General features: G+C 65.5%; 114 protein-coding genes, 1 tRNA gene and 3 pseudogenes (1 of these 118 cut by a window edge). 60 read left to right on the plus strand and 58 right to left on the minus strand.

What is annotated here, in order from left to right:
- From KBY70_RS02025 to KBY70_RS02040, 3 genes and pseudogenes are all read right to left on the minus strand, one after another.
- Nucleotides 1-321 (minus strand): annotated as a pseudogene (locus tag KBY70_RS02025) (transposase); the annotation flags it as partial.
- 53 nt (nt 322-374) lie between these two features.
- Nucleotides 375-1,109 (minus strand): fatty acid desaturase, encoded by a 735-nt coding sequence (locus KBY70_RS02030; RefSeq protein ID WP_254987205.1) that lies wholly within the window; start codon nt 1,107-1,109, stop codon nt 375-377.
- Nucleotides 1,110-1,693: 584 nt separating this feature from the next.
- Nucleotides 1,694-3,385 carry a cation:proton antiporter gene (locus KBY70_RS02040; protein WP_254987207.1) on the minus strand — a complete coding sequence of 564 codons (1,692 nt, stop codon included), beginning with the start codon at nt 3,383-3,385 and terminating at the stop codon, nt 1,694-1,696.
- Between the two features lie 150 nt (nt 3,386-3,535).
- On the opposite strand from KBY70_RS02040, the gene KBY70_RS02045 reads away from it, so the two are divergent.
- Complete coding sequence (locus KBY70_RS02045; protein ID WP_254987208.1) at nt 3,536-5,296, plus strand: potassium/proton antiporter; 1,761 nt, start codon at nt 3,536-3,538, stop codon at nt 5,294-5,296.
- Nucleotides 5,297-5,596: 300 nt separating this feature from the next.
- Here the strand turns inward: KBY70_RS02045 and KBY70_RS02050 are convergent, their stop codons facing one another.
- Together KBY70_RS02050 and KBY70_RS02055 are read right to left on the minus strand one after the other, a co-directional pair.
- Complete coding sequence (locus KBY70_RS02050) at nt 5,597-6,289, minus strand: PAP/fibrillin family protein (RefSeq protein ID WP_254987209.1); 693 nt, start codon at nt 6,287-6,289, stop codon at nt 5,597-5,599.
- Between the two features lie 222 nt (nt 6,290-6,511).
- On the minus strand, nt 6,512-6,799 hold the full coding sequence (locus KBY70_RS02055) for a hypothetical protein (protein WP_254987210.1): 288 nt from the start codon (nt 6,797-6,799) through the stop codon (nt 6,512-6,514).
- A 240-nt stretch (nt 6,800-7,039) separates the two neighbouring features.
- On the opposite strand from KBY70_RS02055, the gene KBY70_RS02060 reads away from it, so the two are divergent.
- On the plus strand, nt 7,040-7,210 hold the full coding sequence (locus KBY70_RS02060; RefSeq protein ID WP_158217081.1) for a hypothetical protein: 171 nt from the start codon (nt 7,040-7,042) through the stop codon (nt 7,208-7,210).
- A gap of 19 nt (nt 7,211-7,229) precedes the next feature.
- Here the strand turns inward: KBY70_RS02060 and KBY70_RS02065 are convergent, their stop codons facing one another.
- Nucleotides 7,230-7,529, minus strand: coding sequence for a 2Fe-2S iron-sulfur cluster-binding protein (locus tag KBY70_RS02065; RefSeq protein WP_254987393.1), 300 nt, complete (start codon nt 7,527-7,529; stop codon nt 7,230-7,232).
- A gap of 176 nt (nt 7,530-7,705) precedes the next feature.
- Nucleotides 7,706-8,095 carry a hypothetical protein gene (locus KBY70_RS02070; protein ID WP_254987211.1) on the minus strand — a complete coding sequence of 130 codons (390 nt, stop codon included), beginning with the start codon at nt 8,093-8,095 and terminating at the stop codon, nt 7,706-7,708.
- Between the two features lie 248 nt (nt 8,096-8,343).
- Between KBY70_RS02070 and KBY70_RS02075 the strand changes: the two genes are divergently transcribed.
- From KBY70_RS02075 to KBY70_RS02085, 3 genes are all read left to right on the plus strand, one after another.
- Nucleotides 8,344-8,562: a CP12 domain-containing protein gene (locus tag KBY70_RS02075; protein ID WP_094561625.1), complete on the plus strand. Its 219-nt coding sequence runs from the start codon at nt 8,344-8,346 to the stop codon at nt 8,560-8,562.
- A 286-nt stretch (nt 8,563-8,848) separates the two neighbouring features.
- Entirely contained in the window at nt 8,849-9,001 is a 153-nt protein-coding gene (locus tag KBY70_RS02080; RefSeq protein WP_409996012.1) for a DUF3136 domain-containing protein, read from the plus strand.
- Nucleotides 8,998-10,290 carry a glucose-1-phosphate adenylyltransferase gene (locus KBY70_RS02085; RefSeq protein ID WP_254987212.1) on the plus strand — a complete coding sequence of 431 codons (1,293 nt, stop codon included), beginning with the start codon at nt 8,998-9,000 and terminating at the stop codon, nt 10,288-10,290. Before KBY70_RS02080 ends, KBY70_RS02085 begins: the two co-directional genes overlap by 4 nt.
- Before the next feature lie 51 nt (nt 10,291-10,341).
- Here KBY70_RS02085 and KBY70_RS02090 read toward each other — a convergent pair whose 3' ends face one another.
- Together KBY70_RS02090 and KBY70_RS02095 are read right to left on the minus strand one after the other, a co-directional pair.
- A complete protein-coding gene (locus KBY70_RS02090; RefSeq protein WP_254987213.1) occupies nt 10,342-10,650 on the minus strand; it encodes an AP2 domain-containing protein in 309 nt (102 codons plus the stop codon).
- A gap of 346 nt (nt 10,651-10,996) precedes the next feature.
- Nucleotides 10,997-11,215, minus strand: a complete 219-nt coding sequence (locus KBY70_RS02095) for a CsbD family protein (protein WP_094561632.1) — start codon at nt 11,213-11,215, stop codon at nt 10,997-10,999.
- 712 nt (nt 11,216-11,927) lie between these two features.
- Here KBY70_RS02095 and KBY70_RS02100 point away from each other — a divergent pair.
- Genes KBY70_RS02100 through KBY70_RS02115 form a run of 4 tightly spaced genes read left to right on the plus strand, consistent with a single transcriptional unit; the run spans nt 11,928 to nt 17,419 of the window.
- Nucleotides 11,928-12,464, plus strand: coding sequence for a cytochrome B (locus KBY70_RS02100; RefSeq protein WP_254987214.1), 537 nt, complete (start codon nt 11,928-11,930; stop codon nt 12,462-12,464).
- A gap of 7 nt (nt 12,465-12,471) precedes the next feature.
- Entirely contained in the window at nt 12,472-13,164 is a 693-nt protein-coding gene (locus tag KBY70_RS02105) for a cupin domain-containing protein (protein ID WP_254987215.1), read from the plus strand.
- Nucleotides 13,164-14,360, plus strand: a complete 1,197-nt coding sequence (locus tag KBY70_RS02110) for an exonuclease SbcCD subunit D (protein ID WP_254987216.1) — start codon at nt 13,164-13,166, stop codon at nt 14,358-14,360. Before KBY70_RS02105 ends, KBY70_RS02110 begins: the two co-directional genes overlap by 1 nt.
- The gene (locus KBY70_RS02115) at nt 14,357-17,419 is read left to right on the plus strand and encodes an AAA family ATPase (RefSeq protein ID WP_254987217.1); all 3,063 of its coding nucleotides are present in this window, start codon (nt 14,357-14,359) and stop codon (nt 17,417-17,419) included. Before KBY70_RS02110 ends, KBY70_RS02115 begins: the two co-directional genes overlap by 4 nt.
- A 30-nt stretch (nt 17,420-17,449) precedes the next feature.
- On the opposite strand, the gene KBY70_RS02120 is transcribed toward KBY70_RS02115, so the two are convergent.
- Genes KBY70_RS02120 through thiD form a run of 3 tightly spaced genes read right to left on the minus strand, consistent with a single transcriptional unit; the run spans nt 17,450 to nt 19,389 of the window.
- A complete protein-coding gene (locus KBY70_RS02120) occupies nt 17,450-17,863 on the minus strand; it encodes a DUF1499 domain-containing protein (protein WP_254987218.1) in 414 nt (137 codons plus the stop codon).
- A gap of 16 nt (nt 17,864-17,879) precedes the next feature.
- Nucleotides 17,880-18,563: a peroxiredoxin-like family protein gene (locus tag KBY70_RS02125; protein ID WP_094561617.1), complete on the minus strand. Its 684-nt coding sequence runs from the start codon at nt 18,561-18,563 to the stop codon at nt 17,880-17,882.
- Nucleotides 18,564-18,567: 4 nt separating this feature from the next.
- Complete coding sequence (gene thiD, locus KBY70_RS02130) at nt 18,568-19,389, minus strand: bifunctional hydroxymethylpyrimidine kinase/phosphomethylpyrimidine kinase (RefSeq protein WP_094561616.1); 822 nt, start codon at nt 19,387-19,389, stop codon at nt 18,568-18,570.
- A 332-nt stretch (nt 19,390-19,721) separates the two neighbouring features.
- On the opposite strand from thiD, the gene KBY70_RS02135 reads away from it, so the two are divergent.
- From KBY70_RS02135 to KBY70_RS02155, 5 genes are all read left to right on the plus strand, one after another.
- Complete coding sequence (locus KBY70_RS02135; RefSeq protein WP_254987219.1) at nt 19,722-19,925, plus strand: hypothetical protein; 204 nt, start codon at nt 19,722-19,724, stop codon at nt 19,923-19,925.
- 13 nt (nt 19,926-19,938) lie between these two features.
- Nucleotides 19,939-21,492, plus strand: coding sequence for an FAD-binding domain-containing protein (locus KBY70_RS02140; RefSeq protein WP_254987220.1), 1,554 nt, complete (start codon nt 19,939-19,941; stop codon nt 21,490-21,492).
- Between the two features lie 111 nt (nt 21,493-21,603).
- Nucleotides 21,604-22,674 (plus strand): alkene reductase, encoded by a 1,071-nt coding sequence (locus KBY70_RS02145; RefSeq protein WP_254987221.1) that lies wholly within the window; start codon nt 21,604-21,606, stop codon nt 22,672-22,674.
- Nucleotides 22,671-23,450, plus strand: coding sequence for a pirin family protein (locus tag KBY70_RS02150; RefSeq protein WP_094561611.1), 780 nt, complete (start codon nt 22,671-22,673; stop codon nt 23,448-23,450). The genes KBY70_RS02145 and KBY70_RS02150 overlap by 4 nt, the downstream gene beginning before the upstream one ends.
- A gap of 32 nt (nt 23,451-23,482) precedes the next feature.
- The gene (locus KBY70_RS02155; protein ID WP_094561610.1) at nt 23,483-23,908 is read left to right on the plus strand and encodes a DUF2721 domain-containing protein; all 426 of its coding nucleotides are present in this window, start codon (nt 23,483-23,485) and stop codon (nt 23,906-23,908) included.
- 4 nt (nt 23,909-23,912) lie between these two features.
- Here the strand turns inward: KBY70_RS02155 and KBY70_RS02160 are convergent, their stop codons facing one another.
- The 3 genes from KBY70_RS02160 to KBY70_RS02170 are packed head-to-tail and all read right to left on the minus strand — an operon-like array spanning nt 23,913 to nt 26,156.
- Nucleotides 23,913-25,457 (minus strand): phytoene desaturase family protein, encoded by a 1,545-nt coding sequence (locus KBY70_RS02160; protein WP_254987395.1) that lies wholly within the window; start codon nt 25,455-25,457, stop codon nt 23,913-23,915.
- 16 nt (nt 25,458-25,473) lie between these two features.
- Nucleotides 25,474-25,911 (minus strand): thiol-disulfide oxidoreductase DCC family protein, encoded by a 438-nt coding sequence (locus KBY70_RS02165; protein WP_254987222.1) that lies wholly within the window; start codon nt 25,909-25,911, stop codon nt 25,474-25,476.
- Entirely contained in the window at nt 25,908-26,156 is a 249-nt protein-coding gene (locus tag KBY70_RS02170; protein WP_254987223.1) for a hypothetical protein, read from the minus strand. Before KBY70_RS02170 ends, KBY70_RS02165 begins: the two co-directional genes overlap by 4 nt.
- Before the next feature lie 61 nt (nt 26,157-26,217).
- Here KBY70_RS02170 and KBY70_RS02175 point away from each other — a divergent pair, with 61 nt between their 5' ends.
- Entirely contained in the window at nt 26,218-26,670 is a 453-nt protein-coding gene (locus KBY70_RS02175) for a secondary thiamine-phosphate synthase enzyme YjbQ (RefSeq protein ID WP_094561606.1), read from the plus strand.
- 90 nt (nt 26,671-26,760) lie between these two features.
- Nucleotides 26,761-27,246, plus strand: coding sequence for an HIT family protein (locus KBY70_RS02180; protein WP_254987224.1), 486 nt, complete (start codon nt 26,761-26,763; stop codon nt 27,244-27,246).
- Here KBY70_RS02180 and KBY70_RS02185 read toward each other — a convergent pair whose 3' ends face one another.
- Nucleotides 27,247-27,474 (minus strand): hypothetical protein, encoded by a 228-nt coding sequence (locus tag KBY70_RS02185; RefSeq protein ID WP_254987225.1) that lies wholly within the window; start codon nt 27,472-27,474, stop codon nt 27,247-27,249.
- Nucleotides 27,475-27,555: 81 nt separating this feature from the next.
- Here KBY70_RS02185 and KBY70_RS14515 point away from each other — a divergent pair.
- Nucleotides 27,556-29,144: pseudogene (locus tag KBY70_RS14515) on the plus strand (IS3 family transposase).
- 15 nt (nt 29,145-29,159) lie between these two features.
- Here KBY70_RS14515 and KBY70_RS02200 read toward each other — a convergent pair.
- Nucleotides 29,160-29,333 carry a hypothetical protein gene (locus KBY70_RS02200; protein ID WP_254987227.1) on the minus strand — a complete coding sequence of 58 codons (174 nt, stop codon included), beginning with the start codon at nt 29,331-29,333 and terminating at the stop codon, nt 29,160-29,162.
- 93 nt (nt 29,334-29,426) lie between these two features.
- Here KBY70_RS02200 and KBY70_RS02205 point away from each other — a divergent pair, with 93 nt between their 5' ends.
- From KBY70_RS02205 to KBY70_RS02245, 9 genes are all read left to right on the plus strand, one after another.
- Nucleotides 29,427-29,843, plus strand: coding sequence for a phage integrase N-terminal SAM-like domain-containing protein (locus tag KBY70_RS02205; protein WP_254987228.1), 417 nt, complete (start codon nt 29,427-29,429; stop codon nt 29,841-29,843).
- A 109-nt stretch (nt 29,844-29,952) separates the two neighbouring features.
- Nucleotides 29,953-30,393, plus strand: coding sequence for a tyrosine-type recombinase/integrase (locus KBY70_RS02210; protein WP_254987229.1), 441 nt, complete (start codon nt 29,953-29,955; stop codon nt 30,391-30,393).
- A 199-nt stretch (nt 30,394-30,592) separates the two neighbouring features.
- A complete protein-coding gene (locus tag KBY70_RS02215) occupies nt 30,593-31,459 on the plus strand; it encodes a GTPase family protein (RefSeq protein ID WP_254987230.1) in 867 nt (288 codons plus the stop codon).
- Between the two features lie 249 nt (nt 31,460-31,708).
- Complete coding sequence (locus tag KBY70_RS02220) at nt 31,709-32,287, plus strand: hypothetical protein (protein WP_254987231.1); 579 nt, start codon at nt 31,709-31,711, stop codon at nt 32,285-32,287.
- Nucleotides 32,284-33,789 (plus strand): Eco57I restriction-modification methylase domain-containing protein, encoded by a 1,506-nt coding sequence (locus tag KBY70_RS02225; protein ID WP_254987232.1) that lies wholly within the window; start codon nt 32,284-32,286, stop codon nt 33,787-33,789. Before KBY70_RS02220 ends, KBY70_RS02225 begins: the two co-directional genes overlap by 4 nt.
- Nucleotides 33,790-33,905: 116 nt before the next feature.
- Entirely contained in the window at nt 33,906-36,470 is a 2,565-nt protein-coding gene (locus tag KBY70_RS02230; RefSeq protein WP_254987233.1) for a GIY-YIG nuclease family protein, read from the plus strand.
- A gap of 125 nt (nt 36,471-36,595) precedes the next feature.
- Nucleotides 36,596-36,898: a type II toxin-antitoxin system RelE/ParE family toxin gene (locus tag KBY70_RS02235; RefSeq protein ID WP_254987234.1), complete on the plus strand. Its 303-nt coding sequence runs from the start codon at nt 36,596-36,598 to the stop codon at nt 36,896-36,898.
- Nucleotides 36,898-37,215 carry an addiction module antidote protein gene (locus KBY70_RS02240; protein ID WP_254987235.1) on the plus strand — a complete coding sequence of 106 codons (318 nt, stop codon included), beginning with the start codon at nt 36,898-36,900 and terminating at the stop codon, nt 37,213-37,215. The genes KBY70_RS02235 and KBY70_RS02240 overlap by 1 nt, the downstream gene beginning before the upstream one ends.
- Nucleotides 37,216-37,392: 177 nt before the next feature.
- Nucleotides 37,393-37,764, plus strand: a complete 372-nt coding sequence (locus KBY70_RS02245; protein ID WP_254987236.1) for a hypothetical protein — start codon at nt 37,393-37,395, stop codon at nt 37,762-37,764.
- A 743-nt stretch (nt 37,765-38,507) separates the two neighbouring features.
- On the opposite strand, the pseudogene KBY70_RS14455 reads toward KBY70_RS02245, so the two are convergent.
- Nucleotides 38,508-38,810: pseudogene (locus KBY70_RS14455) on the minus strand (GDP-mannose 4,6-dehydratase); the annotation flags it as partial.
- Between the two features lie 177 nt (nt 38,811-38,987).
- On the minus strand, nt 38,988-41,630 hold the full coding sequence (gene clpB / locus KBY70_RS02255) for an ATP-dependent chaperone ClpB (protein ID WP_254987237.1): 2,643 nt from the start codon (nt 41,628-41,630) through the stop codon (nt 38,988-38,990).
- 240 nt (nt 41,631-41,870) lie between these two features.
- Here clpB and KBY70_RS02260 point away from each other — a divergent pair, with 240 nt between their 5' ends.
- The gene (locus KBY70_RS02260; RefSeq protein ID WP_254987238.1) at nt 41,871-42,563 is read left to right on the plus strand and encodes a hypothetical protein; all 693 of its coding nucleotides are present in this window, start codon (nt 41,871-41,873) and stop codon (nt 42,561-42,563) included.
- Here the strand turns inward: KBY70_RS02260 and KBY70_RS02265 are convergent.
- Nucleotides 42,545-42,742 (minus strand): hypothetical protein, encoded by a 198-nt coding sequence (locus KBY70_RS02265; protein ID WP_254987239.1) that lies wholly within the window; start codon nt 42,740-42,742, stop codon nt 42,545-42,547. The genes KBY70_RS02260 and KBY70_RS02265 overlap by 19 nt on opposite strands.
- Nucleotides 42,743-42,984: 242 nt before the next feature.
- On the opposite strand from KBY70_RS02265, the gene KBY70_RS02270 reads away from it, so the two are divergent.
- On the plus strand, nt 42,985-43,203 hold the full coding sequence (locus KBY70_RS02270; RefSeq protein ID WP_094559630.1) for a hypothetical protein: 219 nt from the start codon (nt 42,985-42,987) through the stop codon (nt 43,201-43,203).
- A gap of 84 nt (nt 43,204-43,287) precedes the next feature.
- On the opposite strand, the gene KBY70_RS02275 is transcribed toward KBY70_RS02270, so the two are convergent.
- The 10 genes from KBY70_RS02275 to KBY70_RS02320 form a co-directional block, all read right to left on the minus strand.
- Nucleotides 43,288-43,629 carry a c-type cytochrome gene (locus tag KBY70_RS02275; RefSeq protein WP_094559490.1) on the minus strand — a complete coding sequence of 114 codons (342 nt, stop codon included), beginning with the start codon at nt 43,627-43,629 and terminating at the stop codon, nt 43,288-43,290.
- A 106-nt stretch (nt 43,630-43,735) separates the two neighbouring features.
- Entirely contained in the window at nt 43,736-44,161 is a 426-nt protein-coding gene (locus KBY70_RS02280) for a plastocyanin/azurin family copper-binding protein (RefSeq protein WP_254987240.1), read from the minus strand.
- Entirely contained in the window at nt 44,158-45,198 is a 1,041-nt protein-coding gene (locus tag KBY70_RS02285; RefSeq protein WP_254987241.1) for an NAD-dependent epimerase/dehydratase family protein, read from the minus strand. The genes KBY70_RS02280 and KBY70_RS02285 overlap by 4 nt, the downstream gene beginning before the upstream one ends.
- A complete protein-coding gene (gene hemE, locus KBY70_RS02290) occupies nt 45,195-46,265 on the minus strand; it encodes a uroporphyrinogen decarboxylase (RefSeq protein WP_254987242.1) in 1,071 nt (356 codons plus the stop codon). The genes KBY70_RS02285 and hemE overlap by 4 nt, the downstream gene beginning before the upstream one ends.
- A gap of 26 nt (nt 46,266-46,291) precedes the next feature.
- Nucleotides 46,292-48,616, minus strand: coding sequence for a 1,4-alpha-glucan branching protein GlgB (gene glgB, locus KBY70_RS02295; RefSeq protein WP_254987243.1), 2,325 nt, complete (start codon nt 48,614-48,616; stop codon nt 46,292-46,294).
- A gap of 42 nt (nt 48,617-48,658) precedes the next feature.
- On the minus strand, nt 48,659-49,462 hold the full coding sequence (locus KBY70_RS02300; protein ID WP_254987244.1) for a DUF3887 domain-containing protein: 804 nt from the start codon (nt 49,460-49,462) through the stop codon (nt 48,659-48,661).
- 21 nt (nt 49,463-49,483) lie between these two features.
- Nucleotides 49,484-51,040: a CocE/NonD family hydrolase gene (locus tag KBY70_RS02305; protein ID WP_254987245.1), complete on the minus strand. Its 1,557-nt coding sequence runs from the start codon at nt 51,038-51,040 to the stop codon at nt 49,484-49,486.
- Nucleotides 51,041-51,061: 21 nt separating this feature from the next.
- Nucleotides 51,062-51,388 (minus strand): hypothetical protein, encoded by a 327-nt coding sequence (locus tag KBY70_RS02310; protein ID WP_315859675.1) that lies wholly within the window; start codon nt 51,386-51,388, stop codon nt 51,062-51,064.
- A gap of 62 nt (nt 51,389-51,450) precedes the next feature.
- Entirely contained in the window at nt 51,451-51,834 is a 384-nt protein-coding gene (locus KBY70_RS02315) for a DUF4332 domain-containing protein (RefSeq protein ID WP_094559496.1), read from the minus strand.
- A gap of 2 nt (nt 51,835-51,836) precedes the next feature.
- Nucleotides 51,837-52,304 carry a Ycf51 family protein gene (locus KBY70_RS02320; RefSeq protein ID WP_254987246.1) on the minus strand — a complete coding sequence of 156 codons (468 nt, stop codon included), beginning with the start codon at nt 52,302-52,304 and terminating at the stop codon, nt 51,837-51,839.
- Between the two features lie 65 nt (nt 52,305-52,369).
- Between KBY70_RS02320 and KBY70_RS02325 the strand changes: the two genes are divergently transcribed.
- The 4 genes from KBY70_RS02325 to KBY70_RS02340 are packed head-to-tail and all read left to right on the plus strand — an operon-like array spanning nt 52,370 to nt 59,257.
- Nucleotides 52,370-56,635 carry a translocation/assembly module TamB gene (locus tag KBY70_RS02325; RefSeq protein WP_254987247.1) on the plus strand — a complete coding sequence of 1,422 codons (4,266 nt, stop codon included), beginning with the start codon at nt 52,370-52,372 and terminating at the stop codon, nt 56,633-56,635.
- A gap of 27 nt (nt 56,636-56,662) precedes the next feature.
- The gene (locus KBY70_RS02330; protein WP_254987248.1) at nt 56,663-57,559 is read left to right on the plus strand and encodes an ROK family protein; all 897 of its coding nucleotides are present in this window, start codon (nt 56,663-56,665) and stop codon (nt 57,557-57,559) included.
- 7 nt (nt 57,560-57,566) lie between these two features.
- On the plus strand, nt 57,567-58,868 hold the full coding sequence (locus KBY70_RS02335) for a glutamate-5-semialdehyde dehydrogenase (RefSeq protein WP_254987249.1): 1,302 nt from the start codon (nt 57,567-57,569) through the stop codon (nt 58,866-58,868).
- Nucleotides 58,865-59,257 carry a dihydroneopterin aldolase gene (locus KBY70_RS02340; protein WP_233128452.1) on the plus strand — a complete coding sequence of 131 codons (393 nt, stop codon included), beginning with the start codon at nt 58,865-58,867 and terminating at the stop codon, nt 59,255-59,257. Before KBY70_RS02335 ends, KBY70_RS02340 begins: the two co-directional genes overlap by 4 nt.
- Here the strand turns inward: KBY70_RS02340 and KBY70_RS02345 are convergent.
- The 7 genes from KBY70_RS02345 to thrS form a co-directional block, all read right to left on the minus strand.
- Complete coding sequence (locus KBY70_RS02345; RefSeq protein WP_254987250.1) at nt 59,238-59,930, minus strand: DOMON-like domain-containing protein; 693 nt, start codon at nt 59,928-59,930, stop codon at nt 59,238-59,240. The genes KBY70_RS02340 and KBY70_RS02345 overlap by 20 nt on opposite strands.
- A complete protein-coding gene (locus KBY70_RS02350; RefSeq protein WP_254987251.1) occupies nt 59,927-61,015 on the minus strand; it encodes a phosphotransferase enzyme family protein in 1,089 nt (362 codons plus the stop codon). Before KBY70_RS02350 ends, KBY70_RS02345 begins: the two co-directional genes overlap by 4 nt.
- Nucleotides 61,015-63,099, minus strand: coding sequence for a M3 family metallopeptidase (locus KBY70_RS02355; RefSeq protein ID WP_254987252.1), 2,085 nt, complete (start codon nt 63,097-63,099; stop codon nt 61,015-61,017). The genes KBY70_RS02350 and KBY70_RS02355 overlap by 1 nt, the downstream gene beginning before the upstream one ends.
- 53 nt (nt 63,100-63,152) lie before the next feature.
- Entirely contained in the window at nt 63,153-64,742 is a 1,590-nt protein-coding gene (locus tag KBY70_RS02360) for an NAD(P)H-quinone oxidoreductase subunit 4 (RefSeq protein ID WP_254987253.1), read from the minus strand.
- Nucleotides 64,743-64,864: 122 nt separating this feature from the next.
- Nucleotides 64,865-65,830 carry a homoserine kinase gene (thrB, locus tag KBY70_RS02365; RefSeq protein WP_254987254.1) on the minus strand — a complete coding sequence of 322 codons (966 nt, stop codon included), beginning with the start codon at nt 65,828-65,830 and terminating at the stop codon, nt 64,865-64,867.
- Nucleotides 65,831-65,872: 42 nt separating this feature from the next.
- A complete protein-coding gene (gene glk, locus KBY70_RS02370) occupies nt 65,873-66,868 on the minus strand; it encodes a glucokinase (RefSeq protein WP_254987255.1) in 996 nt (331 codons plus the stop codon).
- A complete protein-coding gene (gene thrS / locus KBY70_RS02375; RefSeq protein ID WP_254987397.1) occupies nt 66,865-68,586 on the minus strand; it encodes a threonine--tRNA ligase in 1,722 nt (573 codons plus the stop codon). The genes glk and thrS overlap by 4 nt, the downstream gene beginning before the upstream one ends.
- 155 nt (nt 68,587-68,741) lie before the next feature.
- On the opposite strand from thrS, the gene KBY70_RS02380 reads away from it, so the two are divergent.
- The 3 genes from KBY70_RS02380 to KBY70_RS02390 are packed head-to-tail and all read left to right on the plus strand — an operon-like array spanning nt 68,742 to nt 69,996.
- Nucleotides 68,742-69,152: a DUF2605 family protein gene (locus KBY70_RS02380; RefSeq protein ID WP_254987256.1), complete on the plus strand. Its 411-nt coding sequence runs from the start codon at nt 68,742-68,744 to the stop codon at nt 69,150-69,152.
- 2 nt (nt 69,153-69,154) lie between these two features.
- On the plus strand, nt 69,155-69,601 hold the full coding sequence (locus KBY70_RS02385) for a TM2 domain-containing protein (RefSeq protein WP_254987257.1): 447 nt from the start codon (nt 69,155-69,157) through the stop codon (nt 69,599-69,601).
- A 2-nt stretch (nt 69,602-69,603) separates the two neighbouring features.
- Nucleotides 69,604-69,996, plus strand: a complete 393-nt coding sequence (locus tag KBY70_RS02390) for a DUF2752 domain-containing protein (RefSeq protein ID WP_094559509.1) — start codon at nt 69,604-69,606, stop codon at nt 69,994-69,996.
- A gap of 141 nt (nt 69,997-70,137) precedes the next feature.
- Here KBY70_RS02390 and trpS read toward each other — a convergent pair whose 3' ends face one another.
- From trpS to KBY70_RS02410, 4 genes are read right to left on the minus strand one after another with little or no spacing between them, the layout of a single operon-like run.
- Nucleotides 70,138-71,166: a tryptophan--tRNA ligase gene (gene trpS, locus KBY70_RS02395; RefSeq protein WP_254987258.1), complete on the minus strand. Its 1,029-nt coding sequence runs from the start codon at nt 71,164-71,166 to the stop codon at nt 70,138-70,140.
- 5 nt (nt 71,167-71,171) lie between these two features.
- Nucleotides 71,172-71,705, minus strand: a complete 534-nt coding sequence (locus KBY70_RS02400) for a hypothetical protein (protein WP_254987259.1) — start codon at nt 71,703-71,705, stop codon at nt 71,172-71,174.
- 17 nt (nt 71,706-71,722) lie between these two features.
- Entirely contained in the window at nt 71,723-72,235 is a 513-nt protein-coding gene (locus KBY70_RS02405) for a hypothetical protein (protein WP_254987260.1), read from the minus strand.
- Nucleotides 72,228-73,151, minus strand: a complete 924-nt coding sequence (locus tag KBY70_RS02410; protein ID WP_254987398.1) for a cation diffusion facilitator family transporter — start codon at nt 73,149-73,151, stop codon at nt 72,228-72,230. The genes KBY70_RS02405 and KBY70_RS02410 overlap by 8 nt, the downstream gene beginning before the upstream one ends.
- Before the next feature lie 193 nt (nt 73,152-73,344).
- On the opposite strand from KBY70_RS02410, the gene KBY70_RS02415 reads away from it, so the two are divergent.
- The 3 genes from KBY70_RS02415 to KBY70_RS02425 are packed head-to-tail and all read left to right on the plus strand — an operon-like array spanning nt 73,345 to nt 76,731.
- Complete coding sequence (locus KBY70_RS02415) at nt 73,345-74,661, plus strand: YcjF family protein (protein ID WP_094559636.1); 1,317 nt, start codon at nt 73,345-73,347, stop codon at nt 74,659-74,661.
- Complete coding sequence (zupT, locus tag KBY70_RS02420) at nt 74,658-75,467, plus strand: zinc transporter ZupT (protein ID WP_198953834.1); 810 nt, start codon at nt 74,658-74,660, stop codon at nt 75,465-75,467. Before KBY70_RS02415 ends, zupT begins: the two co-directional genes overlap by 4 nt.
- 1 nt (nt 75,468) lies before the next feature.
- Nucleotides 75,469-76,731 (plus strand): DUF4336 domain-containing protein, encoded by a 1,263-nt coding sequence (locus tag KBY70_RS02425; protein WP_254987261.1) that lies wholly within the window; start codon nt 75,469-75,471, stop codon nt 76,729-76,731.
- Here KBY70_RS02425 and KBY70_RS02430 read toward each other — a convergent pair.
- Nucleotides 76,721-77,080 carry a DUF760 domain-containing protein gene (locus tag KBY70_RS02430; protein ID WP_094559513.1) on the minus strand — a complete coding sequence of 120 codons (360 nt, stop codon included), beginning with the start codon at nt 77,078-77,080 and terminating at the stop codon, nt 76,721-76,723. The two genes, KBY70_RS02425 and KBY70_RS02430, sit on opposite strands and share 11 nt — an antisense overlap.
- 30 nt (nt 77,081-77,110) lie before the next feature.
- Entirely contained in the window at nt 77,111-77,728 is a 618-nt protein-coding gene (lepB, locus tag KBY70_RS02435) for a signal peptidase I (RefSeq protein ID WP_233128454.1), read from the minus strand.
- A 43-nt stretch (nt 77,729-77,771) separates the two neighbouring features.
- On the opposite strand from lepB, the gene menD reads away from it, so the two are divergent.
- The 6 genes from menD to murF all read left to right on the plus strand — a co-directional run bounded on the left by menD (nt 77,772) and on the right by murF (nt 84,827).
- Nucleotides 77,772-79,541 carry a 2-succinyl-5-enolpyruvyl-6-hydroxy-3-cyclohexene-1-carboxylic-acid synthase gene (gene menD, locus KBY70_RS02440; RefSeq protein WP_254987262.1) on the plus strand — a complete coding sequence of 590 codons (1,770 nt, stop codon included), beginning with the start codon at nt 77,772-77,774 and terminating at the stop codon, nt 79,539-79,541.
- Complete coding sequence (gene menB, locus KBY70_RS02445) at nt 79,538-80,398, plus strand: 1,4-dihydroxy-2-naphthoyl-CoA synthase (RefSeq protein ID WP_094559516.1); 861 nt, start codon at nt 79,538-79,540, stop codon at nt 80,396-80,398. The genes menD and menB overlap by 4 nt, the downstream gene beginning before the upstream one ends.
- Before the next feature lie 39 nt (nt 80,399-80,437).
- Nucleotides 80,438-81,052: a L,D-transpeptidase gene (locus KBY70_RS02450; protein WP_254987263.1), complete on the plus strand. Its 615-nt coding sequence runs from the start codon at nt 80,438-80,440 to the stop codon at nt 81,050-81,052.
- A 39-nt stretch (nt 81,053-81,091) separates the two neighbouring features.
- Nucleotides 81,092-82,564, plus strand: a complete 1,473-nt coding sequence (gene glgA, locus KBY70_RS02455; RefSeq protein WP_254987264.1) for a glycogen synthase GlgA — start codon at nt 81,092-81,094, stop codon at nt 82,562-82,564.
- A gap of 457 nt (nt 82,565-83,021) precedes the next feature.
- A complete protein-coding gene (locus KBY70_RS02460; protein WP_094559518.1) occupies nt 83,022-83,372 on the plus strand; it encodes a hypothetical protein in 351 nt (116 codons plus the stop codon).
- Between the two features lie 27 nt (nt 83,373-83,399).
- Nucleotides 83,400-84,827 carry a UDP-N-acetylmuramoyl-tripeptide--D-alanyl-D-alanine ligase gene (murF, locus tag KBY70_RS02465; RefSeq protein ID WP_254987265.1) on the plus strand — a complete coding sequence of 476 codons (1,428 nt, stop codon included), beginning with the start codon at nt 83,400-83,402 and terminating at the stop codon, nt 84,825-84,827.
- A 99-nt stretch (nt 84,828-84,926) separates the two neighbouring features.
- Here the strand turns inward: murF and KBY70_RS02470 are convergent, their stop codons facing one another.
- The 3 genes from KBY70_RS02470 to aroA are packed head-to-tail and all read right to left on the minus strand — an operon-like array spanning nt 84,927 to nt 87,919.
- A complete protein-coding gene (locus KBY70_RS02470; RefSeq protein ID WP_254987266.1) occupies nt 84,927-85,193 on the minus strand; it encodes a chlorophyll a/b-binding protein in 267 nt (88 codons plus the stop codon).
- Complete coding sequence (gene glmU / locus KBY70_RS02475; RefSeq protein ID WP_254987267.1) at nt 85,190-86,542, minus strand: bifunctional UDP-N-acetylglucosamine diphosphorylase/glucosamine-1-phosphate N-acetyltransferase GlmU; 1,353 nt, start codon at nt 86,540-86,542, stop codon at nt 85,190-85,192. The genes KBY70_RS02470 and glmU overlap by 4 nt, the downstream gene beginning before the upstream one ends.
- A gap of 42 nt (nt 86,543-86,584) precedes the next feature.
- Nucleotides 86,585-87,919: a 3-phosphoshikimate 1-carboxyvinyltransferase gene (gene aroA, locus KBY70_RS02480; RefSeq protein ID WP_254987268.1), complete on the minus strand. Its 1,335-nt coding sequence runs from the start codon at nt 87,917-87,919 to the stop codon at nt 86,585-86,587.
- 53 nt (nt 87,920-87,972) lie between these two features.
- Between aroA and KBY70_RS02485 the strand changes: the two genes are divergently transcribed.
- Nucleotides 87,973-88,362, plus strand: a complete 390-nt coding sequence (locus KBY70_RS02485) for a hypothetical protein (RefSeq protein WP_094559522.1) — start codon at nt 87,973-87,975, stop codon at nt 88,360-88,362.
- 5 nt (nt 88,363-88,367) lie between these two features.
- Nucleotides 88,368-89,129 carry a polysaccharide deacetylase family protein gene (locus tag KBY70_RS02490; protein ID WP_254987269.1) on the plus strand — a complete coding sequence of 254 codons (762 nt, stop codon included), beginning with the start codon at nt 88,368-88,370 and terminating at the stop codon, nt 89,127-89,129.
- Between the two features lie 88 nt (nt 89,130-89,217).
- Here KBY70_RS02490 and KBY70_RS02495 read toward each other — a convergent pair whose 3' ends face one another.
- The gene (locus KBY70_RS02495) at nt 89,218-89,676 is read right to left on the minus strand and encodes an Rrf2 family transcriptional regulator (RefSeq protein ID WP_254987270.1); all 459 of its coding nucleotides are present in this window, start codon (nt 89,674-89,676) and stop codon (nt 89,218-89,220) included.
- Nucleotides 89,676-91,241, minus strand: a complete 1,566-nt coding sequence (locus KBY70_RS02500) for a UbiD family decarboxylase (protein ID WP_254987271.1) — start codon at nt 91,239-91,241, stop codon at nt 89,676-89,678. Before KBY70_RS02500 ends, KBY70_RS02495 begins: the two co-directional genes overlap by 1 nt.
- A gap of 85 nt (nt 91,242-91,326) precedes the next feature.
- Between KBY70_RS02500 and KBY70_RS02505 the strand changes: the two genes are divergently transcribed.
- Genes KBY70_RS02505 through sds form a run of 5 tightly spaced genes read left to right on the plus strand, consistent with a single transcriptional unit; the run spans nt 91,327 to nt 95,891 of the window.
- A complete protein-coding gene (locus tag KBY70_RS02505) occupies nt 91,327-92,100 on the plus strand; it encodes a 2-phosphosulfolactate phosphatase family protein (RefSeq protein WP_254987272.1) in 774 nt (257 codons plus the stop codon).
- A 59-nt stretch (nt 92,101-92,159) separates the two neighbouring features.
- Entirely contained in the window at nt 92,160-92,978 is an 819-nt protein-coding gene (locus KBY70_RS02510; RefSeq protein WP_254987273.1) for a carbon-nitrogen hydrolase family protein, read from the plus strand.
- 8 nt (nt 92,979-92,986) lie between these two features.
- Nucleotides 92,987-94,075: an N-acetylmuramoyl-L-alanine amidase gene (locus tag KBY70_RS02515; protein WP_254987274.1), complete on the plus strand. Its 1,089-nt coding sequence runs from the start codon at nt 92,987-92,989 to the stop codon at nt 94,073-94,075.
- Complete coding sequence (gene murI, locus KBY70_RS02520; RefSeq protein WP_094559527.1) at nt 94,072-94,887, plus strand: glutamate racemase; 816 nt, start codon at nt 94,072-94,074, stop codon at nt 94,885-94,887. Before KBY70_RS02515 ends, murI begins: the two co-directional genes overlap by 4 nt.
- A gap of 32 nt (nt 94,888-94,919) precedes the next feature.
- A complete protein-coding gene (gene sds, locus KBY70_RS02525) occupies nt 94,920-95,891 on the plus strand; it encodes a solanesyl diphosphate synthase (RefSeq protein ID WP_094559528.1) in 972 nt (323 codons plus the stop codon).
- Here sds and KBY70_RS02530 read toward each other — a convergent pair whose 3' ends face one another.
- Complete coding sequence (locus KBY70_RS02530) at nt 95,892-96,572, minus strand: HAD family hydrolase (RefSeq protein ID WP_254987275.1); 681 nt, start codon at nt 96,570-96,572, stop codon at nt 95,892-95,894.
- 64 nt (nt 96,573-96,636) lie between these two features.
- Between KBY70_RS02530 and acs the strand changes: the two genes are divergently transcribed.
- The gene (gene acs / locus KBY70_RS02535) at nt 96,637-98,652 is read left to right on the plus strand and encodes an acetate--CoA ligase (protein ID WP_254987276.1); all 2,016 of its coding nucleotides are present in this window, start codon (nt 96,637-96,639) and stop codon (nt 98,650-98,652) included.
- On the opposite strand, the gene KBY70_RS02540 is transcribed toward acs, so the two are convergent.
- Both KBY70_RS02540 and KBY70_RS02545 read right to left on the minus strand, forming a co-directional pair.
- The gene (locus tag KBY70_RS02540) at nt 98,649-99,383 is read right to left on the minus strand and encodes a DUF1350 family protein (RefSeq protein ID WP_254987277.1); all 735 of its coding nucleotides are present in this window, start codon (nt 99,381-99,383) and stop codon (nt 98,649-98,651) included. The two genes, acs and KBY70_RS02540, sit on opposite strands and share 4 nt — an antisense overlap.
- A 2-nt stretch (nt 99,384-99,385) precedes the next feature.
- Entirely contained in the window at nt 99,386-99,841 is a 456-nt protein-coding gene (locus KBY70_RS02545) for a peroxiredoxin (RefSeq protein WP_254987399.1), read from the minus strand.
- A gap of 95 nt (nt 99,842-99,936) precedes the next feature.
- Here KBY70_RS02545 and KBY70_RS02550 point away from each other — a divergent pair, with 95 nt between their 5' ends.
- The gene (locus KBY70_RS02550; RefSeq protein ID WP_233128457.1) at nt 99,937-100,788 is read left to right on the plus strand and encodes a 3'-5' exonuclease; all 852 of its coding nucleotides are present in this window, start codon (nt 99,937-99,939) and stop codon (nt 100,786-100,788) included.
- Nucleotides 100,789-100,895: 107 nt separating this feature from the next.
- Nucleotides 100,896-101,150 (plus strand): hypothetical protein, encoded by a 255-nt coding sequence (locus KBY70_RS02555; protein WP_094559644.1) that lies wholly within the window; start codon nt 100,896-100,898, stop codon nt 101,148-101,150.
- 165 nt (nt 101,151-101,315) lie between these two features.
- On the opposite strand, the gene KBY70_RS02560 is transcribed toward KBY70_RS02555, so the two are convergent.
- From KBY70_RS02560 to KBY70_RS02590, 7 genes are all read right to left on the minus strand, one after another.
- Nucleotides 101,316-101,389 (minus strand) — tRNA-Pro (locus KBY70_RS02560).
- An 11-nt stretch (nt 101,390-101,400) separates the two neighbouring features.
- On the minus strand, nt 101,401-101,751 hold the full coding sequence (locus KBY70_RS02565) for a hypothetical protein (protein ID WP_254987278.1): 351 nt from the start codon (nt 101,749-101,751) through the stop codon (nt 101,401-101,403).
- Nucleotides 101,748-101,930: a hypothetical protein gene (locus tag KBY70_RS02570; protein WP_094559532.1), complete on the minus strand. Its 183-nt coding sequence runs from the start codon at nt 101,928-101,930 to the stop codon at nt 101,748-101,750. The genes KBY70_RS02565 and KBY70_RS02570 overlap by 4 nt, the downstream gene beginning before the upstream one ends.
- Before the next feature lie 13 nt (nt 101,931-101,943).
- The gene (locus KBY70_RS02575; RefSeq protein ID WP_254987279.1) at nt 101,944-102,246 is read right to left on the minus strand and encodes a hypothetical protein; all 303 of its coding nucleotides are present in this window, start codon (nt 102,244-102,246) and stop codon (nt 101,944-101,946) included.
- An 18-nt stretch (nt 102,247-102,264) separates the two neighbouring features.
- Entirely contained in the window at nt 102,265-102,915 is a 651-nt protein-coding gene (msrA, locus tag KBY70_RS02580) for a peptide-methionine (S)-S-oxide reductase MsrA (protein ID WP_254987280.1), read from the minus strand.
- A gap of 74 nt (nt 102,916-102,989) precedes the next feature.
- Nucleotides 102,990-103,280 (minus strand): hypothetical protein, encoded by a 291-nt coding sequence (locus KBY70_RS02585; RefSeq protein ID WP_094559534.1) that lies wholly within the window; start codon nt 103,278-103,280, stop codon nt 102,990-102,992.
- An 80-nt stretch (nt 103,281-103,360) separates the two neighbouring features.
- Nucleotides 103,361-105,127 (minus strand): ABC transporter ATP-binding protein, encoded by a 1,767-nt coding sequence (locus tag KBY70_RS02590; RefSeq protein WP_254987281.1) that lies wholly within the window; start codon nt 105,125-105,127, stop codon nt 103,361-103,363.
- 77 nt (nt 105,128-105,204) lie between these two features.
- Here KBY70_RS02590 and KBY70_RS02595 point away from each other — a divergent pair, with 77 nt between their 5' ends.
- The 6 genes from KBY70_RS02595 to rlmB all read left to right on the plus strand — a co-directional run.
- Nucleotides 105,205-105,567, plus strand: a complete 363-nt coding sequence (locus tag KBY70_RS02595) for a DUF3288 family protein (protein WP_094559536.1) — start codon at nt 105,205-105,207, stop codon at nt 105,565-105,567.
- Nucleotides 105,568-105,723: 156 nt separating this feature from the next.
- A complete protein-coding gene (gene trpD, locus KBY70_RS02600; RefSeq protein WP_094559537.1) occupies nt 105,724-106,767 on the plus strand; it encodes an anthranilate phosphoribosyltransferase in 1,044 nt (347 codons plus the stop codon).
- 22 nt (nt 106,768-106,789) lie between these two features.
- The gene (gene carA, locus KBY70_RS02605) at nt 106,790-107,926 is read left to right on the plus strand and encodes a glutamine-hydrolyzing carbamoyl-phosphate synthase small subunit (protein ID WP_233128460.1); all 1,137 of its coding nucleotides are present in this window, start codon (nt 106,790-106,792) and stop codon (nt 107,924-107,926) included.
- A gap of 102 nt (nt 107,927-108,028) precedes the next feature.
- Nucleotides 108,029-108,373, plus strand: coding sequence for an STAS domain-containing protein (locus KBY70_RS02610; RefSeq protein ID WP_094559647.1), 345 nt, complete (start codon nt 108,029-108,031; stop codon nt 108,371-108,373).
- A 37-nt stretch (nt 108,374-108,410) separates the two neighbouring features.
- Nucleotides 108,411-108,797, plus strand: a complete 387-nt coding sequence (locus KBY70_RS02615) for a ribonuclease III domain-containing protein (RefSeq protein ID WP_094559648.1) — start codon at nt 108,411-108,413, stop codon at nt 108,795-108,797.
- A gap of 15 nt (nt 108,798-108,812) precedes the next feature.
- Nucleotides 108,813-110,371, plus strand: the 5' portion of a protein-coding gene (gene rlmB, locus KBY70_RS02620; RefSeq protein WP_254987282.1) for a 23S rRNA (guanosine(2251)-2'-O)-methyltransferase RlmB. It continues 121 nt past the right edge of the window; the window shows 1,559 of its 1,680 coding nt (coding positions 1-1,559); the start codon lies at nt 108,813-108,815; its stop codon lies beyond the right edge, outside the window.

Raw genomic sequence — 110,371 nt, forward strand, 5'->3', positions numbered from 1 at the left:
GATCCTGCAGAACCACAACAGCTCTGCGACGACGTTCCGGGCTTAGAAGTTTCCCTCGGCAAGCTCCTTGAGCATCGCCTTATCGAGCTCGGCATCGGCCAGCAAGCGCTTGAGGCGGGTGTTCTCCTGCTCGAGTTCCTTGAGGCGTTTGGCCTCCGTGGCCTTCATGCCCCCATAAAGCTGCTGCCAGCGGTGGTAGGTGGGTGCCGAGACCTCAAGGGCCCTGCAGACATCGGCGACGGTCTGGCCCTGGTTGAGGAGCTGCTCAGCGGTGCGCAGCTTGCGAATGATCTGCTCGGGGTTGTGACGCTTGCGTTTCATGGGGCTTCTCCTGGCCAAGTCTGGCCGGTAAGGAAGCTCTCATAGGGGCTGGTTCAGTTTTTGGGGTCCACGTCAGCGGTGGAAAAGTGGGGAATATCCGTATCGGTGTGTTGTAGCCAGGTGTAGCCCACCAGCCAGGCATTGATCACCAAGTAGGGAAGTCCGTAGACGCACAACATCCGTGCCGGCGAGAACTGAATCGCGGCCATGATCAGGATCCCTATCATCGCCAGCAACCCAAGATTCGAGAGCTGCATCAACGGGAGGCAGGCATTCGGAAATAGGGCTCGCTTGCCGTTTCGAAACGGCGCAGCCGTGGTGAAGTGGGAGGTGGGAGCACCGTATTTTTCGCCGCCGGCCACGCCGAACAGCAGATAGAGCGGCCAGCCCAGCAGCAGATGGCTGATTAACGAGGTGATACCAAACAGCTGGGGCCCGAGACGCCTGCTCATCCCCGCCACAATCTGGCCCGTACGCGACTCTGCACGGGGGGGCACATGGGTTTCACCCCCTTCCATGTGATTGCAATTGGCGTGATGCACCGCATGGCTGTGCTGCCAGCTGAAGTAGGGCACCAGCAGCAGGCTGTGCAGCACGAATCCCACGGTGGCTTCCACGCGAGGGTTCGGATGGAAGGCGCGGTGCCCGCACTCATGGGCAATCACCCAGCAACCGCCAGCCACGGTGCCCGCCACCACTGCGTAAAGAAGCCAAAGCGGAGCCGCCATCGCGGTGAGGGGAATCTGGGTGCCCAATCCGTAGGTCAGCAGTGTGAGGCTGAGGGACATCGCCAGGCTCCCCCAGGCTTTGCCTGGATGGATCCTTAGGAGCTCGGGGGGAAGGCAGGCCAGCAGTTCAGCTTTGCTGGGATAGGCGGGTGATTCAGGCGAAACTGACTCCGGTGCAAGGGGCCGGAGGGAGACAGAAGAAATCAATGAGGCAGCCGTAGGCGCAGGGAAATCAACAAGACCGGGGTAGGCCTCGATGACACTAGGGATTTCACGATGCAATCGTGGATGGCCTCAGTGACAGGCCGAAGGATCAGGAAACAGATTTAATAGTTATCGCCGTATTTGACGGGTGACGAGGCGTTCATGAGTTCAACGGTGGTTTCATATCCCTGAGCAACCGTAACTTCGTGCTGCTTGCCAATGTCTCTGAGGGCGTCGAAGTCAAATGTTGGAGCCGTGATCCAGCTGAAGCCTTTGCCAAAGGTGTTGTCTGGATTAACGATGTACCAATGACAGGCCGTATCGGGTACGGATACAGAGCATTTCGACCAATCCACATCCCATTGGGGGACTTGAACGAATGACAGCGCTGCAAAAAGAAAGCCGAATAGACTTATTAACATTTCAATCTCAAATTTTGGCTATTCTATCACATGACTTCGAGATCCTAACCCCTGTCGTTCAGCTTCGCTGTGCAGTTTGGAGAGGTCGTTCACGATCAGTTCTGCTGCGCGCTCAGCAGCATCCAGAAAGGGCAGCAGGGTGCGCTGGGCGCCGATGGCTTCCAGCTTCACCACCTCAGCTTCATCGTGGGCGGTGGCAATGAAACGCCCCTGAAAGCCTGCCGTTTCCAGCCCATGACGGATGGCGGCGTTGCTTTTCAGCGACGGCAAGGTGCTCACCACCACCGTGGCCGACGACAGCGGCAGGGTGGCGGTGAACTCTGGATCCTCCGAATCGCCGTATTGCACAGGCAGCCCGTGAGCCGCTGCCAGTCGCAGCGCCTGAGGATCGAAGTCGATGCCCAGGATCGAGAGGCGGTGGGTTTGTAGCTGGCGGTAGATCGCGCTGCCAAACCGCCCCAGCCCCAGCAGCACCACATCCGCCCGCACCGGACCGCTAGCGCTGCCACTGATCTCGCTGAATGGCGTGCTGCGTTCGAACATCCGCAGAGGTGCCTGCAGCCACCCGTAGAGACGATCGGAGCCCAGGATCATGTATGTGGAGAGGCCGATGGTAATGACGCCCACCAGGGTGATCAGGCTCACCTCGCCTTCCCTGAGTTGGCCTAGCTGGAGCCCCAGTGCCGCCAGGATCAGTGAAAACTCTGAGATCTGGGCCACGGTGAGCCCTGCCAGAAATCCGGTGCGTCGCCGGTAGCCCATCGCCCCCATGATCGCCACCACGATCAGCGGGTTGCCCACCAGCACAAAGACCGACAGCACCAGGGCTGGCCCCAGCTGCAGACCCGCCGCTGACAAGCTGAGGCCGGAGCCCAGATCAATGAAGAAGAACAGCAGCAGGAAGTCGCGCAGGCCGGTGAGCCGCGAGGCGATGGCTTCCCGGTAGGGGGTGGAGGCAATCGACACCCCACCGAGGAACGCACCCACCTCCTTGCTGAAATTCACGCTATCGGCCAGAGCCGCCAGACCCACGGCCCAGACCACGGCAAACAACACCAGCAGCTCCTGGTTCTGGGCCAGCCGCCCGAGCAGCGGGGGCATCACCCAACGCATGGTGGCAGCCGTCCCCAGCACAAACGCCGTACCCACCAGCAGCAGCCGCAGCGCCTGGCTCACGAAGCCGCCACCGCCTGCGTTGGCGAAGGAGGTGAGCAGGATCATCGCCAGGATCACGGCGATGTCCTGCACCACCAGAAATCCCACGGCAATGCGCCCGTGAAGTGAATCGATCTCCCGTTTATCCGAGAGCAACTTGACGATGATGATCGTGCTGGAGAAGGTGAGGCAGACGGCGATGTAGATCGCCTTCACCGGAGCAAAACCCAACCCCAGGCACAACAGAAAGCCAAACAGAGCTGTGAACACAATCTGCCCAAGGCCCGTGGCCAGAGCCACCGGGCCCACCGAGCGGATCAGCCCCACATCAAGCTTGAGGCCCACCACAAACAACAGCACGGAGATCCCGATGCTGGAGAGCAGCTTGATCTCGCTTCCTCCTGAAGACCAGCCGAGCACCGCTGGGCCCACCACGATGCCGGTGAGGATGTAGCTGATGATCAGCGGCTGGCGCAGCTTCAGGGCGAGCACCCCGATCACGCCGGCGATCCCCAGGATGGCGGCGAGCTCGTGGAACACGGTGCTGAAGGTCATCGGAGTTGGCAACTGCGGCCATCGTGAGCAGTGCTCGCCCCTAAATGGGGCCTTCCGCAAGGAAGTGATGTATCAGGCGAGCAGCGTTTCGCGAGGGTCTGAGCCATCCTCAGGCGGAGTCAGCCATCGGATTGGGCGGGAGGCGGCAGGGTGTGGATCAACGTTGCCGTGCTACTGGCCGGCGTGCTGCTGCTTCTCGGCATCACCTCCAGCAAATTCTCGGCCCGGCTTGGGGTGCCGGTGCTGGTGTTGTTTCTCACGGTGGGGATGCTGGCCGGATCGGAGGGGCTCGGCCGCATCCCCTTTGAGAACTACGGCCTTGCCAACAGCGTTGGCAGCGTTGCCTTGGCTCTGATCCTGTTTGACGGTGGCCTGCGAACCTCCCTGGCCTCGGTGCAACAGGTGTGGAAGCCCGCGCTGGCGTTATCCACGGTTGGGGTGCTGCTCACCGCGCTGATTACGGGCCTGGCTGCCTCCTGGGTGCTGAAGCTGCCGATGTTGCCGGGACTGCTGCTCGGCAGCATCGTCGGCTCCACCGATGCGGCAGCGGTGTTTGCCGTGCTGCGCTCCAGCGGCCTCAAGCTGCCGGAGCGGCTCACCTCCACCCTGGAAGTGGAGAGCGGCTCCAACGATCCGATGGCGATCTTCCTGACCCTCGGGTTGATGGGCATGATCACCGGACGCGCCGATTCCGCGCAGGCCTTGGCGCTGCTGTTTGTGGCGCAGTTTGGCGTGGGTAGCCTCGCCGGCCTTCTCGTGGGCAGGCTGGCCACCTGGGCCATCAACCGGATCAATCTCGATTACCCGGGCCTCTATCCACTGCTGGCCCTCGCCTTTGGCCTGGTGGCCTTCGGGCTAGCTGCGGTGCTCGGCGGGAGCGGTTTCCTGGCGGTGTACGTCGCTGGCATCGTGCTCGGTAGCAGCTCGATCGTGTTTTGGCGGGGCATCTTGTCCTTCCACGACGCCACCGCCTGGTTGGGGCAGATCGTGCTGTTCGTGATGCTGGGGCTGCTCAGCTTCCCCAGCCGCCTGCTGGCGGTGGCCTGGGAGGGACTGCTGATTGCCCTGGTGCTGATCCTGGTGGCCAGACCCATCGCGGTTTGGGCCTCAGCGTGGCCTTTCCGCTTCCGCAGCAGAGAGCTCGCCTTCCTGTCCTGGGTGGGCTTGAAGGGGGCCGTGCCGATCACCCTGGCTACCTTCCCGCTGATGGCGGGAGTGCCCCAGAGCCAGCTGATTTTTAACGCGGCGTTCTTCGTCGTGTTGATCTCGGCCATCACCCAGGGCTGGTCGCTGCCGCTTGTAGCGCGTGCGCTGCAGATCGGCCGACCCGCCGATCCCATCCCGGCGCTGTCGGTAGAGATCAACGCCCTGCGCCACGTCGATGGCGAGATTCTCGATTACACCGTCAACGCCAGGGCTCCGGTGGCTGGTCAGCAGCTGCGCGATCTGGCCCTGCCCGATGGGGTGCTCGTCACCTTGATCCTGCGCGGCCGGGAGGTGCTGATGCCGCGCGGCACGACAACTCTCATGCCTGGCGACCACGTGTTCGTTGCCCTGCGCATCAGTCTGGAGCCGTTGATCAATCGGCTGTTCGATCCCGACCCGGAGCCCTCCGCGCTGCCATCCGATCTGCCGCTCAGCTTCAATCCAGCCACCACCCTGGCGCAGCTGCATCGCTTCTACGGCCTACCCCTGCCGCTGGAGATGGCAGGCTCCGCCGCTGCCCAGAGCCTGGAGGCCCTGCTGGCCCAGTCCGCTCCTGGGGATGCTCCTGGTAATGCTCATGGAAAGGCCCTTCGCGTTGGTGTTTTGCTGATTCAGGCTGGAGCTGAGCAAGAGCACGTGACCGTTCTGATAGCCCGGCATCTCCTGCCATTTCAAGGCCATGGGGGTGACATTGCGCACCAGTGAGATGGATCGCAAGCTCGGATTACTGGGATGGATGGAGGCTGTTGCGTCCGGATGGCTCCATCGCGGCCCGGGGTGGGGCACTGCCTTGGTGGATGTGGATATGAAATAGCCTGAGGTCTACGGGCGTTATCGCAAGATCTTGCTGCAGCAATACCCTCTCAAGCGAGAGTTGGTGCTTCCCCCGTATCTGCCCGTGGAGAACCCAGAAGCAGCATTCGGCATTCATGGCGAAATCTCCGCTGGCATGCCAGAGCCAGCTCGAGCAGAACCCTGTTCGTTAGCAGCCCTGATTCACTTGACTCAACCTTGAGCCACCTGCGTCGTCGTGGCGTCTGATCGCTGATCTGGAGCCAGGAGCAGCTCCTGAAGATTGAGGTCGGGGCGGCGCAACAAGGCAAACACTGTGCCCGCATTGCCGCGGCAGATCCTCAGCGCGTCGTCGAGCACGGTGATGTCCAGCCAGGCCGGAACGGGTTGGCTCACGCGCCGAAGCAGCTGCAGCCGCCCCAGGCCCACGGCCGGGCCCAGCCAGCCACCCCGCTGAAAACGCACCTGAACGCGCTGGCGCGGGTTCAACCCAACCCCGGAATCCATTCCCTTGGGATCTCCGCCGGGTTCGGCCTCGACCCTGATGGTGGCTTCCACGGCAATGGCGGCCAGGGGCGCCAGCGGACCTGGTAGCCGTAGCAGGTTCATGCCCCGACCCTGGGATGGCGCCAACAGCTGCAGGTTTTCCAGCCAGGGTCCTACAGCTAGATAGGGCTGGCGGCTGCTGCTCCAGCGCAACTCCCACACACCCTCCAGGCGCTCCAAGGCTCCAGGTGCTCCCAGATCAGCGGGCGTCGACCGCTCCAGTGCGCCAATCAAGGCGTGCAGATGGTTCTCCTGTAGGTGGGGGCCACCGCGAGGCTCCTGTTGCAGAAGCGTGAGCAACATCTGCCGTTGCTGTGCTGGATTCAGTTCGCTGAGCTCTGCCTGGTTGGCCTGGGACATCCGCTCGCTGCCATATCGCTACTCCTCATGCTGGCCAGGTTTAGGAGCGGCGTGGCGTCGCGACCCCGCAACCATTTGACTCTCCAGCTATTTGGGGCTGCATGGTGGATGGGCTCTCGTCAATGGATGGACTATGCGATCAGCATTGGCGGCTCTGGCGGTGATCGCTTCAAGCGTGGGTCTGTTGGCCGCCAGAGGCCGAGGGGTTGAAGGGTTGAGGGGTTACCCGCGCCAGGTCGGTTGACCATCCTTGAGCAGGGAGCCCCGATGCCGCCATAGGGCTTCATTGGTGATCTCAATCCCGTAATTGTGTAGAGCTTGACGCACGTCTTCCGTACTGGTTGTCAACCTCAGGAAATCAGCAAACTCTGGTTGTTCGTCAATCAGGTGTTGGATGGCATCGAGCGCTGCATTCACAGCCGCAGCATGCTCAGGGTGAGCCTGAAAATCCTCATCCTGAGGTGATGCCTGGGTGCTGTCGATCTCTGATGGTTGCTGCTCCGGGCTCATGTTGACGACCTGTCGATGCGAACTCCTGAATAGCCAGGTTGAGCCGTGTGTCGCCTAGCTCTGCTGCCGCAAGGTTGCCCCGGGATCGCAGCGTGATCGCCGCAGCAGACAGCAGGCCCAGATAGGAAGGGCACAGCCTGGACATGACGGGGATCAGGCCAGGAATTACCCCCCTATGGGGGCATCCTTGTCGGCGCACCATCACTGAGAGTGGACCCATCTAAAGCACGGAGGTTCGCCATGGCGGACTCCAACACAAGGGTCCACTCCAGCACCTGCCTCGGGCGCACCTGCATGAAATGGAGTGCCGATGGCGAGCTCACGGCGCTCGACCTCCATCTGGTGATGGAGCGCCTGGCTCAGGTGGATCGAGATGTGGCAGCCCTTTCCAAAAACAGCCAGCCTGCTTGAGCCTTCACCGGCTTGAGATTCAATACAGCGCCTCTTCGGCATGGGTTGCGATCGTGCAGTCCGAGGTGGGGATCGCCACGCAGGTCAGTACAAAACCGGCGGCAATCTGGTCCTCATCGAGGAAGGCCTGGTCTTCCTGGTTCACCGTGCCACTGACCAATTTGCCAGCGCAGGAGGAACAGGAGCCGGCGCGACAGGAGATCGGCAGGTCGATGTCCTGATCCGCAGCCGCATCGAAGATCGATTGGTCGTCGGCGCACTCGATTGTCCGATTCAGTCCTTCGTTGGCGTTGACCAGCGTGACCTTGTAGATCGCCATAGCAATGGTTGGTGTAGGGCTCGACAGGAAAAAGAGATCCAACCCCCAGATTTCGGCTGAAGGTGGACCCTCTTGGATGGCGACAGCGAAGCTCGGCCCTCATCGTCGCGGTTCGATCCTGGGTCGCAGGGATTGATCTGCGCCAGTCCCCATCCGGGGGGATTGCTGCCGATGGATCAGCTCCAGGCGATGAAGCTGACCGGTTCGTACTTGGCAATGGAGATTCGCCAGCCCCTGATCACCAGGTTGCGAAGGCTGCCAAGCAAGGCTTCGGTTTCGCCACCAGAGATCCAGTTCGCCTTGAGTAGGGGCAGTTGTTCGCTCATCACGTCCAAGGGCAGCTCGAGCAACAGCAGGCTCTGCTCTCCAGCAGCCCGTTGCAGAGCCCCGTCGTCGCTTCGCTGCCAGAGGCACAGGAGCAGCTCCAAGGCCAGGGTGTGACCACTGTCACCTGGGTCAGAAGCTTCAGCTGCCGCTGCTGGCTGGGATTTACCGGTGAGTGGCAAGGCTCTCTTGCCTGCAATCTCAACCAGAGCCAGGGCCACGAGATAGGGAGCATCAGCCATGGAAGGGATTCCCAGAACGCCACCAACTTGGAGGAACGACCGCCATAGGCGAAGCCAACTGCAAAAAGTGAGTAGAAATACCTGGATTTCATGGTTGTTCATCGTTCTGTGGATTGATGCACAATCCACTGCGCCGGAGGGACATTGGAGGAATGCCGTCTCCTTTCACCGGTTCACGTTTGACGCCGTTGGTGAGGCAATAGGGCTAAATTCGCGCTGCCGATCCGGGCCCTATCGGGGCATGTTCCATGGCCACCATTGGAGACCAGCTCCAGACCTATCGCAACGCCCTGGCAGAAGCCCTCGCCAAGGACGAAAAATCCACTGCGCGCAAGATCGAGCAGCAGATCAAAGAGCTTGAGGAATTCCAGCAGCGTCATCCTGAAGAAGCTGAGGCTCCTTCGCCGTTTGAAGTGTTCTGTGACCTCAATCCTTCCGACGTCAACTGCCGCGTCTACGACGACTGAGCCGCCCTTAGCTCGACTTCATTTCGGCAAGGCGCAACCTTTGGGAAGCGCTGGCGTGACCGCCTTGATTGGTCCAGGCGCAGTCAAGAGGCTTCAGTCTGCTCTGGATCCACGATCGCTTGCAGATCCTGTCACCCAATTACCCCCATCTGGGGGCAGCGCACGACCAGGTAGCCAAGCGATTATTCAGCTCGCCCAAAGCGTTGCTGCAATGAGCCAAGCAACTTTCACAACCGCTCTCACGATCGGTGAGCTTGAAGCTAATTACGCGCTCTATTGCAAGGCTATGCGTATATTGGTATTAGAAGAAAAAACGATTCAGCAGATTCGACGGAGTGTTTGCTGGCATCGATTGGAATGCCTGCATCAGTGCTTGCCACGGCAGTATAAGAATCCCGAGCATCTCTATTTCCTTCTCAAAAGAGAGCCCAACTCTTGAAGCGCGTACTGGCGATCATTCTCGGGGGTGGTGCGGGCACGCGCCTGCAACCCCTCACCCTGACTCGCGCGAAACCTGCAGTGCCACTTGGCGGTAAGTACCGCCTGATTGATATTCCAATCAGCAACTGCATTAACTCTGGGATCAACAAGATTTACGCGCTGACCCAGTTCAATAGTCAGTCACTCAACCGCCACCTCAGCCTGACTTACAACCTCTCTTCCGGCTTTGGCGGCGGTTTTGTGGAGGTACTGGCGGCCCAGCAGACCCCCGACAGTCCAAACTGGTTCAAGGGTACTGCTGATGCTGTCCGTCAGTACCGCGAACTCTTCGAAGCCTGGGACGTGGATCAGGTGTTGATCCTCTCGGGTGACCAGCTCTATCGGATGGATTACGCAGCCTTTGTCGCAGCCCATCGGGCAAGTGGGGCGGCGCTGACGGTTGGCGCTCTACCTGTTGATGGATCGGCGGCCGAAGGGTTTGGCTTGATGCGCACGGACGCATCCGGACGAATCAAGGAGTTCCGTGAAAAGCCCAGGGGTGCAGCGCTCGAAGCCATGCGGGTGGACACCCAGGCCCTGGGGTTGTCCGCCAGCGAGGCAGAGCGTCGCCCATTTCTGGCCTCGATGGGCATTTATGTCTTTGAGCGAGACACACTGTTCAGTCTTCTGTCCACGCACCAGCAAGCAACGGACTTTGGCCAGGAGGTCATTCCGGCAGCGCTGGAGAGCGGCCTCATGCTGCAGAGCTACCTCTTTGATGGTTACTGGGAAGACATTGGCACGATTCAATCCTTCTTTGATGCGAATCTCGCTTTGACGGATGAGCAGCCTGCGTTCAGCTTTTACGACGAGCGCGCCCCGATCTATACCCGTTCACGTTGTTTGCCGCCCAGTCAAATCCATCAATCCCACATTCGTCGTTCTGTTCTCAGCGAAGGCTGCATCCTCGATCGCTGTGTTATCGACCATTGCGTACTAGGTTTGCGCCTGCGGGTTGAGGAGGGAGTTGTACTTGAAGACGCCCTGGTGATGGGTGCTGATGGGTATGAGTCGGAGGCTGAGCGTGTTCAGGTGCGTTCACGCGGTGGGATTCCTCTTGGGATTGGAGCAGGATCAGTGGTGAAGAGAGCAATTCTGGATAAGAATGTGCGCATAGGCACCAATGTGCAGGTGATCAACAAGGATCGCATCGAGGATGCTGATCGCCATGATCTTGGCTTTACAATCCGCAACGGCATCGTGGTGATTGAGAAGAACACCACGCTTGTCGATGGCACGGTGATCTAGCTGGGTTCTACAGCAATTGATGACGCCCCGAGATCAGTCAAGGGCAGGGTTTTAGGCGTCATCAAGGTCTTGATTCCTCTGCTCTTGGCGAGCCCCGTCGTCTGGTGATAGATCGTTGAGCACCGCCAATTCACCAATGATTCGTTGCGCGTGGATGTTGTACGCAAGTGCAGCCTCTCGCTCTGTGTTGAACGACCCCAGGAAGTAACGACGTCCTCTCCAGTACACCTGGGCGATCCAGAGCTGGGTTTGCTTCCGGAAGCTCACGCCACGATGTTTGGAGCTGGCCCCAGCCCGCTTGGGACGGCTGGCGTAGGCCTGGTAGGTCTCTTCGGACGTTCGAGAGGTGCGGATGGACACGACGCGCTGGGAGGACCGTTCCCAACTTCTTCCAGCAACGGTCCGGTCGACCAGTCCCCTTTTGGGGAATGTCAGGCAGTCAGTCAGTAGCATGTTCGCGAGCTGCCAGCTGGTTTGGATGATTATATTCCTGCTCGGTTTGATCTATTGCCTGGGCTCAGGCGTGATCGCGGGGCAACTTGATCCAGATTTGGACGCGATGTGCTGAAGGGGAATTGCGCAATTCGCCTCAAGAGCTTGTGCTGCTCCTGGAAGAAGCAGCACAGCCACAATTCCTTGGCTGATGCAAAGGGTTACTTGCGAAGATGGCAATTCCTGAAGACGACGATGATAGGAACGGCGTAGATCAGCTCAGTTTATCGGACACGTGATCAGCGGTATCGCTGAGCTTCTTTTTGACGGCCTTTGCACCCTCTTTCAGCTCTTCTGTGGCACCCATGGCCGAGCTCTGCACTTGCTTGGCTTTGCCTTTGATCTGGTGACCCATATCGCCAGTCATTTCCCCATAGGCTGATTCCAGCTTGCCTTCTGCATCTTTTGCGGTCGCTTTGGATTTGTTGGTCATGGCGTTCAATCCAGTGCGGAGGTGGGCCTCTTTACTGTGATGAGCCCGTTGCCAGGGCACTGGGCTCCAAATGCGGCAGATTGAGACGAGATGCGCTTCGACGCACTCCGGTCTCGAGCTGTTGCCAGCGCGCCCGCAAGCCCACCAGCACGCCCTTTAACCCAGGGGGCCCCGATGCAAACCCGCCCTATCCGTTGCGGAAACGCCCAGGCAGGACAGGACAGGAATGTAGCAGTTGCTGCAATCTAAAGATATAGGTTTTCTAGCTGCCATGCTTGTGTTGGTTTCGCCGCCACGGTTCAGGGGCGTCTTGCAAGAGGCGATCTTGACGTCGCGGTGATGATGAACGCCATGGAGATCCATGTGAAAAATCCCTCACAGAAACTCTCGCCTCACTGCCTCTGTGAATCCGTTCGTTTTCTGCATCCACTCAAACTCTGTGGCGACAACTCCTCAGGTTTTGAGTCTGATCCAGGTGTTGAACATCGCTGACACTCTCTGAGCTTTTGCGGCCGCCACAATCTTCCCATCGCGCCAGCAAGGTCTGGAGCTCGTTGTAGAGGCTGCTGCGGGAGCTGCGCGACGACCAGATCTTCGCGACGACGGGAGGTACAGGCAGAGGTGCTTGGCCCCCCCCGCCCTGGGGCGCCTTGTTGTTGCAAAGTCCGCGCCATGATCGGCATCTCTGTTGAACTCCTGCCGGGCTCGGCGTATGGGCATGGTTCGTCCTTACCAACCTTCGCTGCTGCGGCTGTTGCATGGCGCCATGGCCCTGCTGGTGCCCCTGGCCTGGCTGAGCGGACTGATCGTGTACTCCAACCACGACGGTCGTTTCGGGCGGTTGAGCTGGCAGCCGGCCGGCGATTGGATTGATCTCCACGGCACGCTCGAGGTTTTCCTCTGGCCTCTGGCCCTGCTGTTTGGCCTCTATGCCCTCACCCTGGGCCGGGCCCGCCTTAACCAGGCGGCTAACACCACGGCCTTGCTGGCGTTGGCGTTGGCCGTGGGTAGCGGCAAGTTTATGAATGAAAACTGGCTCAGCACCGGCCAGTTCGATCATTTTGTCTACAGCCTTCACCTGTTGGCCTGGCTGCTCGTTGCGGCAGCGGTGATCTGGCATGTGGCTGCCATCCTGATGCGAGGTGGAGCACCGCTGGCCCGGACGATGTTTCAGCTGAAGTTGCGCCCCAACGACCTCCCCCGTGATTGGGCGGCCCAGGTGGGTCGCCTGCTGCGGCGATCGTCCTGACCCGCCCATGAACCTCCACGCCGACCTCAGCCAGCGCGCGGTGCTCCACACCCCCAACCTGGCCTGGACGCCCTCGCCGATGGCCGGGGTGGAGCGGCGCCTGTTGGATCGCCTCGGCGGGGAAGTGGCCCGGGCTACGTCGATCGTGCGCTACAGCCCTGGCAGCCAGTTTGAGCGCCACAGCCATGGCGGTGGCGAGGAGATCTTGGTGCTGGATGGCACCTTCTCAGATGAGCATGGGGACTACACCGCCGGCACCTACCTGCGCAACCCCGCAGGCTCCAGCCATGCGCCGTTCAGTGAGCAGGGCTGCACGCTCCTGGTGAAGCTGCACCAGATGCACTCGGCTGATCAACAGCGCCTCGCCATCGACACCTGCAGTGCGGCCTGGCTCCCTGGGTTGGTGACCGGTTTGGAGGTGATGCCGTTGCATGCCTTTGGCTCGGAACATGTGGCCCTTGTGCGCTGGGCGCCCGGCACGGTCTTTCAGCCCCATCGCCATGGCGGCGGCGAGGAGATCTTTGTGCTGAAGGGGGTGTTTCAGGATGAGCAAGGCACCTATCCGGCCGGGAGTTGGTTGCGCAATCCCCCCGGCAGCGTCCATCGCCCTTGGAGCGAGCTGGGCTGCACGATCTGGGTGAAAACCGGCCACCTGCCGGATACCCTCCACCACGCCAGCCGTGCCGTCCTGCGGAGCTGATGCGCGTTCTCCACACCTCTGACTGGCACTTAGGACGGCAATTTCATGGAGCTTCGCTCCTGCAGGAGCAGGCCGCCGCCCTGGATCGCATCGTGGAGTTGGCCGCCGAGGCGGAGGTGGATGCGGTGCTGATCGCTGGCGACATCTACGACCGGGCCATCCCGCCAGCAGAGGCGGTGTTGCTGTTCAACGACACCCTGGCCCGCTTGAGCCGCAGCGGTGCCGCCGTGGTGGCGATTGCCGGCAACCACGATTCCCATGTGCGGGTGTCGATCTACGACCCTTTGCTCTCGGCCTTCGGGGTGACCATCCGTGGGGATGTGCGGCGGGCCCATGAGCCGGTGCTGGTCACGCCCAAGCGGGGAGGCGCCCCTGTGGCCATTTACCCGCTGCCCTATCTGGAGCCGGCTGTGGATGGTGCATCGCTCCTCGCTCTGGCTGAGGCGGTTGAGCCTGGGTCGTCTCCAGGTTCGACCCGGGTCAGCCATCAGGAGGTGACACGACTGGCCCTCGATGGGATTCGCCGGGATCTGCTCTCCCGGCCGCAGCACCGCTCGGTGCTGGTGGCCCACACTTTTGTGATGGGTGGGGAGCCATCTGAATCAGAACGGCAACTCAGCATCGGCAATGTGGATCGCGTCAGCGTCGATAGTTTTGCCGGCTTTGACTACGTGGCCCTCGGCCATCTGCACGGGTCCCAGCAGCTCGATGGCCCACGCGTGGCCTACTCCGGCACACCGCTGCCCTATTCGTTTTCGGAGCAGCATCACACCAAGTCGGTGCGGATCGTTGAGCTCGATGCCGCCGGCACGGCCAACGTCGAGATCGTGCCGCTGGGGGTGGGGCGTCCGCTGCGCACCCTCGAGGGGCCGTTGGAGTCCCTCTGCGGCGATCCCCAACACGCCACTGCTGCTGATGCCTGGCTTCGGGTGATCCTCACCGACGAGGTGCTGCCGTTGCAGGCTATGGCCCGGTTGCGCCAGCGGTTTCCCCACGTGGCGGAGCTGCGGCACCGGCCCCCGGAGCTGCAGCGCTCCACCGCCACGGAGCGCCACGAGACGGTGCGCCAGGCCACCTCACCCCTGGCGTTGGCGATGGCGTTTTTCGCCGACCAGCAGGGGCGCCCCGCCGTCCCGCCTGAGGCTGAGCTGTTGCGTCAGGCGCTGGAGGCCTCCACCCGGGGAGGGGAGCGGTGAAACCCCATCAGCTGTGGATGGAGGCGTTCGGGCCCTACGCCGAGCCTGCGGAGATCGACTTTGATGCCCTCAGCGACGAGGGACTGTTTCTGATCCACGGCAGCACCGGTGCCGGCAAAACCTTCCTGTTGGACGCCCTCAGCTATGCCCTGTATGGCGAGGTGTCGGGGGATCGCAACGTCAAGGCGTTGAAATCGGACCACGCCGATCCAGCGGCGGTGCCGCGGGTCAGTTTGGTGTTCTCCTGCGGCGGTGGCCGCTACCGGGTGGAGCGCTCTCCGGCCTACACCGCCCCCAAGACCCGGGGCGAGGGGTTCACCGAAAAGGCCGCCCAGGCGGTGCTGTTCCGGTTAAACGGTTCAGACGCCGAGCCGATCGTCAGCCGCACCACTGAGGTGAGCCGCGAGGTGGAGCAACTGGTTGGTCTCAATGCCGCCCAGTTCCGCCAGGTGATCCTGCTGCCCCAGGGCCAATTCGCGGAGGTGTTGCGGGCCAAGGCCGAGGAGCGCGAGGCCCTGCTCAAAACCCTGTTTGACACGGTGGCCTTTGAGCAGGCGGGCTTCTGGCTGGAGGATCAGGCCAAGGCGGCACGGCTGGATCTGGCGGAGGGCACCCGGGCCCAGGAGGTGCTGCTTCGCCTGGCTGCCCAGGCTTGGAGCCCATTCGCCTCGCCGCCACTGCCTGACCCCTCTGCCGCGCCTGACCACCCTGCAGTGCCTGACCAGCCCGCCGCGCTTGTTGAGCCTGGCGCTCCTGATCTCGATCGCCTGCAGGACCAGATCGCCCTGGTGGTGGCGGGTACGGCCCAACGTCTTGCGCAGGCCACCGCAGCTCTGAATGCTTCTCAGACAGCCAAAGCTGAGGTGGACAGGCTGGCCGATCGCTGGGACCGGCGCGCGGCGGCCCAAGCCACCCTTGTGGAGCTGGAGGGCAAGCGGGCGGTGGTCGACGACTACCGCCAACGGCTGCGGTTGGCCGAGCAGGCTGAGGCCCTGCGCCCGAGCGTGGAGGCGCAGCAGGCGGCGCAGGCGGACTGCCTCCAGCTGCAACAACGCATCGCGGCCCAGCTGGGCGGCGCCATGCGAGCCCGCGACGCGGCCCAGGCCTTGCCTGCCGTGGTGTTGCAGCTCGAGCTGAGGGCGCTGCCGGCTCTGGAGGCCTTGGATGCCGCCCGCACTGCCCTGGCGGCGCACCGGGTGGAGTTGACGGCCCTGGTGCGCCAGGCCCGGGAGGCCGCTGAGGCCCAAGGCGCCGCAGAGCAGGCCCGCCAACGGGCAGCCGCCGCAGAAGCAACCCAGGCCCGCAGCAACGCCGAACGGGAGGCGTGGCAGCAGCAGTGGCAGGCCGCCAGTAAGGCCTTCCAGGGGGCTTGCTCAGCCCGTGATCGGCTCGATGGCTTGCAGCGAGCTGCCCAGGAGGCCCAAGAGCAAAGCGATGCCAGCGCGGCCATGGCGGCAGCCCAAGCGCGGCATGGCCAGGCCATCGCCGCCCAGAACCGCGCCGATGGCGAGCTCAACCAGGCCCATGCCCTGCTGCTGGAGCTGCGCCGCCGCCAGATCGCCGGCATGGCGGCGCAGCTCGCCGGCGGGCTGGTGGACGATGCCCCCTGCCCCGTGTGTGGCGCAACCCTTCACCCCAGCCCGGCTCAGCCCTTAGAGGATGCCGTGGCCGACGCGGCGATCAGTGCGGCGGAAGGCGACCTGACCACGGCCACGACGGCGGCACGCGAAGCGGCGATGCTTGTGGCCACGGCCCAGGGGGAGCTGAAGGCGCTGCAGGAGAAGGCCGGCGCCGCAGCGGCAGATCCGGCGGTAGCCCGTCGGGGGGCGCAGCAGTCCAAGCAGGCCCTCAATGGTGCCAAGGCCCTGGCGGCCCAGGTCGACACCCTGCAGCAGGCGATCGTGGGTCACGAGCGGGAGCTGCAGTCCCTGCAGGTCGCCATCCAGGCGGCTGCCACGCAGCAGGCCCTGCAGAGCCAGGTTGCTGCCGAAGCCCTGCGCCGGGCCGACAGCATTCGTGCTGAGATCGCCAGTGTGCTGGGGGACGGGGTCGACCCCCAGGTGGCGCTGCTTGGCGTTGCGCCCCTGGAGGCGGCCTTGAAGGATTTGGCGGCCTGCTGCCAGGCCAGCAGCAGCGCTGACGCGCGGCTCCAGCAGGCGGTGGAGCGGCTGGCAAAAGAATTGGCCGGCTCGGCGTTTGCCGATGGCGCTGCTGTGCAGAACGCTTTGCAGGAGCCGAGCTGGCGCCAGCGGCTGGTCGAGCGGATCGACGTCTACGACAACGACCTGATCGCCGTACGCAGTGTGCTGGCCTCCGCCGATCTGAGCGAGCTGCCGGAGCAGCGGCCCGACACCGCTGCGGCCCAGGATGCGGTGGCTGTTGCTGATGCCACCCGTACGGCAACCGTGGAGCGGCACAGCGAAGCCCGGGGGGCGCGGGCCGAGATCGAACGGCTGGCGGCTGCGCACCGGCAGGGGGCGGTTGCCCTGCAGGCAAGCCAGGAGCGGGCGCGGCTGCTCAGCGCCGTGGCGGATCGCTGCACAGGCCGGGCGGCACCGTTCATCTCCCTGCAGCGCTGGGTGTTGTCGGCCTATCTGGCGGAGATCTGCCGCTATGCCAACCAGCGGCTGGAGCTGATGACCTCAGGCCGCTACCAGCTGCGGCTCAGTGATGAAGGCGGCCGGGGTGGTCGCCATGCCGGCCTGGGGCTGCGTGTGCTCGATGCCTACACCGGCGAAGAGCGGGAGGTGAGCAGTCTTTCGGGGGGCGAAACGTTTCAGGCCTCCCTGGCCCTTGCCCTTGGTGTGGCCGACACGGTGCAGGCCCATGCGGGAGGCGTGCATCTTGATGCCCTGTTCATCGACGAGGGCTTCGGCACGCTCGATCCCGACAACCTGCAACTCCCCATGGACGAACTGGATCGCCTGCGCGATGGCGGCCGCATGATCGGAGTGATCAGCCATGTGGGTGGCCTCAAGGAGCGCATCTGGGCCGGTATCGCGATTACAGCGGGGGAGAAGGGCTCGCGGGCCACGGTGTGCCGCACCGGGATGGGCTGAGCCCTGGCGCTAACGCCATCCCGGCGGGCGTTAGGTCGCCTCTGCCAGGGCCTGTTGAAGGCTGGCGAGCCGGCCGCCGTTCACACCCAGATCGGAATCGCCGAGGCGTGACACCGAGCGGGCCTGCAACACGCCATGGGCCTTGTCGGCATACAGCTCCAGATCGTCGACAAAGCCGAATAGGGCACTGCTGGCGGTGGCATGCAGGTAGCCATTGCTCTGCTCCACCACCGCCGTGCGGGGCATCGCCTGCACCACGGGCACCAGGGCCGCCAGGGCGAGGTCGGGATCGGCTACGGCCCAGTCGGCGCGGGCGCAGTGGGCTGGTGAGGGGCAGGCCGCCAGCGCTCCGTTGTGAACCCCCAGCTCCGCGGGCACCGGCCCAACGAAATGGAACAGGGCCAGGGTGATGGCCAGAACGCAATGCTGCAGAAGGGAGGTCATGGCCGCGTGGGGACGTTCAAGGGTTGAGGTAGGGATCGAGGAACGCCAGTGGACGCGCCATGGTGGCGGAGAACCCCAAAATGCCGCGGTCTTGGTAGCTGTAGAGCAGGGTGTCGTCGCCGTCGAGCAGGTAGGTGCCGCCGCGCTGGGTGATGAAGTCGTCGCGGGGGACGTAGGTGCGCCAGGCACCAAGCACCTCCACCATGTTGCGCAGCCGCACCGTGGCCAGCTCGAAGGGACGCTGAAATCCCCCGCCACCAGCCAGGGCAAACAGCGGGCTCTCCAGCCGCTGGGGCGCTGAGCGATCGCCGCTGTAGCCCCGCAGCACCTCCGCCAGGGTGCCGGGTGAGCCGATGCCGGCGCACATCAGCAGCAGCCCAGGCCATGGGCCGCCAGCAACCTGCAGACCGGCATAGAGGCCCAGCGCTTGATGCAGCTGGGGTTCCGCATCCACCAGCAGGCGATCGCGGGGGAAGCCAGTGAACTGGCAGAAACGATCCGCCCCGGGGCCATCGCCGATGCCGATGGCCAGAATCGTGATCCCCGCTTCCGCCAGGCGCGGCAGCACGGGCACGAGGGCCTGGGCATATTCCAGGCTGTCGAAATCTCCCAGCTGGGAGAGCAGCAGCACCAGCCGACGGCCCGATCCCATGCCGGGCACCGCGGCCAGGCGTTGCAACAGGGGTTTGGGAGCCTTCATGGGCTCACCGTAACGACCGCTCTGCCGTTGCAGCGTGCCAGTGACAGAGTGGCCCCTGGCCGGCTCCGATCCCCAGAGCCTGCCTCAATCCGCCTTCCACATAAGCCTTGGCGGCCTGCACCGCCTCGCTCAGCTCCAGGCCGCGGGCGCGATAGGCGGTGATCGCCGCCCCCAGGGTGCAGCCCGTGCCGTGGGTGTGGGGCGTCGGCACGTGGGCATGCACCAACCAGCGGCCTTCGCTGGATGCGGTGAGCAGGTAGTCGCGGCCGCGCAACTCCGGCAGTCCACCACCCTTGATGAGTACGGCGGTGGGGCCTTGCTCCAGCAGCAGTCCTGCCGCCCGCTCCACATCCGCTGCCGTTGCGATGGTGCTGCCGGTGAGCAACTGGGCCTCGTGGAGATTGGGCGTGAGCAGATCGGCCAGGGGCAGCAGCAGCTGGCGGTAGGCGTCGATGGCTTCTGCTTCCAGCAGCACCGCTCCGGCCCGCGACACCATCACAGGATCAATCAGCCTGGGCAGGCTCAGCGGGGCTAGGGCGGCCGCGGTGGCTTCGATCAACGAGCGGTTGAGCAGCATGCCCGTCTTGAGGGCGTCCACCGCCAGATCGCTGAGCACCGCCTCGATCTGGGCCGATAAGGCCTCCGCTGGCAGGGCATCCACGCGGGTAACGCCGCAGGTGTTCTGGGCCGTGACGCAGCTGAGGGCCGAGCAGCCATGCACCTGAAGGCTGGTGAAGGTTTTGAGGTCAGCCTGGATGCCGGCGCCGCCGCCGGAATCACTGCCCCCGATCGTGAGGGCGATGGCCGGAGCCGACGCTGGCGCCATGGTGCGAGGGGGAGGGTGAGATCCTGCAGCATCGGTCAGGCTCTGCGGCAGCCCCAGCGATTCCATGTAACTTGAACGCGCTAGGGATGCAGATCTATGCGAATCACGCATTGTCAGGGCGAGCATCTAATTGCCTTGACGGAGCCTGAAGCTGCCTGTCTGGTCGACGCCTGCGTTCTGTTTGCGCTGGCTGCTGAATCAGTATCCGGCTCCTCCCTTCCCCCGGAGATGGCCACCCTGCTCTGCGAACTGTTCGACGGATTGAAGAGCTCGGCTGGGGCCCCCAGCGCGGCTTCACGCCCCCTTCCCTGAGCCACCCGGAGTCCGCCGCGATGAAGGTTTCCCGTCACGGCGACCAACGCCTGCTCTGCCTCAGTTCCGAGGAGGTGAGCCTGCTGGTTGACCTCTGCCACGCCGGTGCCTTTTCGGACCATCTCTCCACCTCCGCTCCGCGGCGTCAGCGGTTTCAGAACTGTCTCTGGCAGGTGCAGCAAGCGCTGCTGCCGGGGGTGAAGCAGCGCAGCGGCCGGCGCTGACCCCCAGCGCGTCATGGGCCCCCTTCATATCGTCTGGTTCAAGCGGGATCTGCGCTGCGTGGATCACCGGCCCTTGCTGGAGGCGGCTGATTGTGGTCCCGTGCTGCCGCTTTATGTGGTGGAACCTGAGCTCTGGCAGCAGCCCGATAGCTCCGCCCGCCAGTGGGCGTTTTGCCGTGAAAGCCTGGGGGAGCTCCGAGCCGCTCTGGCGAGCCTGGGCCAACCGCTGATCGTGCGCGTTGGGGTCGTTGAGCAGGTGCTGGAGCGGGCCCGCCGTCAGTTCGGCATCGCCGGCCTTTGGAGCCATGAGGAAACGGGCAATGGCTGGACCTACGCCCGCGACCAGCGGGTGGCGGCCTGGGCCCGGCAGCACGCCATCACCTGGAGAGAGATCCCCCCATTTGGGGTGACGCGCCGGTTGAACAGCCGCCAGGGCTGGGCCCGGCGCTGGGAGCAGCGCATGGCCGAGGCCATCAGCCCCGCCCCTAAGCGCTTGACACCCTTGGCTGGCCTCGATCCCGGACCCATCCCCACCGCCGAGGCGTTGGTTATGGCCGCAGACCCCTGCCCCGACCGTCAGGCCGGTGGTCGCTCCCAGGGGCTGGCCGTGCTGGAGAGCTTTTTGGAGCAGCGCAGCCGCACCTACCAGCTCGGTTTGTCCAGTCCCAACACGGCCGGGGTCAGTTGCTCGCGGCTCTCGCCGCACTTAAGTTGGGGAACGCTGTCGCTGCGGGAAGTAGTGCAGCGCACCCGTCAGCGCCGCGCGGCTCTGACAGCCGTACCCTGGCGCCGTGCCCTGCAGCGCTTTGACGAGCGGCTGCACTGGCACTGCCACTTCATCCAGAAGTTGGAGAGCCAGCCGAGCCTGGAGTTTCGCGAGCTCCATCCCCTCACCGCCGGCCTGCGCAGCGGTGAGGGGGCTGGCGACGAAGCGCGGCTGGCGGCCTGGGCCGAAGGGCGCACCGGCCTGCCGTTTGTGGATGCCTGCATGCGCTCCCTGATCGCCAGCGGCTGGCTCAATTTCCGCATGCGGGCGATGCTCCAGTCGGTGGCCAGCTATCAGCTGTGGTTGCCTTGGCGCGAGAGCGGCTTGCATCTGGCCCGGCTGTTTGTGGATTACGAACCGGGCATCCACTGGAGCCAGTGCCAGATGCAATCGGGCACCACCGGCATCAACACCATCCGCATCTACAACCCGATCAAGCAAGGGCGCGATCACGACCCCGAGGGTGTGTTCATCCGGCGTTGGCTGCCGGAGCTGGCGGACGTGCCGGCGGTGCACCTTCACGAACCCTGGAGGATGGATGGCGCCACCCAGGAGCGCAGCGGATGCCGACTGGGCGTCGACTATCCCGAGCCGATCGTCGATTGGGTGGCGGCTGCAGCCACGGCGCGCGATCGACTCTGGAGCCTGCGGCGTGAGCAGGGTTTTGCCGCAACAGCGGATGCGATTCAGCAGCGCCACGGCTCGCGCCGCTCTGGCCTGCGCGCATCGTCTCGGCGCAGCCGGCGCGACCTCCCAGCCGCAGATGCTTCGGTAGCCCAGTTGAGCCTGGATCTGGCCTGAAAGCCCGAGTGCGTTTCCCTTGGTAATCGCTCGCTGCATCGCCAGCTTTGAAGTGCCGTCTTGTGCGGATCTGCCCGGCAGGCACACGATGGCTCCAGCTTTGCAACACCGATGGCCGATCTGTTCACGCCGCTGCGCCTGGGCTCGCTGGAGCTGCCCAACCGCATCTGGATGGCGCCCCTCACCCGCTGCCGCGCCGAGGAGGGCCATCTGCCGGGGCCGCTGATGGCGGAGTACTACGGCCAGCGGGCGAGTGCCGGCCTGATCGTGGCCGAGGCCACGATGGTGATGGAGGGGAATTCCGCCTTCTGGCATGAGCCCGGTGTGTACAGCCAGGCCCAGATCGAGGGCTGGCGCCTCACCACCGAGGCGGTGCACCGCGCCGGCGGCCGCATCGTGCTGCAGCTCTGGCATGGCGGTCGCGCCTGCCACCCGCTGCTGAATGGCGGCGCCCAGCCGGTGGGCCCCAGCCCGATCGCCATCACCGGCGCCGAGGTCCACACCCCCGAGGGCAAAAAGCCCTATGTGGTGCCCCGTGAGCTGCGTGACGACGAACTGCCCGCCATTGTTGAGGGCTTCCGCCAGGCGGCCCGCGCCGCCACCGCCGCCGGTTTCGACGGGGTGGAGGTCCACGGCGCCAACGGCTACCTGCTCGATTCCTTTTTGCGCAATGGCAGCAACAAGCGATCCGGCCCCTATGGCGGCTCGATCGCAAACCGGGCGCGGCTGTTGCTGGAGGTGCTCCAGGTGGTGGGCCAGGAAACGCCGCTGATGGGGCTGCGCCTCTCGCCGCTCAACGGCTTCAACGCCATGGCGGATTCCGATCCGATCGGGCTGCTCACCTGGCTGGCCCAGCGCCTCAACGATCGACCCCTGGCCTACCTGCACCTGATCCGTGGCGACCTGCTGGGGCAGCAGCAGGGGGATGTGCTCACTCCCGCGCGCCAGCACTTCCGCGGCGTGTTGGTGGCCAACATGGGCTACACGGCTGCGGAGGCCAACGCCGCCATCGCTGCCGGCGCCCTGGACGCGGTGGCCTTCGGCACCAGCTTTCTGGCCAACCCCGACCTGCCGGAGCGCTTCCGCCGCGGGGCGCCCCTCAATGCGCCCGATCCCGCCAGCTTCTACAGCCCCGGCCCCACTGGCTATACCGATTACCCCACCCTGGGGCCCCAGCCATGACGTCTCGCTCCAGCGCCCCAACCAGCGGCAGCGGATTCGTATTCCGCCCGGCTGCTGAGCGCTTTCACAGCCAGCGCGACTGGCTCGACAGCTGGCACAGCTTTTCGTTCTCCAGCCATGTCGACCCGGCCTGGATGGGCTACGGCCCCCTGCGGGTGATCAACGATGACGTGATCGCCGCCGGCACCGGCTTCGGCATGCACCCCCACCGCGACATGGAGATCGTCACGGTGATGGTGGAGGGCCAGCTCAACCACCGCGATTCGCTGGGGCATGCCGAGGTGCTGCGCGCCGGCGAGGTGCAACGCATGAGCGCCGGCACGGGCGTGGTGCACAGCGAGATGAACGGCGGCGATCGGCCCTGTCGCTTGCTGCAGATCTGGATCGAGCCCAGCAGCACCGGTAGCGCCCCGGCTTACGAGCAGAAGCCCTTCGCCATCGGCAGCGGCTGGACGCTTCTGCTGGACCCCGAGCAGACCGGCGGCGCCATGGCCATCCACCGGCCGGTGCGGCTGTGGCGGGCCCAGCCCCAGCCCGGCCAGGGCCTTGAGCTTCCCTTGGCCCCCGGCAGCCGCGGTTGGCTTCAGCTGATTGATGGCGCCGTTGCCCTGGAGGCGGGCGGGGAGGCTCCGGGCTGTCCCGCCCAGCTGAGTCGCGGTGATGGTCTGGGGTTCGAGGCGGGCGCTGCGGGGCTGGCTGCCATCACTGCCATCAGCACCGCCACCACCATCGCCACCACCACACGTGCCGATCTGCTGCTGTTTGAATTGCGCTGAGTAGCTTTGCCAAGCCTTCGGCTGCCCTTGCCATGCCCTCCGCTGACCTGGCCCGAGCCATCCAGCTCTCCCTGGCGCCGGTGTTTCTGCTGGCGAGCATGAGTGGCTTGCTGATGGTGCTCACCAATCGGCTGGGTCGCCTCGTCGACCGGGCCCGGGAGCTGAAGCGTCAGGAGCGCGACTCCGACCTGGAGATGGGACGCGACCTTCGCCAGGAGCTGCAAGGCCAGAAACGGCGCATGGGTCTGCTGATGAAGGCGATTGAGTTCGGCTCCGTCACCATGTTGCTGGTGGCCTTGGTGGTGGCGATCGTGTTCATCAGCGTGGTGGCCCAGCTCGATCTGGCGCTGATGGTGGCGCCTCTGTTTGTGCTGGCCATGGTGTGTCTGATGGTGGCCGTGTCGCTCCTGCTGCGGGAGCTTCAGCTGGCCACGGCCCAGCTGCGGCGCACTTTTTGAGCTGTTAGCCCATGCCGATGCTCTCCAGCAGCTCCCGCTGTTGGCGCGGCTGCACGAAGCGGTGGGCGGCCAGGGCGCCACTCACGGCCACTGGTGGAACTCCGATCCCCGGGAACACCCCAGCTCCGCAAAGCACCAGATTGTCGATGGGTGTGCCGCCACCGGGAAATGCCCCAGCGTTGGCCGGCCAGGCGGGCCCGTAGCTGCCTTGGTGAACCCTGAGGTAGTGCTGGTGGGTCAGGGGTGTGCCCTGCAGTTCGATCACCAGCCGCTCCCGCCAGTCGGGGATCAGGGGATCCAGCACCCGGTGGAACACCTGGCAGCGCTCGTGTTTGAGGGCCGTGTAGGCGGGGCTGCCCCGTTGGAGGTCTTGCCACAGATGCCAGGGTTCGTTGGCGGGGGTGTAGCCATGCAGCACCTGATGGCCCGAAGGTGCCATCGATGGGTCCAGCAGCGACGGCATCGACAACACAACCATGTTGCGCTCGGCCCCGATGCCCCGCTGCCAATCACCCACCCAGACATGGTGGATGGGCAGGTGCTGCAGATCGTCTCCCCGCAGCCCGACATGCCAGTGCAGAAAGCTGTTGCAGGCCGGCGTGCTGGCCTGCTTGCGCCGCCAGGCTGCTGGGCAGTCCTGCTCGTTTAACAGCGCCAGGGTGTCCCAGGGGCTGGCATTGCTGATCACCCCCCTGCGGGCGCGCAGCACCGTGCCATCCCCAAGTCGCACCCCCACGGCGCGTTTGTTCTCCACGCAGATGCTGCGCACCGGCGTCGCCGTGTGCAGCGCGCCGCCATGGCGCTCCAGCGCCCGCTTCAGGGCCTCCACCACGGCGGCACTACCACCGATCGGGTAGTCGAGGCTGGCCTCGGGTTCAAACCATTCGCCAAACAGAGTGGCCATCGCGGCGGCACTGGTCTGATCCATCGGCAGGCCCGAGATCAGAAAGCAGAGCAGATCCACCCAATGGAGCAGGAAGGGATCACGCAAGTGGCGCCGGGCGATCGGTCCAAACGCCCCGCCGAGTTGGGCCAGCCTGCCGGCCTGGGCCAGCAACCCCAAAGCTCCCCGTCCGCCCAGGGTGGTGGCCAGGCCCAGGCCTGGCCTCAGGGCGAGCAGGGGCAGGGCTCGCGCGGCCCGGCAGGTTGGTTCCAGCACCTGCATGAAGCGGGCCCATTCGTCACAGGCGCTGGCGCCGCGGAGCTCCCGCACCACCGCCAGAAAGGGCTCAAGCCCCACCCCCACCCGCAACGGCCCCTCGGGCAGCAGCAGGCCCCAGTCTTGATAGGTGGCCACGGGCACGGATTCACCCACGGCCCGCAGCACCTGGGCCAGGGGATTGCTGCTGGGCCAGCCGCCCAAGCCCGACCACAACGAGGGACCGGATTCAAATTGAAACCCCTGGCGGCTGAAACCATGGGCGGCACCACCGGGCACGGTGTGGGCTTCCAGCACGGCCACCTCGAGGCCGTAGCGGGCCGCCAGGGCTCCGGCGCACAGGCCGCCCAGGCCGCTGCCGATCACCACCAGGTCGACGTCTTGGTGCATCAGAGGTTTTGGTGCATCAGCGTGGGGCGCAGTTGCCGCCTCGGGCTCGGCAGAGCGAGTCAAGGTTGGGTCGTCCCGTGAGGCGCAACCGACCAGCAGCCCAGAGGCCATAGGCCAGATCCGCCAGCTGGCGTACCAGTGGCCAGCGGGTGGGCGCATAGAGCCAGCCCAGGCCAACCAGGGCGTAGGCGCGCCGGAACACCGCCACATCCCGGAGCACCTCCCCGTCAGCCGTGATGGCATGGATGCGTCCCATCGCGTCGGCGTAGCTGATGCCGGCGTGGGCCTCGGGGTTGTAATCGGCTCGGTCGATGTCAACGAAGGCGAGCCGAGGCTGGTCGCCATGGCGGGCCTGGTCGCGTCGTTGCAGACCGTTCACCTCCCGCCGGCACAGCGGGCAGGCACCGTCGTAGAGCACGGTGAGGACTGCGAGGTTGTCTGTTTGCTGGTTCACTTCTTGCGGCAGTAGCCACCACCCACATTCATCCAGCCCGAAGGGCAGGCCTGGCCGTTGGTGGGCTGCACCGTGTAATTCATCAAGCCCAGGGTGCTGCACTGGCCATTGAATGTGTCGACGTAGCCCATCGGACAGATGTTGCCGATTTTGGGCACCTGGCGTTGGGCCTGGGCCGGCGGGCTGATCAGGGCCAGGCCCGGCAGCACCACCAACAGGGACAGCAGAGCGCGACTGGCGGTCATTCAGAAGGCTGCAGAAGGGTCATATCGATGCTAATCAGGGCTCGCTGTTGGTTATGTCTTCATGCTGCGCCAGAGCCTCGAAACGCTCCAGGTGCTCACCCCGGGTGAGGGCTTCACCGACCTCACCGGCCGGCTGAACGCCAGCATCGCCGCCAGTGGCCTGCAGCTCGGCCTGCTCAACCTGGTGTGTCTGCACACCTCCTGCAGCCTCACAATCAACGAAAATGCCGATCCGCGGGTGTTGCGCGACCTCTCGGCCTACCTGCGTGCCCTGGTGCCGGAGGAGGGCATTCGCCCCGTGAGCGGCCTGGGCGATCTGCGCCCTTACATCCACGCGGATGAAGGGGCCGACGACATGCCGGCTCACATCCGTACGGCCCTTACCACCAGTCAGCTCAGCCTGTCGTTCCAGCACGGTCGACTGCTGCTCGGCACCTGGCAGGCTGTTTACCTCTGGGAGCACCGGCGCCAGGGCAGTGCGCGCCAGTTGACGGTTCACGTGCTGGGCAGCTGACGCAGAACGGGCTTGCAGCAAGGACATGCAGCAAGGGCCGATGGTTGGTGCTGGCGCCCATGATTGACCGACCCAAGAGCGCTGATCAGCATGACTTTGGCTGCTGAAACGTGTGCGATTTGTCAGATCCATGGCTCTGTTTCAGCTCAGACGTCCTACGAAATCGGCCGCGGCGTTCTCTGGGTGCTGCGCCACCACCCCGATCCGTCGCCCCTGCTGGGTTGGCTGCTGCTCGACAGCGCACGCCACCTGGGTGGGCCGGTCGATTTCAACCCTGAGGAAGCCGCCGCTTGGGGGGTGGCCGTGCAGCACGCCAGCGCTCTGGTGAAGGAGCTCACGGGGTGTGATCGGGTGTATGCCATCGTCTTCGGAGAGGGTGCACCCCATCTGCACCTGCACCTGATTCCCCGCTTCATCAGCGACCCCCAGACCGCGGCCTGGTCAGTGGCGGACCACTACCGGGCTGTTATCGCCGGGGAGCGGAGCCCTGCCATCCCTGGCGACGTGGCTGATTTGGTTGTTCAGGCTCGCCAACGTGTAGACCAAGCCGTGCTGGATCGCCCCCAGCGATCCTGATCAAAGGGGCTGCAGCACCCTTAATTTGCGCAGCAGGGCTCCCATCGCACTGGTGCTGCGGGTGACCACGTCGGCCTGCACCTGCATGCCTGGTCGCAATCCACAGCGCCGTTGGCTCTGCATCAGCTCACTTCGATCCGGACGCACCACCACCTGGTAGGCGCCGGGTGCTGCCCCCTCTTTACCCGTTGGCGCAGCTTGCAGGGCATCGGCGGCAATGGCGGCCACTCGGCCTCCCAGGACCCCCTCTGCCAGAAAAGATGACGCTTCTCCATTTCGATCACCAAGGGGGCTTGATGGAGCGAGTCGATGCGTCGTTACAGCGAGGCAGTCAAAGCTGATGTCAGAAGGCGGATGAGTCCGCCGCATCGTCAGAGCGTGGCCCGGATTTCTGAGGAGCTGGGCATCCACGTCATCACCCTCTACAAATGGAGGAAGGCCTGGCGGTTGCAAGGAGAAGTGGTGCCGGCATCCGAGAAGGACCCTGAGGGCTGGAGTGCCACCGACAAGTTCACGGTGGTTCTTGAGACCGCTGGCCTCAACGCCACCGAACTCAGTGCTTACTGCAGGGAGCGGGGCTTGTATCCCGAGCAGGTGGAGCGCTGGCGGCAGGCATCCCAGGATGCCAACGAAAAGTTAGTGCTCACCTTGAAAGAGCAGAAGGAGCTGGAGAAGCTCCGCGTCCAGGACCAGCGGGAGATCAAGCGGCTCAGGCAAGAGCTGCGCCGTAAGGAGAAGGCCCTGGCCGAGGCAGCAGCGCTGCTTATGGCCGCAAAAAAGATCCAGGCCTTCTGGGGAGAGGTCGGGGACGACTGACGTCGCCTGTTGATCGCCAGAAGGCTCTGCAGATCCTTGATGAGGGCATCGCCGATGGTGCCCGTGCCCATGAGCTGGCGCTGCTGCTGGGTGTGGGGCTGACGACGCTGCAGCGCTGGCGCCGCCAGTTCGCTGGTCACGGTGATGGCATCGATCGCCGCAAAGGCAGCCACCGCCATGTGGCTCACCGCCTCAGCGAGGAGGAACGCCAGCGAATCCTGTTGACCTGCAACGAGCCTGAATTTGCGGCATTACCTCCAGGTCAGATCGTGCCGGTCCTGGCCGACCGTGGCCTGTACATCGGTTCAGAGCGCAGCTTCTACCGGGTTCTGCATGCCCATGGCCAGGCTCACCGGCGCGGTCGAGCACGATCACCACAGGAGCCAAGGCCCGTGCCCAGGCTCAGGGCGTCAGGCCCAAACCAGGTGTGGAGCTGGGACATCACCTATCTGCCCACCACCGTGCGAGGGGTGTGGCTGTACCTCTACCTGGTGATCGAGGTCTGGAGCCGCAAGGTGGTGGCCTGGGATGTCGCCGAACGCGAGGACGCTGCCATCGCAGCGGATCTGGTGAGCCGGGCCTTTATCCGCGAGCGGATCAGCAAGCGGCGCAAGCAGCCGCTGATCCTGCATGCCGACAACGGCAACGCCATGAGAGCGGCCACGCTCGAGAGCCGGCTGGAGGAACTGGGAGTCCTGCGGTCCTTCTCCAGGCCCAGGGTGTCGAACGACAACCCGTACTCGGAATCCCTGTTCAGAACAGCCAAATACCGACCTGACTACCCGAGTCGGCCCTTTTCCAGCGCGGAGGACGCATGCCTGTGGGTCGCCTCGTTTGTGGACTGGTACAACCACAGGCACCGCCACAGCGGCATCAAGTTCGTCACGCCTCACCAGCGCCACAGCGGCGAGGCCGCGGAGATCTGCCAGCACCGTGCTGTCGTTTACGAACAGGCCCGTCAGCGACATCCGCGCCGCTGGTCACGAGCGATTCGCTGTTGGCGTCAGCCGGAGGTGGTCTGGATCAACCCACCACCCCCAGAAAACGAATCGGTGTCGATTACGTTTGCCATGGCTGCCTGAACGGCAGCAGGGGCGTCATCTTCCCTGGCAGTCACCGCAGCTGCGACGAGCGATGTCGCTGTTGGCGTTGGCGCGGCTGGCGAGAGGAACGGCTAAAAGGCCGATCAGCAGTCCAGCAGCTGCGGCGGAGAGCATGGTCTTGAGGTTCATGATGTCAGCCCTGTGGGTATTGGCATTGAGGCCAGCCAAAGCTGACAGCTGAAACCGCAAACCAGAGTCAATCTCCTGCGAAGGACAAATGCTGCAGCCAGTGGGAATGCTGACGACAGCACGGCAGCCTCTATGGAGACACAGCCCCGTTCCCTGATTGCGGTCTACCGGGAAGCCCTGGCATCGCGTCACTACGCACGGCGGACCATCGAGACCTACGAACGTTGGTTGCGGCGCTTTCTGCGCTTTCACCAGATGCGGCACCCACGGCAGATGGGCAGCCAGGAGATCAATGCTTTCCTCACGCACCTCGCGGTCAACGAGCAGGTGAGTGCGTCCACGCAGAACCAGGCCCTGGCAGCACTCCTATTCCTTTACAAGCGTTTGCTAGAGATAGACCCCGGCGATCTTGATGGGGTTGTGCGAGCGCGTCGCCCCAAGCGATTGCCGGTGGTGCTGAGTGTGATGGAGGTGAGGGCGGTGCTGCAGCAGCTGGAGGGACCATCCGCACTGGTCTGTGGCTGCTGTATGGCGGTGGCTTACGGCTGATGGAAGCCTTGCGCCTGCGCGTGCAGGATCTGGACTTGCGGGACATCAGCTGATGATCCGCGGGGGCAAGGGCAACAAGGACCGGGTCACGGTGTTCCCCCAGAACCTGATGGAACCGCTCCAGAACCATCTCCAGGAGGTGAGGCGACAGCATCGGATGGATCTGGCCGCAGGCTGGGGACAGGTACCCCTGCCGGGCGCACTGGAGAGGAAATACACCTCAGCATCGCGTGAGTGGATCTGGCAGTGGGTGTTCCCACAGGTGACACGTTGGCGGAACCGCGACACCAATGAACAGGGGCGTCACCACCTGGATCCATCGGTGATCCAGCGAGCGGTGCATGCCGCTGTACGCGCTGCTGGGATCAGCAAGCCAGCAAGCTGCCATACCTTCCGCCATTGCTTTGCCACACACCTCTTGGAGCGGGGATCTGACATCCGTACGATCCAAGAGCTGCTCGGCCACAGTGACGTGAAGACAACGATGATCTATACGCATGTGCTCAACCGAGGCCCAGCTGGCGTGACCAGCCCAGCAGATCTCCTCTGAGGCATGTTCTGCGGGTCCGCAGAACATCCGGCCTGCAAGCAAAAGCCCTCCGCTGACTGAGTTAGCGGAGGGCACAGGAAGGGCTATGGGTACCCAGAAGGGGTTTCAGGTGCCTTACGAGGGCGTTCTAATTGGCGTTAGGCGAATTGCTCAGGTGTCCGCCAGGACAGTATACTAACTTTCTTGCCTCAGATTCCACATGAAGGGAGACTTAACTTCTCGGCTCAAGAATATCCCCGGATTCCCGCAGGAACGGATCGAGCTACTGACTGAGCGCATTGAATCTATACTGTCTTACCAGGCAAAGGTAGGAATCTTCGGGAAGACGGGAGCAGGCAAGAGCAGTTTATGCAATGCTCTTTTCGGCGAAGATGTTGCAGAAGTAAGTGATGTCCAAGCCTGCACTCGAAACCCGCAAGAGGTTTTTCTAAATGTTGGCTCTGGTGGAATAAAATTGCTTGACTGTCCTGGCGTAGGTGAGACCCTTCAGAGGGATGACGAATACGAGGCTCTGTATACCTCGCTTCTCCCTCAGCTTGACCTAGTCTTGTGGTTAATCAAGGCTGACGATCGAGCGATTGCTATTGACCAGAGATTTTTTGCGGCGGTTGTGCGACCTCACATCGATTCGGGCAAGCCTCTCTTCATTATTCTCAGTCAATGTGACAAAATAGAGCCAGTTCGTGAATGGAATGTCTTAAATTCTCGTCCCGGGGCAAAGCAGGCGGCGAACTTGCGCACCAAGCAGAATGAGGTGTCCGCATTGTTCGAGATCTCAATTGACAGAGTGATTCCGGTCTCTGGCAACGAGAACTACAATGTGATTCACTTGGTTGACCAGATTATCTTTGCATTGCCAAAGGACAAGAAGATATCAGTTGCCAAGAATGTTAAAGCGCAGAACTGTAGCGATGAGGCTCGCGCGGATGCTGAGAAAGGTTTTTTCGAGGCAATCGGAGAAGAGGTCGGAAAGTTCGTAGGCGGAAGTGATGGCAAAGATATCGGAAAGAGAGTTGGAGCATTTATAGATACCTTTGTGGTCCCGTTCTTGAAGAAGTGGTGGTAGAGGTGTTGAGGCATGACTGTTGTCAAAGCGCCTAACAAGGCCATGCACCTGACCCGCCACCGCATATTCGCCGAGCCCTCTGAGGATCTTCTTCTATGGCTCTCTGCAGCCAGGTGATGGCCAGCGTTAGCCCGCAGTGACCTCAAGCCCCTACCGACGGAATAGAATGGGCTCATGCACAACGTAAAGTCAAAACAACGGGTCGCAGATCACGGTGAGGTCTTCACCCCTGCGTGGCTAGTTGAGGCGATGCTCGACCTAGTGAAGGACGAGACGGAGCGCATTGACTCCCGCTTCTTGGAGCCTGCCTGCGGGGATGGGAACTTCCTTGTTCCTGTCTTGCAGCGTAAGCTCGCTGCAGTCGAACTTAAGTTCAGTAAATCAGACTTTGAAAAGCAGCACTACGCACTTCTAGCGGTGATGTGTACATACGGAATAGAACTCCTTGAGGATAACCTTGCCGATTGCCGCGCAAACATTATGGAAGTCTTGGCCGATTACCTTAAGCTCCAAGAGACAGATGAACTCTATCGGGCGGGTTCATATGTCTTGTCTCAGAATCTTATTCATGGCGACGCATTGAAGATGCGAACTCGAAACTATCAGCCCATTACCTTTGCAGAATGGGGTTATCTAGGCAAAGGGAAGTTCCAACGCCGTGACTTCCGCCTCGACACCCTCACTCTTTCCTCCACCTTCAGTGCGGAAGACTCTCTCTTTGCCCAACTCGGCAAGCATGATATCTTCACGCCGACGAAGATCTATCCCGCGATGACTGTTGCAGACCTAGCATCTGAATTTGACGATGCTTTAGAGGGGCCTCTATGACTAATAAAGCTGGTTTTACTCTTCTTGGCCGTAATCCAGATGTACTGTCGTGCATTGCCAATCTGTCAAACGACGAGGTTTTTACGCCTCCCGAGTTCGTGAATCAAATTTTGGATTCGATCGCCGAGGCATGGGCAGAGACCCATGAAGGGGCCGATATCTGGTCTGACCAAACAGTTAAGTTTCTTGACCCATGCACCAAATCAGGGGTCTTTCTGCGTGAAATAACCAGCCGCCTTACTAATCGGCTCTCGCGCGACCTCCCGAATCTGGAAGATCGTGTTAACCATATTCTGACCAACCAGATTTTCGGCATTGGGATAACACATCTCACTAGTATGCTGGCACGGCGCAGCGTGTATTGTTCTAAGCACGCTAATGGTGAACACTCCCTCGCCAAAGGCTTTGACAGTGACTCAGGCAATATCTGGTTCGATCGTACCGAGCATACTTGGATAAATGGCAGGTGCGCATTTTGTGGTGCAAGCCAGGCTACCCTTGACCGCGGAGAAGAACTAGAAACTCACGCTTATGCTTTCATCCATACTGACAATATCAAGTCCTGGATTGCCGAGTCTTATGGAGGCTTCATGCAGTTTGATGTAATTATTGGGAACCCCCCGTATCAGTTGAACGATGGTGGTGGCAGCGGATCAAGTGCCTCACCGATCTATCAAAAGTTTGTAGAACAAGCGAAGAAGCTTGATCCCCGCTTTCTCACTATGATCATTCCATCACGATGGTTCACAGGGGGAAAGGGGCTTGATGAGTTCCGGGATGCGATGCTGTCCGATGGGCACATCCGCCGTCTCCACGACTATCCCATCTCGGCGGATGTCTTCCCCAAAAGTGGGCCCAAAGGCGGCGTCTGCGTCTTCCTGCGGGATCGTGATAATGCTGGGGACTGTGAGGTCACGACTCATTTCCAAGGCGAGTCCTCCACAATGATTCGCCCCCTTGCAGAGCCCGGTTCCAATGTATTCATTCGGTACCATGAAGGGCTGTCTTTTCTAAAGAAGGTCGCAGCGGTCGATGGAGTGAAGGCTGGAAGCTTGGAGCTTCCAGCGGACCGACGCTTTGCTGATATGGTGAGTGTGCGCCGTCCGTTCGGCTTTCCCTCCACTTTCAGGGGTCGGAGAACCGAAGCTGAAGGTGACGTGCGACTGCTTCAGAAGGGCGGCTTGGCATATGTTGGTCGCAATGAAATCTCCACTGGCAAGAATCTGATCGACACTTGGAAGATTTTTGTCGGCTTTGCGGCACCAGGAACCGGAGATAAAGATACATATCCGCATCGCATCATCAGCACTCCCTTCATTGGCGAACCAGGCACTGTTTGCACCGAGACGTATCTCACTATCGGCCCGTTTGCTACCCGCGAGGAAGCGGAGAACGCTCTTTCCTACATGGCCTGTCGCTTCACTCGCTTCCTGATTCTTCTTCACAAGCCCTCCCAGAATACCACGCGTCACGTCTATACCTTTGTCCCGATTCAGGATTAGACCCAGAGGTGGACTGACGATAAGCTGTTCAACAAGTATGATATCTCTGATGAAGAGAAAGCCTTTCTGGATAAGGTTGTTCGCCCGATGGACCTTGGTAGTACTGACAACGATTGATGGCCAAGAGCATTGAGGAAATCCTCACGCCTAGGCCAGATGCACGTCCACGCATCTACGCCTACTCAATTGCAGACGCGGCGCACAAAGGGCTTCTCAAGGTGGGACAAACCGCGCGCGACGTGAAGAAGCGCGTCGCCGAACAGCTAAAGACTGCCGCGATTAAGAACTACAGAATCGAGCTGGACGAGACCTCCGAACGACACGACGGTCCCATCTTCAGCGACCACGAGGTGCGCGCAGCGCTTGTGAGGAAGGGCTTCGAGAGCGCTGAACTGGAGTGGATGCGCTGCTCAGTAAACGATGTGAAGACCGTGCTGACCGAGCTGCGTACTGGCCAACGGTTCAAAGGCACGCATCACGAGACGTTCGCGATGCGCCGGGAGCAGGTTCAGGCCGTGGACAAGACGGACGCCTACTTCCACTCCATCTGGAAGGAGGACATGCACGCTGTCCCGCGCTTCCTGTGGAATGCGAAGATGCGCTTCGGCAAGACGTTTACCACCTACCAGCTAGCCAAGAAACTCGGCGCCAAACGTGTCCTCGTGGTGACCTTCAAGCCCGCCGTCGAGGATGCTTGGCAGACCGACCTCGAAAACCACGTCGACTTCGACGGCTGGCAATACCTGTCCCGCAGCACCGATGGCGATCCCAGGAAGATCAGCACTCGGAAACCCGTGGTGTATTTCGGCTCATTCCAAGACTTGCTCGGCCGCGACGCGGCGGGGAACATCAAGGCAAAGAACGAATGGATCCACATGGTGAAGTGGGACCTCGTGGTGTTCGACGAATACCACTTCGGAGCGTGGCGAGAGACTGCCAAGGAACTATTCGAGGGCGAGGAAGCGGCGGTTTCCAAAAAGGAGGCCAAGCTAGAGTACGCCGCCGGACTAGAGGAGGTGAATGACGACCTTACCGTCCTCTCGGAGAAGGAGACCGAGTTCCTACCCATCACGACAAAGGCTTATCTCTACCTTTCAGGCACCCCGTTCAGGGCGCTGGCCACTGGCGAGTTCATCGAAGAGCAGATATTCAACTGGACGTACACCGACGAGCAGCGCGCCAAGGACGCGTTCGCTGTAGAGAACCCTGGCCAGTGGAACCCCTACGGCGCGCTGCCACAGATGCGCCTGCTCACCTACCAGATGCCGGATGAGCTGCTGGCGGTCGCAAGCGCCGGGGAGTTCGACGAGTTTGACCTTAACTCGTTCTTCGAGGCTTCAGGCACGGGCGCCCAGGCGCGGTTCGAGCACAAGAACGATGTGCAGAAATGGCTGGACATCATCCGCGGTGGGTACGCGCCCACGGCGGTCGAGCACCTGAAGACGGGCACGCGACCACCGTTTCCGTATTCGGATGTGCGCCTGCTTCCGTACCTCCAGCATTCTTTCTGGTTTCTTCCCAACGTGGCCGCCTGCCATGCGATGGCGAATCTGCTGGCCGAGCGTCAGAATATTTTCTGGCGCGACTACGAGGTGGTCGTCGCCGCCGGCGCCTCGGCGGGCATAGGTCTGGAGGCGCTCTCGCCCGTGCGAAAGGCCATCAGGAGCGGTTTCGACACCAAGACCATCACCCTCTCCTGCGGGAAGCTCACAACAGGTGTCACCGTGGCGCAGTGGACGTCCATCCTGATGCTGCGCAATCTCAAGTCACCTGAGACCTACTTTCAATCCGCCTTCCGCGTGCAGTCGCCGTGGACCATCAAGAATCCCAACGGCGACAACCCGAACGAGGAGGAGATACTTAAACCCATCTGCTTCGTGTTCGACTTCGCACCCACACGCGCGCTGCGGCAGCTCTCCGAATACGGCATTGGCCTATCACCCAATGAACCGAATCCCGAGAACGCGGTGAAGGACCTGGTTTCGTTCCTGCCGGTGCTGGCCTATGACGGTGCGAACATGACACAGATAGACGCGGGCGGCGTTCTCGACATCGCTATGGCGGGCACGTCTGCAACTCTGCTGGCCCGCAAGTGGGAAAGTGCGCTTCTGGTAAACGTAGACAACGACACCTTGCGTCGCATCTTGGAAAACCCTGAGGCGATGGCGGCCGTTGAGCGCATCGAGGGCTGGAGGTCCCTAGGTGACAACATCATCGAGACAATCATCAACAAGAGTGAGAACGTCAAAGAACTCAAGAATAAGGCCAAAGACAAGACGTTGACCGATAAGCAGCAGAAGCAGCTTACTGAGGAGGAAAAGGAATACAAGTCCAAGCGCAAACTTGTACAAGAGAAGCTGATTAAGTTCGCGACGCGGATTCCCGCTTTCATGTATCTGACCGACTTCCGCGAAAACACACTACGAGACGTGATCACCAAGCTCGAGCCAGACTTGTTCCTCGCAGTTACTGGCCTCAAGGTGAAAGACTTCCACCTGCTTGTTCGTCTCAGAGTGTTCAATACTGAACAGATGAATCAAGCGGTATTCGCTTTCCGACGGTACGAAGATGCGTCACTCCGCTACACCGGAATAGACAGCCACCCGGGTCTGACACACTACGGTTTGTACGACACAGTGGTCGCAAGGGATGAAGAGCCGCCCTGCGAGACTGCGGGCTAACAACAGCATCCAGTTGTCTGCGCTTCGCTCCGCAGCTGATGCTTGGCGTTCGAAGGAGCAGGCAGAAGGGGCCTACTGCAAATCCGCAGCTTGCGGTCGCGTAGCCAGGCGGCTACAGTGGAGGAGTGGTTGAAGTTCGGCAAACAGAGCGCTTTGCGCAATGGCTGAGAGATCTGCGTGATCTCAGGGCTCGAGCGCGCGTTCAAGCCAGGATTGAGCGTCTTATTGGCGGCAATCCGGGGGATGTCAAACCCATTGGGTCTGGCGTCTCTGAGTTGCGAATCAACTATGGCCCTGGATACAGGGTCTATTTCCAGCAAAAAGGCTCCACATTGATCATTCTCTTGGCTGGTGGCGATAAGTCATCCCAGTCAAGAGACATCGAGGAAGCTCTTTTGCTCGCTCGTCTGATCAAGGAGAACGGTTGATGGAGATCAAAACTCTGCCTTACGACGTCGCTGAGACACTAAGAACACCCGACGAAATGGCGGCCTATCTTGAGGCATGCATCGAGGAAGCTGATGGCGATGCTGCCTTCATCGCCAAGGCTCTCGGCGATATCGCACGTGCCCAGGGGATGACGCAGATCGCTCGTCAGACAGGACTCTCCCGCGAAAGCTTGTACAAAGCACTGTCTGGTGATCGCAGCCCTAGTTTTGACACTGTTCTCAAAGTAATCTCCGCACTTGGATTAAAACTGAGTGCCGGAGTTCAGGAGAAGGCCGAGGCGGTCGAGTGCAAATGACCAGTCAAGAGTCAGCGGTGGTGCTCTGTTGAGCGGGCCCTTCGAACGCGCCGCTCGAGTGGACAGGTAATTGAGAGATCCCTAATAAGAGCTGAGATCTCTGCCTGCCACTCAGCGGCAGCGTTGGGCCGAAGCGGCAATTGATAGTACTGTGCAGCAAAGATTTGACAGAGACCCATGAGCATCAATCACGACGCGGACGAGTCACAGCATGGGAAGTCTCTAAATGAAAGGCTTTCCGAAAATGAGCGAAGATTACTAGAGGCACAAATTAAGTTTGTGAAGAACATTCCTGAGTGGGTCCTCAATCCAGCCAATCACAAGCAGATTCTTCAGGTGCTTGCTTCACTACCTTCAGCGTTCTTTACCCACAAAGACTTGCAGGAACTACTATCGGCTTCTATAGGCTCGCTCCCTCCAGAACTATTGAATCAATACCTGTCATGCTTGTCGGGGGCTAGCGAAGACGAGCAGAAGAGAATTGCCGCCACACTCAGCGCACTTGACAAGAAGTATGCGAATAACCTTGATGAATTCTTAAATATTTAGTTGTCGAAGATTGGACCTGATGGCTACAAACGAAGCTTGCTAGACGGCCACAATCTTCATGGTATACAACGTCAAAACGGGCCGTCAATCCCCCGGGAATCGAGCAGGGTAGACCCATCTCACATGACTGCAGGGGACCAAAGTCTGGAAAGCCTCAAGCAGAGGTACAAGGCTCATAGCTCTGAGACGCTTGAGAGATTTGTCAAAACCACTGCGTATCATCTTGAGGCGTTCATGCAAGCTATAGCCCATGATAAAGGCCTGGATGGATTGTGGAGTGACGAATTTCCAACTCTTGGAGAAGTATATGCTCGAATCAGATCTGGCAAGATTCCAAAAGCTCTCGCTGAGAGCATTTACACAATCTTTACAGACGCCTGCAACAAAGCAAGTTTTGAAATCTTTAAAGCTTGCCAATCAACTGAGTTATAGCAGGGGTACGAGTTTAGCTTCGGCTCTCCCCAACATCCAGATGCAGAAGACGGGCTCAGATGCTTTCTTTCTGCCCGAGAGGAGCTGCCCGCTTCTGATCTGGAGCGTTAGACAGACGATCCGCGACACTGTTGGGGCTGAGTGGAGCCAATCTGGCTTAGCGCGTGCCGCCTTTGGCCTCGCGTGAAAGCTGTTTGACCAAGTCAACGAGTTCACGCCCCTTCTTGGCTGTCTCCCACATCTTTTCGCTGAAGATCTCGGCTGAATTCTCCGCATACGCGTGGTCGTCCAACTTGCAGAACCCATGCCTATCCAAGCATGTTTAGCGCTCCCAGTACGCATGTTTTGGCTGTAGCGATTGGATTCCGCTGATATTGCTCCGGTGATGCTGGGCACGCAAGATGCCAAATCTGTTCTACTTCCAGTCTGATGGGTTCGACGACGTCGTGGCGGATGAGTTCGAAACGTGGATCACCCATTCAATGCGCCACATTGCTGCGTGACCCTGTCTTGAAGTTATCAACGCAGATCACGTTGTTATCCAGATCTGCCATTAACCGATCGATTAGGTGAGAGCCGATAAACCCGGCTCCACCAGTCACGAGGTGACGCATTGATTCAGTTTTGTGGTGCTCGGCAACCCTATGAAATTTCCCCGATATCTCTTCGTTTTCAACACGAATGCTGGATTATCCCTCCCACTTGCCTCAACTCGCTCCGGTGTGCTGCAAGCCTATGTTTGAGGATGCCGATCTTTTTTGTGCTGGCGGCGTGCAATGCCCACGAGAGCCTCAGGCCAACACCGGCAGTTTTGCTGGCTCGGTTTGATGGAAGCGCAGCTTGTGGGCTTCCCCCTCGCCCGTGGGCAGTAGCTCCACATCCACCGCAATCGTGTGACCTGCGGTGAACTGGCCTCCCAGGATCCCCTTCGCGATCGGGGTTTCCAGCTCACGCTGGATGGCGCGTTTGAGCGGCCGAGCGCCGTACACGGGGTCATAGCCCACACCGGCCAGCCAGTCGAGGGCATCGGCATTGAGCTGGAGCGCCAGCTTCTTGTCGTCGAGGCGTTTTGCCAAGCGCTGCACCTGCAGCTCCACGATCTCGCGCAGTTCCTCCTGTTTGAGGCTGTGGAAGATGATCGTTTCATCCAGCCGGTTCAGGAACTCAGGGCGGAAATGGCCGCGTAGGGCCTCGTTGACCCGCGCTTCCATCTCGCTGTGGCGTGCCGGATCACCGGCCAGATCAAGGATTGACGCGCTGCCGATGTTGCTGGTGAGGATCAGCACGGTATTGGTGAAGTCCACCGTGCGGCCCTGGCCATCGGTGACGCGCCCGTCATCGAGGATCTGCAGCATCACGTTGAACACATCGGGGTGGGCTTTCTCCACCTCGTCGAACAGGATCACCGCATAGGGCCGGCGCCGCACCGCTTCAGTGAGCTGGCCCCCCTCCTCGTAGCCCACGTAGCCCGGAGGCGCTCCGATCAGCCGGCTTACGGCGTGCTTCTCCATGTATTCGCTCATGTCGATGCGCACCATCGATTCTTCGGAATCGAACAGCTGCGCCGCCAGGGCCTTGGAGAGCTCGGTTTTGCCCACGCCGGTGGGGCCGAGGAAGAGGAAGCTGGCAATGGGGCGGTTCGGATCGCTGAGCCCGGCGCGGGAACGCTGGATGGCATCGGCCACCGCCGTCACCGCCTGGGCCTGCCCGATCACGCGCGTGTGTAGTTCATCCTCGAGGTGGAGCAGTTTGTCCATCTCGCTCTGCACCAGCTTGGCCACCGGGATTCCGGTCCATTTGGCGATCACTTCGGCGATGTCGTCCTCGGTGACCTCCTCCCGCAGCAGGGTCTTGTCGCTGCCACTGGCGTTGAGCTCCTCTTCTTTGGCGGCGAGCTTCTTGTGCAACTCCGCCAGGGTGCCGTATTCCAGTTCGGCCGCCTTGTTGAGATCGTAGTTGCGCTTTGCCTGCTCCACCTGCAACTGCACCTGCTCGATCTCCTCCTTGATCGCGCCGAGTTCATCGATCGAGCCCTTCTCCTGCTGCCACTGGGCATTGAGGGCGCTCTGCTGTTCGCTCAGATCGGCCAGCTCCTTCTCGAGCCGCTCAAGCCGATCCTTGCTGGCCGCATCGGATTCACGCCCCAGCGATAGTTTTTCCATCTCCAGCTGCAGGATGCGGCGATCGAGCTCATCGATCTGCTCCGGCTTCGAGGTGATCTCCATCTTCAGGCGCGCTGCCGATTCATCCACTAGATCGATGGCCTTGTCGGGCAGAAAGCGATCGGCGATGTAGCGGCTGCTGAGCACCGCTGCCGCCACCAGGGCGTTGTCGGCGATGCGCACGCCGTGATGCACCTCGTAGCGCTCCTTCAACCCCCGCAGGATCGAGATGGTGTCTTCCACCGTGGGCTGGTCCACGAACACCTGCTGGAATCGGCGCTCCAGGGCCGGATCCTTTTCGATGTGCTGGCGGTGCTCGTCGAGGGTGGTGGCGCCGATGCAGCGCAGTTCGCCGCGGGCCAGCATCGGCTTGAGCAGGTTGCTGGCATCCATGGCCCCGCCTGTGGCGCCGGCCCCCACCACCGTGTGGATCTCGTCGATGAACAGCACGATCTGGCCTTCGGAGGCCGTCACCTCCTTGAGCACAGCCTTGAGCCGCTCCTCGAATTCGCCGCGGTACTTGGCACCGGCGATCAGGGCGCCCATGTCGAGTGACACGAGCTGGCGGTTCTGCAATGCCTGGGGCACGTCGCCGTTGACGATCCGCTGGGCCAGACCCTCGACGATCGCCGTTTTGCCCACGCCCGGCTCGCCAATCAGCACCGGGTTGTTCTTGGTGCGGCGGCTGAGGATCTGGATTGTGCGGCGGATCTCCTCATCCCGGCCGATCACCGGATCGAGCTTGCCTTCGCGGGCGGCCTTGGTGAGGTCGCGGCCGTACTTCTCCAGGGATTCGTAGGTGCCTTCGGGGTTCTGATCGGTCACGCTCTGGGATCCGCGGATGGACTGCACCGCCTCTTTGAGTTTGTCGGCGCTGGTGCCGGCCTGCGACAGCAGTTGCTTGCCGCAACGGTCGTCGATCGCCAGGGCCAGCAGCAGGTGCTCAATGGCGATGTAGCTGTCGCCGTAGGTCTCCTTGAGGCTGCCCGCCTGGTCGAGCACGGTGTTGAGACCCTTGCCCAGATAGACGTTGTCGGGAGGGGCGCTCAGGCTGGGTTGACCCGCGATCCAGGCGTCCACCTTCTGGCTGAGGCTGCCCACATCCACCCCGGCCTTCTCCAGGATGCGGCCGGCCAGGCCTTGCTGGGCCAGCAGTGCCGCCAGCAGATGCTCGCTTTCCATCTGTTGCTGGCGCTTCTGCTGGGCCAGCTGTTGGGCGGCCACCACGGAGGCCCAGGCTTTTTCGGTGAAGAGTTCGGCGGTGGGATGCATGGGCGACTCCCGTTGGGGATCAGGTGGTTGAACCGTATGGCGGTTTGTTGAAGCACACAGGTAGGAGAACCGTACGGATCAATGCGGTCCTCCCCAGCTTTGGTTGGGTCAAAACGGCTGATCAACGATCTCAACCTGCATCGCAGGGCTCTGTAACGGTTCTCTGCAGTTGCTGGGTTTGCTGTGACCGTTGGCTATCAGTGGAGGCAATCAATTCGCTGAATTGTCCAGCTGCAGCAGATGCGCTGGTGTGTTGTGTTGGCCTCTGTGGTGGTGGCAGGGGGGCTGGCTGCTCCCTCTGCTGTTGAGGCCCGGGGTGGCGGTGGTGGTTTTCGTGGCGGTGGTGGTTTTGGTGGCGGCGATCGCAACGTCAACGTCGACCGAAATGTGTCCGGTGGCGGCGACTGGCGCTCTGGCTACCAGGGCTACCACCCGATGTATGGGGCCGGAAGCCGTACCTCGATCGGCAACAACGACTTCAACCGGAATCTCACCGTCAACAACAATTTCTACAACCGCGATTACAACGGTTGGAATGACGGGTGGCGCAATGGTGGCTACTGGGGCAGTCGCCCCTGGAACACCGGCTGGTATGGCGGCTGGGGAGGCTGGGGTTGGTGGGGCGCCAATGCTGCTGCCTGGGGCGTGGCAAGCCTGGCAACAGGCGCGGTGATTGGTGGGCTTGTTAATGCGGCTTCGGCGCAGCAGTCACCGGTGTTTCTGGTGCCCAACACCAGCTACCAGCTCAACTACGGCTCGGTGGAAGCCGTGGGTAGCTCCGGAGTGAGTTTCTTTTACGGGGTTAACGGCACCCAATTGCTAGGAGCCGCCAATTGTCAGCAGGGTCTGCTGAACGACCAGATTCCAGCTGACGCCGACCAGGCCCAGCTGCTCAATGCCGTGTGCCAGGTGGCTTACGGCTCCGGCAGCTGAATCACGCCGGCATCGGGGCCGCACAGCCGGAGCGGACAGCCGTCCGCTCCGTACACCGCATCCGCGGGCGAGAGGCATCCCATCGCGTTCTTGGCCTTCACCTGATCGGGCTGGATGCGCCTGGGCTGAAGCAGTTTCTGGTTGGGCGGCACCACCAGTGGACAGGCGGGCTTCGGCAAGGCCTGCGCTCCTGCCGGCCCCTGGGAGGCCCACAGCAGCCCAGTTCCTGCCAGTGCGACAACGAGCAGCAGGAGGGGATCCAACCCAAGCATTAGCTGGGTTGTGGGCGAGGGGCGACGGGCAGCCATGCCGATCCACTGGTTCAGACTGAGCCCACTCTGGACTCCCAATGGGGGCTCCCACGCTGCCGTTGTCTGCCGTCATGGATGAGCCCGGATCCGATCCTGTGTTGAACGAGCCGTTGAACAGCCCTTCGCACGACGCGTTCAACGACGCATTGATTGCGCGCCTTGCTGCTCAATCGCGGGAGTTTGATGCCACGGGCCGGGATCCGGAGCGCAACTGCTGGCTGGCGGTGCATCGGCACGTGCACGGCGTGCTCCCTAGTGAGTACGACATCCGCGAGGTGCCCGAGGAGCTCTACCTGGCCGTGCTGGCTGCCCGTCGAGAGCAGGGCTGATGAGGCCCAACAAAAAACCCCGGCCGAAGCCGGGGTTTGCTGAAACGGTTTGACCTGGGCATCCAAGCGTGAGCTCAGCTGTGATCAGGCCCAGCCTTTGGAGGACATGTCCTCGACGTAGGCGGCGACATCAGCGATGTCGCCGTCGCTCAGCTTGCCGCCGAAGGCGGGCATGGCGTTTTTGCCGTTGGTCACCTGGTAGGCGATGGCAGCTTCATGGCCGCTGCTGTAGTTGGCCAGATAGGCCTCAAGGGCATCCTGCTTGAGGGTGCGCTCGGCATTCACCACGTTGCCGCCACCCATGTGGCAGGCCGCGCAGTTGGCGGAGAAGATTTGACCACCGTGGGCCACATCGGCGGCGAAGCTCGGAGCAGCGCCCAGCACGAGCGCCAGGCAGAGAGCGATCAGGGAGAAGAGACGGCGCATGGAAGGCGCTTTGAAAGCACGGGCTACCCGCCAAAATTAAACTGGGAGCGGCGCTGCTGTGACCCTTGCCAGCCAGGTTCGCAACATTTGCCACACACTCTCGGGGTCATTCGGTTGCGTTTTCAGCGGCCACCACGTTGATTTCGCCGGTCATGCCCGCAGCCCGGTGCGGCTCGCACCAGATGGCGTAGCGGCCCGGGGTGTCGAATTGCTGGTCCCAGCTCTCGCCAACAACAAAGCTCAGCGGCTCATGGCTCCATTCGGGGTGGCTGTCCACAATCAGGTTGTGGGGGCCAAGCCCGCCAACTTCAAACCGCACCCGCTCACCCGCTGCAATCGTCAGGCGCTCGGGTTGGAACACCAGAAATCCCTCCTCGCTGCCCAGCCGCATCACGGCCGTGGCTGCCTGGTCTATGGTCGCTTGGTTTGTGGTCGCCTGAGCCTGCTGGCCTGACCACGGCAGCACGAGCCCCAACACCACGAGCCCAAGCAGCAGGGCGGCGAGCAGCCGGCGCAGGCCGGACGGGTTCATGGCTTGGGCAGGCCGCGGTGGGGCAGGCCCGATACGTCGAAGACGGCCTGCAGGGTGGGGGCATGGCTCACTAGGCCAAACCGCTCCGGCGGGCTCACCGGTTCGTGCACGAAGTGACGCTGGCGGATCGAAAAGCGATCCCAGGCGTTCACCTCGATGCGCAGCAGCTTGATCAGGGCCTCGATCAGCCAGCCCTGCAGGTCGAGGCCCAGCGGTGGCCGCCAGCTGCGGCGCCAGCGGCACAGCTGGGCCACGGTGTCGTTGACCGTGATCGCGGCCTGCCCCAGCACCAAGCGGCGCACGGCCCCCTGGCCCGGCTCCGGGTTGCTCTGGTGAGGCTGGGTGGCCAGGTGGACGCACACCTGGGCGATGTCAGCGGCGTGGATGAAGTGGAAGCTGGCATCGGCCCGCAGCCACTTCGCCAGCCAAAGCCAGCGGCAGGCTTCGCTGAGCCCGGCCGTGAGGTAGCTGGTGGGGAAGGGGCCCTGCCCATCCACACGGCCGCCGAACACCAGGGTGGGGAAGACGGCCACCACCTTGGCGGCCAGCGGGTGGACCTCCAATTGCTGGAGGCAAAGGGCTTTGGTCTGGATGTATTCGGTGCCGTAGGCCTCGGCCTCGGGCAGCAGTTGCAGCTGGCGATCGAGGATCGAGGCCGTGGAGAAATAGATCACCTGCTCCAGCCATTCGGGGCTGGTGAAGGACAGCAGTTGCTTGACCGCCTCCACGTTGACCTGCTGGGCCCGCACGGGATCGCCCCAGGCGGTCGCGGTGTGAATCACCCGGGTGGCCGTCGCAATGGCGCCGGCATGGGGGGTGAGCTCCCGCAGGTCGCCCACCAGCAGGGTGATGCGGGGATCGTGCGCCGGCACCGCCGTGAGCTTGGCGGGATCTCGAAGCAGCAGCAGCAGGTCGGCGTCGCTCTCGCGGTAAAGCTGGGCTGCGATGTGCTGACCCACGCAGCCCGAGGCTCCGGTGATCAGGATCCGCTGGGGCCTGCGACAGGGTTGGGAGGGCGCCGCCGACGGGTCGCTCAAGTCAGTGCTCCCCGCTGCTCGCCGAGGCGATCCATCACGCTCTTGCCGGCCTCAAAGAAGAACTGGCCGTTCTCCTCCGGGGTGCCGGGCAGGATCCCGTGTCCCAGGTTGAGGATGTGCTTGCGGCCGCGGGCCTTGCGCACGGTGTCGTCGATGCGGGCCTGGATGGCCTCGGGGGTGCCGAACAGCAGGCCGGGGTCCACGTTGCCTTGCACGCCCACGTGCTCAGGCAGGCGGGCTAGGCCCTCGGCCATGTCCACGGTCCAGTCGAGAGACACGATGTCCACACCCGTGCGGGCCATCCGCTCAATCACGCCGGCACTGCCGGAGATGTAGAGGATGAAGGGGGTGTCGGGGTGGGTCTGCTTGACCAGATCCACCACCTTCTTCTGGTAGGGCGCGGCGAAGGTGTCGTAGTCCATGGGGCTGAGCTGGCCGGCCCAGGAATCGAACATCTGCACCACCTGGGCGCCGGAGTCGATCTGGTAGCGCAGATAGGCCGCAATCGATTCAGCGAAGTGGTTGAGCAGCTTGTGCAGCAGGGCCGGCTCCTGGAAGGCCATGGCCTTGATCACCGCGTAGTTCTTGGAGCTCTTGCCCTCCACCACGTAGGCGGCCAGGGTCCAGGGAGCACCAACAAACCCGAGCACGGCGGCCTCATTTCCCACCGACTGGCGCAGGCGGGTGAGCACCTCGCCCACAAATGGCATGCTCTCGCCCGGCTGCAGGGGGCGAAGCGCTTCGACCTGGGCCATGGTGCGGATCGGGTCCTCAATCAGGGGACCTTTGCTCTCCACGATGTCGAAGTCGATCCCCATGCCCGGCAGGGGCGTGAGGATGTCAGAGAACAGAATCACCCCATCGGGCTTGAACGCCTCGAAGGGCTGCATCGAGATCTCGTAGGAGAGATCGGGGTTCTCCGAGCGCTCCCGGAAGCCGGGATGGCGGTCGCGCAGGTCGCGGTACACCTTCATGTAGCGGCCTGCCTGGCGCATCATCCACACCGGCGGCCGCTCCACCTGCTCACCTCGGGCGGCGCGCAGCAGCAGGGGAGCGGTTTCGGTCATGGGTGCAAGCAAGGCGAAGCGAGAACCTACCCGAGCGGGGCCCCGGTTTCGGCGGCTTCGTCACAGGTGTCCTCAACCCGTTCCTGGCTGCGCTTTTCGTCACGGCGGAGCACCAGCACCGACAGGGGCGGCAGGCAGAGATCGAGCGATTGCTCGTAGCCGTGGATGCCCCACTCGTCGGTGAACTTGCCGCCCAGATTGCCCAGGTTGCTGCCGCCATAACGCTCGGCATCGGTGTTGAACGCCTCCTCGTAGAAGCCCTCCAGCGGCACCCCCACCCGGTAATGGGAATGGCTCTGGGGGGTGAAGTTGGCCACCACCACGACCCAGCGGCCGGTGGCGCTTTCGCGGCGCATAAAACTGATGATCGAGTGCCGGTTGTCGTTGCAATCGATCCACTGGAATCCAAACTCGCTGAAGTCATCGCCCCAGAGTGCACGTTCTGATTTGTAGAAAACGTTGAGGTCGTCGACGAGGCGCTGCAGGCCCTGGTGGGCATCGTGTTGCAGCAGGTCCCACTGCAGATCACCCCACACGTTCCATTCGGCCCGTTGGCCGAACTCCATCCCCATGAAGATCGTCTTCTTGCCGGGGTGAGTCCACATGTAAGCCAGCAGGGCACGCACGTTGGCGAACTTCTGCCAGTCATCACCAGGCATTTTGTGCAGCAGGTTGCTCTTGCCATGCACCACCTCATCGTGGCTGAGGGCGAGCATGAAGTTCTCGGTGAAGGCGTACCAGATCGAGAACGTCACATTGTTCTGGTGGTACTGGCGGAACCAGGGATCCAGCTCGAAGTAATCGAGCATGTCGTGCATCCAGCCCATGTTCCACTTGAGGTTGAACCCGAGGCCGCCGATGTTGGTGGGCTGGGTGACCATCGGCCAGGTGGTGGATTCCTCGGCGATCGAGAGGGCTCCTGGGAAGTGCTCGAACAGCACGTGGTTGGCCTGCTGCAGAAACTGCACCGCCTCGGTGTTCTCGCGGCCGCCGTGTTCGTTGGGCAGCCATTCGCCGTCGGGACGGAGGTAGTCGCGGTAGAGCATCGAGGCCACCGCATCAACGCGGATGCCATCGATGTGGAATTCCTCAAACCAGTAAACAAGGTTCGCCACCAGGAAGTTGCGAACTTCGTTGCGGCTGTAGTTGAAGATCAGCGTGCCCCATTCCTTGTGCTCGCCGATGCGGGGATCGGCGTGCTCATAGAGGTGGGCGCCATCGAAGAAGGCCAGGCCGTGGGCATCTTTCGGGAAGTGGCCCGGCACCCAGTCGAGGATCACGCCGAGGCCCTCGGCATGGCAGCGGTCCACGAAGGCGCGGAACTCATCCGGGGTGCCGAAACGGCTGGTGGGGGCGTACCAGCCCGTCACCTGGTAGCCCCAGGAGCCATCGAAGGGATGCTCCGAAATGGGCATCAGTTCGATGTGGGTGAAGCCGCGGGCCTTCACATAGGGGATCACCCGATCGGCCAGCTCCGGGTAAGTGAGCAGGCGAGCGCCGGGCTTGAGGTCCGCGGCGGGCACGGGTGCGCGCGGAGTGCCGTCGGCTTCGATGTAGGGCGCATCAGCGGCGGCATGCATCCAGCTGCCGAGGTGCATCTCGTACACCGACACCGGTTGATCCAGGGGGTTGCGGCTGTCCCGCTCCGCCATCCAGGCGCTGTCGCTCCACTGGTGACCTGAGGGGGCTTCGATGATCGAGCCGTTGTTGGGCCGCACTTCGTGGCGGAAGCCGTAGGGATCGGCCTTCTGGTAGCAATGGCCGTTCTGGGCCCGCACTTCGTATTTGTAGATCTCGCCGGGATGGAGCCCTGGGATGAACAACTCCCAGGAGCCCCCAACCCGCGCCTGCATCGGGTGATGGCGGCCATCCCAGCTGTTGAAATTCCCCAGTACCGCAACGCTGCGGGCATTGGGTGCCCACAGGCAGAACTGCACGCCGCTGACGCCGTTGTGCTCGGTGAGATGGGCGCCCATCCGGCGCCAGATGTGGTGGTGGTTGCCCTCGGCAAACAGCAGCCGATCGAGCTCGCCCATCCATTCATGGCGGAACGACCAGGGGTCGTGCTGCACGTGCTCGATGCCACCGCGCAACACCCGCAGCTGATAGCCCGTGCCGGGATCGCGTTCGAGTTGGGCCTCGAAGATCCAGGGATGGTTGGGGCTGGCCATCGCCAGGGTCTGGCCGTCGAGCAGCAGCTCAACGCGCTCAGCTTCCGGCATCCAGATGCGTACCACCCAGGCGCCGCTGTCGAGCGGCTGGGGGCCCAGCACGGCGAAGGGATGGTCGTGGCGGCATTCGGCCAGCCGTTCGGCGTCCTGCACCATCCAGTCAAGGCTGAGCAAGGACATGTACCAACGGCGTTCTGGCCGCGAGCTTAGGCGGCTTTTTCTTTAGCGAACCGGCTTTGGGGCGGTTGGGTCGTTGGGGAAATCGACGTTGATGATCTCGTTGTTGCTGTTGAGGATCACAAACAGGGAATCGCTCAGCCGGTTGAATTTGGTGTGGACCAACACCAACCGTTGGTCGCTGCTGCTGTCGGCTTCCACGGCCTTGAGGATGCGCACAAAGGACCCGGTCTGCCGCTCCAGTTCCTGCCAGCGCAGCTGCAGCCGCTCAGCTGGGATTTCCGCCTGCATCGGCAGGCTCAGGAAGCTGCGGGCGGTGATGAAGTGCCCCTGGCTGAGGGCGGTAACGAAGTCTCGCGCCACGAGGCTGGCGGCCTCGTCGGTGAGGTCGATGTGATAGCCGGTGAGCTGGCCCGCATCGTTGAGCACCATGAAGAGATCCTGTTGGCCCTTGCTGGTGATCAGGCTGGCCTCCACCGTGGTGCTGCGCAGGCCGCTGCGCACGCTGAGCAGCGTCCAGCGCCGCAATTTGGGTTGGGTGCGCATGGTGGCGGCCACCATCGACGGGCTGCTCACCGCCTTGAGCTCGTCGGAGAACTGGCTGTAGCGCAGGTTGGCGTCGCCGCTCCTCACCGCTTCAAGGATGCGGTTGGCGGCAGCTCGGGCCTGCTCGACGCTGAGGGCTGGCAGGGTTGCGCTGCTGCTCTGGGGTTGAGCCTGCGCCTGAGCCCGCGCTGCTGATCCCGGGGTTCCGGGCATCGCGGACAAGCCGATGCTGAGGCCGGTGGCGAGGGCCAGCAGCCCCAGGGCAACGGGTTGGGGGGCGGAGCGCAGGCGGCGCATCAGCATTGGAGCGGCTAGAGGGTTGGCTCAGTTTGCCCCAACTTCTGCGTCCAGTAGAGGCAGCAGCCGCAATTGGGCTCCTGCCAGATCCAGCCCCAGGCTGATCACCCGATGCCGGGGGCCACTTGGCCCTTGCGGCAGGCTGCCATCGCCCGGATTCACGGCGATCTGGGGCCAGGCTGAGCCCGCCAGCGACAGTCGTAACCGATGCCCCTTCTCGAGGTGGGCAACGAGCGGCTGCAGCTCCAGTTGAAGCGCGGCGCTGCTGCCCTGTTGCTGTTGAAACCGGCCCACACCGGTGCAGAGCTGGTGCACGCCGCTGCCGTCGCGGTCCAGCACCGACAGGGCGGCGCAGAGATCAAAGCTGGGTTGGTCGGCTTCCACGCGGAGCCGCAGCTGGGGCCGTCCTTCCAGGTTGAGCGGCTCGGCTAGCGGGGCGCTGGTGAAGCAGACCACATCGCCGCGGCGGTCAAGGTCGCTGCGCTCACAGGGCCCGGCGTCGAGCCCAAGATGGCCGCCGCGACCGGGAACGGGCCGCCAGGGGTCGTGCACCACGGTGACACTGCCGCTGCCGGATTGCCCCAGCATCAGCTCGCCCTCTGTGGCATCAATGGCGGCCAACCCGCCGCTGCGCAGGCCCCAGCTGGGCTGCTCCGCTAGGGCCGCGGGCGCCTGCCACTGGCGGCTGCGGATGTCCTGCAGCAGCACCGGCGCCCCGAGCTCCGCTGCGGCGTTCTGATGTTGCAGGTGGTGCTGAAAAAACGCCAGCTGCAGCCGGTCGATCCCTCCATCCCAATCCAGGTGGGTCCAGGCGCCAATCCGCAGCCAGGGCGTGGCGCCGGCTGCCTTGCAGCGGCGCCAGAGCTCCAGAATTCCGCGCAGGTGGGGGTCATGCCAGCCGCCGATCAGCAGCATGGGGCGGGCGAGCAGGGCGTCGGGCGGTTGATGCAGCACGGCTTGGCCTTCGGGGGCGGCGGGCTGTTGCAGCCAGCGGTAGGCCATTCCCTCGGGATCGTGGCGGGCGAGCAGCTCCAGCCCGTCGTGCAGAAAGGACCCGCTGGTGAGGCTGGCGCGGATGGCCTGCCATCCGGCCCCATCGCCCTGCCTCTGGCAGCGCTGTGCCGCCAGTTGCAAGCCCCAGCCCAGCCCGAGGGCCCACCAGTGGGCGCCCCCTTCGCTGGCCCAGTCGCGCTGCTCATCCAGGCCGGCCATGGCCGGAGCCAGGCAGTCGGGGATGGCCGTGGGATCGTCGCTGAGCAGCTGGGTCAGCCCCTGATAGGAGAAGCCGTAACAGCCCAGCCGACCGTTGCTGCCCTCGAGTTGGCGGGCCCAGCGGACGGTGTCGGTGCCATCGGCGGCCTCCTGCGCAAAACCCAGGAACTCCCCTTCGGATGCGCCCCGGCCCCGCACGTCCTGCACCACCACCAGGAAGCCGTGGGCGGCGTACCAGCTGGGATGGGCGTAGGTGACGGTGGAGGCGATCGCCCGGCCGTAGGGCTGGCGCATCAACAGCACCGGCCAGGGGCCGTCTGCTTCCGGATACCAGAGGCGGCTGACGAGCCGGATGCCGTCCCGGCAGGCCATGTCCGCGTCCCGCCAGCGCACTCAGTGCACGTCTGGGCAGTAGAGCCCGATCACGTAGGTGGTGAGCACCTCGGCATCCATGGGGCTGAGATTTTCCTGGCGGGCGATCTGGGCAACCGCGGCGGGCGAGGTGGCGGCCAGACCCTGGGCATTGAAGCTGCGCAGTTGGCCGCACAGCGCCTTGGCACGGGCAGGATTTTGCTTGACCGATTCCAGCAGGGCCGATTGGGCTTGCACGGCGCTTGGCACCGCAACGAGACCCGAAAGCAGGCCCAGCAGCACAGACGCCAGGCTCGGTGAAAGCCTTTGGCGGAGCCTGAACAGAAGGAAATCGCGGGTGGTCACCATGGCAGAGACCCCTGATACATCTATTTCAGCGACTTGGCGCACCGGGTGGCGGGCCGCCTGGATCAGTTTGTTGGGCGGCGTCGGGCCCGCTGGATCCAGCTCTGCAGGGTGACCAGATCGACCATTGGGGCTGCCATGCCGGTCAAGCTGCGTTGCAGCCGCCCCATCTGCACCAGCAGCCTGTGTGGATCTGCCTCCGCCAGCCCGGCCCGGTTGGCGATGCCGGCGTAAAGCAGCAAGGCGGCCTCGGGCGGCTCCACCCCCACCTCCACCACCAGCCGGGCCTGGCCCCGCAGCTTGGTCAGGCGAGCTTCACTGGCTCCGCCGCTACGGCCCAGGCGGCGCAGGTCGGCATCCAGCAGGCCCGCCAGCTGCTCCCAGCTCACGATCCCAGCGGCCTCCAGCTGGCGCTGCTCCCGCTGGAAATGGGCTGGAAGCTGCCACATCGTCAGGGGAGCAGCTCAACTGTGCCGCCATCCAGGCTGCGGGTGGCCTCAGCCAGCACCACCGGCTTGCTCAGCCCTGGAGCCACCGTCTCAATCCGCCGCAGGCGCACGTGCACGAGCCCATCGGCGCTGCTGCGGCCACTGCCGCGCAGGTTTTGGGCCACCTGTTGCACGGTGGGCGCTTCCGCCTCTGGGGGAAGGTCGGCCGGGGCCGCTGCAATCACCAGATCACTGCCGTTGTCAAACACCACCGGCACGCTCACCGCCCCCTCCAGCTGCACCCGCGGCGTGTAGCTGATCGCGAAGGCCAGGCAGGACACCGCCAGCAGGGCCGTGAAGCTGGTGACTCCCACCAGGCGGAAGCGAATCCCCCAGCGGCTCAGGTAGCCCACCACCGTGGCCAGAGCCAGCACGCCGCTGGCGGCCCCCAGCCATTGGCCCGCTGTGAACAGGATCGGATCCGCGGCCATGGGGCTGGAAGGTTGGTTCTGGGCCTTTATATTGCGCCCGACGCTGGCAGTGGCAGCCCACGGGGATGGCGGTGTTGCCAGAGCAGGAGCCCGGTCCGAGCACTCCACCTCCAATCCGGTCGCCCCGCTCTGATCGGGCCCGGGTGTGGGTGGCTCTGGCGGTGCTGGGTGGAGGTTGCGGGTTGGTGGTGTGGGGCGGCGACCTCGCTCTGCGACGCCTTTACGGGCACTGGAAGCCCCGGCTGGAGCGGCCGTTGACCGAGCTTCTGGGCCATCCGGTCGCCCTCGGGCCCTATCAGGGCCTGGGCTGGGGTGGCCTGCGCTTGGGTCCCAGCCGGGTCGGGCCAGGGCCGAGCGACGCCTCCAGCCTTGCCGTTGGCTCGATGGCGGTCAGCGTGGATCCGCTCGCCAGCCTGCGCCAGCGCCTGCCTGTGCTGCAGGTGACGTTGGCTGGGGTGCGGGCAGATTTGCGCCGCAACGCCAAAGGGCAGTTCTGGGTGCCGGGCCGCCTCGCTGCTGGAGCCCAGCCGCCCCGGTTGGACCTGCGGCTGCGGCTGTCTGATCCGGCCCTGGTCAGCTTGACCCCTCCGGGCCAGACCTTCCTCCTGTCCGGGCGCCTCGCGCTGCTCACCCACCGCCACCAGCTCCATGTCAACGCTCGGCTCCGGCCTGGGCAGGGGGCCGGCCTGGTGACCTTGGACGGGCAGGGCGATTGGAAGGCGGGTCAATGGCAGGGGCAGCTGCGCAGCGAGGCCTTTCCGCTGCATCCGCTGCAGTCGCTTTTACCCCTGCCAGGCCAGCTCGCTGGACAGCTCGATGGCACGGTTGCGTTGGCTTGGGATGGGCGCCTGCCGGCCTGCCGCGGTGGGCTGACGCTGGGTCAGGTGCAGTGGTGCCCCGCCCAGGGGGGTGGCCGCCTGGAGTTGCCCTCCTTGCCGCTGCGCTGCCGGGGCCAGGTGCTGGAGCTGGCCAGCTCACGCTGGCGCTGGGCCCAACCGGGCACCCGTGGACTGGACGGCACGGTGCAATGGGCGGCCCTGTGGGATGGCGCCCAGCTGCAGCTGCGCCAACTGGAGCTGCGCCGTGGTGGGTCCTGGCTGCGGGCCCGTGGCCGCCTGGGCCAGCGCCTGGATCTGACCGGGCAGTGGCGTTTGCGTCCACGGGACCTCCCCGTGCAACCCGACAGCCCCCCCTGGCTGCTCGACCAAGTGGTGAGCGGCACCCTCACGGCCCGGGGGCCTTGGCGATTGCCCCAGCTCCAAGCGGTGCTGGGCCAGGCCAGCAACCCCCTGTTGGGGCGTTGGGAGGCCGCCCTCGATTGGCGCGACCAGCAGCTGCAGCTGCAACGTTTCACCAGCCCCTACCTCACGGCCCGCGGCGCCCTGCCCCTGGCGCTGCGGGCCGGCCAGGGCCTGGTGCCAGGGCTGTTGGACCTCAGCCTGGAGTTGCAGCGCTACCCCTTGTCGCGTCTCAATCTGCTGGTGGGCACCCAGCTGCAGGGGGTGCTGCAGGCCTCGGGCCGGGTGCGTGGCCCCCTGCGGGCCCTCACCCCCGACTTCGACCTTTGGATCGACCAACCCGGGGCCGGGCCGATCAGCCTGCGGGAAACCTGGCAGGGCCAGTGGTTTGGCGATCCGGCCGGCGGTGGGCGCCTGCGGATGGAGGCCCTGGCCCCCGCTCCGGTCGGATCGTTGGAGGGCCGTCTTGACAACCGCTGGGTGCCGCGCCAGATCCGCCTCGACCGCGGCGGTGGGCTGTTGCAGCTCACGGGTCGACCCCGGGGCTACCGCTGGCAGGCGAGCCGCCTGCCCCTCGACGGCCTGCAGTTGGCCCTGGGGCCGCAGGAACGCCGCCAGCCGCTGCAGGGCCGCCTCAGCGGCCAGGGTGTTCTGGAGCTCCAGCCCTTGGCCTTCAACGGCACGGCCCAGCTGGAGCGCCCGATCTTTCTCGGCGTCTTGGGGCAGTCGGTCCAGCTGAGTTTCCGCTATGCCAACCGGCGCTATCAGGCTCAGGCAAGCCTGGCTCCGTTGGCCGGCGGAACCCTGGCCATCGACTGGAGCGGTCTCTGGCAAGGCGCTTTCCGGGCTCGCCTTGAGGGCCGGGAGCTGTCGACGCTGTTCCTGCAACAGCTGGTGCGGGCCTGGCCCCAGTGGCGTGGCGAGGGGCCGGCGATCATCGGCCGCGCCAGCGACATCGGCACCCTGCTGATCGACACCTTTGGTGGCAGCGTCGATGGTCAGATGCGGGCACTCGCAGTAGCCCAGGCCCGGCTGGCCTTGGCTGGGGCCGAACGCACCAGCCGCCAGTCCCCCCAGGAGCGTCTCCAGGAGGTGGAGGGCCGCTTCGATGCCGACCTGCGCCTGGGTGGCCCCACCCTGCTTGAGGCCCGCGCCGACCTCGAAGCCCGTGCCCATCTCTGGCGCTCTGGTGCGGATCAGGATCAGGCGCTGACCCAGTTGCCCGTGGTGGTGCGCTTCCAGGGCCCCCTGCGCCGTGGCGCCGGCGATTTCAACCTGGCGAATCTGCCGCTGGAGCTGCTGGCCCTGCTCACGCCCGTGCCGGCCAGCCTGCGCGGCAGCGTGTCTGTTGGGGGGCGCTACCGGTTGGGCAGCCCCGATCCCGAACTCACCCTCAACCTCAGCCTGGCCGATGCCCGGTTGCAGGACACCGCTCTGGTGCTGGAGCGGGGCCTGATCCAGCTCCAAGGGGCCAGGCTTCTGCTCGATTTCTCCCTGCGGGCGGCAGGAGCTTCCAGCAGTGTCGATCTCGCTGGGGTGGTGCCCCTTGATCCACAGCAGCAGGGGGTTGAGTTGCGCCTGGCCAGCCGCGACGATGGCCTGCGCTTCCTGGCTGGTCTGGCCCAGCCGGCCCTGGAGTGGAACCAGGGCAGCGGCGACCTGCAGCTGTTGGTGCGCGGCAGTGTCGCCCAGCCGATTGCCAACGGCTTTTTGCGCTTCCGAGAGGGCCAGCTGCAATTCATCGGTCAGCAGGTGCGCGATGTCGAGGCCACCGTGCTGTTCGACTTCGAGCAGCTGCTGCTTCAGGAGTTCAGCGCCAATGTGGGGGAGAAGGGTTCGGTGCGGGGGCAGGGAAGCCTCGGGTTGCTCAATCCTGCCCGCAACGCGGAGGGTCAGGAGGCCGCTCTGGTGGTGGACCTCAAGGAGGTGCCCTTTGCCCTGCCGCGGATCAAGGCCGTGGCTGACGGTCAGCTCCGCATCGGCGGGGCCTTGGCAGCCCTCGACATTGGCGGGGCTGTGAGCATCGCCCGCGGCAGCATCAATGTGCAGCCCGCGCGCCTGGCCAGTGAGGTGAGCTCTGCGGTGACGGTGGCCAGCCCGGCCGAGCTGATTGAATCCCGCTGGGATTATCAGCAGCCCCTGGTGTTGCTGGGCCCGGATGTGGAGAGCGATGCCAGCGAGGCATTGCGCGCTGCAGTACCCAGCGTTCGGTTTGTGGGCTTCGACGATCTGCGGCTGAGCCTTGGTCCGGATCTCAACGTGGGGATCCCCAACCTGGCCAGCTTTGGCACCAGCGGGGCCTTGCGCATCAATGGTCGGCTCGATCCCAGCCTGCAGCTGCAGGGGGTGGTGCGGCTGCTGCGCGGGCGCCTGAATCTCTTCACCACCACCTTCAGCCTCGATCCCGATGCCCCCAACGTGGCGGTGTTCACGCCGTCGATGGGGTTGATTCCCTATCTGGATATCGCGTTGCGCACCCGCGTTTCCGACAGCCTGCCGATCACCAGCGGTCTCGGTCCGTCCGGCAGCCTGTCGCTGCAGGACTACCAGGCCGGCGCTGCCACCAATTCGCTCGACCAGCTCAATCTGGTGCGGGTGTTCCTGAGTGTGAGCGGTCCGGCGGATCGCCTGGCCGAAAATCTGGTGCTGCGCAGTTCACCGCCGCTCTCGGAAAATCGCCTCCTGGCCCTGATCGGTGGCAACACCCTCTCTGGCCTGGCCGGCGCCGCCGGCGGCACCGTGCTGGCGACAGCCCTGGGTCAGACCCTGCTCTCCCCCCTGCTCGGCACCCTCAGCGATGCCTTCGGGCAACGTTTGAGCTTCGCCCTCTACCCCACCTACGTCAACCCGTCGCTCAATAGCTCCACCGAGCTCCGCTCGGGCCGGGTTCCCCCCCAGCTGGTGCTGGGGGCTGAGATCGGCCTCGACATCTCGGAGCGCTTCAATGCTTCGGTGCTGGCCGCCCCCAACCGCTCCGACGTGCCCCCCCAGCTGAACCTCAATCTCAAGGCCTCTGAGTTGCTCAACCTGCAGGGCTCGATTGACGCCCAGGGTGCCTGGCAGACCCAGTTGCAGGTGTTCTTCCGCTTTTGATGCCACTGCTCGGATGACACAACACTGATGAACCAGCTGATCGGTGTGGATCTCGGCGGCAGCGCCATCAAGCTCGGTCGCTTCAGCGAAGCCGGGGGGTTGCTGGCCGAGCTGCAGGTGCCGACCCCCCAGCCGGCCTTGCCCGGGGCCGTGACCACGGCGATTGTGGAGGCGGTGCAGCAGCTGGATCCCGAGCGTCTGGCCGACCGGGTGGGCGTGGGCCATCCCGGCCCCAGTGATGCGGCCGGCCGGGTGGCGCGCATCGCCATCAACCTGCCGGGCTGGCGGGATGTGCCCTTGGCCGATTGGCTCGAACCCCTGCTCGAGTGCCGCGTCACCCTGGCCAACGACGCCAACTGTGCCCTGATCGGTGAACACTGGCTGGGGGCGGCCCGAGACGTGCGCGACGTGCTGTTGCTCACCTTGGGCACCGGGGTGGGCGGCGCCGTGCTGCTGGATGGCCAGCTGTTCACCGGCCATCGGGGAGCGGCGGCGGAGCCCGGTCTGATCGGCATCGATCCCGACGGCCCCGCCTGCAACAGCGGCAACCGGGGCTCTCTGGAGGCCTTCTGCAGCCGTCGTGGCTTCGATCGACTCTCCAGCGTGGATCCAGCCGAGCTCTGTCGCCGGGCCGATGCCGGCGATGCCGATGCGCTGGCGGTGTGGCAGGCCTATGGCCGCCTGTTGGGCATCGGCGTGAGCTCGCTGCTGTATGTGTTCACGCCCGAGCTGGTGCTGATTGGTGGCGGCCTGAGTGGCGCCAGTGCCCATTTTTTGCCCGCGGTGTGGAGCGAGGTGGAGCAGCGGGTTCAGGCGGTGAGTCGGGAGGGGCTGACGATTCGGCGTTGCAGCCTCGGCAACGGCGCCGGCCGGCTCGGAGCCGCACGGCTGGCCCTGGAGCGGCTGGGGCCTGGCTTGGGATGATGGCGCGATGATCCCCGATCCCTCCCCCGACCTGCTCGCCCGGGCGGCCCAGGTGCGCCGTAGCGCCATGGCCCTGGGCCAGCTCAGCGATGACCAGCGGCGTCAGGCCGTGCTGGCGATGGCCGCTGCCCTCGAACGCAGCCGCGACGCCATCCTGGCTGCCAACCAGGCCGATCTCAGCGCCGCTGCTGCCGAGGATCTGGCCCCAGCCCTGGTGGCCCGGCTGAAGCTGGATGGCGCCAAGCTGGATGGCGCCATCACCGGGGTGCGCCAGGTGGCCGAGCTGGCCGATCCGCTCGGGCGGCGCCAGCTGCACACCGAGCTGGATGAAGGCCTGGTGCTGGAGCGGGTGACGGTGCCCCTGGGGGTGCTGGGGGTGATCTTTGAAGCCCGGCCCGATGCGGTGATGCAGATCGCCTCCCTGGCGATCCGCTCCGGCAATGGGGCTCTGCTCAAGGGGGGGCGGGAAGCCAGCCACAGCTGCGCGGCCATCCTCACGGCGCTGCGCCAGGGTTTGGCCGGCAGCGCGGTCGCCCCCGATGCCCTGGAGCTGCTCACCAGCCGGGAGGAGAGCCTGGGTCTGCTGAAGCTCGATGGACTGGTTGACCTGATCATTCCGCGGGGGTCCAACGCCCTGGTGCGCTTCATTCAGGACAACACCCGCATTCCGGTGCTCGGCCATGCCGACGGCATCTGCCACCTGTTTGTGGATCGGGCCGCCGACCCGGATCTGGCCCTGAAGGTGGCGCTGGATTCCAAAACCCAATACCCCGCCGCCTGTAACGCGATCGAAACCCTGCTGGTGGATGCGGCGATCGCCCCGGCGTTTCTGCCCCGGGCAGTGGCGGCCTTTGCCGCCGCCGGCGTGGACTTGCGCGGCGATGCCGCCGCCATGGCACTGGGGGTGAGCCATGCCGCCAGCGACGACGACTGGAGCACGGAGTATTCCGATCTGATCCTGAGCGTGAAGGTGGTGTCCGATCTGGATGCTGCCCTGGATCACATCGCCCGGCACGGCTCGCGCCACACCGATGCCATCTGCACCCGGGATGCCGCCACGGCCGATCGCTTCCTGGCCGCGGTCAACAGCGCCGGGGTGTACCTCAATTGCTCCACTCGCTTTGCCGATGGTTTCCGCTACGGCTTCGGCGCCGAGGTGGGCATCTCCACCCAGACCCTGCCGCCCCGGGGGCCGGTGGGTCTGGAGGGTCTGGTCACCTACCGCTACCGCCTGCGCGGCGAGGGCCACATCGCCGCCGACTACGCCAGTGGCGCGCGCCAGTTCAGCCATCGCAGCCTGCCGTTGTGAACGACGCGGTGGGCGGCGATCGCATCTGGGTGCGCGGCTTGCGCCTCTGGGCCCACGTGGGGGTGCTGGATGTGGAGCGCGCCGAGGGCCAGTGGTTCGAGCTGGATCTCGAGCTGGCGGTCGATCTGGCCAGGGCCGGCGGCAGCGATGCCCTCGGCGACACCCTCGACTACAGCCAGCTGATCACGGCCCTGCAGTGCCAGGCCCGAGCGATCTGCTGCCAAACCCTCGAGAATTACAGCGAGCGGATTCTGGATCTGGCTGAGGAGCTCTATGGGCCGGTGCCAATCCGCCTGGAGCTGCGCAAATGCCACGCTCCGGTGCCGGGCTTTGGCGGCGTTGTGGCGGTGGAGCGTCGCCGACGCTGGCTCATGGCACCTGAATTGTGAATCCACCGCGATGGTGGAAATCGGCCTCGGCGGCTGGATGGTGCAGGGCCCAGTAGCTCAGGGTTCCATCGCTACCTTGGATGACGGCCGTGATGCCAACCTCCAGCCCTGGGCGTTCAACTGAGGTGGCCCCAGTTGCACCAGCTGTTTCAAAAGCTGATTCACCAGTTGTTTCACAACCTGTTTCACAAGCTCTTTCAACGCCTTGTCTTTGCACATCGGGGGGCAGTGGGCAGCGCAGCGTCAAGGTCAGCTGCTGCGTCGTGAAGCCTGCCCCATGCTGTTCCACCTGGAAGAGCAGTTGCTGATAGGCCGGTTCGGGCGTCAATCCCTGCCGGTAGCCCTCCAGGCGGTAGACGTTCCAGTGGCCGGCCGGGGACAGGTTGAATTCCCAGTAGCCGTTGGCTCCCTGGCGGGCCAGGAACAGCTCCAGGCAGGTGGTCTGCCAGAGCAGATCGCGCCGCTCCGGCTGGCTGGCGGGAGCGGGGAGGCTCAGCCGGGCCAGATCGCCCTGGAGTTGGTAGGCAATCTCGAGGGTGTCGGCCTCGAGGGTGCCTGCGATGAAGCTGAGGTGGCCGCTGATCGTGAAGCTCTCAGGAAGGCTGGAGCCACCAGGCTCCTTGTCTGGACTGCCGCCGCTAAAGGGGATCAGCCGGAAGGGAGTGCTGGTCATCGCAGCGCGTCGACGATGGCGCGGATCTCAGCTTCCTGGGCTTCGATGCTTTCGGTGAGCCGAAACTGCACCCGGGCGCGATCGAGGTTGTGGCCGGGCCTGTTGGTGCGGAAGTATGCATCGCCCGCCAGGTGGTCGCTGAAGAAACGCAGGCCGAGCTCGAAGCTGATCAGGCGGGCTGCATCGAAAATGTGGTCGAGGTCGGCAGCGCTGAGGCAGGCGCGGGCCGCCCCCAGGTAGCCCTGAAGCACGGCCCGGCAGAGCTCCAGGTCGAAGCACACCCCCTCGCCATCGCCGGCTTCCTCTCCGAGACGATTGCAGGCGGAGCGCAGGCAGTCACCGATGTCGTAGTGCACGAGCCCGGGCTTCACCGTGTCGAGATCCACCAGGCTCACAGCGATCCCCGTGCTGGCGCAGAGCATCACGTTGTTCACCTTGGGATCGCCATGAATGGGCCGTAGCTGCAGCCGCCCGGCCGTTGCTGCGTCCTCCAGCAGCGGGGCAAGCTTGCGGCGCTGCTCCACAAAGGTGCAACACCACTGGCTCCGATCGCAGAGCTGGTGCAACGTGGACTGCAGGGTGGTGTCGTAGGCGGCTAGATAGCCGGGTGTGATGTGGAACCCGGGCAGGGTGTCGGCCAGCTGCTCGGCGGGCAGATCGCTGATCAGGCTGTGGAACAACCCCAGACCCCGCCCAACCTGCCGAGCCTGCTCCGCGGTGGTGATGGCATCCACTGTCACCGCGTCGTTGACGAAGGTGAGGAGCCGCCAGAACTGGTCCCCCCTCTCCATCCAGGGCTCTCCCGTGTGGCGGTTGGGGATCACCTGGGGCACCTCCCAGCGTTGGCCCGCCATCGGCCGCTGTTGGACGTGGTTGCTGAGCACCTGGAGGTTGCCCATCACCAGCTGGGGCTGGGGAAACACGGCCCTGTTGATCCGCTGCAGCACAAAGCGATCGCCTCCGGCGGTGTCCACCCGGTAGGTGTCGTTGACGTTGCCGTTGCCCAGGGGCGCAATCGCGGTGACGGGCCCGGGCAGGGCAAAGGCCTCGGCGATGGCCACCAGCTCCGGGGCGGCAGCAGCCATCAGGCGGCCACCAGCCCGGAGTGGCGGATCAGGGCCTCACTGCTGGGTTGGCGGCCGCGGAAAGCCTCGAACACCTCCGCTGGAGGGAGGCTGCCGCCCAGGCTGAGCACGGTGTCGCGGAAGCGGCGGCCGGTGGCCACGATCTCTTCTTCCTGCTCGAGCCCCACCTCTTCAAAGGCGCTGAAGGCGTCGGCGCTGAGCACCTCGGCCCACTTGTAGGAGTAGTAGCCGGCCGAATAGCCGCCAGCAAAGATGTGGCTGAAGGCGCAGAGAAAGGCGTCTTCGGGGATGGGTTCGAGCACTGTGGTGGTGCGGGCGAGGTCGCGGCGCAGCTGCTCCGGGCTCTGGCCGCAAGCCGGCGTCCACTGGCTATGCAGGCGCAGGTCGGTGAGGGCGAAGTGCACCTGCCGCAGGGTGGCGCTGCCACCCATGAAGGTGCGCGCCGCCAGCAGCTTCTGATAGTCCGATTCCGGCAGGGGTTCACCGGTTTGCCAATGGCGGGCCATGCCCATCAGGGTGGCTCGGTCGTAGCACCAGTTCTCCATGAACTGGCTCGGCAGCTCCACCGCATCCCATTCCACGTTGTTGATTCCGGCGGCCTGCGGGCGCTCCACGGTGGTGAGCATGTGCTGGAGCCCATGGCCAAACTCGTGGAAGAGGGTTTCCACCTCGTCGAAGGTCATCAGGCTGGGGGTGTCGCCCACCGGCGGGCTCTGGTTGCAGATCAGGTAGGCCACGGGCAGCACCGCTTCGCCGGCATGGGTGCGGGAGCGACCGAGGCACTCATCCATCCAGGCACCACCGCGCTTGCTGCCGGGGCGGCTGTAGGGATCGAGGTAAAAGCCTGCCAGGGCTTGGCCGCTGGCCCCATCGAGCACGCGGAAATAGCGCACATCGCTGTGCCAGATGGGCGCCTCGCCATCGGCGGCAACGATGCGGATGTCGAACAGGCGCTGGCAGAGGCCGAACAGCCCCTGCAGCACCTGCTCCAGGGAGAACCAGGGCCGCAGGGCTTCGCTATCGAGGTCGAAGCTCTCTTGCCGCAACACTTCAGCCCAGTAGCTCACATCCCAGGGTTTGAGTGCCGCGGCCTCGTCGGCGCCATGGCGGGCGGCGCAGGCGGCAAGGGCCTCCAGCTCCTGCTGGGCGGCGGGATAGGCGGCGGCTCGCAGGTCGTCGAGCAACGCTTCCACCTCCGCCACTGAGCCGGCCATCTTCGAGGCGAGGCTCACCTCGGCCCAGTTGGCATAGCCCAGGCGCTGGGCCTGCTCCAGCTTCAGCTGCAGGATCTGCTCGATCAGGGGATGGTTGTCGAGCTCGCCCGTGGAGGCCCGGCTCACCTGGGCGCGGTACACCTGCTCGCGCAGGTCGCGGCGCTGGCTGTATTTGAGGAACGGCACCACCCGGGGCATGTCGAGTCCAAGCCGCCAGCCGCTCTCGCCAGCATCCCGGGCGGCCTGGGCCAGCAGCTCCCGCAAACTCGCCGGCAAGCCGGCCAGGTCGGCCTCACTGGTGAGGGTGAGACTCCAGCCATTGGTGGCATCGAGCACGTGGTTGCTGAAGGTGGTGGCCAGCTCGGCCTGCCGGGCGCTGGCGGCATTGAAGGCCTCCTGCTCCGCTCCCTCCAGCCCGACCCCGCGCAGGCGCATGTCGCGCAGCTCGGCCTCCAGGATGCGGCGCTGGGTGCCATCGAGGTTGGCGGCGTTTTGCTGCAGGGCTTCGAGGGCGCGGTAGATCGGCCGCGACTGGCCGGCGCGGTTGCCGAATTGCACCACGGCGCCCTGCTGCTGCTGGTGGGCCGTCCGCAATTCGGGGGTGTTGCAGACGCCATTGAGATGGCTCACCACCCCCCAGCTCCAGCGCAGGCGCTCGCCGAGATGGTGCAGGGGATCCATCAGCTCGTCCCAGGCGAGCGGAGTGGCCTCGGCCAGCCTCTGCTCCAGCTTGGTTTCCAGGGCCGTGAGTTCACTGTTGAGGGCATCAAGCAGGGCGGGGATGCCCTGCTCCACCTGCTCCGGTGTGATCGCCTCAAACTGGGGCAGACCCTGGCCAGCCAGCAGTGGCAGCGAAGCGCTCACGGTCATGGGTGCGATCGGAAGTGCCTCCATTTCACCCGATTGGAGCGGGGTGGCGTGGTTCAGCCCAGGGCGGTCAACCGGCCCACGGCGAGCAGGGCGGTGGAGCTGAGCTGCTCGGCCAGGGCATTGGTGGACGCCTCATAGACATCGATCGCCAGCCGGGGCCAGAAGCCAATGGCCAGGGTCGGCACCAGCAAGGTCAGACCGATCAGCAGTTCGCGCGGGCGCATGTCGCCCACCATGGCCAGTGCCGGAATCCTGGGGCCAAAAAACACGCGGCGGCAGAGGCTGAGCAGGTAGATGGGCGTCAGCACAAGGCCGATGGCCGCCAGCACGATCGTGATCACGCGGAAGCCGATGGTGAAACCGTCGTTCGCCGTCACGCCGAGAAACACCGTGATCTCACTGACAAAGCCGCTCATGCCAGGCAGGGCCAGTGAGGCGAGGGAGCTGGCCAGGAAGAAGGCGAAGGTGATCGGTAGAGCTTTGGCCAGGCCCCCCATGTTGGGGATCGACAGGGTTTCGGTGCGCTCGTAGAACACACCGGTGACAAAGAACATGGCGGCGGCGATCAGGCCATGGCTGATCATCTGCAGCATGGCGCCACTGAGGCCGAGGGCATCGATCGCGCCGATTCCCACCAGCACGAAGCCCATGTGGCTCACCGAGCTGCAGGCGATACGGCGCTTGACGTTGTCTTGAGCGAAGGCGTTCAGCGCCCCGTAAATGATGTTGACGATGCCCAGCACGATCAGGGCTGGCGCTAGCTGCAGGTGGATCTCCGGCAGCATCTGCACGTTGAAGCGCAGCAGGGCATAACCGCCCATCTTGAGCAGCACCCCCGCCAGCAGCATCGACACCGGCGCGTTGGCTTCGCCGTGGGCATCGGGCAGCCAGGTGTGCAGCGGGAACATCGGCAATTTCACGCCGAAGCCCACCAGGAAGCCCAGATAGCAGAGCAGGCCGAAGGTGCCTCCAGGGGACCGGGTGGAGAGCTCCGAGAGGTTGAAGGTGAAGGTGTCGCCAGAGAGGGCGAGGGCCAGGCCGCTGAGCAAGATCAGCAGGGAAGCTGTGGCGGTGTAGAGGATGAACTTGGTGGCCGCGTATTGGCGTTGCTTGCCGCCCCAGATGGCGATCAGCAGGTAAACGGGTACCAGCTCCAGTTCCCAGGCGAGGAAGAAGAGCAGGAAGTCTTGGGAGAGAAACACCAGGCCCTGGGCCGAGGCCTGCACCAGCATCAAACCGAAGTAGAGCCGGGTTTTGCGCTGGATGTTCCAGCTGGCCGCAACCGAGAGCAGCGTGACCACGCCAGAGAGGAGCACCAGAGGAGCGGAGAGGCCATCGGCTGCCAGGGACCACTCCAAGCCAAGGGCTGGCACCCAGCTGACCCGCTCCACCAGTTGCAGGCCACTGTCGGAGCCGTCGTAATGCTGGCTGAAGCAAACCAGCATAAGAGCCAAGTCGACCCCCAGGGCCCCCAGGGCCAGGGTGCGCGGCCATTTCGGATCGCTGCCATCTCCTGGCAGCAGGGGCATCAACAGGGCGACCGCCGCCGGGAGCAGCACGATCAGGCTTAACCAAGGAAACGCGCTGTCCTCGGTGGGCAGGGCAAGGCTGGACGCGGCGAGCAGGGGCAGGTTGGCGTCCATCACGGCCCGGTTGCAGATCTGGTAATTCCCAGGGCAGGACCGAGATCGGACCCTGTTGGAATCGGCGATGAATCTATCAGTCGCCCCAGGGGAGTTGAGTAAAAATACTTAGATCGCTGGATTCAGCTGGGGGCTCCGGCCGGTTGATCGGGCAGCGCTTCCCAGCGGCTCCCCTCCTGCTGGAGTGGCAACACCTCGGAGCGCGATTCCACGCCGGCCTGGTGCCAGGCCCGCACCATTGCCGTGCTCACCGCTTCGGCCACGGGCTTGGGGCAGAGGGCCAGCAGGCTGGGGCCGGCGCCGCTGATCACGCAGCCCCAGGCGCCAGCGGCCAGAGCCGCTTCTCGCACGGCCTTGCCGCCATGGATCAGACCCCAGCGGTAAGGCTCATGCAAGCGGTCGTGCATGCCATCGGTGATCAGGTCGCCGTTGCCGGTGCGCAGCCCCTGCAGCAGCAGCGTCAGCGATCCCAGGTTGATCACCGCATCACCCACCGGAATCGACTTGGGCATGGCACGGCGGGCTTCGCTGGTGGTGAGCCGGATGGCGGGGATCGCCACCACGGCCTGCACCTCCGGCGACCACTCGCAACGCACCACCCGCCAACGGTGGGAAGCGGCTTTGGCGGTCATGCACAGCCCGCCCACCAGGGAGGGCACCACGTTGTCGGGATGGCCTTCGATGTCGATGGCCAGTTCCAGCAGCTTCTCGCGGCTGAGGGGCTCGCCCACCAGGGCGTTGGCGCCGATCAGGCCAGCCGCAATCGCCGTGGCGCTGCTGCCCAGGCCACGGGCCGGTGGCACGGCCAAGCGCACCCGGGCCTCGAGGGCTACCGGCTCCTCACCGGCTTCCTTCCACACCCGTTGGGCGGAGCGATACACCAGGTTGTCGGGGCCCCCGCGCAGGTGCGCGCCCTCGCTGCCTTCGATGATCAGTTCGAAGCGCTCACTGCCACCCTCGATGCAGCGCATCTGGAAAACGTTGTCGAGATCAAGGGCCGCTCCAAGGCAGTCAAAGCCAGGGCCCACATTGGCTGTGGTGGCGGGAACGTGAACCACAACCCCTTGGCCGACCCGGGGGCGCACCATGCAACAACGTCTGCTCGACCCAGTGTCTCAGGCCGCCCAATCTCAGGCCACCAGCATGCGCGCTCGGCAGGCGGCGCTGAACTGGCCGATCGCGGCATCGAGTACGGCAGTGATCGGCATGTCGGCCAGCACGGCAGCGAGGCGTCCCTTGCGCAGAAAGGCCTCCGTGAAACCGGGTGACTGGAGGGCCGCCAGCAGTTTTGCGGCGGTACCGCCGGCCAGCCACACCCCGCCGCGGCTGAGGCCGGCCAGGGCGAGATCGCCGCAGACACTGCCGTAACAGCTGATCCAAAGTGCCAGGGCTTCGCCCGCCAGGGCATCGCCCCGGGCGGCGGCTGCGGCCACTGCCGCTGGTAAGGCGTCTCCATCCACCAAGGCGCTGAGGGGATGGCCGGCGTCCGGGTGGCGACTGGCCAGCAACCAGCGCGCCACCTCGCCGAGCCCCGTGCCACTCACCACCCGCTCAATCGACACCCGCTCCAGACCGCGTGCAGCGGCCAGCCACTGCTTGAGCTCCCACTCCGCCTGGCTGCGGGGGGCAAATTCGCCATGGGCGGCTTCGCTGGCCATCGCTACCAGGCCTGTGGGCGTCGGCACCCCGTAGGCCACCCCCAGGCCCGTTCCCGCCCCCAACACCAGCAGTGGCGCTTCGGGCCGAGGTCGCCCCGGACGGATCGGGGCCTGCTGGTGCTCGGCGAGGTGGGGCAGCCCGTAAATCAATACAGCGAAATCATTGACCAACGCGACCTGGCCGATCCCGGTTGCGCTCGCCAGCCGTGCCTCGTCCAGCTGCCAGCTGAGGTTGGTGAGCTGGGCTTGCCCCCCCTCCACCGGCCCGGCCACCGCCAGGCAGGCCGCTGCCGGGGGCTGGTGGGATCCGGCAGCCAGGAAGGCACGCACCATGGGCGCTAGATCGTCCCAGTCGGCCGATGAATAGCGCTCGCTGCCCAGCAGGCTCAGGTTGCCTTGCTCCCCTAGCGCGTAGAGCGCCAAGAGGGTTTTGGTGCCACCGATGTCGCCGGCCAGCAGGGTGGTCATGGCTGTGCGCTGAGCCCCAGCCCTGCGGCGCGGTGGGCATTGGCACCCGTCGCGGCCGCGAGCAGATCGGCCACGGACGCGCTGCCCAGATCCCCATCGCGGCGGCTGCGCAGGCTCACCTGGCCGCTTTTGGCCTCTTTGGCGCCGATCACAGCCAGCACAGGGATCTTCATCTGCTCGCCGTTGCGGATCAGCTTGCCGAGGCGATCGCCGGAGTGGTCGATCCTGGCGCGTACGCCCGCGGCGTTGAGCTGGCCGAGGAGCTCCTCGGCGTAGGGCATCACCTCATCGGTGACCGGCAGCAGCCTGATCTGCTCGGGGGCCAGCCAGAAAGGGAAATCGCCGGCATAGTTCTCGGTCATGATCCCGAAGAACCGCTCCAGCGAGCCGAAGATGGCGCGGTGGATCATGATCGGGCGCTGGCGCGTGCCATCGGCGGCCACGTACTCCAATGCGAAGCGCTCCGGCAGGTTGAAGTCGAGCTGGATCGTGGAGCACTGCCACATCCGGCCGATGGCGTCTTCGATTTTGAGGTCGATCTTGGGGCCGTAGAAGGCGCCGCCGCCCTCGTCGATCTTGTAGGCCCAGCCCTTGCGGTTCAGCGCTTCGATCAGGCCCTGGGTGGCCAGTTCCCACACGGCGTCCTCGCCGATCGATTTCTCCGGCCGGGTGGAGAGGTTGATCTCGTAATTGCGGAAATCGAAGGTGCTGAGGATCTGCTCGGTGAGATCGAGGATGCGCAGGATCTCATCGCTGATCTGCTCCGGAAAGCAGAACACGTGGGCGTCGTCCTGGGTGAAGCCGCGCACCCGCATCAGCCCGTGCATCACGCCGGGGCGTTCGTAGCGATACACGGTGCCCAGCTCGGCCCAGCGGATCGGCAGCTCCCGGTAGCTGCGCAGGGTGCTGGCGTAGGTGAGCACGTGGAACGGGCAGTTCATCGGCTTGAGCTGGTATTGGCGCTCATCCACCTGCATCGGGCCAAACATGCTCTCGGCGTAGAAGTCGAGGTGGCCGGAGGTCTTCCAGAGGCTGATGTCGGCCACGTGGGGCGTGTACAGAAGCTCGTAGCCCGCTTTGAAGTGCAGATCCCGCCAGAGGTCTTCGATCAGCAGGCGCATGCGGGCACCGCGCGGATGCCAGAACACCAGGCCAGCGCCGGCCTCATCCTCGATCGAAAACAGGTCCAGATCGGTGCCCAGGCGCCGATGGTCGCGGCGTAGGGCTTCCTCCTTGCGGCGCTTGTGTTCGGCCAGCTGCTCAGGGGTTTCCCAGGCGGTGCCGTAGATGCGTTGCAGCTGGGCCTTGGTTTCATCGCCGCGCCAGTAGGCGCCCGCCACACTTTCGAGCTCAAAGGCCTTGGCGTTGAGCTCGCTGGTGTTGGCCACGTGGGGGCCGGCGCAGAGGTCCCACCACTCCTCGCCGAGGGTGTAGAGGCTGATGGGCTCCTGGATGCCCGCGAGGATTTCGAGTTTGTAGGGCTCGTTCTGGGCCTGGATCCGGTTCTCGGCCTCGGCCCGACTCACATCGATCCGCTCGAGCGGCAGCTTCTTGTTGATGATCCGGATCATCTCCTTCTTGATCGCCTTGAGGTCGGCCTCGGTGAAGGGATCAGGGCTGTCGAAGTCGTAGTAGAAGCCGCTCTCGGTCCAGGGGCCGATGGTCACCTGGGCCTTCGGGAAGAGCTTCTGCACCGCCATGGCCATCACGTGGCTCATCGAGTGGCGGATGCGAAGCAACCGCTCGCTCTCGCTGGTTTTGGGCAGGGCGATCGGTGCGGGCTCGGCGCTGCTGGTGGTCACGGGCACGGGCACAGATCGCGCGTCGATCAAGGGCGAGGGACGATCCTACGCAGGGCTCCTAGGCTGAATCGATGAGTTCCTCCTCTCCCCCTCCAGCCCCGGAATCATCTGGGGCACTGCTTGATCAGCTGCTGGGTTCCCTGCTGGGCGACTTCAGCACCTGGTTTGAGCGCGGGCTGGTGCTGCTCGACCACTGCCCCGAAACGGTGATGCCTGAGGAGCAGCAACATGAGCTGCGGGACAGGCTGGAGCTGGCCCGTAAAGAGCTCTCAGCTGCCAGCAGCCTGCGCCAGGCTGCCCCGATCCCGATGGCCCTGGAGATGGAGACCCTGGCGCCTTGGCACAAGCTGGTGCTTACGGTGTGGAACCTGTCGGCCAGCCTGCGGATGCAGGGCGTGCCCCTGCCGGAGATGGAGTGGCCCGCCGGATTGCCCCTGCCAGGGGCGCCTGGATCCAGATTCTCTGAGGAGCCGTCGCAGTAGAGATGCGGAGCTCGCGACGGCTGCTCAGCGCGGAGCAACGCAACCTGGCCCTGGCCTATGGCCTCTGGGCCATCGGTTGCCTGGGTGTGTGCGGCGTGCACCGCTTTTACAACCGCAAGCCCCTCAGCGGTGTCCTCTGGCTGCTCACCTTCGGCTTCTGCTTTGTGGGTCAGCTGGTGGATCTCTGGCTGATGCCGGAGTTGGTGCAGCAGGCCAATGCGTCCCTGCTGCTGCGGGGCGGTCCGCCATCGGTGGAGCGCCAGCTGGTGCAACTGGCCCGCCGCAGCGGTGAAGCCGGTTTCACCCTCAACGATGCCCTCCTGGAGATGGACCTGCCTCTGGGCGTGGAGAGTCGCGAGGTGCGTGAGGAAATCGAACGCTTGCTGCACGCCCAGCTGCTCGATGTCGCCAACGACCCGCGGGGGCGGGTGATTTACCGGGAGCCGTGAGCATGCGCCGCCCCACGCTGGTGCGCGCCGCCGGGATCGCGGCTGCCACCACGGTGCTCGCACTGGCGACCAGGGCCGGCGACGGCCGCGCCCTGCCTCTGGGGCTGTGGCGTTGCCCGGTGCGTCAGCTCACTGGAATTCCCTGCCCCACCTGCTATCTGACGCGGTCGGTGCTCGCCACCCTGCAGGGCGACCTGGCTCAGGCGCTGCATTGGCATGCCTTCGGGCCGCTGCTTGTGGCGCTGACGGTGGGTCTGGGCGTCTGGGTGGCTTTCGGCGGCCGTTTGTCTCGGCGCCCACTGCTCCAGGGAGCCGTCGTGTTGGCGGCGCTGGCGGTTGGCTACTGGTTGCTGCGGCTCTGGGGCTGGAGCCATGGCCAGCCTTTGCCGCCTTGACATGGCTGTCGGTTTTCGGCTCAAACCAGCAGCGAGGGGTAGATAAGTGGGACGCAGCGTGCGACGAGCGCTTGCGTCACACTGAGTCTCAGTTGAATGAATGGGGGCGGGGATGCCAGCAAGCCATGGTTCAGGTGCAGCTCAGCTGCGCGGCAGGAAACCCAGGGCCTGGCGGACCCGCTCCAGGGTTTCGTTGGCCACCGCAGCTGCCTTGCCCTCACCCTCCCGCAACACGGCTGCCACGGCGCCGCTTTCTTGACGCCACTGCTGGTAGCGCTCTTGGACTGGCCGCAGCGCTTCAACGGTGGCTTCCGCCAGCAGCGGCTTGAAGCTGCCCCAGCCCATGGCGGCGCACTCCTGGGTGGCCTGATCGCGGGTCTTGCCAGCCATCAGGGCGTAGAGGCCCAGCAGGTTGTCCGCTTCTGGTCGCTCGGGATTGCCAAACTCCAAACCCATGGTGGGGTCGGTTTTGGCCCGTTTGATCTTCTTGGTGATCAGCTCGGGAGGATCGAGCAGGCTGATCCGTGATCCCTCGTTGGGATCGCTCTTGCTCATCTTGGCGCTGCCATCGGTGAGGCTCATCACCCTGGCCCCCTCGCGCAGGATCAGGGGTTCGGGCACTTTGAGCACCGGGATCGGCTCGCCACTGGGGTCCCGCGGAGCAAAACGGGCGTTGATGCGCTGTTGGGCGATGTCGCGGGCCAGCTCCAGGTGCTGCTTCTGGTCTTCGCCCACCGGCACCAGATCGGCGTCGTACAGCAGGATGTCGGCGGCCATGAGCACCGGGTAATCCAGCAGCCCCACCGACACCTGATCGCCCTGTTTGATTGCCTTCTCCTTGAACTGGATCATCCGCTCCAGCCAGTTGAGCGGGGTGACGCAGTTCAGCAGCCAGGCCAGCTCGCAATGGGCGGCGACGTGGCTCTGCACGAACACCGTGGCGCGCTGGGGGTCAATGCCACAGGCCAAATACAGGGCTGCGGTCGTGAGGGTGTCCTCCGCCAGCCGTGCCGGGTCGTGGGGCACCGTGATCGCGTGCAGGTCGACCACGCAGAAGTAGGTGTCGTGGCTGTCCTGCAGGTCCACCCAGTTGCGGATGGCCCCCAGCCAGTTGCCGAGGTGCAAGGCCCCGGTGGGCTGGACCCCGGACAGAACCCTCGGCCGTGGCATGGGTCTCAGCTCTCGGTGCTGGTGTCGCCAGATGCGCTGACGGGTGCGTCCTCGGCAGCTTCGACGGCCGCATCAACCACGGCTTCGGCGTCGGTTTCGGCGACAGCTTCAACCACCTCGGGCGCCGGGGCCGGCGGCTTGCTGGGCCGGGCAAAGGGATCGATCCGGGGGGCGCGATCCTGACGGTCGCCACGCCCTTCACCCGATCCGGGTCGGCGGTCGCCGCGGGGACGATCACCACGGGCGCCTTCGCCACGAGGCCCATCGCCACGGTTGCCTGCCTGGGCCCGTTGTTGGGCCACGAGCTCATCGAGTTGGCCGTCTTCAAGCAGTTGGGCCACGGTGCGGATCGCCAGGCCAAGGGCCGCCACCGTGGAGCGCAGGCCAAAGCTGTCTTGGATCGCCCTGGCAGCGCGCATTTCGTTGTCGCTCAGCCGGATGCGGAATCCGCCGGGTTCCCGGTTTCCGGGCGGGCGGCCCCCACTGGGACGTCCCCCCCGGTCGTCGCGGGGTTGGGAAGAGGTGGTGTCGTCGGCCATGGCCGCAGCCTTTGCAGTCAGGCGCAAGTGTGCCGCATCGGCTGGCCCAGGGGGGCTAGCCAGTGCAAGCTGTGGGCCTCCCGTTGACCGCCGCGGGCGAGCACGATCAACGGCAAGGCCCGCGTCACACCGGGCTCGCACTGACGCCGGTAGGTCTCCAGGAATTGCAGATAGCTCTGCAGAGTCCAACCGTGGTTGCCCCGGTCCTGGTGGTTCCAAAAGCGGCGCAGGGCGTCCTGGCAGGCCGGCTGGCCGAATTCCTGCCAGCAGCGCACCTGGGCAGACCAGGCCGGTTGGCCGGCGGCGATCCAGGCGCGGTAGCGCACCAGCTTGGGGGCTTCGCCGCTGGCATCCGGTGGCAGCACCGTGGCCAGCTGTTCCACAGGCACCCGTTGCAGCCGCAGCCAGCAGCGCTCGAGCAGGGCAACCGGCAAGGATCCGCACCAGCCCTGGGCAGCCTGGAGCTCAGCGCTCCAGGTTTCCACCAGCACCCGCTGCCGCAAGGTCAGCGCCTCGAGCAGCTCAGCCATGGGTCCCCTTGAAGGTGATCGCCGCACTGGCGTATTCACGCGGTTCAAGGTGAATGGTGCAGCGCACCCTGCCGAACTGGTCCTGCAGGTGCTCCTCCACCAGCTCTGTGATCCGGTGGGCCGTGGCCAGGTCCGTCGCATCCACCACCATGTGCATGTCGATGAACACCTGCTGGCCCAAGACACCCCGGCTGGCGATGTCATGGCAGTTGAGCACCCCGGGCACGTTCATGGCCACCTGGTGGATGGCTTCAGGGGCGATGGCGATCTGGTCCACCAACTGGGGCAGGTTGGCGCGCAGCACCCTCCAGCACACCCGCACCAGCAGCAGGCAGAGGGGGATGGCCAGGGCGACATCCAGCCAGTTGAGCTTCAGCCAGACCGCCCCACTCAGACCCACCAGCACCACAACAGTGGTCCAGATGTCACTGCTGGTGTGGGTCGCATCGGCTGTCAGCAGGGCGCTGCCAAGCCGCCGGCCTTCCTCGCGCTCATAGCTGGCCAACAGGATGTTGAAACCCAGCACCAGCAGCAACACCACCAGCTCCTGGCCCTCCAGCCGCAGGGGCTGAAGACCACCCCGCAGGCGCTCGACGGCGGTTTGGAGAATTTCAAAAGCGGTGAACAGGATGAAGGCCGCAATCGCCAGCGCTCCGATGGCCTCGTACTTGTGGTGGCCGTAAGGATGGTCGCGGTCGGGTTCGGGATCCGACAGGCCGTTGGTCAGCAGACCAAGCAGGCTGGAGAAACCGTCGGTGGCGCTGTGCATCGCATCAGCAAGGATCGCCAGCGATCCTGTGAACAGGCCGAGCACAACTTTCAACAGCGTCATGCTGACGTTGACCACCAAGGCCACCAGCAGCACGCGTTGTACCTGCTGGCGGTGGTCCTGCTGGGCCGCCGGCTGCCGTTGCATCCTGTCGCGGTTGTCGCTCAACCCTGGAGCCGCCAAGACACGCACTCAGCTTAGTGACTTTTGGCGGAGGCGCCGCGTTCCAAGCTGAGCTAGAGATGCACCAATTCCAATTCGTCCAGCGCCGTTGCCCCCGCCGGTGATCCTCCCCGAGCTTGCTGGCCTGACTGCGGCCCGCCAGGCCGTTCCCGCTCCCTTGAGGCCCTGGCTCCCGGCGATTGGCCTGGGGCTGGGTGGCTGGGTGGCTACCGATGTCCTGCTGCGGCTCAGCCATCTGCCCCTTTCGCCTGGATTCACCCTGGCGGGGCTGGCTCTGGGGGCTTGGTGGCTGCGACGCCCCCGCCCGATTGGACCCCCTGCCACCGATGTTCCAGGCTGGCTGGAACGGCTGGAGCAGCTGCAGCTTCAGTTTGCCCAGCTGGAGGAAGAGGGGGCTGAGGCGCACCAGCTGCGGGCAACCCAGCTGGCCGCGTTGCGGGAAGAGTTGGCACGGCCGGGCCTGATGTTGGCCCTGGTGGGCACCCAGCCCCCGGGGGCGGAGCTTCAGCCTGCGCTGGTGGAGGCCCTGCGCGGGCCCGAAACCTTGCTGCTGCATTGGGCCCATCCGCTGCCCGCCTGGAGTGCGGCCTGGTCGTGGCCGCCGCTGTTTGAGGCCTGTGATGGCTTGATCCATCACCTGCGCACGCCCCTCTCCGCCGCCGATCTGCGCTGGCTGGAAGCCCTGCCTAGCGGCCAGCCGGCCTGGTTGTTGGTGGATCGCAGCAACCAGACCCAGGAGCCGCTGGCCGCCGAGCTGGAATCTCAGCTGGGGCCTGAATTGGCCCAGCGCCTGTTGTTCTGGGATGGACAACCCCAGAGCCTGGCGGCGAGCCTCGCTCCCTTGGCGCGGCAGCTGGCCAGCACCGCCCCGGCCCTGCGTCGGGACCGCCAGCTGCGCAGGTTGCAGCAGCTCCATGGCCGCTGGCAGAGCGATCTGGAGCGGCTGCGCCGCCAGCATTTTCTGCCGCTGCAGCGCCGCACCCAGTGGCTGGTGGCTGCCGGTGTGGTGGCGGCCCCCCTGCCGAGCCTCGATCTGTTGGTGCTGGCGGTGGCCAACGGGTTGATGCTGCGGGACATGGCCCGCATCTGGAACTGCCCCTGGACCCTGGAGCAGTTGCAGGCGGCTGCCACCGAACTGGCCAAGGCCTCTCTTGCCCTCGGGGTGGTCGAGTGGAGCAGCCAGGCCCTGGCCGGGGTGGTCAAGTGGCACGGCGCCACCTGGTTGGTGGGTGGGGCGATGCAGGCCCTCAGTGCCGCCTACCTCACCCGGGTGGTGGCCCGTGCCATGGCCGACATGCTCGCCCTTTCCGTTGGCGTGCCGGAACCGGATCTGGCCGCCATCCAACGCCAGGCGCCCCTGCTGGTGTCCCGAGCTGCGGAGGCGGAAAAGCTCGATTGGGCAGCGTTCCTTGAGCAGGCACGCCAGTGGTTGCGCAGCCAGTCGGCCGCGGGTCTGCCCGCCCCTGGGGTATGACGCCCTTGCTCGAGATGGATCAGCGGGTGGTGTTTGCCTTCTCGCTCACCCTGGCGGCAGGATTGTGCACGGGGCTCGGCAGCCTGCTGGGGCTGGTGTCGCGGCGGTTCAGCCCCCGGGTGCTCACCCTGTCGCTGAGCTTCTCTGCCGGTGTGATGATCTACGTCTCCTTCGTGGAGATCTTTCCCAAGGCCCGGGAGTCGTTGGCGCTGGGACTGGGGCCGGCCGCGGGTTACGCCGCCACCGTGCTGGCTTTTTTCGCCGGCATGTTGCTGATTGCCCTGATCGACAACGCCCTGCCCTCCCACAATCTGGCTCTCACGGATGGGGATCAGTCCGGCGTGAAGTCGCAAACCCTTTTGCGCACGGGTTTGTTTTCGGCGCTGGCGATTGCCATTCACAACTTTCCAGAGGGTCTGGCCACCTTTGTGGGGGCCCTCTCCAGCCCACGCCTGGGGATTGGCATCGCCATTGCCATCGCCATCCACAACATTCCGGAGGGGCTGGCGATCTCCGCGCCCGTGTATTTCGCCACCGGCAGCCGTCGCAAGGCCTTCTGGGTGTCGTTTGCGTCGGGCCTGGCGGAGCCGATTGGCGCCGTGGTGGGGTACCTGTTTTTGCGCCCCTACCTCGGCAACACCGTGATGGGTCTGGTGTTCGCCAGTGTGGCCGGGCTGATGGTCTACATCTGCCTCGATGAGCTGCTGCCGGCCGCCCAGCGCACGGGTGCCCACCATCACCTGATGATTGCGGGAGTGACGGCGGGGATGGTGGTGATGAGCATCTCTCTGGTGTTGCTGGCCTGAGGTGAACGCCCTTCCTGCCGATCGCACCACCCAGCAGCGCTGGCCCTGGTGGCCCCTGCTGCCGCTCTACCCCTACGGCCTCCGCCGCACCGTGGTGCGTGAGCTGATTCCCGAACAGGTCTGGAGTCTGGAGCAGCTGCAGGGGGTGTTCTACGTGGCGGTGCCGATCCGCATGACGGTGGTGCGGTTGCGCGCCGGGCTGATGCTCTACGCCCCGCTGCCGCCCACCGGTGAGGTGCGCGGGGCCCTGGCCGAGCTGGAAGCTCGCTATGGGCCGGTGCTCACGATCGTGCTGCCCACCAGCTCGGGCCTGGAGCACAAGTTGCCCCTGCCAGCCCTGGCGCGGGCCTTCCCGGCGGCGCAGGTGTGGGTGACCCCGCGGCAATGGAGCTTTCCCGTGCAGCTGCCCCTGAGCTGGCTGGGCTTTCCAGCCCAGCGCACTCGGGTGCTGTTTGAGCAGGGGCTGCCCCACACCGATGAACTGCGCTGGATCCCCCTGGGTCCGCTGGATCTGGGCCTGGGCACCTTCATGGAAGCGGCTTGCCTGCATTGCGCCAGCGGCAGCCTGCTGGTTACCGATGCCCTGGTGGCGATCAGCGCCGAGCCGCCCGAGCTGTTTGCCGCCGATCCCAGCCCCCTGCTCTTCCACGCCCGGGAGCGGGGTGACGACCCCCTGCTCGATACCCCTGAGCAACGCCGTCGCGGTTGGCAGCGCCTGGTGCTGTTTGCCTCCTACCTGCGCCCAGAGCCGTTGCAGGTGCCCGGCTGGCGGGAGCTGCTCTCCGGGCTGCTGGCCCCGGGCGTGCGGGAGAGCCGCGCCTATTTCGGGCTTTACCCCTTCCGCTGGCAGCAACACTGGCAGCAGGAATTCCGGCGGTTGGTGCCGGGCGAGGGCTCGGCCCTTCTGGTGGCGCCGGTGCTGGAGCGGTTGGTGTTCCCGCGCTGCCAGGCGGCTCTACTGGGCTGGATCCGGGCGTTGGCGGCTCATCCGGAGCTGCGCTGGCTGGTGCCGGCTCACTACGACGCGCCTGTCCCCTGCAGTCCTGAACGGCTCATGGCCCTGGCCGATGCGCTCGAGGGGCGTCCCTGGGCCCCGGACAACGGCAGCTGGGCCTATCTCGCTGGTATCGATCGCGCGTTGTTGCAGCTTGGGCTGGTGCCCAACCAACCGCTGCAACCCGAAGTGATGGAGCCAAGCCCGACGGAGTCGGATCGTTCGGAATCAGATCGTTCGCAATCAGACGAGGAGCGGCTCAGAGCCTGAGTTCACCAGGATCGGCGTCCAGCTCCGAATCCAGATCGCCACAGCCCAGCAAGCTGGTGTCAAGCTCCATGCGCTGCTCCATCTGGCGCAGGAAGTAACCGGTCATCATGGCGGAGGCCAGCAGGCCAGCCAGGTTGTCGCGGTTGGTTTGGATCTTCACTTCAAACTGCTCGCCGGGAAGCATGCCCAGCAGGCCTTGCACGTTGTGGCGAATGATGTCCTGAATGTCGCCGCTGGCCGAGCGCGCCACCCGTTGCAGCACATCCGGAGATTGCTCCTGGAGGTACTGGATCAGCGAGTTGCCGCTGATCGCTTCGTTGTCGGTGGTCAGGAACTCCGGGTTGAACATCGCCGGTGTGCGCTGCGTCCGGATTGCACCCTACCCCAGCTCTCCCGCTGCACCAGGGGGGTGGCCCAGGAGGGAGAACCGTAACCAGCCGAATCGGTTGAGCGGCCAGTAGCGCAGCACCGCCGTGCCGATCACCGCCGCTCGGGGCAGGGGGCCCCACAGGTGGGAATCCAGGCTGGCGTTGCGGTTGTCGCCCAGCACCAGCAGGTGATCCGGCGGCACCGTCAAGGGCTCCAGGTGGTAGTTCATCGGTTCGGCCGACCAATCCATCGGGGCTGGAGCACCGTTGCGCCAGAGCACCCCCTCGCGCACCTCCACCCGGTCGCCGGCTTCGGCCACCACCCGCTTGATCAGGGCGGCATTGGGGTCGTAGCCCGCCTCGAGCAGGGCCGGCGGCGGGTGGAAGACCACCACGGAGCCAATGGGCACGGGGCGATGCAGGCGGGCCCGCAGCTTCTCCACCAACACCCGGTCCTGCAGTTGCAGCGTCGGCAGCATCGAGCCGGAGGGGATCCAGCGGGGTTCCAGCACCGCCCAGCGCAGCACCAGAGCCAGCACCACCCAGGCCAGCACAGGCAAAACCTGACGGCGCAGGGCCTGCAACAGGCCGTTGGTGCTGCTGGAATTGCTGGGGGGCGTTGGGGCCAAGGGCGCAAGGGAGGATGGTTGCCCCATCCTGTATGGCCCCGGCTTGGAGTTGGCCCGTCGCAATCTGGAGGTGGCGCTACTGCTGCTCAGGACCCTGATGGCGCGGGGGCTCAGCCATGCCGTGCTTTGCCCCGGCAGCCGCTCCGGCGCCCTGGCCATGGCGGCAGGGGTGCTGGAGGGCCGCGGGCTGATCCTCCACACCGCTGTGGATGAGCGCTCCGCAGCCTTTTTTGCTCTGGGCCTTGGCCGGGCCTCGGGCCGGGCGGCTGCGGTGATCACCACCTCGGGCACGGCCGTCGCCAACCTGCTGCCGGCGGCGGTGGAAGCCGACTACGGCACCATTCCGCTGCTGCTGATCACGGCGGATCGGCCCGATCGCCTCAAGGGCTGCGGCGCTAACCAGACCGTCAATCAGGAGTGCTTCCTGGCGGCGAGTGTGCGCTGGCTAGGGCAGGGGGATGGCTCTGGCCTTGCCGCCATGGCCGATGGCGCGATCATCCAGTTGGCGGAAGCTGCCCTGCTGGCGACGGCGGCGACGGGCCAGCCGCCTGGGCCCGTGCACCTCAATCTTCCCTTCGAGGAGCCCCTCCACGCCGATGGACTCGCCCTGCTGGAGGCGGCTGATGGCTTGGAATGGCCCGAGTGCATTGGGCCCGAGTCGCTAGCGCCGGCGCCAGCTCCCCCACGCCCAGCTGGGGGGATGCCGCCCCCCGATCCGGATCGTCCCGGTGTCGTGGTGGCTGGGCCCTGGCGCGGCCTGCCCCAGCATTGGGATGCCCATGTGGAGGCGCTGCGCCGCTGGCAACGGCGCACGGGTTGGCCGGTGCTGGCCGATGGTCTGAGCGGTCTGCGCGGCCTGGCGGAGCTCGATCTGGTGGCCGGTTACGACCTGCTGCTGGATGGCTCGGATGTCAGCCTCCAGGCTCCTCAGGTGTTGCGCCTGGGGCCTCTGCCAGCGAGCCGCCGCTTGCAGCGCTGGCTCGCCGGCCTGGACGCGCAGCACTGGCTGGTGAGTGAGAGCGATCCGCGCGGACTCGATCCCCTGGGCACCGCCTGCCACCAGAGCGCAGCGGGCTTAGCGGCCTGGGTCGCCGGCTGGCCCCACGCCACCTGGCGGGGGCAGCCCAGCTCCGTGGCCCTGCAGCTGGCGGCGGCCTGGCGGCAGCGGGAGGACGCCTTGCAGGTGATGTTGAGCACGGTCCTGCCCCCCGGCAGCCCGGGGGAGCCGGCGCTGGCGCGTGCACTGGGGACTCTGCTGCCGGCGGGTCTGCCGCTCGTGATCGCCAACAGCAGTCCGGTGCGCGACTGGGAAAGTTTTGGCGACCCGGCGGCCCCAGCCAGGCCGGTTTACGGCTTCCGGGGCGCCTCTGGCATCGACGGCACCTTGTCGATCGCCTGCGGGGTGGCGGAAGCCTTGGGCCAGGCGGTGCTGCTCACTGGGGATCTGGCCCTGCTGCACGACAGCCATGGCTGGCTGTGGCGCCAGCAGCTTCACGGCCGCCTCACCGTGATCCTGATCAACAACGATGGCGGCGGCATCTTCGAGCAGCTGCCGATCCGCACCACGCCAGCCCAGGCCCTCGATTTTGAGCGGCTGTTCGCCATGCCCCAGCCGTTGGATCCCTTGGAGTTGGCGGCGGTCCATGGGGTGCCGGGGCGCAGGGTCCAGGCCGCTTCTGACTGGGAGCTCCAGCTGGCCTGGGCCCTGCAGCAGCCGTTGGCGCTGTTGGAGTGGGTCAGTGATCGGCGCGTCGATGCGGGCCGGCGGCAGGAGCTGCGCAGAATGGCCGCCGTTCCCGAGCTGCAGCCGTGACGGCCTCCTCCATCCCCTCGGCACCGGTGGCCTGGCAACCCGCAGGCTCCTACGAGGACATCCTGTTTGACCTCTGTGAGGAGGGCATCGCCCGCATCACGATCAACCGGCCCCACAAGCGCAACGCCTTCCGGCCGCGCACCGTGCAGGAGCTATGCGATGCCTTTTCGCGGGTTCGCGACAATCCCCGCGTCGGTGTGGTGCTGTTCACCGGGGCTGGCCCCGCCCCCGACGGCGGTTGGGCGTTCTGTGCCGGCGGCGACCAGAGCGTGCGCGGCGAGGGGGGTTACGTCGATGAGTCGGGTCTGCCCCGGCTCAACGTGCTCGATCTGCAGCGGCTGATCCGCAGCCTGCCCAAGGTGGTGATCGCCCTGGTGGCTGGTTACGCCATCGGCGGCGGGCAGGTGCTGCATCTGCTCTGCGACCTGAGCCTGGCTGCCGAGAACGCCGTGTTTGGCCAGACCGGGCCCCGCGTGGGCAGCTTCGACGGGGGCTTTGGCGCGGGGTATCTGGCCCGGGTGGTGGGCCAGCGCAAGGCCCGTGAGATCTGGTTCCTCTGCCGCCAGTACGGCGCCCAGCAGGCCCTGGAGATGGGCCTGGTGAATGCGGTGGTGCCCCTGGCGGAGCTGGAGGCGGAGGGGGTGCGCTGGGCGTTGGAAGTGCTCCAGCACAGCCCCACGGCGATTCGCTGTCTCAAGGCCGCCTTCAATGCCGAAACCGATGGCTTGGCCGGTATTCAGGAGCTGGCCGGCCAGGCCACCCACCTCTTCTACCGAACGGCAGAGGGCCAGGAGGGCCGCAATGCCTTCCTGGAGAAGCGCTCTCCCGATTTTTCTGACGCTCCCTGGTTACCTTGAGGACAAGGGGCTCGTAAGGGCGAGGGATAGACGTTGGCGATGGGGTGGCGGCGATGGGGTGGTGGCGATGGGGTGGTGGCGATGCGGTTGCTAGGCAAGGCCCTTGGGTTTGGGCTCCTGATGGTGACGGCTGGCATGCCTGGCCGGGCTGCCCCCGACCCTCCGGCTGCCGCGATCAGCTCCCCGGCTGCCGTGATCAGCTCCCCGCCTGCCGCTGCTGATCGCTATCTCGTGCTGGATCGACGTCAGCGCCGCTTGACGGTTTTTGAGGGGGGGCAGGAACGGCGCCGCTTTCCGGTGGGGGTTGGCCGCCCCGGCTGGGAGACTCCCGTTGGCCAGTTTTCGGTGATTGAACTGGCGGTGGATCCCACCTGGGAGCACCCCGCCACCGGTCGCCGCATCCCGCCGGGCCCTGCCAATCCTTTGGGCAGCCGCTGGATCGGCTTCCATCGCGATTGCAACGGCCGCGTTGGTTTCAACGGCACGGAGCACCTGGTGGTGAAGGGCTGCGTCAGTGCAGGCTTCCATGGCACCCCCCAGCGCGACAGCGTCGGCCGGGCCGTGTCCCACGGCTGCGTGCGCCTGCTGGATGAACATGTGCGCGAGTTGTTCGAGCTGGTGCAACTCGGCACCCCCGTGACGGTGCTGCCTTAGCGGCGCCCGTAGAGTTGCGCCCACCTCGGTGCACCAGGTATGCGGATCTTGTTTGCGGCGGCCGAATGCGCGCCGATGATCAAGGTTGGCGGCATGGGAGACGTCGTTGGATCGTTGCCGCCGGCCCTTGCTGCCCTGGGCCACGACGTGCGCATCATCCTGCCGGGATACGGAAAGCTGTGGTCGAAGCTGCAGGTGTCGTCCGAGCCGATCTGGCGCGGCCACACGATGGGCAACGACTTCGCTGTTTTTGAGGCGCGCCACCCCACCAATGGCCTCACCCTGTATCTGGTGGGCCATCCGGTGTTTGATCCGGAGCGCATCTACGGCGGAGAAGACGAGGACTGGCGCTTCACATTCTTTGCCAGTGCTACTGCCGAATTCTGCTGGCATCACTGGAAGCCCCAGGTGCTGCATTGCCATGACTGGCACACCGGCATGTTGCCGGTCTGGATGCATCAGGATCCGGAGATCAGCACCGTGTTCACCATCCACAACCTGAAATACCAGGGGCCGTGGCGCTGGAAACTCGATCGCATCACCTGGTGTCCCTGGTACATGCAGGGGGACCACACGATGGCGGCGGCGCTGCTCTACGCCGATCGCGTCAATGCGGTGTCGCCCACCTATGCCATGGAGATTCGAACGCCCCAGTACGGCGAGCATCTCGATGGTCTGCTGAATTTCATCAGCGGCAAGCTGCGCGGCATCGTCAACGGCATCGACACTGAAGACTGGAATCCGGCCGTTGATGCCACCCTGCCGGCTCGGTTCTCGGCCACCGATCTGGCCCCCCGGCCTGTCAACAAACAGGCCCTGCAGGAGCGTTTCGGGCTGGCGGTGAATCCCCGTTCCTACCTGCTGGGGATGGTGAGCCGACTGGTGGATCAGAAGGGCGTTGATTTGCTGCTGCAGGTGGCCGATCGGGTGCTGGCCTACACCGACAGCCAGATCGTGGTGCTGGGCACGGGCGATCGCACCTATGAAAGTGGGCTGTGGCAGATGGCGTCGCGCCATCCCGGTCGCTTCGCCGTGTTCCTTACCTACGACGATGCCCTCTCCCGGCTGATTTACGCCGGCAGCGACGCCTTCCTGATGCCGAGCCGCTTTGAGCCCTGCGGCATCAGCCAGATGTTGGCCATGCGTTATGGCTCGATCCCGGTGGTGCGCATGGTGGGCGGTCTGGTCGACACCGTGCCCCCCAACGATCCGCTGGCTGGTAGCGGCACCGGCTACGGCTTCGACCGTTACGAGCCAATCGATTTCTACACCGCGATCGTGCGCTCCTGGGAGGCCTACCGCAACCAGGCCAGCTGGCAGGACCTGCAGCGCAGGGCCATGGCCGTGGATTTCAGTTGGGCCCGCTCGGCCCTGGCCTATGACGCCATGTACCGCGATGTCTGTGGGGTCAAGGAACCAACGCCCGAGGCGTCCGATGTGGAGCGCTTCTCCCAGGGTCAGGATGCCGACCCCAGCCGCCGCGGCCTGGCGTCGCTGCTGAAGCGCCGTTGAATCCTCTCCGGTGACGCCCCCCCGTGACGCCCCCCGTGACGCGCCCCTAGACGCCGCAAGCCCTGCGACGGACTCTGCGCCCTATCCAGCTCCTTACGAGGAGCCATGGGGGCGCCTGGCGGGCGATCTGGGTGCCGTGGTGGCTAGTTCGGGCTTGAAGCTGCGCGAGCTCTGGCGTCGCAATCGGGAGGGGGATCTCTCGGTGCCGGGGTTCTGGCCCGTCTCCTTGGCCCCCCTGTTCTGGCCGCTGCTAGTGGCCCTGGGCCTTGCCCTTGTGTTGGCGCTGATCCTGCGTTTTGCGCCCGGTCAGCACCACGCTGCGTCAGGCGTTCAACAACCTGTTCAACAACCTGTTCAAGAACAAGGTCAACAACAGGTCCCATCAGCCCTGTCACAACCTGTTTCCAAGTCTGTTTCACAAGCTGTTCAACAGCCTGGCCAGCAGCGTGCGGCGAATGTGCTCCAGCCCCCATCGCAGTCCCCATCCCCGCCCCAGTCGCCGCCCGAACCGCTGCTGGAGCTCGATCCCCTGTTGGCCCTGCTCGCCGAAGACGACCCGCAGGCCTGCATCGCCTCGGCCCGTCCGCACCCGCAGGCGAGCCGCCTCGATCTGGAGATGGCCGCCGCCTATCAGGCTTTGCTTCCGGAGCGCCGCCAACAGCTGGCCGACCACTGGCTGCAGCGCAGCCGGGAGCTGGGCTACGAGCGGTTGCGGTTGCTGGATGGCAGCGGCACGGTGCTGGGCCAGGCGGCCCGGGTGGGGAGCGGCATGGTGCTGCTGGAGCTCTCCCCAGAGCCTCAGGCATGATCCTGGGCGTCGTCTCGCCCCGCACCGATGACCTTGCGCCTGGCCCAGCTGCAGGAGCTCTGGGGGATCCCCACGACTGGCTCCTTATCGGCCGCGCAAGCCGCAATCACCCTGGCACCCCAGGCGATCTGCACCGACAGCCGTCACCTCGCCCCCGGCCAACTGTTTGTGCCACTGGTGGGCGAGCGCTTTGACGGCCACACGTTTCTTCCCGCTGCCCAGGAGCTGGGTGCCGCTGCTCTGCTGGCCCAGAACGGCCATCTCGATCTCGCTAGCCAGGAGGCGCTGATTGGGGAGGCCACCAAGGCGGGCGTTCCCCTCTGGCTGGTGCCAGACACCCTGCTGGCCTACCAGCAGCTCGCGGGCCTGTGGCGCCAGCAGCTGCCGGCGCAGGTGGTTGCGGTAACCGGTTCGGCTGGCAAAACCACCACGCGGGAGTTGATCCGGGCCGCCCTGGCTCCCCTGGGGGCGGTGAGCGCCTCCAGGGGCAACAACAACAACGACATCGGTGTCCCCCTGACGCTGCTCCAGGCCAGCTCCAACGACGCGGCTGTGGTGGTGGAGATGGGCATGCGGGGTCTGGGCGAGATCGAGTGCCTCAGCTGCTGTGCGCGCCCCGACGTGGCGGTGATCACCAACATCGGCACGGCCCACATCGGCCGGCTCGGCAGCCGCGAGGCGATCGCTACCGCCAAGTGTGAGATCACCGCCGGGCTGCGGCCCGATGGCGTGGTGGTGATCCCAGCCGGGGATCCCCTGCTGGATGCGGCCCTGGCGCGGGTGTGGCAGGGCCGGGTGGTGCGGATCGCCCTTGAGGGCGAAGGCCATGAGGCCCAGGCCGATTGGCTGGGCCGTCTGGATGCCAGCGGGGAGACGCTCGCGGTGGCAGGGGTTGTGGTGGAGGTGCCCCTGGAGGGGATCCACCACGCCCGCAATCTCCTGCTGGCCCTCGCTGTGGCGCGGGAGCTGGGGCTTGACCCCCACCGCTGGCAGCCCTTGCAGGTGGATCTGCCCGGAGGTCGCAGCCGGCGACTGGAGCTGGGTGGGGTGCTGGTGCTCGATGAGACCTACAACGCCTCACCGGAGGCGGTGCTGGCCTCGTTGGATCTTCTGGCCCGGCAACCCGGTCGCCGTTTTGCGGTGCTCGGCACGATGCTCGAGCTGGGCGAGCAGAGCCTGCACCTGCACCGGCAGGTGGCTGAACGGGCCCGCCAGCTGGGTCTGGATGGCCTGGTGATCGTCGATGGGGGTGAGGAAGGGGCTGTGATGCTGGAGGCTGCCAGTGGTCTGACCCGGCTGGAGCGGGTCGCGACGCCGGAAGCTGCGGCGGCTCAGCTCAAGGGCTGGCTGGCTCCTGGAGACGTGCTGCTGCTCAAGGCGAGTCGCGGCGTGGCACTGGAGCGGTTGATTCCCCTGCTCCAGCAGCAGCGCCAGCACCTGGCTGATCCGTCATGATGGCTGTGGAGCAGCATTTCACGATGTTGTGCCTTCGGGCAGAGGCCCTGGGTGGTGGTTCACTCGGGGCCTTTCCTTTGTTGAGCGATCGGACCTGGCTCAGCTGAGATACCAGCGCAGCAGCGCCGTCAGCTGGCCCACCATGCCCTTACCCGTGAGCAGTTCGCCGGCGATGGCGGCGGCAAAGCCCAGCATCGCCACGCGTCCGTTGAGCAGCTCCACTCCGGCCAGAGCTTTGGTGTTCCACGGTTTGGGGCTGGTCATGCTGGCGCCAAAGCGCTCCACCGGCTCGTACAGAAACTTCGATTGGTCGGAGTTTTCCGGTAGGTCGGAGTTCTCCGGGCGATCTGCGTTGTTCAGGCTCATGGGCGGGGACCTGTCCAGTTTTCCTTGACCAGCTGGCGGGCCCGGCCCAGGGCCAGCGCCCCATCGGGGACATCCTTGGTGATGGTGGATCCCGCCCCCACCGTCACGTTGCTGCCTAGCCGCAGGGGCGCCACCAGCACCGAGTTGGCACCGGTCTTGCTGCCGGCCCCCACCACCGTGCGGTGCTTGCGCATTCCGTCGTAGTTGGCCGTAATCGTGCCGGCTCCCACGTTCACCCCCGCGCCCAGGTCGGCGTCGCCGATGTAGCTGAGGTGGTTCACTTTCACGCCGCTGGCCAGGCTGCTGTTTTTCACCTCCACGAAGTTGCCGATGTGGCACTGCTGGCCGAGTTGGGTGCCCGGGCGGAGTTGGGCAAAGGGCCCGATGGCGCAGCCATCGGCTACCTCGGCCTGCCGCAGGACGGAGTGGAGCACGGAGACGTTAGCGCCCAGTTGGCTGTCTTCAATCAGGCAACCGGGGCCGATGCGGCAGCCATCGCCGATCGCGCTGGTGCCGCGGAAATGGCACTGGGGTTCGACCACCACATCGCGGCCGAAGCAGGTGCCCTCACTGAGGGTGCAGCTGGCGGGGTCAACGAAGGTCACCCCTTCGGCCATCCAGTGATGCCGCAGGCGCTCCTGCAGCACGGCCTCGCACTGGCTGAGCTGGAGCCGGTCGTTGATGCCGGTGATCTCATCGGCGTCGTCCACCTCCCGGTGCATGGCCGGGTTGAGCATGGCCACTGTGTCGGTGAGATAGAGCTCGCCCTGGTCGTTGTCGGTGGTGAGCTGCGGCAGCACCGCCGACAGCTGCTGCCAGTTGAAGCAGTAGATGCCCGCATTGGTGAGGGCGTTGCGGCGTTGCTCGTCGTTGCAGTCGCGGTGCTCCACGATGGCGCTCACCTGTCCATCGGGGCTGGCAAACACTCGGCCATAGCCGCTGGGATCGGCCAGCCGGGCGGTGAGCAGGGTGACGGCGGCGCCGCTGCTGCGGTGCTGCTCCAGCAGGGCGGCGAGAGTTTCGGGGCGCAGCAGGGGCACGTCGCCATTGAGCACCAGCAGATCGCCGCGGAAATCCCGCAATGGCTCCAGCAGCTGCTGCACGGCGTGGCCCGTGCCGTTCTGGGGCTGTTGCAGCACAAATTCCAGGCCGCTGTGCCCCTCCAGTTCCTGTTCCACCCGTTCAGCCTGGTGGCCCACGATCAGCAGGCGGCGGTCGGGCTGGAGGTGCTCACAGCTGGCCAGCACCCGCTCCACCAAGGTGGCGCCGGCCAGGGGCTGCAGCACCTTGGGCAGGGCGCTCTTCATGCGCGTGCCCTTCCCGGCAGCCAACACGGCAACGGCAAGCATGGACAGGTGCAAACGGCTGGGCCGGAATCTACGCGGGCTGCTTCAGGGGGCAGGCTGGTGCAGGCGGGCCAGATCGTCCCAGAAGCCTGGGTAGGACACGGCCGCCGCCTCAGGGCGGTGCAGCTGGCTAGCGCCGGCGGCAATGCCCGCGGCCACCGCCAGGCTCATCGCCACCCGGTGGTCGGTTTCGCTGTCGACCGTGGCGCCGCGGAGCTCGGTGATGCCCGTGATCGTTATACCGTCTTCGAATTCCTCAATCCGGGCCCCCATCGCCCCCAGTTGGCGGGCCATCACCGCCAGCCGGTCGGTTTCCTTCACCCGCAGTTCCTCGGCATCGCGGATGCGGCTGGTGCCTTCAGCGCAGCAGGCCGCCACGGCCAGCACGGGGATTTCATCCACCAATCGCGGAATCAGGTCGCCGCCGATCTCAAAGGCCCGCAGGGGGCCATGGCTCACCTGCAGATCCCCCACCGGCTCGCCGGCCACATCGCGGGCATTGATCACCGTGATGTTGGCGCCCATCTGCTCAAGCACCTCGAGGATGCCGGTACGGCTGGGATTGAGGCCCACGTTCTCCACCGTGAGCGCGGCGCCGGGGGTAATCGCACCGGCTACCAGCCAGAAGGCGGCGGAGCTGATGTCACCGGGCACCACCACGCTCTGGCCGCGCAGGGTCTGGCCTGGCGTCAGGGTCACCACGGTGTTCCCCGCGCCGCCCACCGTCAGGTCGGCCCCGAAGGCCCGCAGCATCCGCTCGCTGTGGTCGCGGCTCTGGGCCGGCTCAATCACGCTGGTGGGCCCCTCTGCGGTGAGGGCGGCCAGCAGGATGGCGCTCTTCACCTGGGCCGAGGCCACCGGCGTCTCGATCGTGGTGCCCTGCAGCGGCTGGCCCAGCACCGCCAGCGGGGCGAAGTTGCCGTCCTTGCGGCCATGAATCACGGCGCCCATCGCGGCCAGGGGCGCCCCCACCCGCCGCATCGGCCGGCCCCGCAGGGATCCGTCGCCGGTGAGCACGAAGTGGCGCCCCGCCCGGCCCGCCAGCAGGCCGAGCATCAGCCGCATCGTGGTGCCGGAGTTGCCGCAGTCGAGCACGTTCGCGGGTTCCTGGAGCCCATCGAGGCCTACGCCTTGCACAGTCACCGGCTCGCCGGCACGGATCTCCGACACCGTTACCCCCATGGCCCGCAGGCAGGCGGCGGTGCTGAGTGGGTCTTCGGCGGGCAGTAAGCCCTCGATGCGGGTTGTGCCCTCGGCGATGGCGCCGAAGAGGAGCGCCCGATGGGAGATGGATTTATCGCCCGGCACCTGCACCGAGCCGCGCAGGCTGCCGCCGCCGCGGAGCTGCAGGGGGCTGGAGGCGGTAGTGGTCTCAGCCACGGGCAAGCAGGGCGCTGGTGCGGCGATCCTATGGAGTGTGCTTTCCCCCGCCGATGGCCTGGCTCCTGTCTCTGCTGCTCACCCTGTTGCTGGCTGTGCCCGCCTGGGCCGCGGCTCCTGACTCCCAGCAGCAGCCTCTGCAGCGCGATGCCTACCTCTGTGAGGGGGATCCGCTGCAGGCAGAGGTGTTTGCGGGGGCCGTGGATGCGCCTGGGATCGCCAACATCAGCGTGGGCACGCCACCGGGTGCCTTTGTCGTGCTCCGCTGGCGCGGTGTGAGCCTGCAGCTGCCGCGCACCAACAATGCCGGCGCGCCCAGTTACACCGATGGCCGCTGGTGGTGGAGCGCGGTGGACCCGGAGCACCCCGAGTTCAGGCAGCGCCGGGGCGGGGTTGAGCGTTACGGGTGCGAGCGGGGGGAGGCAGGGCCCTGGTCTGACTAGCGTCGATGAGCTGCTCCGTTGTGTTGATCTTGGCGCCGCTGGCCCTGGTGGCCTGCCTGCTCCTACTGGTGCTGTGGCCCTCCTGGCTGATCCGCCTGGTGCTGCAGCCGCTGCTGCCCCAGGTGCTGTTCTGCGCCGGCGGTCGGCGCCGGCAGCTGGCGATCACCATCGACGACGGCCCGAGCTGGGCGGAGCAGCCGGGCGATCCCACCAGCCTGCAGCTGCTGGACCTGCTCAGGCGCCTGCAGGTGCAGACCACCTTCTTTGTGATCGGCGAGCACCTGGAGCGGGGGGCGCCGCAGTTTGTGGCGCGGGCCCTGGCGGAGGGCCACAGCATCGGCAACCACCTGCAGCGCGATCGGATCTCCGCCTGCCTGGACGGGCCAGCGTTCATCGAAGAGCTGCTCAGCACGGAGCAATCCCTGCAGCGGGCCGCTGCGCCCCAGCCGTTGCCGCTGCACTGGCTTCGCCCTGGTGGCGGCTGGGTGCATCCTCCGATGCTGCGCCGGGTGGAGGCCTATGGCTATCGCACCGTGCTCGGGTCGGTGTTCCCCTGGGACACGTTCCATCCGCCGCTGGCCTTTCAGCGTTGGTTTGTAGGCCGCAATGCCCATCCCGACGCCGTTCTGGTGTTGCACGACCGGCCTGACACCATCGCTGCCACCCTCGGCACGCTGGCGGCTGTGGTGCCGGAGCTGCAGCGCCGGGGCTACAAGTTTGTGGGCCTGGATCAGTTGGTGGCGGATGACTGCGTTGAGGACGCTTAAGGGGGGTCTTCGCGTTCGTTGCTGCAGTCGTTGCCCATGGGTCCACTGGGGAACGTCCTTCAGCAGTTCAGCGTTCGGGCTCGATGGTCTACCCCAGCAGTAGCCCCGCTTCGCTGTTGGCGCTGGCTTCGGCGCTGCGCAGATCGAAGAGCAGGTCTTCGAGGCTCAGGTCTTCCAGCGCCTTGAGCCGGGCCCGCTCCAGTCGCCGCTGCAGGGCCTCGGTGACCTGATCGGCTGGCGAGACCTCCTGGCCAACAATCGGGCCCGTGCCGATGTCGCCCCATTGCAGCGCAGCCCCTTCTCCCAGCCCGGCCAGCACCGCAGCCAAGCTGATCTCCCGCGCTGGCCGTGCCAGTTGGTAGCCACCCTGACGGCCCCGGCGCGCCACAAGGAGTCCATGGCGCCGCAAGCGCAGCAGCAGTTGCTCCAGCATCGGCTCCGGCAGCTGCTGCGTCTGGGCCAAGGCGTGGGTCGACTGCCACTGCAAGGGGTGGGCTGCCAGCTCCAGCAGGGCCTTGAGGGCATGGCTGGCCTGACGCGACAGCATCAGACCCGCGCCGCGAGCCGTTCCAGCACGTGCTCCAGGGTGTAGCCAAACAGCGCCGGATCGGGCTCCGTGGTGCCCACATCCGCCAGGCCCAGCTCGGCCCAGCGGGCATCGATGCGCGCCTCCAGCTCGGCTGGTCGGCCCAGAGGCTCACCCCAGGGGTGGCGCTTCTCCGGGCCGATCTTGGTGGTGGCATCGATCGCCAGCCGGCCGCCCAGGCCCAGCCGCTCGCTGGCGAAGTCGAGCGTGTCGAAGGGGGTGTCCTCGAGCACGAACAGATCCCGCTGGGGATCCACCTGGGCGCTGATCGCCCAGATCACTTGGCGTGGGTCGCGGATGTTGATGCTCTTGTCGACCACCACCACAAATTTGGTGTAAGTGAACTGAGGCAGGGCGCTCCAGAAGGCCATCGCCGCTCGCTTGGCCTGGCCGGGGTAGGCCTTGTCGATGGCGATCACGGCCAGCTTGTAGCTCAGGCCCTCCATCGGCAGGAAGAAATCGACGATCTCCGGGATCTGCTGGCGCAGGATCGGCGTGTAGATGCGATTCAGGGCGATGGCGAGCATCGCGTCTTCCTTGGGGGGCCGGCCGCTGAAGGTGGTGAAGTAAATCGGGTCGCGCCGCTGGGTGACGCACTGGATGCGCACCAGGGGTGAATCCTCCACGCCGCCGTAGAAGCCCATGTGGTCGCCAAAGGGCCCATCGGCCAGCTCCTCGCCCGGCGTGATCGTGCCTTCGAGCACCACCTCGCTGTGGCTGGGCACCTCCAGGTTGACCGTTTTGCACTTGGCCAGCCGCACGCCTTCACCCGCGTAGAGGCCGGCAAACAGCCACTCGCTCAGCTGCACCGGAATCGGCGTAGCCGCCGCCATCACCAGCAGCGGGTGCACGCCAATGGCGATGGCGATCTCCAGCTTCTTGCCCATGGCCGCCGCCTTGCGCAGGTGGCGGGCGCCGCCGCGCACGCTCAGCCAGTGCACTGTGAGTGAGTTGATGCTCTGCTGCTGCTGCCGGTACACGCCCACGTTGGGCGTGCCGGTTTCGGGGTCCTTGGTGATCACCAGCCCCAGGGTGATGATCCGGCCCCCATCGCCCGGCCAGGGGCGCAGCAGCGGCAGGGCATCGAGGTTCACCGCTTCCCCCTTGAACACCTGCTGGCGGCAGGGGGGGGTGAGATCGAGATCGGGCCGGGCCTTGAGCACATCCAGCAGCACCGAGCCAAACCGCACCGCCTCGCGGGCGCCCTTGGGAGGGCGAGGCTGTTGCAGCAGGGCCAGGCGCTCGCCCAGGGCCTCGAGCTCCTCGGGTCGCTCCATGCCCAGGCTCCACAGCACCCGTTCCTGGGTGCCGAGCAGGTTCACTGCCACCGGCATCGACGAGCCGATGACGTTTTCAAACAGCAATCCCGGCCCGCCGGCCGCCAGTACCCGATCGGCGATCGCCGCCAATTCCAGGTCGGGATCCACCGGGGCAGTAATGCGGCGCAGGGCGCCACGGCTCTCCAGCAGCTCCAAGAAACCGCGCAGGTCCCGGCGGCTGCGCTGGCTGAACACGGGCGCGGCCATGGGGGCAGACATCAGGTCATTCCAGTCAAACCACTTTGACGGATGCCCCTGATTACTGTGGCGCTCCTGAGCTGTCGCAGCGCCCGTGCTGGTTTCCTACTTCCACACCTCCGAGTGCGTTCCGGTCCTGAATGTTGCGGCTGCAGGCGGGCCCGATGCAGCCGGTTTGCCTGATGCAGCCGTGGTGATCGATGTGCTGCGGGCCACCACCACCATCGCCTGGTCGCTGCAGAACGGCGCCGAGGCGGTGGAGGCCTTTGCCAGCCTGGATGAGCTGGAGGCGGCCGCTGCTGCCTGGCCGGCCGAAAAGCGGCTGCGTGCAGGCGAGCGCGGTGGCCAGCGGGTGGAGGGCTACGACCTGGGCAACTCGCCCCTGGCGGTCACTCCCGAGCTGGTGGGGGGCAAGCGGATCTTCATGAGCACCACCAACGGCACCCGCTCCCTGGCGGTGGTCAAGCCGGTGCCGCTGCTGTTGACGGCCTGCCTGCCGAACCGCACGGCGGTCGCCCGGCGTCTGCTCGAGCACGACTGCAAACGGGTGTGGATCGTCGGCAGCGGCTGGGAGGGTGATTACTCCCTGGAAGACAGCCTCGCCGCCGGTGCCGTGGCTTCGGCGGCCATGGAGATGGCCGTGGCACCCCACATCGGGGTGAGCTGCGGCAACGACGAGATGTTGGCGGCTCTGGCCCTGTGGCAGCAGTGGCGCCACGATCCGGAAACCGCCCTGCGCTCCGCCAGCCACGGCCAACGCCTGATCGGCCTGGGCAACCATGACGCCGATTTCGCCTGCTGCGCCGCCATTGACACCCTGAAGATGGTGCCCTTCCAGGCGGAGCACGGGGTGCTGAAGGCCAGCTGAGGGTCCCTAGCGCCCCTTGGCAGTTCCCCTACAGTTCGCCCGTTCGCTTTGGGCAGTCGGTGAGCAGTTTTCTGGCGGCAGCTGTGCAGCTCACCAGCACGCCCGATCCGGATGCGAATTTCGCCGCTGCCGAAGAGCAGATCGAATTGGCAGCCCGCCGCGGCGCCGAACTGGTGGGTCTGCCTGAAAATTTCGCCTTCATGGGGGATGACGAGCGTCGTCTGGAGCTGGCGGCCTCTCTGGCCGAGCGCTGCAGTCGCTTTCTGGTCACCATGGCGCGCCGCTATCAGGTGACCTTGCTCGGGGGCGGCTTTCCGGTGCCGGCCGGTCCCGGCCAGACCTTCAACCGGGCTGAGCTCGTGAGCACCGAAGGCCAGCTGCTGGCCCAATACGACAAGATTCACCTGTTCGACGTTGACCTTCCGGACGGCAACACCTACCGGGAATCGGCCACCGTGCAGCCCGGCAACCAACTTCCGCCGGTGGTGGATGTGCCAGGGCTGGGGCGGGTTGGTCTCTCGATCTGTTACGACGTGCGCTTTCCGGAGCTCTACCGCCATCTCGCCGCAGCGGGAGTGGATGTGTTGATGGTGCCGGCGGCCTTCACCGCCTTCACCGGCAAAGACCATTGGCAGGTGCTGCTCCAGGCCCGCGCCATCGAGAACACGGCCTACGTGCTGGCACCGGCCCAGACCGGGTTGCACTACTGCCGGCGCCAGAGCCACGGCCATGCGCTGGTGATTGACCCCTGGGGCACGGTGCTCGCCGATGCCGGTGTCGGTGTCGGTTCGGCGGTGGCCCCGATCGACCCGGGCCATGCCAAGCGGGTGCGGGCCCAGATGCCCAGCCTGGAGCACCGCCGGCCGGCCCTGTTCTGACGCTCCTGATGCGTTGGCCTGTCAGCGTCAAGTGGACATCAGCCCTGGCGGCCCTGGCCTTGGTGCTGGCGGATCTGCCGGCCTGGGCGTCGTCGCTGGCGGCCTGGCGCATCACCCGCGCCGGCCAACTGGAGCTGCGCACCAGCCTCGATGTGCGTCCCCAGGCGTTTTTTGAAGCGGGATCAGCTTTTCGGGGGCCACGGGTGTGGGTGGATCTGCCCGGCGCCCCGTCCCGCACCCGCACCGTTCGGGGGGGTGGCGCCGTGCGGGAGGTGCGCATCGGCCGGCCCGATGGCTTCACCACCCGCTTGGTGCTGGAGTTTGCCCCCGGCACCCAACTGGATCCGGGTGGGCTGAGGCTGGTGGGCACCGCCCGGGACCGCTGGCGGATGGAGTTGCCGGGGCTGGCCAATCAAACGGGCCTTGGTCTGGGAGAGGGCGATCTCGACGCCGTCAGCCGTGCTGGGTGGGATCGGGGGAGCCCGTTCCCCACCGCCAGCACACCCCTGTCGGCGGATGGCCTGCCGGTGGTGCCCCGGGGTCGCTTCAAGGTGGTGATCGATCCAGGCCACGGCGGGCCCGATCCTGGGGCCGTGGGCATCGGCGGCCTGCGGGAAACCGATGTGGTGCTTGATGTCTGTCTGCAGATGGCCCGGTTGCTGCAGGCTCGCGGCGTTCAGGTGCTGATGACCCGCACCTCTGAGGTGGACGTCGATCTCCCCCCTCGGGTTGCCTTGGCCAACAGCAGTGGCGCCGATCTGTTTGTGAGCGTGCACGCCAATGCCTTGAGCATGGCGCGCCCCGATGTGAACGGCATCGAGACCTTCTACTTCGAGGGGGCGGGGGCCGCCTCGCGCCGTCTGGCGGGGGCACTGCAGCAGCAGATGCTCGCCATTTCACCTGGCACACCTGATCGGGGCGTGCGCACGGGCCGCTTCTTCGTGATTCGCCGCACGGTGATGCCTTCGGCCCTGGTGGAGATGGGTTTTCTCACCGGCGAGCTCGATTCCCGCCGCCTCGCCGATCCCGATTACCGCCGGCGCATGGCGCTCGCCCTCTCGGCTGGGATTCTCAATGCCCTGCAGGACCGGCCATGAGTGCATTGGTAGGACTCTTCGACAGCGGCCTCGGCGGGCTCACGGTGCTGCGCCGTCTGCAGGAGCGCTATCCCCACTCCTCCTGCTTGTACCTCGGCGACACGGCCCGGGTTCCCTATGGCCAGCGCAGCGTGGCCGACATCCGCGCCATCGCAGCCGAGGTGGTGATGTGGTTGCGGCACCAGCAGGTGGGCGTGCTGGTGATGGCCTGCAATACCTCCAATGCCCTGGCTCTGGATGTGGCTGTGGCCGAGGCCGGCGTGCCGGTGGTGGGGTTGATCGACAGCGTGGCGGCCGATCTGGATAGTGAGCGCGTGGGTGTGCTCGCCACCCCCGCCACCGCCAGCAGCGGCGCCTACCGCCGGGCGATCCATGCCTGCCATCCCCACGCTGAGGTGCTGGAGGTGGGCTGCCCGGCCTTTGTGCCCCTGATTGAGGCGGGGGATTTGCAGGCTCCGGCCGTGGAGGCCGAGGCGCTGGCCTACCTGGCTCCCCTGCTGGCGGCCGGCGTCGACACGGTCGTGCTGGGCTGCACCCACTACCCGATGTTGCGCCCGCTGCTCACGGCCCTGCTGCCTCCCCACGTGCGGCTCGTCGACCCAGCGGCTTCCGCCGTGCGGCGGCTGGGCCCCTTGCTCGCCAGCATGGGAGGGATGCCCGAAGGAGAGTTGTCAGGTGTGGATGTGGTCCCACCAGCCCAGCGCACCCGGGTCTGCGTGAGCGGTTGCGCGGAAGCCTTCGCTGATGGGGCCAGCCGCTGGCTGGGCTATCGACCGTCGGTGGAGCGGGTCGACCTGCGGTCGGTCGGCTGAGCCTTCTAGGATCGCGCCACGGCGGAGGTGTTGTGGCAACGGTTGCAGAGCTGCTCCAGCCCGTTGAGGCTGATCTGGATGCCCTGCTGGCCGATCTGCGCAGCCTGATCGGAGCCGGTCACCCCATTCTTCAGGCCGCTGCAGAGCATCTGTTTGCCGCTGGGGGCAAACGTTTGCGTCCCGGCATCGTGCTGCTGCTGTCTCGGGCGGTGGCTGCCGATGGCGAACTGGGCCCGCGGCATCGGCGTTTGGCCGAGATCACCGAGATGATCCACACGGCCTCCCTGGTGCACGACGATGTCGTCGACGAGGCCGCCACCCGCCGCGGTGTTGACACCGTGCACAGCCGCTTCAACCACCGCGTCGCTGTGCTGGCTGGTGATTTTTTGTTTGCCCAGGCCAGTTGGCACCTCGCCAACCTCGACGATCTCGAGGTGGTCAAGCTACTCAGTCGGGTGATCATGGATCTGGCCGACGGTGAGGTGAAGCAGGGCCTGTTCCGCTACGACACCGGCCAGAGCTTCGAGACCTACCTCGAGAAGAGCTACTGCAAAACGGCTTCCCTGATTGCCAACAGCGCCCGGGCGGCCGGCGTGCTCACGGGCCTGCCTGCGCCCCAGCTCGATGATCTGTATCGCTTTGGGCGCCAGCTGGGTCTGGCCTTCCAGGTGGTCGACGACATCCTCGATTTCACCGGCAGCGACCAGCAACTGGGCAAGCCGGCCGCTAGCGATCTGGCCTCGGGGTACCTCACTGCACCGGCCCTCTATGCCCTTCAGGAGCGACCGGCCCTGGCTTGCCTGATCGAGCGGGAATTCAGCGAGGAGGGCGACCTCGAGCAGGCCCTCGAGCTGGTTCGCGGCTGCGAGGCGATTCCCCGCTCGCGGGCCCTGGCCGAGGGCTTTGCCCAGGAGGCTTCTCAAGCCCTGGACTGGTTGGCACCCTCCGAGCCCCGCAGCGCCCTGCGTGCCCTGCCGGATTTCGTGCTCAGCCGGCTGTATTGATCATTCGCCTCCCACTGCCAGCAGGGGCGTCTGCTGGAGGCTGCTGAGAAACCGCTCGATGCCCGGGTAAACCCGCTGCCGCTCGTGTTCGCTGATCTGGGCGGGCGGCACCACAAACACCTGGCAGCCAGCGGCGCGGGCCGCCTGGGCCCCGGCCGGGGAATCTTCAAACGCCCAGGTCTGCTCGGGCGCAACCCCCAGACGCTCGGCGGCCAGCAGGAACACATCCGGTGCCGGCTTGCCAGCCGCCAGCGCTGGATCGTCGCCATGGACCCGGGTGGTGATTGCCTCCAGCCATGGATGGGGTGCCGTTTTGAGCGCCACGGCTGCGCGCGAGCTGCTGGTGGCGAGCGCCATCGGGATGGCTAGCGCAACGCAGCGCTGCACCAGCTCCACCGCCCCCGCGGTGGGCTGGGCGTGGATCAGCAGGGCTTCAGCGATGGGCTGGCGCACGTCCAACAGGGCTTCAGGGCTGGGGGCGGAGCCTTGGGCCGCTTCGATCCAGTCGACCACCTGGTCTGCGCAATCCAGGCGGCGGCGGCCCCGCAGGCCCAGCAGCTGGGCGTCTGTCAGCAGGCAGCCGAAATGCTCGGCGGCTTGACGCCAGGCCTGGGCGTGCAAGGGCTCGGTATCGAGCAGCAGGCCATCGAGATCAAACAGGCAGGCAGCAGGCTTCCCCATCCGACCATTCTCGGCGACGGCAGTGGCGTCATCGGCTGGCCGAGCCCCGGGGCTGCCCGCTTGAATGGCTTCAGGTTTCTTTGTTGTCGGCATCGCCATGGGTCAGGCCCCCACGATCGAGTCGGTGCTGCAGGAAGCGCGCCTGTTTGCGCCACCGGCTGAGCTGGCCGCGGGTGCCCGCATCGGTTCGATGGAGGCTTACCGGGCTCTCTGTGCCAAGGCTGAGGCCGATCCCGATGGTTTCTGGGGCGACCTGGCCCGCGAGCAGCTGCACTGGTTTGAGCCATTTCACACGGTGCTCGATTGGAGCAACCCTCCCTTCGCCAAGTGGTTTGAAGGCGGCACCACCAACCTGTCCTTTAACTGCCTCGATCGCCATCTCGAGGGCCCCCGCGCCGACAAGACAGCCCTGATCTGGGAAGGGGAGCCGGGCGATAGCCGCAGCTTCAGCTACCGCCAGCTGCACGCCGAAGTGTGCAAAGCCGCCAATGCGCTCAAGGCCCTGGGGATCGGCAAGGGGGATCTGGTGGCCCTCTACCTGCCCATGGTGCCGGAAGCGGCCATCGCCATGCTCGCCTGCGCCCGCATCGGTGCGCCCCACTCGGTGGTGTTCGGCGGCTTCTCGGCCGATGCCCTGCGCGACCGGCTGATCGATGGCCAGGTCAAGGCGGTGATCACCGCTGATGGCGGCTTCCGCAAGGACAAGCCCGTGCCCCTGAAACCGGCTGTGGATGAGGCTCTTGCCGGCAACGGTGGCGCCCCCAGCGTCGAGCACGTGCTCGTGGTGCAGAGACTGGCCGGTGCCGGTGGTGACTGCGCCATGACCAGCGGCCGGGATGTGTGGTGGCACGCGCTGGTGGACGCCCAGAGCGCCGAGTGCCCGGCCGAGCCGATGGCCAGCGAAGACCGGCTGTTTGTGCTCTACACCTCCGGCTCCACCGGCAAGCCCAAGGGGGTGGTGCACACCACCGCCGGCTACAACCTCTGGGCCCACCTCACGTTCCAGTGGATCTTTGACATCCGCGAGGATGACATCCACTGGTGCACCGCCGATGTGGGCTGGATCACCGGCCACAGCTACATCGTGTATGGCCCGCTCTCCAACGGTGCCACCACGGTGATGTACGAGGGCGCGCCCCGCCCCAGCAAGCCCGGCGCCTTCTGGGAGGTGATCCAGAAGCACCGCTGCACGATTTTCTACACCGCCCCCACGGCGATCCGCGCCTTCATGAAGAGCGGCCGCGAGGTGCCCGACCAGTACGACATGAGCAGCCTGCGCATCCTCGGCACCGTGGGCGAGCCCATCAATCCAGAAGCCTGGATGTGGTATCGGGATGTGATCGGCGGTGATCGCTGCCCGGTGGTGGACACCTGGTGGCAGACCGAGACCGGCGGCGTGATGATCAGCCCCCTGCCCGGGGCCACCTCCACCAAGCCCGGTTCCTGCACCCTGCCCTTGCCTGGCATCGCTGCCGACATCGTCAATCATGAGGGGGCATCCCAGGGGGTCGACCAGGGTGGCTATCTGGCGGTGCGTCGCCCCTGGCCCGGAATGATGCGCACGGTGCACGGCGATCCGGAGCGCTTCCGCAAGAGCTACTGGGAGGAGATCCGCCCGGCCGATGGCTCCTGGCTCTATTTCGCCGGTGACGGGGCCCGCCGCGATGCCGACGGTTACTTCTGGGTGATGGGCCGCGTCGATGACGTGATCAACGTGAGCGGCCATCGCCTCGGCACCATGGAGATCGAGAGCGCCTTGGTGAGCCACCCGGCCGTGGCCGAGGCCGCCGTGGTGGGCCGGCCAGACGATCTCAAGGGCGAGGGCATCGTCGCCTTCGTGACCTTGGAGACCGGCCGCACCGGTGATGACGCCCTGATGGCGGAGCTACGCAGCCATGTGGGCAAGGAGATCGGTCCGATCGCCAGGCCGGATCTGATCAAGTTCACCGATGCTCTACCGAAAACCCGCAGCGGCAAGATCATGCGCCGGATCCTGCGGGCCCTTGCTGATGGTCAGGAGGTGAGCGGCGATACCAGCACCCTGGAGGACCGTTCGGTGCTCGATGCCCTACGGGTCTAGATCGGCTGGGAGGGCAGGTCCCCCCAGGCATCGATGCTGGTGGCGATGCGGTCGAGGGCCCGCTGCCGGGCTGGATCATCGGCCCAGCTGCCCAGCAGGTTTTGGCGCAGTCCCGCACTGGCAGGCGCCAGGTGATCCCCAGGCAGCTCGAGGAGCTCGGTGGCGTCCTCAGCCCGGCTCTGCAGCACGCCCAGTAACCGGCCGCTCTGGTCGATGCCATCGCGCTTGAAGCGCACCAGCAGGTTGCGCGGTTGGCGGTAGCTGCGGGCCAACTGGTGCAGGGTTTCCTCCGGCGATGGACTGAACTCACTGCGGAAGTTGAATTGCTGGCCCAGTTCCGCCAGCAGCGGCACCGAGCGCTCGGCCGAGAAGTTGTTGAAGCTCAGGGCCACCAGGCCGCTGGCGCTGCGACCGCCATCGGGAGCCAACAGATGCAATTTGCAGCCCAGGCTGTGGCCAAGCCGCAGCAGGGGGGCCGTGCTGTCATCGCCTTCGCGCAGTTGGCGAAAACGGCGCCAAGCCGTGTTGGCCTGGTCTTGATGGTCAAATCCCGGCACGTAACTCCAGGCCCGCACCAGCCAGCCCTTGGATGTCAGAGCCTCCAGCAGCCGCCGATAGCTGAGCTGGGGGGTGGCGGCCAGGTAGCTGCCGCCGATGAATTCGATGCAGCCGCGTGCCCCTCCCGCTGGCTCCAGCTGCCAGATGTCACCTCGCTGGCGCCAGCGCGTCATGGTCAGAGGGCCAGGCGCTGCAGGGCGGCCCGGGCTTCATTGCGGTGGGCGGCCCCGTCCAGCAGGTTGTTGAACACATGCCGGATCACCCCTTCGCCGTCGATCACGTAGGTCACCCGGCCCGGCAACAACCCGAGCACATTGGGTACACCGAACGCTTGGCGAAGCCGATTGCTCTGGTCTACCAGCAGCGGGTAAGGGATGTTGTGGCGGCTGGCAAAGCGCTGGTGGCTGGCCAGGTCGTCGCCGCTGACGCCCCACACCTCCGCGCCCAGGGCCTGGAGGTCGGCGTAGCTGTCGCGAAAGGCACAGGCCTCGGCCGTGCAGCCAGGGGTGTCGTCTTTGGGATAGAAAAACAGCACCAGGGCTTTGCCGGCGAGCTGATCGCTGCGGCGCTCGCTGCCGTGTTGATCAAGGAGCGCCACCAAGGGGGCTCGGTCTCCGGCGGCAAGGCCCATGCCTGGATCGGGAATCTGGTGCTTCACCCTAGGCAGCGACCTCTGGTCGCCGGAGGTTCGGGCTGGGACGATGGGGCAGCAGTGCCCTGGACACCGTGAGCGGCCCGATCGAGGAACAGCCCAGCCTTTGGCAGCAGAGCGATCTGCTCAGCCTGGCGCCCCAGGCCCCCGAGCCAGGTCCAGCCCCCAAGCGCGATCGCCAGCCCCAGCTGCCGCCCCTCACGGGCCGCTCGGATGCGGCCCGGGTCGCTCCAACCACCCTGTTGATCCTTGACACCGAAACCACCGGCCTGGAGCCCAGCTCTGCCGAATGCATTGAGGTGGGAGCCGTGTTGTTTCACGTGCCCCAGCGCGCTGTGCTCAGCCAGGTGTCCTTCCTGTTGCCGGCCCAGGTCAATCCAGCCGAGGCCGTCAACGGCATTGCGGCGGCGGTGACGCAGCTTCCCCAGCCCTGGCAGGCCGGCCTGCAGCACTTTGAGGCCATGCTGGGGGCGGCCGATGCGGTGCTGGCCCACAACGCGGCCTTCGATGCCCAGTGGTTTGGTCGGGGGCCCTTGCCACCGATCAACAAGGCCTGGATCTGCTCGATGGACGACATCCGCTGGCCCGCGGAGCGACATCTTCGGCCTGCGCCGTCGGTGCGCGATCTGGCCCTGGCCTACGGCGTGCCGGTGTGGGCCGCCCACCGGGCTCTCACCGACTGCATCTACCTGGTGCAGGTGTTCGAGCGCTGCACCAACCTCGAAGAGTTGCTGGTGGCGGCGCTGGAGCCCAAGCTGCTGTTCCGCGCCAACCTCACCTACGCCGAGCGCCACCGGGCCAAGGAGGCCGGGTTCCGCTGGAACGATCCGGTGCGGGGTGCCTGGACCCGTCGCCTCAGCGAGCGGGAGGCCCAGGCCTTGCCCTTTCCGGTGCAACCGGTGGATGCCGACCCCGTGGCGGCCTAGCGGCACGGCTCTGTACCGATTGTCTTCCAATCTCTGAAGCAGAGCGGGGTGTTCGCGCCATTGTTGTTCTGCAGGCGCAGGGTGGTGGTGCGGTCGCCATGGAGACCATGGCCAGTCGGGTGCGGTTTCGGGTTCTGCAGGTGGACGGTGGTCCCCAGCAGCGCGTGCTCCGTTGGCAGGCTGCGAGGTCTTGGGCACGGCTGATCCGCGAGGCTGAGGCGCTGTGGCGGGTGGATGTGCGCGGTCTGCGTCGTCTGGCTGCCCATGAGCTGGGCCAGTTGCTGCAGGAGGTGCCGCCGCGTTTGCGACATCGCGTCAACCGCTGGCTGGAGCGGCTCCAGGTGGCGACCCGGCTGCGGTGATCTGGGAGTGAGTCGGCTAGTTCAGTCAGCCGCTGGCTACAAAAAAACCGGCTGGGGAAGCCGGTGGAAGCTGCACTAGTGCTGAAAGCGGTACTAGTGCTGGAAGCAGTACTAGTGCTGGAAGCAGTACAGATGCTGACCGCTGGACGCGGTGCCGGCTAAAAATCGGAGCGACAGGATTTGAACCTGCGACCCCCACTACCCCAAAGTGGTGCGCTACCAAGCTGCGCTACGCCCCGGCAGAAGGAAGCTACCACAACGCTTTGCGCGGTTTCAGCCGCTGGATCAGGCGCCGGCTGAGTCTCTCCCGGCTGAGACCCGCGTAGCCCGCAATCCGCTGCTGATGGGCCAGTTGGCGCAACTCCGCCAGCCCCATGCTCGCCAGCCGCAGCTCGGGCAGTTTCTGCCAAGCAGCGGCGGCGGCCGGCAGATTCGACCCCCGACGGGAGCCGCCGAAGCTCAGCAGGGCTCCCCCTGCCATCCATTCCGGCACCAGCACAAACAACACCGCGAGCAGTCCATAGAGCTCAACCAGCCCCTTGGGCAGGGGGTGCAGTTGGCGATGCTGCGATTGGCGGTGGCGCGACGGTGGCTTGGTCACAGCAGCTGGAGGCTGGGTTGGGGGCGCCGGTCCAGGGCCTGGGGCGCGGTGTTCTCGCGCCACTGGAGCGGTGGCTCTGGACGCGGATTCAACCGCACGCTCCAGAACACAAGCGCAAAGCACAGGCCCAGGGTGATCAGGAGTCCCAGAATCACCACCCGATCCGGCAACGGATTCATGGCTCCAGCCCTCTCACACCTGCTCCGTACGCAGGCATTCCAACCGCCGTGACTGCTGCTCCATGGTGAGCACGTCCCCCTTGAGTACCAGGGTCATCTGGTCGTTGCGGTAGCGGATGCCGGGCAGGTCGGAGGCCTCGCGGAACAGGGTTGAACGGAAACGGCCGGCGATCAGGGAGGCCTGGGCGTCGTTGCGCTCCAAGGTGACCCGACGGGCATTGGGGCAGAGGAACTGCTCGGTGATGCCGTAGTCCTCCCACCACGGGGAGCCCATGGAGATCAGGCTGAGCGCCAGCAGCGACAGGGGCAACGACACAGGCAGCACCGACCCCTCCTAGGCCAAGTGAATGGGGGAATTGTCCCCCCGCAGCACGCAATGGGCCACCGACCAGTCGTAGGCATCCCACACTCGGGAATCGAGTTTGTAGGCGGCGCCGGGGAACTCGCCCAGCCGTTGGCCGCTGGGCTGGGCGGAGCAATAGGGCCGGCTTCCCGGTTTCGCTAAATACTGCTGGTGATACGGCTCTGCAAACCAGAAGGTCTGTTGGCTGCGCAGCTCGGTGGTGATCGGCCCAAAGCCAGCGCCGCTCAACAGGGCTTGGTAAGCGTCGCGGCTGGCTTCGGCCTGGGCCAATAAGCCCGGATCGTTGACGTAAATCACGGAGCGGTACTGGCTACCGCGGTCGTTGCCCTGGCGATCTCCCTGGGTGGGGTCGTGGCATTCCCAGAAGAGTTTCAGCAGGTCGCTGAAATCAATCTGAGCGCTATCCCAAACCACCCGCACCACCTCGCTGTGGCCGGTGCGTCCAGAGCACACCTGGTCGTAGCTGGGTTGCTGGATCGTGCCGCCCGCGTAGCCCACCGCTGTGGTCACCACCCCGGGCAGGCGCCAGAACCCTTTTTCTGCGCCCCAGAAACAACCGCAGCCGAACACCGCTTCGTGCTGCCCCTGCTGGGGGGCCGCCTCGATCGGAGTGCCCAGCACCACATGCGGAGACTGGGTCTGGGGAGCGGTCTGAAACAGCCCGAACACACTCGATCGTGCAATGAAAGACGAGCCTAGGCAGCCCCTTTCGTGCCTGCGTCAGCCTCCAGCGCGATGTGGTTGAGCAGGGTGGTGGTGAAGGCGAACAGCAGGAAGGGCAACGAGAGCACCAGGATCAATCCCACCCCCACCAGGGCGAAGATCGGCTTGCTGGCTCCCATCAGCGCCAGGCCCGCAGCCAGGCTGGCAAAGATCACCAGCATCCAGATCAGGATCTGGCCGTAGATGTCGCCGAAGGTGAGGGTGCAGCGCAGCCGATACGACAAGCCGGTCAGTCGGGTGGCGGGCGACGGTGCGGGCTCCATGACTCCGGACGCGATTGGCGATCTCTTCTAGGTAAGCCGCGGCGGGCCGGGTTGTCTGGAGAGGGCAACAAGTATTGAGATCAGCCCGCAGCCCTGAGCTGCTCGGTGGCCTGTTCCCGATCCCACAGCCGCCGGTAGGTGCCGCCCTGGGCGAGCAGCTCGCTGTGGTGGCCCTGCTGCACCAGCCGCCCCTCCTCCATCACCAGCACCCGATCACAGGCGGCGGCGGCAGAGAGTTGGTGGCTGATCATCAAGATTGTGCGGGTCTGCCGTTGACGCGACTGTTCCTCGCGGACGCTGCGCAGGATCTCGGCGGCCGTCGTGTTGTCGACACTGGCGAGGGCATCGTCCAGCACCAGCAGGGGCGTCTGCACCAACAGGGCTCGTCCCAGGGCCGTGCGCTGGCGCTGGCCTCCGCTGAGGGTGATGCCCCGTTCACCCACCAGGGTGTTGTAGCCATCGGGGAAGCCCTTGATATCGCCCTCCAGCCGGGCCTGGCGGGCTGCCGCCTGAACGCGCTCCAGGGGCGCCTCGGGCTCGCCATAGCGCAGGTTGTCGGCAAGGGTGGCGGTGAACAGGTAGCCCTCCTGGGGGACTAGGCCGACTTGGGCGCGCAGGGCCTCGAGATCGAGGGCGGTGATGTCGACCCCATCGAGCCAGAGTTGGCCGGGCTCCACCTCCACCATGCGTCCAAGCGCTCGGGCCAGGGTGGTTTTGCCGCAGCCCACGGGCCCCACCACCGCCACCAGTTCGCCGGGATGGAGCACAAAGCTGACGTCCACCAGTGCCGGTCGCGGAGCACCGGGGTACCGCACGGTGAGACCGCGGGCTTCGATTGCGCCCCGGCTTGGTTGGCTTGGCGGTTGGGGTGACGAAGGCGACACGATCAGGGGGCGCCGGCGCAGCAGGTCTTCCACCCGCTCCAGGCTCACCTGGCCCGTCTGGAAGGTGTTAAGGGTGAAGCCCAGCAGCGCCGTGGGAAACACCAGTCGCTCCACAAACAGGATCAGGGCGACGAGGTCGCCGATCGTCAGGCGGCCACTTTCGAGTTGGCCGCTGCCCAGGGCCAGCAGCAGCAGCAGGCTGATCGAGGAGATGCCCTCCAACAGCGGAAATAGCGTGCTGCGGGTGCGGGCTAGTCCCAGGGCCGCATCCCTGTACATCCGGTTGCGTCCGGCGAAGGCGGCCTGCTCGGTGCTCTCCTGGCCGTAAATCTTGATCGCGCTGATCCCGGAGAGGTCCTCCTGGATCAGGTCGCTCAGGGAGGCGAGGGCCTCCTGTTGGCGCCGCTGCTGGCGCATCATTCGCCCTCCGAACAGGCGAACCACCATCAGCATGAGGGGATAGAGCCCCACCGCCGCCAGGCTCAGCCACGGGTCGATGGCCAGCATCGCCGGCAAGGTGAGCGCATAGGCCAACACCGTGTTGGTGAGGCTGAGCACGGCGAAGCCCAGCAGCCGCCGCACATTTTCCACATCGCTGGTGGCTCGGCTGATCACCTCGCCGCTGCCGGTGGTTTGCACCCAACCGGGCTCTTGCCGCAGCAGGTGATCAAAAATCTGCTGTTTGAGATCGGCTTCTACCTGCCGCCCCACGCCAAACACCAGCATGCGCGAGTAGAGCCGCACCGCTCCCATCACTGTTGCCAGGGCGACGATCAGGGCTGCCTGCGCCAGCACGTCCTGGAGATCAAAGCCGTCCTGCAGGTCGTCGATCACCCGCCGTACCAACAGCGGAATCGAGACGCTCAGCAGGTTCACTACCACCAGGGCGGCCATGCCCTGGAACACCACTTTGCGGTGGGGCCGCAGGTAGCGGCCAATCAGATCCAGCCGGATGGCTCCCATCGGGGCCGGGTGCACAGGTGGCCCCAACCTAGGGACGCGCTTTTCCGGCAGGCTGGACACCTGAATGGGGCAGCGCCATGGCTTCCGGTAACTCGGCTTCCGGTAACTCGGCTTCCGGCAACAAGGCTTCCGGCAACAACGACCAGAGCCATCCCCTTTATGCCACCGACCGCGACGCAGTGGACCGTTTGCTGGCTGCGGAGGTGCCGGCCGACGATCACCTCGTGGATGCGGCGCGTCTGCTCATGCGCTACGAGGGTTTTCCTGGCGCCCATGACCTCAGCGCCGACCTGGCCAAGACGCTGCGACTCTGGGGCCTGAGCCGGGAGGAGCTGCATCGCCGCACCCGCGCCATCTGGGCAGCGGGCTTTCGCCCGGCGCCGGCGGCCAGTGAGGCGGTTGGATCCAGTTTTGATACCGCCGATCAGGAGCAGGGCTGAACAACGTTGCTCAGGGGCATCGCCAATTTCCCCCTCTTCGGGTGATAGTGGAGGAGTCCCCATCACCCGGCCCGGCGTGCTTTGCACCCGGGCTTTTTTCTGGCTCCAGCTCTGGCTTCAAGTCCGGCTCCAACGGATCCTTCCCTCCCCGACCCCATGGCCCAAGCCCATCCCTGGCCCGCTCTCCTGGAGCAACTGCTGCAGGGAGATCCGCTCTCGACAGAGCAGGCCACAGCGCTCATGCATGGCTGGCTGGCTCAGCAAATTGACCCCGTTCTTACCGGTGGCTTGCTCGTGGCTCTGCGGGCCAAGGGGGTGACGGGTGGCGAGCTGGCGGCGATGGCTGCGGTGCTGCGGCAGGCCTGTCCGATGCCAGCTGCCCGCCCGTCCTTCGCCCTGGTGGACACCTGCGGCACCGGCGGCGACGGCGCCGACAGCTTCAACATTTCCACCGCCGTGGCCTTTGTGGCGGCTGCCTGCGGTGCGCCTGTGGCCAAGCACGGCAACCGCAGCGCCAGCGGCCGGGTGGGCTCGGCCGATGTTCTGGAAGCCCTGGGCCTCCATCTGCAGGCGCCAGCGGAGCAGGTGATCGGCGCCCTGGCCGATGCAGGGCTCACGTTCCTGTTCGCACCGGGCTGGCATCCGGCTCTCGTCGGCCTGGCCCCCCTGCGGCGCACCCTTGGGGTGCGCACCGTGTTCAACCTGCTCGGGCCGCTGGTCAATCCCCTGCGGCCCGAGGCCCAGGTGTTGGGGGTGGCCCGGCCGGAGTTGCTCGATCCCATGGCCGAGGCTCTGGCTCAGCTGGGCCTGCGGCGCGCGGTTGTGGTGCACGGCCACGGTGGCTTGGATGAGGCGTCCCTCGCTGGCGTCAATGCCCTACGGCTGGTCGAGAACGGAGCGGTGCAGGCCGATCAACTCGACCCCGAGCAGTTGGGCCTGGCTCGAGCGCCACTGGCGGCTTTGGCTGGCGGCGACCTCGCCACCAATCGCACCATCCTTGAAGCGGTGCTCCAGGGCCGGGGCACCCAGCCCCAACAGGATGTGGTGGCGTTGAACACGGCCTTGGTGCTGTGGGCCGCTGGCCGGGCCGACAGCGTGGCGGATGGACTCCAGCAGGCCCAGCAGGCCCTGGCGGCTGGCGGCGGCTGGCAGGCCCTGGAGCGGCTGCGCGCCGCCCTCCCCGCCCCCGCTGCGGGATGATCCAACCAACTGCGTTGAACCCGTGAGCGAGCCTGCTGCCACTGCCCTGCTGGTGCTGGCCGATGGCACGGTCCTGCGGGGCGAGGCCTTTGGTGCCCGCGGCACGGCCATCGGTGAAGTGGTGTTCAACACCGGCATGACCGGGTATCAGGAAGTGATGACCGACCCGAGTTACTCCGGGCAGCTGGTCACCTTCACGTATCCCGAGCTTGGCAACACCGGCGTCAACGCCGACGACCAGGAGGCGAATCGGCCCCATGTGCGTGGCGTCATTGCCCGCCAGCTGGCACCACGCGCCAGCAATTGGCGCTCCGAAGGAGATCTGGAAGCATGGCTGAGCCTGCACGGTGTGGTCGGCATCCGTGCCGTCGATACCCGCGCCTTGGTGCGCCATTTGCGAGAAGGGGGCGCCATCAACGGGGCCATCAGCACCGATGGCACCGCCCCTGGGGCCTTGCTGGAGCAGGTGCGCTCAGCCCCCTCCATGCAGGGGCTCAACCTGGCGGCCCAGGTGTCGACCCCAGAGCCTTATCAGTGGGATCGCTCCTGTGGCGCGGCCTTTGACGCCCGGCTGCAGCAGCGCCCCGATCGCCCCTACCGCGTGGTGGCGATCGATTTCGGCATCAAGCGGGCCATCCTCGAGCGCTTGGTGGCCCATGGCTGTGGGATCACCGTGTTACCCGCTGACGCCACCCTTGAGCAGGTGCTCAGTCACCAGCCGGAGGGGGTGTTTCTCTCCAATGGACCTGGCGATCCCGCCGCCGTCGCCACTGGCATTGAGCTGGCCAAGGGGTTGATTGCGCAGCCCAACCTGCCCCTGTTTGGGATCTGTCTGGGTCACCAGATCCTGGGGCTGGCCCTGGGGGGCCGCACCTTCAAGTTGGGCTATGGCCACCGCGGCCTCAACCATCCCTGCGGCAGCATCGGCCAAGTGGAGATCACCAGCCAAAACCATGGCTTCGCTCTGGATTCGGATTCCCTTCCCGCCGAGCGGGTGCGCGTGACCCATCACAACCTCAACGACCAGACGGTGGCGGCCTTGGAGATGTGCTCTCAGCCTGTGTTCGGTGTCCAATACCACCCCGAAGCGAGTCCCGGTCCCCATGACGCGGACCACCATTTCGCCCGTTTTGCCACCCTGATGGCCGAGCGCCGCTGAAGCCTGTCGCAGTTTTGTTGCGACTGCAGCAGCGACAAATTTGCTCTCTACACTTCGCCCCAGAACGGATTGGGGGCTGGAGCCATCAACGACCTGCAGCGATTGACGGTGTCCCTTCGAGGCGGCTTCGAGCAGCAGGCCCACTGCCAGCTGTTCCGCTTCACGGGACAGCTTGACGCCTATTCCGACAAGCAGTTCGGCGAGTTTGTGGCCTCCCATCGAGGCACCGGCCAGTCCTTGGTGATCGACCTGAGCCACATCGACTTCATCGACTCCTCCGGACTGGGGGCGCTCGTGCAACTTGCCAAGCAGTGCAACGCTGACCAGCAACAGTTTTTGGTGGTGGGTAACGCCCGGGTGGTGCAGACCGTGAAGCTGGTGCGCCTGGAAGAGTTTTTGCATCTCCAGCCCGATCTCGACACCGCACTTGGCAACCTCGCGGCCTGAGCAGGGCAGCCCCGACCCATTGGACAGCACGGGTTGGTTGGCAGGGCTGACGCCCCAGCCCCCCGGTGCCGAGCTCGGCCCCCTGCAGCTGGCCTGGCTGGGGGATGCGGTGTGGGAGTTGCACCATCGCCTGCAGCGCTGTCGTCGCCCTGCCCGCTCCCAGACCCTGCATCAGCAGGTGGTGCAGGTGGTGCGCGCCGATGCCCAGGCCCAGGCACTGGAGTGTCTTGATTCCTTGCTCAGTGAGGCCGAGCGCGATCTGGTGCGGCGCGGCCGCAATCGGGCCGGTCGTGGGCCGCGCCGGGGGGATGCGGCGGCCTATGGACAGGCCACGGGTTTTGAGACGCTGCTGGGCTGGCTGTTTCTTCACAACCCTCCCCGGTTGGTCGAGCTGCTAGATCACTTGAAGGAGAACGATCCATAACCTGCGGAAGACGTCATGAGCCCACGATTTGATCGCCGCCCCGAGAAGCGGACGGGGGGCGGGGCCCGCGGGGCTGGTCGCCCGCCCCGCTTCAGCGGTCCAAAGCCTGAGTGGCGCCGCGATGGAGCCGGCGAGGACCGGGAGGGAAGCCGCGATGCCCGGCGGGACCCAGGCGGGCCTGCGCCTCGCGGCGCTTCGCGCTATCAACCCCGCCGCGACGGTGGCGCCGATCGCCCCAGCAGCCGAGGTGAACGCCGCCCCTTTGAGCGCCGCAATGACAGCGACCGCCCCGCCTATGGGGAGCGCAGGCCGGATCGTTTCTCAGGGGATCGCGGTGCCGCCGATAGCAAGCCCTACGACCGCCGGCCTGGTGGCCGTTTTGAAGGTCGTCCCCAGGGTCGGCGCCCCGATGCAGCAGGACGCCCCGATGGTCGCCGTTTTGCAGGGCGCCGTCCCGATGGCCCGCGCTTCGAAGGACGCCGAGCTGACGGGGGCAGAATTGCCAGCGGCAGATTTGAAGCTGGCAGATTCGAAGGTGGGCGCCCGTCGCCAGGACGCTTCTCGCCCAAGCCCCTGATTGTCGATGCCGACAGCCTCCCCCCCAGTGGCGATGCGGAGCGCCACAGCGTTGACCCCAGCACCGACCTGATTTGGGGACGCCATCCAGCCCAGGCGGCCCTTGAAAGTGGTCGTCCCATCCACCGCGTCTGGTGCACGCCGGAGATGCGGTTCAGCCCGAAATTTCTCCAGTTGCTGCGCGAGGCCAAAGCCTCCGGGGTGCTGGTGGAGGAGGTCACCTGGGCGCGCCTGGGGCAGATCACTGGTGGGGCCGTGCACCAGGGCATTGCCCTGCAGACCGCCGCTGCGGAAACCCTGGACCTGCCGACCCTGCTTGAGGGATGCGCCGGCATCGGCGAACCGCCGCTGCTGATGGCGGTGGATGGCCTCACCGATCCCCAGAATCTGGGGGCGATCGTCCGCAGCGCCGAGGCCCTCGGGGCCCATGGCCTGGTCTTGCCCCAGCGCCGCAGCGCCGGCCTCACCGGTTCGGTGGCCAAGGTGGCAGCCGGGGCACTGGAGCACCTGCCCGTGGCCCGGGTCGTCAATCTCAATCGCGCCCTCGACACCCTCAAACAGGAGGGTTATCGGGTGGTGGGCCTGGCCGCTGAGGGCACCGTCAGCTTGGAGGAGGCCGATCTGGAGGGCCCCCTGGTCATCGTCACCGGATCGGAGGGCGATGGCCTCTCCATGCTCACCCGCCGCAATTGCGATCAGCTGGTGCGCATCCCCCTGCGCGGTGCCACCCCCAGCCTCAATGCCTCCGTGGCCACCGCCCTGCTGCTTTATGAAGTGGCCCGTCGCGGCTGGATGAAGGGGTTGCGTGGCTCCCAGCCCGCACCGCGCCTGGTTCGCCCCCAGCTCCCCGCTCCAGCGGCGGAGACCGCTGAGATGGCCACTGAGATGGCCGCTGAGCTGGTCACTGAGCTGGTCGCTGAGCCTGAGGTCTCTCCCCTGGCACTGGAGGAGGCTCCCCCCATCGCTGAGCTGGCTGCTGCTGAAGAGCTGCCTGTTGC

The organism is Cyanobium sp. ATX 6E8 (assembly GCF_024346335.1).
Classification (GTDB): Bacteria; Cyanobacteriota; Cyanobacteriia; order PCC-6307; family Cyanobiaceae; genus Cyanobium_A.

Excerpts from the sequence above, each read along its gene's own strand:
- KBY70_RS02515 (WP_254987274.1), top strand. The coding sequence starts at position 92,987 with ATGCGTTGGCCTGTCAGCGTCAAGTGGACATCAGCCCTGGCGGCCCTG.
- KBY70_RS02040 (WP_254987207.1), bottom strand. The coding sequence starts at position 3,385 with ATGACCTTCAGCACCGTGTTCCACGAGCTCGCCGCCATCCTGGGGATC.
- KBY70_RS02315 (WP_094559496.1), bottom strand. The coding sequence starts at position 51,834 with ATGTGGCAGCTTCCAGCCCATTTCCAGCGGGAGCAGCGCCAGCTGGAG.
- KBY70_RS02245 (WP_254987236.1), top strand. The coding sequence starts at position 37,393 with ATGAGCATCAATCACGACGCGGACGAGTCACAGCATGGGAAGTCTCTA.
- KBY70_RS02300 (WP_254987244.1), bottom strand. The coding sequence starts at position 49,462 with ATGCTGATGCGCCGCCTGCGCTCCGCCCCCCAACCCGTTGCCCTGGGG.
- murI (WP_094559527.1), top strand. The coding sequence starts at position 94,072 with ATGAGTGCATTGGTAGGACTCTTCGACAGCGGCCTCGGCGGGCTCACG.
- KBY70_RS02100 (WP_254987214.1), top strand. The coding sequence starts at position 11,928 with ATGGGCATGGTTCGTCCTTACCAACCTTCGCTGCTGCGGCTGTTGCAT.
- zupT (WP_198953834.1), top strand. The coding sequence starts at position 74,658 with ATGACGCCCTTGCTCGAGATGGATCAGCGGGTGGTGTTTGCCTTCTCG.
- KBY70_RS02555 (WP_094559644.1), top strand. The coding sequence starts at position 100,896 with ATGGCCAGTCGGGTGCGGTTTCGGGTTCTGCAGGTGGACGGTGGTCCC.
- KBY70_RS02335 (WP_254987249.1), top strand. The coding sequence starts at position 57,567 with ATGATCCCCGATCCCTCCCCCGACCTGCTCGCCCGGGCGGCCCAGGTG.
- KBY70_RS02070 (WP_254987211.1), bottom strand. The coding sequence starts at position 8,095 with ATGGCTGATGCTCCCTATCTCGTGGCCCTGGCTCTGGTTGAGATTGCA.
- KBY70_RS02110 (WP_254987216.1), top strand. The coding sequence starts at position 13,164 with ATGCGCGTTCTCCACACCTCTGACTGGCACTTAGGACGGCAATTTCAT.
- KBY70_RS02595 (WP_094559536.1), top strand. The coding sequence starts at position 105,205 with ATGGCTTCCGGTAACTCGGCTTCCGGTAACTCGGCTTCCGGCAACAAG.
- KBY70_RS02305 (WP_254987245.1), bottom strand. The coding sequence starts at position 51,040 with ATGGCCTGCCGGGACGGCATCCGGCTCGTCAGCCGCCTCTGGTATCCG.
- KBY70_RS02055 (WP_254987210.1), bottom strand. The coding sequence starts at position 6,799 with ATGAGCCCGGAGCAGCAACCATCAGAGATCGACAGCACCCAGGCATCA.
- KBY70_RS02470 (WP_254987266.1), bottom strand. The coding sequence starts at position 85,193 with ATGAGCCTGAACAACGCAGATCGCCCGGAGAACTCCGACCTACCGGAA.
- KBY70_RS02160 (WP_254987395.1), bottom strand. The coding sequence starts at position 25,457 with ATGCACCAAGACGTCGACCTGGTGGTGATCGGCAGCGGCCTGGGCGGC.
- KBY70_RS02120 (WP_254987218.1), bottom strand. The coding sequence starts at position 17,863 with ATGACCTCCCTTCTGCAGCATTGCGTTCTGGCCATCACCCTGGCCCTG.
- murF (WP_254987265.1), top strand. The coding sequence starts at position 83,400 with ATGACCTTGCGCCTGGCCCAGCTGCAGGAGCTCTGGGGGATCCCCACG.
- KBY70_RS02430 (WP_094559513.1), bottom strand. The coding sequence starts at position 77,080 with ATGTTCAACCCGGAGTTCCTGACCACCGACAACGAAGCGATCAGCGGC.
- glgB (WP_254987243.1), bottom strand. The coding sequence starts at position 48,616 with ATGTCCTTGCTCAGCCTTGACTGGATGGTGCAGGACGCCGAACGGCTG.
- KBY70_RS02030 (WP_254987205.1), bottom strand. The coding sequence starts at position 1,109 with ATGTCCCTCAGCCTCACACTGCTGACCTACGGATTGGGCACCCAGATT.
- KBY70_RS02405 (WP_254987260.1), bottom strand. The coding sequence starts at position 72,235 with ATGGCTGAGCTGCTCGAGGCGCTGACCTTGCGGCAGCGGGTGCTGGTG.
- KBY70_RS02150 (WP_094561611.1), top strand. The coding sequence starts at position 22,671 with ATGACGTCTCGCTCCAGCGCCCCAACCAGCGGCAGCGGATTCGTATTC.
- KBY70_RS02105 (WP_254987215.1), top strand. The coding sequence starts at position 12,472 with ATGAACCTCCACGCCGACCTCAGCCAGCGCGCGGTGCTCCACACCCCC.
- KBY70_RS02585 (WP_094559534.1), bottom strand. The coding sequence starts at position 103,280 with ATGGAGCCCGCACCGTCGCCCGCCACCCGACTGACCGGCTTGTCGTAT.
- trpS (WP_254987258.1), bottom strand. The coding sequence starts at position 71,166 with ATGCCACGGCCGAGGGTTCTGTCCGGGGTCCAGCCCACCGGGGCCTTG.
- KBY70_RS02540 (WP_254987277.1), bottom strand. The coding sequence starts at position 99,383 with ATGACGCGCTGGCGCCAGCGAGGTGACATCTGGCAGCTGGAGCCAGCG.
- KBY70_RS02500 (WP_254987271.1), bottom strand. The coding sequence starts at position 91,241 with ATGGCCGCGCCCGTGTTCAGCCAGCGCAGCCGCCGGGACCTGCGCGGT.
- KBY70_RS02385 (WP_254987257.1), top strand. The coding sequence starts at position 69,155 with ATGCGGAGCTCGCGACGGCTGCTCAGCGCGGAGCAACGCAACCTGGCC.
- KBY70_RS02210 (WP_254987229.1), top strand. The coding sequence starts at position 29,953 with ATGGAACCGCTCCAGAACCATCTCCAGGAGGTGAGGCGACAGCATCGG.
- KBY70_RS02485 (WP_094559522.1), top strand. The coding sequence starts at position 87,973 with ATGGCCTGGCTCCTGTCTCTGCTGCTCACCCTGTTGCTGGCTGTGCCC.
- KBY70_RS02060 (WP_158217081.1), top strand. The coding sequence starts at position 7,040 with ATGGCGGACTCCAACACAAGGGTCCACTCCAGCACCTGCCTCGGGCGC.
- KBY70_RS02095 (WP_094561632.1), bottom strand. The coding sequence starts at position 11,215 with ATGACCAACAAATCCAAAGCGACCGCAAAAGATGCAGAAGGCAAGCTG.
- KBY70_RS02530 (WP_254987275.1), bottom strand. The coding sequence starts at position 96,572 with ATGGGGAAGCCTGCTGCCTGCCTGTTTGATCTCGATGGCCTGCTGCTC.
- glgA (WP_254987264.1), top strand. The coding sequence starts at position 81,092 with ATGCGGATCTTGTTTGCGGCGGCCGAATGCGCGCCGATGATCAAGGTT.
- KBY70_RS02350 (WP_254987251.1), bottom strand. The coding sequence starts at position 61,015 with ATGGCTGCTGCCGCCCCGGAGCTGGTGGCCATCGCCGAGGCCTTTGCC.
- KBY70_RS02205 (WP_254987228.1), top strand. The coding sequence starts at position 29,427 with ATGGAGACACAGCCCCGTTCCCTGATTGCGGTCTACCGGGAAGCCCTG.
- KBY70_RS02330 (WP_254987248.1), top strand. The coding sequence starts at position 56,663 with ATGAACCAGCTGATCGGTGTGGATCTCGGCGGCAGCGCCATCAAGCTC.
- glk (WP_254987255.1), bottom strand. The coding sequence starts at position 66,868 with ATGACCACCCTGCTGGCCGGCGACATCGGTGGCACCAAAACCCTCTTG.
- KBY70_RS02135 (WP_254987219.1), top strand. The coding sequence starts at position 19,722 with ATGAAGGTTTCCCGTCACGGCGACCAACGCCTGCTCTGCCTCAGTTCC.
- KBY70_RS02180 (WP_254987224.1), top strand. The coding sequence starts at position 26,761 with ATGACTTTGGCTGCTGAAACGTGTGCGATTTGTCAGATCCATGGCTCT.
- KBY70_RS02360 (WP_254987253.1), bottom strand. The coding sequence starts at position 64,742 with ATGGACGCCAACCTGCCCCTGCTCGCCGCGTCCAGCCTTGCCCTGCCC.
- KBY70_RS02140 (WP_254987220.1), top strand. The coding sequence starts at position 19,939 with ATGGGCCCCCTTCATATCGTCTGGTTCAAGCGGGATCTGCGCTGCGTG.
- trpD (WP_094559537.1), top strand. The coding sequence starts at position 105,724 with ATGGCCCAAGCCCATCCCTGGCCCGCTCTCCTGGAGCAACTGCTGCAG.
- glmU (WP_254987267.1), bottom strand. The coding sequence starts at position 86,542 with ATGCTTGCCGTTGCCGTGTTGGCTGCCGGGAAGGGCACGCGCATGAAG.
- KBY70_RS02050 (WP_254987209.1), bottom strand. The coding sequence starts at position 6,289 with ATGTCCCAGGCCAACCAGGCAGAGCTCAGCGAACTGAATCCAGCACAG.
- KBY70_RS02490 (WP_254987269.1), top strand. The coding sequence starts at position 88,368 with ATGAGCTGCTCCGTTGTGTTGATCTTGGCGCCGCTGGCCCTGGTGGCC.
- KBY70_RS02080 (WP_409996012.1), top strand. The coding sequence starts at position 8,849 with ATGCGTATATTGGTATTAGAAGAAAAAACGATTCAGCAGATTCGACGG.
- KBY70_RS02125 (WP_094561617.1), bottom strand. The coding sequence starts at position 18,563 with ATGAAGGCTCCCAAACCCCTGTTGCAACGCCTGGCCGCGGTGCCCGGC.
- KBY70_RS02175 (WP_094561606.1), top strand. The coding sequence starts at position 26,218 with ATGCTGCGCCAGAGCCTCGAAACGCTCCAGGTGCTCACCCCGGGTGAG.
- KBY70_RS02450 (WP_254987263.1), top strand. The coding sequence starts at position 80,438 with ATGGGGTGGCGGCGATGGGGTGGTGGCGATGGGGTGGTGGCGATGCGG.
- thrS (WP_254987397.1), bottom strand. The coding sequence starts at position 68,586 with ATGAGCCACGTGATGGCCATGGCGGTGCAGAAGCTCTTCCCGAAGGCC.
- KBY70_RS02230 (WP_254987233.1), top strand. The coding sequence starts at position 33,906 with ATGGCCAAGAGCATTGAGGAAATCCTCACGCCTAGGCCAGATGCACGT.
- KBY70_RS02240 (WP_254987235.1), top strand. The coding sequence starts at position 36,898 with ATGGAGATCAAAACTCTGCCTTACGACGTCGCTGAGACACTAAGAACA.
- KBY70_RS02345 (WP_254987250.1), bottom strand. The coding sequence starts at position 59,930 with ATGACCAGCACTCCCTTCCGGCTGATCCCCTTTAGCGGCGGCAGTCCA.
- KBY70_RS02225 (WP_254987232.1), top strand. The coding sequence starts at position 32,284 with ATGACTAATAAAGCTGGTTTTACTCTTCTTGGCCGTAATCCAGATGTA.
- KBY70_RS02275 (WP_094559490.1), bottom strand. The coding sequence starts at position 43,629 with ATGCGCCGTCTCTTCTCCCTGATCGCTCTCTGCCTGGCGCTCGTGCTG.
- KBY70_RS02260 (WP_254987238.1), top strand. The coding sequence starts at position 41,871 with ATGCGCTGGTGTGTTGTGTTGGCCTCTGTGGTGGTGGCAGGGGGGCTG.
- KBY70_RS02590 (WP_254987281.1), bottom strand. The coding sequence starts at position 105,127 with ATGGGAGCCATCCGGCTGGATCTGATTGGCCGCTACCTGCGGCCCCAC.
- clpB (WP_254987237.1), bottom strand. The coding sequence starts at position 41,630 with ATGCATCCCACCGCCGAACTCTTCACCGAAAAAGCCTGGGCCTCCGTG.
- KBY70_RS02355 (WP_254987252.1), bottom strand. The coding sequence starts at position 63,099 with ATGACCGTGAGCGCTTCGCTGCCACTGCTGGCTGGCCAGGGTCTGCCC.
- KBY70_RS02280 (WP_254987240.1), bottom strand. The coding sequence starts at position 44,161 with ATGAACCCGTCCGGCCTGCGCCGGCTGCTCGCCGCCCTGCTGCTTGGG.
- KBY70_RS02215 (WP_254987230.1), top strand. The coding sequence starts at position 30,593 with ATGAAGGGAGACTTAACTTCTCGGCTCAAGAATATCCCCGGATTCCCG.
- KBY70_RS02075 (WP_094561625.1), top strand. The coding sequence starts at position 8,344 with ATGGCCACCATTGGAGACCAGCTCCAGACCTATCGCAACGCCCTGGCA.
- KBY70_RS02325 (WP_254987247.1), top strand. The coding sequence starts at position 52,370 with ATGGCGGTGTTGCCAGAGCAGGAGCCCGGTCCGAGCACTCCACCTCCA.
- KBY70_RS02155 (WP_094561610.1), top strand. The coding sequence starts at position 23,483 with ATGCCCTCCGCTGACCTGGCCCGAGCCATCCAGCTCTCCCTGGCGCCG.
- thrB (WP_254987254.1), bottom strand. The coding sequence starts at position 65,830 with ATGGTGCGCCCCCGGGTCGGCCAAGGGGTTGTGGTTCACGTTCCCGCC.
- KBY70_RS02310 (WP_315859675.1), bottom strand. The coding sequence starts at position 51,388 with ATGGTGACCACCCGCGATTTCCTTCTGTTCAGGCTCCGCCAAAGGCTT.
- KBY70_RS02495 (WP_254987270.1), bottom strand. The coding sequence starts at position 89,676 with ATGCTGTCGCGTCAGGCCAGCCATGCCCTCAAGGCCCTGCTGGAGCTG.
- KBY70_RS02320 (WP_254987246.1), bottom strand. The coding sequence starts at position 52,304 with ATGGCCGCGGATCCGATCCTGTTCACAGCGGGCCAATGGCTGGGGGCC.
- KBY70_RS02545 (WP_254987399.1), bottom strand. The coding sequence starts at position 99,841 with ATGGGCCTTGCCGCCGGAGACCGAGCCCCCTTGGTGGCGCTCCTTGAT.
- KBY70_RS02220 (WP_254987231.1), top strand. The coding sequence starts at position 31,709 with ATGCTCGACCTAGTGAAGGACGAGACGGAGCGCATTGACTCCCGCTTC.
- KBY70_RS02065 (WP_254987393.1), bottom strand. The coding sequence starts at position 7,529 with ATGGCGATCTACAAGGTCACGCTGGTCAACGCCAACGAAGGACTGAAT.
- KBY70_RS02570 (WP_094559532.1), bottom strand. The coding sequence starts at position 101,930 with ATGAATCCGTTGCCGGATCGGGTGGTGATTCTGGGACTCCTGATCACC.
- KBY70_RS02145 (WP_254987221.1), top strand. The coding sequence starts at position 21,604 with ATGGCCGATCTGTTCACGCCGCTGCGCCTGGGCTCGCTGGAGCTGCCC.
- KBY70_RS02410 (WP_254987398.1), bottom strand. The coding sequence starts at position 73,151 with ATGCAACGGCAGCCGGCGGCCCAGCAGGACCACCGCCAGCAGGTACAA.
- KBY70_RS02390 (WP_094559509.1), top strand. The coding sequence starts at position 69,604 with ATGCGCCGCCCCACGCTGGTGCGCGCCGCCGGGATCGCGGCTGCCACC.
- KBY70_RS02400 (WP_254987259.1), bottom strand. The coding sequence starts at position 71,705 with ATGGCCGACGACACCACCTCTTCCCAACCCCGCGACGACCGGGGGGGA.
- acs (WP_254987276.1), top strand. The coding sequence starts at position 96,637 with ATGGCTTCAGGTTTCTTTGTTGTCGGCATCGCCATGGGTCAGGCCCCC.
- KBY70_RS02380 (WP_254987256.1), top strand. The coding sequence starts at position 68,742 with ATGAGTTCCTCCTCTCCCCCTCCAGCCCCGGAATCATCTGGGGCACTG.
- hemE (WP_254987242.1), bottom strand. The coding sequence starts at position 46,265 with ATGACCGAAACCGCTCCCCTGCTGCTGCGCGCCGCCCGAGGTGAGCAG.
- KBY70_RS02170 (WP_254987223.1), bottom strand. The coding sequence starts at position 26,156 with ATGACCGCCAGTCGCGCTCTGCTGTCCCTGTTGGTGGTGCTGCCGGGC.
- thiD (WP_094561616.1), bottom strand. The coding sequence starts at position 19,389 with ATGGCGCCAGCGTCGGCTCCGGCCATCGCCCTCACGATCGGGGGCAGT.